Origin of the sequence: Acinetobacter sp. YH12134 (assembly GCF_013418555.1) — a bacterium.
In the GTDB taxonomy this organism is placed as follows: domain Bacteria; phylum Pseudomonadota; class Gammaproteobacteria; order Pseudomonadales; family Moraxellaceae; genus Acinetobacter; species Acinetobacter indicus.
The window spans coordinates 1-94578 of record NZ_VPBT01000011.1; the positions used below are offsets into that span (position 1 = coordinate 1).

Below are 94578 nucleotides of genomic sequence, written 5' to 3' on the forward strand. Positions count from 1 at the left end.
GAATAATTCAAGTGAATTTGTTTGAAAGAAGAACTTTAAAAGCTTTATTTTCACCCGATAAAATACCCATAAAACAAGAGGAAGCTCAAATGAGCTTCCTCTTGTGAAAAATTGTGGGACAGCAATGGGCCTGAGCCTCTTTTTTAAAATTCTTCCGCTTTGGCCAAATTCCACATGCGAAAATAAAAGTTTTCTTCATCTTTATTTTCACAGCTCAGTAATTCGCCTTCTTTCAACCAGAAATGCAGCTGGGCATAGTTTTTAATTTCCCGGTCGTTAATCCGCTGCGCCAGATGATGGGCACGAATGTCGGCCGGGTGTTTTAAACCGGCTGCCGCAATCATTTCCGACAGGGCATGCATGGTATTTTTATGGAAGTTGTAGACCCGTTCTGCTTTGGAGGGTACATGCAGTGCTTTTTGACGGTCTTTATCTTGGGTGGCGACACCGACCGGACATTGGTTGGTATGACAGCTTTGTGCCTGAATACAGCCAACGGCAAACATAAAACCGCGAGCGGAATTGACCCAGTCTGCGCCTAAGGCAAAGGTACTGGCAATATCAAAGGCACTAATAATTTTACCACTGGCCCCGAGCTTGATTTTACTGCGCAGGCCCGCGCCAACCAAAGTGTTATGCACAAATAGTAAGCCTTCACGCAGCGGCGTACCAATATAGTCACTAAACTCAATCGGGGAGGCACCGGTACCGCCTTCCGAGCCATCCACCACAATAAAGTCAGGCACAATTTTGGTCACCAGCATGGCTTTGACGATACTCATAAATTGCCAGGGCTGACCAATACACAGTTTAAAGCCCACCGGTTTACCGCCCGATAAATCGCGTAACTGCTGTAAAAACTGCAGCATTTCAATTGGGGTGCTAAAGCTTGGATGGCGCGAGGGCGATACACAATCGCGGTCACGCGGCACGCCACGAATCTGCGAGATTTCTTCTGAAATTTTATGTTTTGGCAAAATACCGCCATGACCCGGTTTGGCACCTTGAGAGAGTTTGAGCTCAATCATCTTGATATTCGGATTACCGGCCTGACGGGCAAATTTTTCCGGATCAAATAAACCTTCTGCGGTGCGGCAACCAAAGTAGCCACTGGCAATTTGCCAGACAATATCGCCACCATATTCCAGATGATACGGGCTAAGGCTGCCTTCACCGGTGTCATGATAAAAGCCACCGAGTTTGGCACCTTTATTTAAGGCACGGATGGCATTGGCACTCAGGCTGCCAAAACTCATGGCAGAAATATTTAAAATTGACGCGCTATAAGGCTGGCTGCATTGTTCATTGCCAATATGAATCCGAAAGGTTTTCGGATCAGCCGGTGGGCAGGGGCGCAAGGAATGCACAATAAAACGGTAGTCGGCTTCGTACACATCCAAAATCGAACCAAAAGGTTTATCGGCATTTTCATTTTTGGCACGTTGATAGACCAGACTGCGCTGCATGCGGGAAAAAGGCTGGGCATCCTGATCGGCTTCAATAAAATACTGGCGAATTTCGGGGCGGAAATCTTCAAAAATAAACCGGAAATGCCCCATAATCGGGTAGTTTTTCAGAATGGAATGCTTGGTCTGAATGACATCATACAGACCGACCAGACTCAGCAGCGTGGTGATTAGCCAGAGTGAATTAATTACACCATCGGACAGAAAATAATAAATATAATGTGGCTCATAAAATAGCCTAAGCCATGTAATGCCCAGCGCAATTAAAATACAGGCAAACCAGACCGAGTGTCGGGAGAAGAACGTATTTAAAAGTTTATGGCGAATGGCTTGGGCTGGACTTGGCATTGTTATGATTTTTCCATTGCGAATTCAATCTTGTATTACTGTGCAGATTCTGAATAGGGCATACAAGTAATGATTTGTGAAATTTGGCAAGGGCTTTAGCACAGCTTAAAAATGAGCAATAAAATCTATAAAAATTAAAAAATAGCTGCTATGCTGAAATCATAAAAATAACAGTGCTAACACTCTGAAATTCCTTAATTCTAGGGATAGAGAACCGTTTAATAATATCGCTATATTGAAAGTTAAAAGATCGGGGAAGACAGTGGACATTACAGAATCAATATTACCGGCCCCTGTGCTGATTGTGGAAGATGAACCCATGATTCAGTCACGCCTCAGACATATCCTCCTTGAAATGGGCTACAGCAATGACATGCTGATTTTTGTTAGCCATTTAAAAGCAGCATTACAGAAAATTGAAGAACAGCCGGTGTCTTTGGCACTGGTCGATTTGGGGTTGCCAGATGGCAATGGGATTGAACTGATTGAACAGCTTCGGGCCAAAGACAGCAATGTACTAATTTTGGTGATTTCGGCCTGGAGTACGCAAAACAGCCTGTTTTCGGCCATTCAGGCGGGCGCTACCGGTTATGTGTTAAAAGAACGCGACGATACTGAAGTGATCATGGCCATTCGCAGTATTTTAAGAGGCGGCGCACCGATTGATCCCTTTATTGCCCGGGAAATACTGTCGCAGATTTCAGTACAGAAACCACAGGAAATTGCCAAGCCGTTTAAACAGCCCGATGAAGATATTGAACAGCTGACCAACCGTGAACATGAAATTCTAAATCTGGTCGCGCAGGGCCTGAGTAATCGGGAAATTGCCGAGCAGCTGTTTGTGTCGCGGTATACCGTAGAAAGTCATATCAAGCATATTTATCGCAAGCTCTCGGTGAGTAAACGCACCAAGGCAGTCAGTACAGCGCGCTCATTAGGCATTTTATGATCTACAGATTGCTCCAGTTTTGGTGCGGCTGTTGTCTTTATCTTTGTCTATCGAGTGCGTATGCAGAGCAAAGCTATGCCATAGACCCGTATTGTCAGGTTAATATTCAGTCGGTCAGCACCGTACAGACACCGGATATTCATAGCCATCCACATACAGGATGGCAACCTGTGACTTTGCCTGATCGCTGGAACGAGCGCTGGCCGGATTATAACGGCGGGGTGTGGTACAAAATTGTCTGGAACTGGTCCTGTCAGGAACCGGCCGTGCTGGATCAGTCGATTGTATTTTCTATTAATTATTTAAACAGTGCGGGTGCGGTGTTTTTAAACCGCGATTTAATCTGGTCAAACCGGCATCTGGAAGAACCACTCTCCAAAAGCTGGAATATGCCACGCTACTGGATTTTACCGATTAGCGGCCTGCGTCCCGACCAGAATGAAATTTTAGTGTATGTGCGAGGCTATGCCTTTCAATCCGCCGGTCTCGGTGATGTTTCCTTCCAGAATGTCTATAACAGTTATACGGAATATCAGCAACAGATCTGGGATCGCCGTACCTTATTTGTGATTAATGCGATTTTATCGGCAACCCTGGGCGTACTGTGTCTGGTGATCTGGCTGTTTCGGCGTAAAGAAGTCAGTTATGGCTGGTTTGCCTTAAGCTGTTTGCTGTGGCTGTTATTCGTCTCCAATATTATTAGTACAGAAACCTATCCCTTCCCGAATACGCTGATAGCGGCACAGGCCAATATCGCCTTTTTTGTGCTGTATATTCTGTCGTTCATTGTCTATTTGCTACGTTTTGTGGATAAAAAATTTCCGATACTGGAAGAAACCGCTTTTATCTGTTCGGTGGCGGTGATTATGGGCATTTTCGTAACGCCACTCGATTATGCACAAACCGTTTTCGGGCTGGTATTTTTAGGCTATAGCCTGTTATTTTTCGGGGTTTTCCTGTATCTGCTGCGTTTAACCTTCCGCGTGCCGCGGGTGGAAAATATCCTGCTGGTGATCTGTTTAAGCCTGATTATTATCTTTGCCGCTTTAGATATTGCACTTTTGGCTGCACCGTTTGATACCGATTTAAAGCCCTTATCGCCGTATACCTCACCGGTGGTGACGCTGTTTATTGCCTTAATTCTCGGGATTCGCACCACCAAAAGCATGCAGAAAATTGAGCAGTTTAACCAGCAACTTGAATATCGCGTGTTTGAGGTTCGTGAAGACTTAAAACAGAGCATGTCGGAAAAGCATTATCTGGAATTGGAAAATGTGCGTTTGCAGGAGCGGATTCATCTTTCGCATGATTTGCATGATGGCTTGGGTGCTTCGCTGGTACGCTCGATGATTATGGTCGACCAGAGCGAGCAGCCCATGAGTAACCGCCAGTTTCTGTCGATCTTGAAATTGCTACGTGATGATTTGCGGCAAATTATTGACAGTGGTTCCTCAATTGGTGCCAAAGTGCCGGAAACGCCGGTGTTGTGGATTGCGCCGGTGCGACATCGGTTCAGCCAGCTCATGGATGAAGTTGAGATGCGGGCCACCTGGAACATTGCCAGTGAATGGGTAGTGCAACCGACACCGCTGCAATGTCTGAACCTGATGCGGGTGCTGGAAGAAAGTCTGACCAATGTGGTGAAGCACAGTCAGGCCAAGCATGTGCAAGTGACGCTGGATTTTCCCGATGAACAGACTTTATGTTTAAGTATTCAGGATGATGGAATTGGTTTTGATACCCATGGAGTGCTCGATCATGGGATGAGTATTGGCGTACGCAGTATGAAGCTGCGTCTGGCGCGGATAGGTGCAGAGTTAAAGGTGAACTCTACACCCGGTTATACCTTAATCAAGGCGATTTTAGTGGTATCACCTCAGGATTAAGCCCTTATTCGGCCTCATCTTCTGTATCTTCAGCTGGTAGCAGCATCAGTACAGAATCATTGAGTAACTGAGCCACATCTTCCAGAATGTCTTCATGGTACAGGTCTTCATTCAGCTCGACGAGTTCACCATCAGCAATCTGCTTGAGTAGCGGCGCAAACTCATCCGAAATATACAAACCTTCACCATTGGCCCAGAACAGCAACTCGCCATCTTCTTCGGTATAGAGCAGGCGTGAAGCCGGTTCTAAAATCAGTTGATAGCCTTGATCCAGCGCATCTTCCAGATCGCCAGTACCAATTTCTTCTGCTTCTGGAATATTGTCTGGATATTTTGGCTCTGACATCAGGCTCATGATGGCATCTTCCAACACGGTCGAGTTGTGCAGTTGTGCCAGCAATTCGGCTTTTAAATATTCCAGTTCCGGCTGGGTAATTTGTCCAATCGGGCTGATCTGGTCGCGGATCAGATCTTGCAACGGATTTTTTAGCAACTGGTTGTCAGAAAACTTGTCACTGACGCGATCCATCATGTCGCTGATATTTGGCATACGGAAACCGAAAGAGAAGGTCAGGCAGTCATCTTCGGCCACGCCATAGTGCGATAAACCTGGTGGTACGTAAAGCAGGTCACCTGGTGCCAGCACTTCATCAAAATTGACGTCCATTTCTGGCAGTAATTTCAGCGGCTGGCCTGGAACAAATTCGGTTTCGGCATCACACATCTGGCCCAGTTGCCAGCGGCGATGACCATAGCCCTGCACCAGAAATACATCATAGAAGTCGAAGTGTTTGCCGACCGAACCGCCTTTTGGTGCGTACGACACCATAATGTCATCACGGCGCCACTGCGGAATAAACGGGAATTTTTTCCACAGTTCCGCCAGATCAAAAGAGTAGTGATCTACCGCTTGGACCAGCAGCGTCCACAGCTTTGGCATTTTCTGGAAATCAGCTTTTAATAGCGGTGAAGATTTTACGGACCACTGGTTGGGATCACGATCTTTCTGCTTGATTAAGCGGGCGCTGATATTTTCGTCCAGTGCCAGATCCATGACATCACTCGGCTCAAGAATATTGGCAATTTCAGGCAGAGCATTACGCACCAGCAGCGGTTTTTTTTGCCAATATTCGGCAAGGAATTGTTCAGCGGTGATTCCGCCTAAAACGTCTAAAGGTTGAGACATGTCAAATAACTACAACATAAATTTAGCTGTTATTGTCCCTTGAGTTGTGCGGTGGTGCAAGTGATGAACTTCATCTTGAGGAAATTTAGAAAAGTGGCAGAAGGGAAAAGATGGCGAAAAAAATGATCAGGACAGGCACCTGATCATTTTGGGTATTGCATTACCGTGTTTAGGGAATCTGCAGATTAAGCTGGCGGAGAATCTGGCACAGCTGAATCATTGGCATACCCATCAAGGTGGTCTGGTCCTGGCCAATCATCTGTTCAAACAGGCTAATCCCCAGACTTTCGCATTTAAAACTGCCGGCACAATGCAGCGGCTGTTCCAGTGCCACATAGCGCTCGATTTCATCCAGACTCAGTTTACGGAATTTGACTTTGTAGTGTTCGACAAGGGTCTGTTCAAAACCGCTGGATTTTTGCTGTACGCTTAATGCGGTACTAAAGTAGACAATTTTGTCCGAGTTGGCCTGCAGCTGGCGAATGGCTTTTTCCGGGCTTAACGGTTTACCAATAAAAATATCGGGCGCACCTTCACGCCACGCCACCTGATCGGAGCCAATCACAATGGCTTCAGGATATTGCTCGGCAATACTCTGGGCTTTTTCAAAAGCCAGCCGTTTGGCCAGATCATCGGCATGGTTTTCACCTTGCGGTGATTCATCAATGTCGGGTGTCATACACTGATAGTCGAGCTTTAAACGGTCCATCAGCTCTTTACGGGTCTGGCTGCTGGACGCCAGAATAATCGGACGCTTCATTAGACAGCATATTCCATCAAAATATCTAAGGGAACGTAAGACAGTACCGCCTGATGGCAGGCCTGAATTTTTACGGGTGGTGCTTTACCGGCCTGATAGGCTTCAACCCAGCGGGTCACACAAATACACCAGAAATCACCCGGTTTTAAGCCCGGAAATTCGACTTCAGGCAACGGTGTGATCAGGTCATTGCCAATTTTCTGGGAAAAGTTCAGAAATTCCGAGGTCATTTGTGCACAAACAGTGTGCTGGCCCAGATCCGTGGGCGCCGTATGGCAAAAGCCATTACGAAAATAGCCGGTAATCGGGTCAAAACAGCAGCTGGCCAAAGGCTCGCCTAAAACATTTAAACGGTTCAGGGTTGGATCTGGATGTATAGACATAGGCATAAAAATTATCAGGTCTGTTTTTTTCCTATCATAACAAAACTTTGGCAATCGTTAGCTTTTCTGCAAAAGAAGCTAACCTTTTTCTGCATAATCATTTAGAATCTTGGCGATTTTAATATCTAAAAAGTGAGCTATACATGAATTTTCAGCGTATGACTGACCTCGACCTGGCACAAAAGCGTGTTCTGATCCGCGAAGACTTAAACGTGCCGGTGAAAAATGGTGTGATTACCAGCGATGCGCGTTTACGTGCTGCCTTACCGACAATTAAAGCGGCTTTGGAAAAAGGCGCAGCCGTAATGGTGTATTCTCACCTGGGTCGTCCTGTTGAAGGTGAACCTAAAGCTGAACAATCACTTGCGCCTGTCGCAGCTTACCTGACCGAAGCACTGGGCCAGGAAGTCAAATTATTGACTGACTACCTGGATGGTGTAGAGGTAGAAGCAGGTCAAGTGGTGTTACTTGAAAACTGCCGCTTTAACGTGGGTGAAAAGAAAAACAATCCTGAGCTGGCAGCAAAATATGCAGCGCTGTGTGATGTATTCGTAATGGATGCATTTGGTACTGCGCACCGTGCAGAAGCCTCAACTGAAGGTGTTGCGCGTCTTGCCAAAGTTGCCGCAGCAGGTCCTTTACTGGCTGCTGAACTGGATGCCTTGGGCCGTGCACTGCAAACACCAGAAAAACCAATGGTGGCCATTGTTGCCGGCTCTAAAGTATCCACCAAGCTGGATGTATTGACATCACTGTCTGACATTTGCGACCAGTTGATTGTGGGTGGTGGTATTGCCAATACTTTCCTGGCAGCTGCGGGTTACAACGTGGGTAAATCACTGTGTGAAAATGATTTGATCGACACAGCCAAAGCCATTGCTGCCAAAGTATCTGTACCACTTCCAACGGACGTGGTAGTTGCAGATGCATCTGAAATCAACTTTGATGACTTCTTGGGTTCACTGGCGGCTGCCAAAGCAACCGTGAAAAAAGTAGAAGATGTGGCAGACAACGACATGATTCTGGATGTCGGTCCAGAAACGGCAAAAGTATTTGCTGAGATCTTGAAAACTTCTAAAACGATTCTCTGGAATGGCCCAGTTGGCGTATTCGAAGTGGATCAGTTCGGTGAAGGCACCAAAGCCCTGTCTTTAGCGATTGCCGAATCAGAAGGCTTCTCAATTGCAGGTGGCGGTGACACCTTGGCTGCCATCGACAAATATGAGGTTGCAGACAAAATCGGTTATATCTCAACTGGTGGCGGTGCTTTCCTTGAGTTTGTAGAAGGCAAGACCTTACCAGCAGTTGCCGTATTGCTAGAACGTGCTTAATTGGCACACGCTTGCAAGATGACAAAAGGTTGACCTCGGTCAGCCTTTTTTATGCACTTCATTTTTTAGTCATAAAACTGTCATGTTTCTGAAATATTATGATCAAAAATCACCGGGTTGTAGGATATTCTGATGAACCAAAAATTAACTCTTGCCGCGTTACTTGCTGCATCTTTAGCTTTCACTGCATGTGCTAAAAAAGACGACAATGCAACAGCGACCACTGCAGATGCATCAGCAGCTGTAGCGTCAGAGCAAATTTCTGCAGAACAGCAAGCGGCGATTGATGCAATTGATCAGCCAGTACTGGATGAAAACAATACCGATGTGCCTGAAGAAGTGGCCAATGCACCAGCAGATGCCGCAACCCCAGACAGCGCAGCAGCACCAGCATCTGAAGCGCAATAATTCTAAAAGTCCCACAAATTGTAGTAATTTGTATAAAAGTCCCTGCATTGGCAGGGATTTTTTTTAAATACGACGTTTTGTTGCTGAATTGAAACAAATCCCCATGTAGAATATGCAGCATTACCTGGGAGGATATTATGGCTCTTATTTCAATGCGCCAGCTATTGGATCACGCCGGTGAACACGGATACGGCGTACCAGCGTTTAACGTAAACAACTTAGAACAAATGCGCGCAATCATGTTGGCCGCAGATGCGACGAATTCACCTGTAATTGTACAGGCATCTGCAGGTGCCCGTAAGTACGCAGGCGCACCATTCTTACGTCATCTTATTTTGGCTGCAATTGAAGAATGGCCACACATTCCGGTGGTGATGCACCAGGATCACGGTACCAGTCCTGACGTCTGTCAACGTTCTATCCAGCTGGGCTTCTCATCAGTCATGATGGATGGTTCACTGGGTGAAGATGGTAAAACCCCAACCTCATATGAATACAACGTAGATGTGACCCGTCGTGTGGTACAAATGGCGCACGCATGTGGCGTTTCTGTTGAAGGTGAAATCGGTTGTCTGGGCAGCCTTGAAACAGGTATGGCCGGCGAAGAAGATGGTGTCGGTGCAGAAGGTGTACTGGATCACTCTCAATTGCTGACTTCAGTTGAAGAAGCACGTTCTTTCGTAGCAGACACCAATGTAGACGCACTGGCAATTGCAGTGGGTACTTCACACGGTGCATACAAATTCACCCGTCCACCTACAGGCGATATTCTGGCGATTGACCGTATTAAAGAAATTCATGCGGCGCTGCCAAATACGCATCTGGTGATGCACGGTTCAAGTTCTGTGCCACAAGAATGGCTGGCAGTCATTAACCAGTATGGCGGTGACATCAAGGAAACTTATGGTGTACCTGTTGAGCAGCTGGTTGAAGCGATTAAGCACGGTGTACGTAAAATTAACATCGACACCGACTTGCGTCTGGCCTCTACTGGTGCAATGCGTCGCTTCATGGCTGAAAAACCAAGCGAGTTTGACCCACGTAAATTCTTCGCTAAAACGGTCGATGCAATGAAAGATATTTGTGTTGCACGTTATGAAGCGTTTGGTACTGCGGGCAATGCCGACAAGATCCGTCCAATTTCTTTAGAGAAAATGGTAGATCGTTATAAATAATTCCTGGTGAAGTATTTATAAAAAAAGCCCACATTGCGTGGGCTTTTCTGTATCTGAGCCGCTATAGTGCAGCAGAGCAGATCACATAATGCATATAAATAAGAGTAGATCATGGAACTGATTTTAGCAGCGGCCATTTGTAGTGTGGTGGTGTCGATTCTCTTGAAAGTCGCAAAGAACCGCGGCTATTCACCTTTGCAGATGATCAGCTGGAATTATGCCTCGGCCAGTGTGCTGTGTTTTTGGTGGTTTCAGCCTAATGTACAACAGCTGTCCCTCACCGACACGCCGTGGCTGCTGATTCTGGCTTTAGGGGTATTATTGCCAAGCGTATTCCTGTTTTTAGCCAAAGCATTACAAAGTGCCGGAATTTTAAAAACCGAAATTGCCCAGCGGCTGTCGGTGGTGCTGTCTTTAACTGCGGCCTATTTTATTTTCCAGGAACAGTTTAATAGCCTGAAAATTGTCGGGATTGCGTTGGGGATTGCAGCGGTACTGTGTATTTTATATTCGCATCGTGGCGGTGCATCGTCCGCCCAGGCGGGTATGCTGTATTTGGCTTTGGTCTGGGTCGGTTATGCACTAATTGATGTGTTACTGAAATATACCACCGGTTTAGGCTTGCAGTTTGCGCTGGTACTGAACCTGATGTTCATCTGCGCCTTTATTTTATCGTTGGGGTATATTCTGATTCAGCACAAAAGCTGGGGCAGTGGCAAAAATATAGTGGCCGGCTTAATTTTGGGGATGCTGAATTTTGCCAATATCGCGTTTTATGTCAAGGCGCATATGGCTTTAAAAGATTCACCGGCGGTTGTATTTGCCGGCATGAATATTCTGGTGGTAATTTTAGGGGTAATCAGCGGTTTGCTGTTCTTTAAAGAAAAATTAAAACCCAGCACCGCCATTGGGCTGGGGCTGGGCATCATTAGTGTGATGTGTTTAGCTTATGCGATGACGGCTTGAATTTGATGAAGCTGGCAGCAAAAATCAGCGGATGTTTGATCAGGTCCTGAAGTTCGGCAATGCCCAGTAACAGACCGGCTTTCTGGCAGCTCGGACAATGAGGATAATGGCGTTTTTCCTGCTGATATTGATGCAAATACAGTTTATTGCATTGACGACATTCAAACTTCATTGGGAGCTGGGCAAGGATAGACATCTTTCTTCTCCGGTCTATTATTATTGTGTTGTGAAAGGGAAAGCAAAAATCAGGCCGAAATCAGGGACTTTCGTCCCTGTATTATGTAATGTAGTTCTTACAATTTGGTGAAAATTTCATCTTTATTCAGGCGTGACTTGGGAAGTTTAGCATTAAAGTCCTGCTCACTGCGATAGCCCAAGGTCAGCAGCACCGATGGAATTAAACCCTTGTCCTGTAATTCTAGTTCTTCCGTCAGAATCTGTTCATTAAAGCCGCCAATCGGGGTGGCATCTACACCTTCAATACCGGCAGCCAGTAACATCTGACCCAAGGCAATAAAGGTCTGGTTTTCGGCCCAGCGCTGAATATCACCTTTTTCATTGCGGTAATAATCCACATATCCGCTACGGCTGTCTTTCTGGCCCTGCTTGGCGCTGGCATCTTTAAAACGGCCGCTGACATCATCTTGCTGCAACAAATTGTCCAGATGTTCATCGCTAATATCGGCTTTGGTACAGAACAAAATGGTGTGAGAAGAATCTAAGACTTTAGGCGCATTGTAGGCATATTTCCCGACCAGGGCTTTGGCAATGCGCTGCTTGGCTGCATCATGCTCGGCAATAAAGAAATGCCAAGGCTGGATATTAATAGAAGAGGGGGTAAAACGGAGAATTTCGAGAAAGCGTTCAAACTGCTCTTGAGGAATTTTTTTTGCAGGATCATAGGCTTTGGTGGTATAGCGGCTGCGTACGACGTCGAGCAAATCCATAAAGATACTCCAGCAATAAGGATAAATTGAGAAAGGCTGAACCTTCAGCATCATACGCCATTTTGATGGCTTTGATGGCATATTCGCTGCAATTTTATTGTCAAAATTAACCTTAAAATATGCTCATCGTATTTTCAGTTATTGCCCGATTAAGTGTTAAATCAAATCACAACAGTGGTTTTGAATATTGGCAATTTTTAAAAATCGGCATTTAATGGAGACAGGTGTGGACTATAGCGAGCCTGTTGATGGACTATCGTAATCACTTTAAACATAAATTAAAAACCCAGCAGCAGATTGGTTTATGGGTCGGTCTGGCCGATGCCTATGGCACTGAAATTGCGGCCAATGCCGGTTATGACTGGTTGCTGATTGATGGGGAACATGCGCCTAGTGATTTAAGAACCACACTGGCTCAGCTGCAAAGTATTGCGGCCTATCCGTCACAGGCGGTGGTCCGTCCGCCAATTGGCAGTGTGCAGCTTATTAAACAGTTGCTGGATATTGGCGCACAAACCTTATTGATTCCGATGGTGGAAACCGTGGAGCAGGCCGAACTGATGGTTAAAGCGGTGCGTTATCCACCGGAAGGGATTCGCGGCGTGGGTGCGGCTTTGGCGCGTGCCACACGCTGGAACAGTATTCCGGATTATTATGCCACTGCACATGAAAACATCTGCTTGCTGATTCAGATTGAGTCAGTCACAGGGCTGGAAAATCTGGATGACATCTTAAAAGTAGAGGGCATTGATGGGGTATTTATTGGTGCAGTAGATTTATCTGCCACCATGGGTTATGAAGGCAATCCGAATCATCCTGACGTGCAAAACGCAGTGGTTGATGCAATTCAACGAATTCGCGCTTCGGGCAAAGCCGCCGGGATTTTATCGACTCAACATGACGTGACGCAAAAATATATTGAACTGGGTACCGAATTTGTCGCTGTCGGTGTCGATACCAGCGTATTAATGAATTCCTTGCGTGAGCTGCTGGCCAAATATAAAACCGGAGCGAGCTGGGTAAAACCTGAAGGGGGGTATTAAGCGGTCATTATTAACCTGACAGATGATGCAGGAGGTGGGGATTTATAGTCATCCACCTGCTGCTTAATAGGTCCAGCGTTTCAGTTGCAGGTGACTGGTAGGCTGTTCGGGATCAATTTCCAGAATCAGTGCCTCATGTGCACGCCAGTCCCCCAGCACAATCCTTTTTTTGCCATTCAGCTCATGGATGGCCGGTCGGTGAGTATGACCATGAATCAGCACATCCACCTCGGCCAAAGCCTGCGTTACCGCAGCCGGATTCACATCCATCACTTCATACGATTTAACTTCTTTAGAAGCGCGGCTTTGTTTGCGAAAACCGTTGGCCAGCTTGCTGCGAAAGGACAACGGAGTTTTTCTTAACAAACGCAGCACGAGCGGATGGCGAATAACTTTTTTAAAGCGCTGATAGGATACATCATCGGTGCACAAGGCATCGCCATGTTCCAGACGATAGCGGGTCTGGCCAATAGTAAGGGTGTCAATTTCGGGTAATAATTGCCCGTTAAACTGCTGTAAAAAAACCTCATGCAGCGCGAAATCACGGTTACCGACCTGAAAATACAGCTGATTGCCTGCGGCATTAAACTGTTTTAAAGCGCTGACAATTTCATCCAGCCAAGGGGCGGTGTAGTCATCGCCAATCCAGGCATTGAACCAGTCGCCTAAAATATACAGCTGGGTGTTTTGATCCTGATAAGCACGTAATAAATCTAAAAACCCCCGAACGAGTCGAGGGTGATCAGGTGACAAATGTAAATCTGATATAAACAGATAGGTCACAATCTTTTCCTTGGAATCTCCCAACGCCTTTAAATAAAGGGAGTTGGAAGGGATTCTTATTCAGAAATGATCTTGGCAGATTCAATCACCACATTTTCTAGTGGAACATCAGCGTGGTAACCACGGTTGCCTGTACGTACGCCTTTGATTTCAGCAACTACGTCCATACCTTCAACCACTTTACCAAATACGGCATAACCCCAACCTTGTGCAGTTTTGCCCGTGTGGTTCAGGAAGGAGTTGTTTTTCACGTTAATGAAGAATTGAGCAGATGCAGAGTGCGGAGCCTGGGTACGCGCCATTGCGATGGTACCTTCGTCATTGCTCAGACCATTGTCTGCTTCGTTTTCGATTGAATCACGGGTTGCTTTTTCTTTGAAGTTTTCATCAAAGCCGCCGCCTTGAATCATGAAACCATCGATGACACGGTGGAAAATTACGCCATCATAGAAACCGTCACGAACGTATTGAAGGAAGTTCTCAGCAGTTTTAGGTGCTTTTTCAGTGTTAAGCTCAAGAACAATACGACCTTTGTTGGTGTTTAATTCGACTTGAGGAAAACTCATTGTGTTATCTCCTAATCATGGACAAAAAAGCCATGGGTTTTTTGGTTGAGAGAAGCATAAGCAAACTGTAAACTACAAGGCAAGTAAAAACGTTATTTTCTTTGTTAAAAAGTGGGAATAGCGTTTTAATTATCCTAAATTTTTATCTAGAAGTGATTTATTAACTATGAAGCCGAATGATGCTGTTTCATCTCTGCCTAACACCCCGACACCAAGTAACCATGCCTCTGTCGATGCTGCGCAGCAAGAACAACAGCCGGGCTTAGATTTTGTACGTCAGGTCATTACCGATGATCTGGCAGCAGGCCGTATTGAAAAAGTGATCACACGTTTCCCACCAGAACCGAACGGTTACTTACATATTGGTCACGTGAAAGCAATTTGCCTGAATTTCGGGATTGCCGAAGAATTTAACGGTTTATGTAACTTACGTTTTGACGATACTAACCCGGATGCCGAAGAACAAGAATATGTAGATGGTATTGCCAACGACGTGAAATGGTTGGGCTTTAACTGGAATGGCGAGCCACGCTATGCGTCGAGCTATTTTGACCAGTTGTATAGCTGGGCGGTGCAGTTAATTGAACAGGGTGATGCCTATGTCGATTTGGAAACTCCTGAAGAAATCAAGCTGAATCGTGGTTCATTTGTCGAGCCGGGTAAAAACTCACCGTACCGTGATGCGTCTGTAGAAGACAACCTGGCGCGTTTTGAACAGATGCGTAATGGTGAGCTGGGCGAAGGCCAGGCGGTATTACGTGCCAAAATTGATATGGCATCGCCAAACGTACATATGCGTGACCCAATTTTGTATCGCGTGCTGCATTCCGAGCATCACCAGACTGGTGACAAATGGAAAATGTACCCAATGTACGACTATGCGCATCCATTATCCGATGCGATTGAAGGCATTACTCATTCACTGTGTACGCTTGAATTCCAAGATCACCGTCCGTTCTATGACTGGGTGGTGGAAAAGGTAAAATCACCAGCGGTACCACGTCAGTATGAATCCAGCCGTTTAAATGTCGATTACACCATTACCTCAAAGCGTAAGCTGCGCCGTCTGGTGGAAGGTGGTTTTGTTAAGGGTTGGGACGACCCGCGTATGCCAACTGTAGTGGGTATGCGTCGTCGTGGCTTTACTCCGGAAGGCTTGCGTGATTTCTGTAAGCGCGTTGGTGTGTCGAAGTCTGACGGGATTGTCGATGTGGCAATGCTGGAATACTGCATCCGTCAGTCGCTAGAAAATACCGCAGCGCGTGGTATGGCCGTGCTGAATCCATTAAAAGTGACGTTAACCAATCTGCCAGCAGAAATGGATCTGACTCATTCGCGTCATCCAAACGTAGATATGGGCGAGCGTGTCATTCCGCTAACCTCTGAAATCTATATTGACCGTAAAGATTTCGAAGAAGAGCCACCGAAAGGCTTTAAACGTCTGATTCCGGGCGGTGAAGTGCGTTTACGTCATGCTTATGTGATCAAGTGCGACGAAATCATTAAAGATGACAAGGGTGAAATTATTGAGCTGAAATGTTCAATCGACCCTGAAACTTTAGGTAAGAATCCGGAAGGCCGTAAAGTAAAAGGCGTGATTCACTGGGTATCTGCCACTAAAGGCGTGAAAGCTGAAGTGCGTATTTACGACCGTCTGTTCACCGAATCTGACCCAGAAGTCGGCGATGACTTCCTGGCGAATCTGAATCCGGACTCATTGAAAGTGGTACAAGCGGTTATTGAGCCGGCTTTAGCGCAAGCGCAAGCAGAAGATCGTTTCCAGTTTGAACGTGAAGGTTATTTCGTGGCGGATCAGTATGATCATTCCAGCGAAACGCCAGTGTTTAACCGTATTCTGGACTTAAAAGACAGCTTCAAACCGGGCAAATAAAAGCACATTTTGCTAGATGATTGAAAAAGCCTGCTGGACTCAGCGGGCTTTTTTATGCGGTATTCAACATGCAAAGTAAACGTTAAAAGGAAGTATTTAGATGCTCAACAGTGTTTGATCTATAGATGATTCAGTGAGTTATTTCTTTTCATCGCGTTTATAAAACAGATGGGTGGGCATCTGCATTTTGGCTTTATCGCGCAATTTCTTTTTAATATACAGTACCAGGGCAAAACAGGTGGTGGTCAGGGTCAGCATCATGCTGTTCATGTAGCTCATTAAGGAGCTGACATAGCCAATGGTGGTTAAGCGGTTCATCATCCGGAAGACTTGCGGACTGCTTTCCACGCCGGTAATGGCCCAGGTGCATAAATGTTCGCAGTTATTGATAATCAGGTGATAATTATTTTCATGCATCCGTGAACGCATCCGGCGCACCACTTTACGGCCTTTATATTTGGGTTGATCATAATGCTGCACATGCACCGGTTTGCCATGACTGAACTTGTCCAGGCTGGTGATTTCAATCGGATGTTTTTTAAATAAATGTGCAAAACCGGAATAATGAATGACACGACCACGTCCAGCATAAATCCCGTGGTGGGTATAGCCGAAATGTTTGACAATCAGATGCGCCCCTAAAGGGAACCGTGTGTTCTGCTTGAGCATTGTGACATTAGTAAAGTGACAGATGTATTTTAAAGCTCTAGTGTACTGCTTCTTGACACAAGAATCGACAGGGTGGCGACACGAATGGCTGAATTATACAACGATGAACAGGGAACAGATGCAATGAAAAAGTTAGGACAGTACTTTGCGCAAGTCACGGCCAAGCCGCTGTTAAAACTGCTGATTCTGCTGAGTGCTTGCAGTGCAAACTGGGCGCAGGCACAGGCGCAAATCCACAGCTGGCAGCTGAAACATAGGCTGGGTGATTTTGATGTCACGGAAATCCGATCAATGGCGCAGCTGAAGCTGGTATTAAAGAATACAGCACAGCAGCCCTATCGTTATTTCACTGCGCTCCAGGATGATCTGCAACCGTGCCAGCAGCTGGAATTTGCCATGAATGCCGGGATGTTCCATGCCGATTATGCACCCGTCGGGCTGTATATTGAAGAGGGCAAGAGGGTAAGCCAGTTAAATACCCAGACCCAAGGCTGGGGCAATTTTCTGATTCAGCCGAATGGGGTACTGGCCTGGGACAAGCAGCCACTGTTGATGACCACCCAGCAGTATCAGCAGGCCAATGTGCAACCGAAATATGCCACCCAATCTGGTCCGATGCTGGTGATTGACGGAAAAATTAACCCAAACTTTATTCCGGATTCCGATTCCAGAAAAATCCGCAATGGCGTTGGGCTGAAAGACGCCACCCTGTATTTTGTGATCAGCCAGCAGCCAATAAATTTTTATGACTTTGCCCGGCTGTTTCAGCAGCAGCTTAAGACACCGAATGCGCTGTACTTGGATGGTTCAGTATCTTCTGTGTATATTGCGGCCTTAAAACGCCATCGCCAGTACCGCGCAGTTGGCCCGATGCTGGCGTATATTGATGGTTCAGCCTGCGCGACTGAGCCAGAAAAATCTACTGGCCAATAATGCCCAGGGTCTGGGTTTGCTGGCTGCAGAGGCGTTTGGCATCTTCAGTCGACATTTCTTTGATTCCGGCCTCAAACTGTTTTTTCTGGAATTGACGTTGTTCTTCCGAAAGCCCCATTTTTGTGCTCAAGCTGTCCATCTTGTCCCAGGCTTCTTCACATTCTGCCGGCATACGGTCGCAGCCTGTGAGGGCCAGGCAGAGCAGTGGAAGGGTAAGAGCGCCGATCATTTTGTTATTCATAGCGGTATCCTTATTGTTATGTATTGAATTAAAAATACGATCAAGACTGATCTAAGCCCTTGAGTATACATGAAAAAAATTTCAAAACTAAGAAATCTGATTAAAATCAGACCAATAAAAAAGGCACCTAGAAATTCTAAATGCCTTTTTCTGTGGTCAGACTCTGCTATTGCAGGGGTAAATGTTGAAGTTCATTCAACTCTTTACGGCTATAGCCGCGCGAAGCGAGAACCTTTTTAATACCGATAATCACATCTTCATCTGTCGCTTTTGCTAAAGCTTCAAGAAGCTGTTCATTTGTCTTACAAGAGCAATCATTTTCAACACAAGCAATCTGATTCTTATGCTCGTTTTGCTGTTCCTGAGCGAACAGCTTTTGCCAAAAACTCATAGAGCCTTCATTTGCAACCTAACATAGCTCGAAATATAGCCAATTTAAAAATTAATGCAAGTCGACTAAAGTGATAAAAGCAGCAAACAGACTCTAGAAATTTCGATAGCTTGTAACAGTTTAAACGTAATTATGATGGCTATAAGCCTTGATTATAACTAAGTTGCTTATTTTTATAAGAAAAAAGGAAGATTAAAAAATCTTCCTTTTCGGACTGAATAATATAATTTGAAACAAATTGTTTTAGATCTTTTCCAGTAAGACACCAGATTCCACATGATGGGTATAAGGGAATTGGTCAAACAGGGCAAATTGGGTGATCTTGTGGGTGCTGGCCAAAGTCTGCAAATTGTCATGCAGCGTATCCGGATTACAGGAGATATAAATAATCCGCTCAAAACGCTGCAACAGTTTTAAGGTTTCGGCATCAATACCGGCACGTGGTGGGTCTACAAACACGGTATCAAACTGATAGCTGGACATCTCAATGCCGGCTTCCTGCAAACGGCGGAATTCACGCTCGCCGTTGTAGGCCTGGGTAAATTCTTCGGCAGATAAACGCGCCACCTGAATATTGTCAATCTGGTTCTGCTCAATATTCCACTGCGCCGCATAGACTGAAGATTTGGCCAGTTCTGTGGCTAAGACGCGATTAAAACGGGTCGACAGTGGCAGGGTAAAGTTACCATTACCACAGTACAGCTCTAACAGGTCCTGATTAGAGTGTCCGGCAGCCGTACAGGCCCATTCCAGCATGTGCTGGCAAACGCGCGCATTCGGTTGGGTAAAGCTGCTTTCAATCTGTTTGTATTGATACTGGCGTTCAAAGACCTGCAGTTCTTCCACCACAAACTCATCGCTCAGTACCAGTTTCTGGCCACGGCTCCGGCCAATAATTTTAATCTGCAGTTGCTCGGCCAGCTGTTTGGCCAGCGCTTCCCACTCTGCAGTTAATGGACAGCGATAAATCAGTGAAACTAGCATTTCACCTTTTAAGGTTGCCAGAAAATGCACTTCAAACAGGCGATTGGATAACAGCGGTTCTGCTTTTAAGGCATTCAGCAGTACCGGCATTAACTGGTTGATGCTGGCATCGGCAATTGGAAATTCATCAATTCGAATGACTTTTTTGTTCTGCTGCTCATCGCGTTCAAACATGGCATAAAACAGGTCATCTTCGGTATGCCAAATCCGGAATTCTGCACGCATACGGAAATGCTGTTCAGGCGAGGCAAACACCTCCAGCGCTGGAGGATTAAATTCGGCAAACTGTGCAGAAATACGTGCAACTTTGGCATCAAGTTGTTGCTGATAAGATGAAGTCATATGCAGTAAAAATCACAAACCCATTGAAACAGGGGATGGTAACAAAGTTTCAGGCAGATGCCTAAAGATATTCTGTGCAAACCTTAAATTGCGGTAGCGTGAGGGAAGAAATCGAGCTTCAGCTCAACAGATCGGCAGATTAAAGCCGGGAAATACATCACTTGCGAGAGCAAAGATAAAAAAAGCCAAACCAACAGAGACCAGGGAGAGTTGGTTTGGCAAAGAGGAATAACACCATGAAAATGGGTGGCTTTAATCCAGCGTCATCAGGCTGGCGTTCCCTCCAGCTGCAGCAGTATTAATGCTGATGGCCCGTTCAATCACCAGACGTTCCAGCGGAATTTTCGGATCATTCGGTTTGAGATGGCTGATGCCGACAATTGCCCCGGCACGCTGCGCTACCGTTTGCTGTAACTCCAGCAATTGCGCCGAGCTGCCATGATGCAGCACTGCATCATAATCGCCATGCAGCAACTCTGGGATCACGCGAATCCGCTGGGCAATCTCTGGCGGCATTTTCGGCAGATATTTCAGCATGAAGCGGTTTTCTGCCAGAACCACCGGCTGACTGCCGACTGCAAAAATTGCCAGTAACTGATGAATCTGATCCAGCTCCTGTTCGGCCAGGGATAGCACGGCATGGTGGGGCAAAATCGTATACTGGTTACTTTCACCGGTTGGGCCAGTCAGGTTAAAACTCTGACCCGTGGCAATTTTTTCCGGTAGCTGAATCAGCTGCTGCGGGAACTCAGCCTGTACCCAGTCCACCAATTGGTTATACAGGGCAGGCATTGCTGCTGGATGCTGAGCCTGCGCCGCAAATGGTTGAGCCAGCTTTTTCTGCGAGCAGTATTGCATTAAGCGGTAGAGATACAGCGGTCCACCGGCCTTAGGTCCAGTCCCGGACAGGCCTTCGCCGCCAAAAGGTTGCACCCCGACCACAGCACCGACAATATTACGGTTGATATACAGGTTGCCGACCTCGGCTTGGGCAATCACGCTATGAATGGTTTCATCAATACGGGTATGCAAGCCCATGGTCAGGCCATAACCTTTGGCATTGATTTGCGCCAGCAGTTGATCAAGCTGTCCATAACGGTAGCGAATCACATGCAGTACCGGGCCAAACACTTCGCGCTCCAGATCATCCAGATGCGGCAGTTCAATCAGCGTTGGTGGTACAAAAGTGCCGTGTTGCAAGCTTGCATCGCTTTGCTTATTCCACATCAACTGATGCACTGGATAGCCCTTAATGCGCATTTTTTCAATATGACGCTCAATATTGTTCTGCGCTTCCAGGTCAATCACCGGACCAATGTCGGTTTTTAGCACATAAGGATTACCCACGCGTAACTGCTGCATGGCACCTTTGAGCATGGTCAGCACCGTGTCGGCATTATCTTCCTGCACACATAAAATTCGCAGGGCCGAGCAGCGCTGACCGGCACTGTCGTAAGCAGAGCTGACCGCATCCAGAATCACCTGTTCGGTCAGGGCTGAAGAATCAACAATCATGGCGTTTTGTCCGCCAGTTTCCGCAATCAGTGGAATGGCACTACCGGTCTGGCTTAAACGTTTGGCCACGGTCTGATTCAGGATTTTGGCGACTTCAGTCGAGCCGGTAAACATAATGCCCTGAATCCGTTCATCCTGACTCAGCTGCGCACCGACCGTTTCACCGCGTCCAGGCAGCAGTTGCAGTACATTTTGCGGAATGCCAGCATCCCATAAAATCTGCACCGCTTGTGCTGCAATCAGTGGGGTCTGCTCGGCCGGTTTGGCCAGAACGGTATTGCCAGCCACCAGCGCTGCGGCAATCTGGCCGCTAAAAATCGCCAGCGGGAAATTCCACGGGCTGATACATAGCACCGGCCCTAGCGGAATGATCTGGGTATTGATGTCCAGATCACGCATTTGCGCGGCATAGTAGCGCAGGAAATCAATTGCTTCACGCACTTCGGCAATGGCATTGCCATAGGTCTTGCCACTTTCGCGGCAGAGGAGCAGCATGAGCGGTTGCAGGCGTGCCTGCATTAAATCGGCAGCACGTTCCAGACATTGTGCGCGTTCATGTTTGGAAATATTGGCCCAGACGGCTTGTGCCTGTACGGCATTTCCCAGCGCCTGATTGACTTGTGCTGCTGTGGCTTCCTGTACATGACCAACAATATCCTGATGCTGAGCCGGGTTTAAAATCGCGTGTACATCGGCACTGTCTTGGATGGTTAAGCCTTCACCCATCGGCTGGGCAGTCCATTGATGCTGATGCAAACTCTGCGCGGTTGTATTTAATGCCGCCAAGTCCTGATCATTGGCTAAGTCCAGGCCGGCAGAGTTGTCGCGCTGCTCGCCATATAACTCATGCGGTAAGGGAATCGCCGGATGTTTCTGGCCGACTTTCTGTTCCTGTTGAGCCGTGGCTAAAATAGTCTGATGTGGATTTTCGATCAGATCTTCAATGTTCAGGGTCTTATCGGCAATACGGTTGACGAAAGAGGTATTGGCACCATTTTCCAGCAAACGACGTACCAGATAGGCCAGCAGGGTTTCATGGTTACCGACCGGCGCATAAATACGGCACGGCACGCCGAGCTTCTGCTGCTGTTTCGAGCCGACCACATTTTCATATAATGGCTCGCCCATGCCATGCAGGCATTGGAATTCGTATTGGCCAGCGTAGTAACGCGCCGGATCGGCCAGATGATAAATCGTGGCCAGCGTCTGGGCATTGTGAGTCGCAAACTGCGGATAAATCTGTTCCGGTGCCGCCAGTAATTTTTTCGCACAGGCAATATAGGACAGATCGGTATGCACTTTACGGGTAAACACTGGATAATCCGACATGCCATCAATTTGCGCTTTCTTGATTTCGCTGTCCCAATAGGCGCCTTTCACCAGACGGATCATCAGGCGTTTCTGGCTGCGTTTGGCCAGATCGACCACATAATCTACCACATAGAAGCAGCGTTTCTGGTAGGCCTGAATCACAAAGCCAATGCCTTTCCAGTTATCCAGTGCCGGTTCAAAACACAGACGCTCCAGCAACTCTAAAGACATTTCCAGTCGTTCAGATTCTTCGGCATCAATATTCAGGCCAATATTATAGTCTTTGGCCAGCACCGCCAGTTGCAGCACCTTGTCATACAGTTCGGTATGCACGCGGTCAATTTGAGCACGCTGATAACGTGGATGCAGGGCAGAGAGCTTGATCGAAATCCCCGGGCCGGTATAAACATCTTTATCTTTAGAGGCCTGGCCAATGGCGTGAATGGCATTTTGATAGTCATCAAAATAACGCTCTGCATCGTGTTCGGTCAGGGCTGCTTCACCGAGCATGTCATAAGAATAACGGAAACCTTTTTCTTCTAAAGGTTTGGCGTGTTGCAGGGCTTCGCTAATGGTTTCGCCGGTGACAAACTGCTCGCCCATCATCCGCATCGCCACATCTACCGCTTTACGGATAATACCACGGCCACTGCGCGCCAGCAGGCCAGTCAGAATACCGCTTAAGCTGTTCTGTTTCGGGGTTTCCATCAGCTTGCCGGTCAGCATTAAGCCCCAGGCCGCAGCATTTACAAACATCAGGTTACTTTGACCTAAATGCTCTTTCCAGTTGCCCTGGTTTATCTTGTCGCGGATCAGCAGATCACGGGTTGCGGTATCAGGAATACGTAATAGCGCTTCGGCCAGACACATCAGGGCGATGCCTTCTTGTGAAGAGAGGGAGAACTCTTGCAACAGGCCTTGCACCAGACCGGCTTTGCCGCTGGAATTTTTACGTTCACGCAGGGAGTGGGCCAGCTGAAAAGCCAGCTCATAAATCTGGCTGTTCAGTGCATCAGGAATTTCACTGTGCTCGAGTAAATGGCTGACACATTCACTTTCAGGGCGACGCCATGCCGTATTAATGGCAATTTCTGCCTCATTTTTTTCTTTGAATTCAGTGATGTAATCCAAATGCGGTTTTGCGTCGTCGAAATGGGTTTCGCTGTCCATCATGTTCATGCCAACATCCTGTGACGATATATTTTAGTTGAACGGTGTACCTTATATAATTTATGATCACAGAAAATATGCCAAATAACTCACTATAATTTTTGTTATTTTTAGAGATAAATACGGATTATGAATGGAATGATGAGCCTGGATCGCACTGACATTAAAATTCTGGATATTCTGCAAAAAGATGGCCGGATTTCAAATATTAAACTGGCAGAAGCCGTCAATTTATCGCCAACTGCTGCGCTGGCGCGGGTACAGAAACTGAGTAAAGATGGCTTTATTTTGGGCTATGAAGCCAAGCTGAATCCGGAGTTGCTGAATAGCAGTTTTGTGGTATTTGTGGAAATTCTGCTGGATAAAACCACGCCGAATGTACTGGAGGAATTTTCAGATGCGATTTTGCAGCATCCGGAAATTGTGGAATGTCACATGATTAGTGGTGGTTTCGATTTTGTAGTCAAAATCCGCTGCGCCAATATGGAAGAATTCCGCAAGATTTCCGGGCAAATTTTATGGCAGTTGCCGGGGGTGAAAGAAACCCGCAGTTATCCGGTGATGGAAGTGATTAAGGAAAGCTCGCAATTGAAACTGAAATATCAGCACAAGGCCAAATAAACCGTCATCTTTGTCTGTATTTTCCATTAAAACCCAAAAGGAGCCGAAGCTCCTTTTTTTATGGATGATCAATCAATTCGGTAGATTGCTGTGCTAGCTGTTCATTTCCTGCATGGCTTTTTTGTACTCGGCATCTGACTGTTCAAAGCGTTCAATCACCTCTGTACTTGGTGTCCGGTCGAGCAGACTGACTATTACAATACTCAGGCTGGCCAGAATAAAGCCGGGAATAATTTCATAGAGTCCGGTATCGGCCATGACATTTTTCCAGACAATCACGGTCATCGCACCGACTAGCATCCCGGCAATCGCGCCTTTCAGGGTCATGCGTTTCCAGAACAGCGACAGAATAATGAGAGGACCAAAAGCCGCGCCAAATCCGGCCCAGGCATAGGCCACCAGCCCCAGGACTTTACTCGATGGATTGCTGGCCAGCCAGATTGCCAGCATTGCAATCAACAGCACCATAAAACGGCCGACCCAGACCAGTTCTTTTTGTGAGGCATTTTTGCGTAAAAAAGCCTTGTATAAATCTTCAGTTAAGGTACTGGAGCAGACCAGTAACTGGCAGCTGAGTGTACTCATGACCGCGGCTAGAATGGCGGCCAGAATAATCCCGGCAATCCACGGATTAAACAGGATTTTAGTCAGCTCCATAAACACGGTTTCCGGATTCTGATTCACCACAGCCGCCAGTTCTGGAAATTGCTGGAAATAGGCAATGGCAATGAAACCGGCACCGACTGCACCGCCCAGACAGAGAATCATCCAGCTCATACCAATTTTACGCGCCGCCGGAATGGTTTTAACCGAATCGGCTGCCATAAACCGCACCAGAATATGCGGTTGTCCAAAATAGCCTAAGCCCCATGCCAAAGAAGATAAAATAGCAATAAAACTTAAACCGGACAGCATCTGCGTGGCATGTGGGCGCGCAGTTTCCAGTAACAGACCAATCTGCTGGCTATGATCACCCAGTGCCAGATAGGTCATGATGGGAGTAATCAGCAGGGCAAAAATCATTAGCCCGGCCTGGAAGGTATCGGTCCAGCTAATTGCCAGGAAGCCGCCAATACAGACATAGCTGATGGTGGCAATCGCGCCAATCCACAGCGCCGTGGTATAGGACCAGCCAAACAGGCTTTCAAATAAACGCGCACCGGCCACCATGCCGGATGCACAGTAAATCGCGAAAAATACCAGAATCACCAGTGCTGAACTGACGCGCAGAATTTTCTTGCGGTCGCCAAAACGGCTAGTGAAATAATCCGGCAGGGTCAGGGCATTGTTTTGTACTTCGGTATGAACCCGCAAACGCCCGGCGACCAGAAGCCAGTTTAACCATGCACCAATAATCAGGCCGATGGCGATCCAGGCTTCAGATAATCCGGCCAGATAGATTGCACCGGGTAAACCCATCAGTAGCCAGCCGCTCATATCCGATGCGCCGGCAGAAAGCGCAGTCACCACGCTGCCCAGACTGCGGCCCCCAAGAATATAATCCGAGAAATCTGTGGTGGCCTTGTAGGCATACAGCCCGATACCGATCATGGCCACGATATAAAATATAAAGGTAATTAATGTGGGATTCAGTTGACTCATATGCCCATCCTTTGTCTGTAAGCGTTCATCCATCCGAGATGATTTTTTGCGCATTTTTTCAAGGAGCTGATTCAAGCATGGAATTAAAATTACGTTCTGTAACATTTCGACGGGATTTATAGCGGTCTTGTGTTGCAGTTTGTAGCTTTAGATACAATTGCAAAAATGGCTGCAATGAGCGGAAAATTATTAAGTCAAAATTTTGAATAAAGCGGTGAATATTTTTATTTTTGCAAATATGGAGAGAATCTGTTAAATCTGGCTTAAAAATGGGGTAAATTTACATTATGTTACATCCAGTACATTCAGAAAGAATGTGTAATTAAATATTTCAAAAAGCGTATCAATCTTGTGTAGTTTCAGGCTGGCACAGGTTTAAGATTTTCTTATGCACAATATTGGTGCGAAATAGTGAGTAAACAGTGTGATTACGGTTCAGACAGAGAAAACAAGAATAGAGCATGATTTGCTGGGTGCTAAAGAAGTGCCGGCAGACAGTTATTATGGTATTCATACCTTGCGTGCCTTGGAGAACTTCCAGATCTCCAATCAGCAGGTCGGTGAAAACCTGCATTTCATTCGTGCTTTGGCGCAAGTGAAAAAAGCATCTGCACAAACCAATTTACAGTTTGAAAAAATCTCCCCGCAGGTGGCTGAGGCGATTCAGTATGCCTGTGACCAGTTGATTGAACAGCCCGCCGCATGGCGTGCGCATTTCCCTTTAGATGTTTATCAGGGCGGTGCCGGAACGTCGATTAACATGAACAGCAATGAGGTGATTGCCAATATTGCCTTAGAACATCTGGGTCTGGAAAAAGGCAGTTATTTTTCTATTCATCCAAATGATCATGTTAATAAGTCGCAATCGACCAATGATGTCTATCCAACAGCCTTGCGTTTAGCGACTTATTACAGTCTGGATGATCTGTTCGTGCAGATGCGTAACCTGATTGACAGTTTCTACAAAAAAGTAGCTGAATTTCAGTATGTACTGAAAATGGGCCGGACCCAGCTGCAAGATGCCGTGCCGATGACCTTGGGGCAGGAGTTCCGGGCTTTTGCTACCCTGTTAAAAGAAGATTTAAAACTGATTGACCGGACCCGTCAGCTGTTGCTGGAAATTAACCTCGGTGCTACCGCGATTGGTACGGGCGTGAATACCCCCAAAGGTTATGCCCAGGAAGCGGTGCAGGCTTTAAAAGAGATTAGCGGCTTGCCATTAATTGGCGCAGAAGATTATGTTGAAGCCACCAGCGACTGTGGGGTGTTCATCATTTTATCCAGCACACTGAAACGTCTGGCAGTGAAATTATCGAAAATCTGTAATGACCTGCGTTTATTAAGTTCTGGCCCGCGTACCGGTCTGGGGGAAATCCGGTTACCGGAGTTGCAGGCCGGTTCTTCGATCATGCCTGCCAAGGTCAATCCGGTCATTCCGGAAGTGGTGAACCAGATTGCCTTTAAAGTGATTGGCAATGACCTGACCGTGACCATGGCAGCCGAAGCCGGGCAGTTGCAGTTAAATGTAATGGAACCGGTGATTGCCGTGTCGATTCATGAATCCATCCAGTTATTGACTCAAGCCATGAAAAGTCTGGATGAGAAATGTATTCAGGGCATTCAGGCCAATGAACAGGCTTGCCATGATGCGGTGATGCGTAGCGTCGGTATTGTCACTTTGCTTGATCCGATTCTAGGTCATGCCAAATGTGATGAAATCGGGAAACTGTGTATTGCTGAAAACAAAACCATTCAGCAGGTGGTACTGGAGCAGGAATTACTGACTCAGGAACAGCTGGATGAAATTTTCGCCCTGCATAATCTGGTCAGTGAAGTAACACCACCGGAAGCGGTTTTTGCCCAAGTCAGTTAAGACACTGACTGCTTCAGTAAAACAATAAAGGCTCAAGGTCATATATTGGCTTTGAGCCTTTTGTGTTTGGCTGAGGGTTTTGATTCAACTTACAGGGCCGCCAGCAGACGTGGCTTTAACTGTGCCAAACCTTGGGTTGCAGTGGCGGCAATACATTCATATTGCGCCGGTAAACGCTGCTGATTGGCTTTTGGGTCAATATAAAAGGCCTGACAGCTGGCCGGAATTTCATGAACCAGACCAGCCACCGGGTAGACCGCCAGACTGCTGCCAATCACAATAAAAATGTCGGCATCCTGCACCCATTCAATCGCTTGTGCATAGGCTGGTACCGCTTCACCAAACCAGACCACGTGTGGCCGTAGCGGATAACCCGCGTCACAAACATCACGTTCCAAATCCAGCTCGGCGCCTTCAACCGGGTAAAAGCGGGTAGTGGTTTGTGCATCGGGACCGGAGGTTTTGGCCAGCCGGATATTGCCATGCAAATGTAATACCTGCTGGCTACCGGCACGTTCATGCAGATCATCAATATTCTGGGTAATAACAGCCACATCAAAATACTGTTCCAGTTCGGCAATCAATTGATGTGCCGCGTTGGGCTGGGCATTCAGAATATTTTTGCGCCGTTCATTATAAAAACGCTGCACCAGCGCCGGATTTTTGGCCCAGGCTTCCGGCGTGGCCACATCTTCCACCCGATGCTGTTCCCACAATCCATCACTATCACGGAAGGTATTAATCCCGCTTTCGGCGCTCATTCCGGCACCGGAGAAAACAATCAGTTTAGGCATAGGCAGATTCCTGTGTGGCGATACTGTGCGTGACTTCCTGTTGCATCCATTCTACAAATTTCTGAATTAAAACTGAATTTTCCTGACTAGAATGTACCAGATAATAGGAGCGCCGGCCGCTGAGCTGCTGATCTGAGGCCAGTACTAGTTCACCGCTGGTTAATTCCTGCTGAATCAACATTTGCGGGATGAGTGCCATGCCCATGCCATGACTGGCGGCCACAGCCAGCATCGAAAACAGTTCATGACGCTGTCCATCATACGGATGGGCATGCTCAATCTGCTGGGTCTGGAACCATTCCTGCCAGATGGTCGGTCGTGTGGTTTGCTGTAATAAGGGCAGTTGCTGTAATTGTTCAGCAGCCAGGTTATAACCATAGCGATGGCTTTTTTGTGCCGCAGGAAAATGCCGGGCAATCAGCTGCGGTGAGCACACCGGCACCACATCTTCCTTCATTAAAAAATGGGTGTGGATTCCGGGCCAATGATCAATCTGCTGCTGCGTGCCCGCATAAATGGCCGCATCAAAAATATTTTCATTAAATAAAAACGGCTTGGTGCTGGTTTCCAAATGGATGGTAATTTCCGGATAGCGCTGGTTAAAACGATGCAGCTTCGGCACCAGCCAGCGCGTGGCAAAGGTCGGTACCACACCCAGTTTTAAGGTGCCACCTAATCCTTTATGCGACATCACATCGAGCGTGCTTTGCTCCAGCCCCAGTAAATAGGGTTTGATACTTTTATAATAATGCTGTCCTGCAGGCGTCAGTTCGACTCCATGCCGGGTCCGGATAAACAGGCTTAAGCCAAGAAATTCTTCCAGCTGCTGGATTTGCCGGGAAACCGCACTCTGGGTAATAAACAGTTCTTGCGAGGCATGAGTATAACTGCAATGCTTGGCTGCCGACTCAAAGCAGAGCAAGGCCTGTAAAGAGGGAATATTACGCCGCATTTCAGATCATCCTTTATCTGCACAGGTATTTGAAAATAGCATAGATGAAGGCGCTATGATCGCCACTTTGGTTATTTTTTATTGTTTCTTCACAGGTTTTAGCGCGATGCGCAGCTCCAGTATGAATATGCTTATTTAAGATATGCGGAGAATGCATATCTGCATTAAAAAATCTCGTTTGAAAATATTATTTTTCACACATAGTATCAACACAAACAACGAGAACATCATTCAGGCAGAGGAAGCTATGAATCAAATGGTAAATTCACATTCAGGCCGTAAAGTACATTTTGACTGGCAAGACCCATTCCTGCTGGAGCAGCAGCTGACTGCAGAAGAACGCATGATCCGTGATACTGCTGCAGCCTATTGTCAGGACAAGCTGATACCACGTGTATTAGAACAGTTCCGTCATGAAAAAACCGATCCGACCATTTTCCGTGAAATGGGCGAGCTCGGTTTGCTGGGCCCGACCATTCCTGAGCAATACGGCGGTGCCGGTTTAAATTATGTCAGCTATGGTCTGATTGCCCGTGAAGTTGAGCGTGTTGATTCAGGCTACCGTTCTATGGCCAGTGTACAAAGTTCGCTGGTGATGGTACCGATTAATGAATTTGGCTCGGAAGAACAAAAACAGAAGTATTTACCAAAATTAGCTACGGGTGAATATATTGGCTGCTTTGGTCTGACCGAACCGGATCATGGTTCTGACCCGGGCAGCATGGTTACCCGTGCCAAAAAAGTCGATGGCGGTTACCGTTTAACGGGCGCAAAAATGTGGATTACCAACAGTCCAATTGCCGATGTATTTGTGGTTTGGGCCAAAGAGGTTTCACCTGAAGGCAATGTCGGTGACATTCGCGGCTTTATTCTGGAAAAAGGCTGGGAAGGGCTGTCTGCGCCTGCGATTCACGGCAAGGTCGGTTTACGTGCTTCCATCACCGGTGAAATTGTAATGGATAACGTATTTGTCCCAGAAGAAAATGCTTTCCCAGAAGTCCGTGGCTTAAAAGGTCCGTTTACCTGTCTGAACAGTGCCCGTTATGGCATTGCCTGGGGTGCGATGGGTGCGGCAGAGTTCTGCTGGCATACCGCACATCAGTACACCATGGACCGTAAACAGTTTGGTCGTCCTTTGGCTGCCAATCAGTTAATCCAGAAAAAACTGGCCGATATGCAGACTGAAATTGCTCTTGGCTTGCAGGCAGCATTACGTTTTGGCCGCATGAAAGATGAAGGTATTGCCTCGATTGAAGGAACATCTTTAATCAAGCGTAATAACTGTGGCAAGGCACTGGATATTGCCCGTTTGGCCCGTGACATGATGGGTGGTAACGGCATTTCTGATGAATTTGGTGTAGCGCGTCATCTGGTGAATCTGGAAGTAGTGAATACCTATGAGGGTACCCATGACGTACATGCCTTAATTCTGGGCCGAGCACAGACCGGAATCGCCGCATTCTGTAATTAATGTAGAGGAATGGGTACGCCGGATTCATGCGGTCAAAGTGCCGGTCGGTGTAATTAACTCGATTGAAGATGCCTTGGCTGAGCCGCAAATTCAGCATCGGCAGATGCTGGTCAATTTGCCGCACAGTTTAAATGCACAATTTAGGATGATTGCATCACCGATCAAGCTGTCAGATACACCGGTCGAATACCGGCAGGCACCACCGCAACTGGGTGAACATACGGCCTATATTCTGTCCCGCTTTAAATCTGCTGAAGAACTGCAGGCTTTAAAACAGCAGGGCATTATTGATGGGAAAATTGCCTAGTGCTTTGCCTTGATTGCTAATCTTCACTTGCTTTTTGCCGAACCTCACACTGTTCGGCTTTTTTATTGAGTGCGCTATAAATATTGATGCAGATACTTACTGATGCTGCAACAAAAAGCGTTTAATTTCACGGGCAAATTTCAGCGGCTCAGTCAGTAGCGGAGTATGCCCTGATTTTTCAAATAACACCTGCTGTGCCTGTGCCACACTCTGGGCAATCAGGGTTTGCCCCTGTACCGGATAGAGTACCGATTGCACCCCGCTAAAAAACACCGTAGGACAGTTTAGCTGGCTTAAGGCCTCGCGATAATCTTCGGTATGCTCCAAATAGTTACGGATATACCAGGCCATATAGTCCAGTCGAGATGAGGGTAACAGCAGATGTTGCAAACGTGGCTGTTGCAGGATTTTACGAAAGATGGCTCGCTGGCGAGGGTTGTTATTTTGCAGCTCAATAAACTGCATCCATAAAGCAAACAGTTGATCTTTGGCTGTGTTATTTAAATCGTGAATCCACTGAAGATGTGCGTGTTCCGTAAATAGCGCGGACAGTTCAGATAAAATCTGTTTAAAGCGGCTGTGCTGCTGACCAAACAGGCCATAAGCCCAGTGTTCATCTACCAGGATTTTTGGGGTCTGATCAATATGCAGATAGGCTTTTAACTGCGTTGCCAGCTGTCCATATTGCATGCCATGCATGGCGGTGGTCGCGCCCATCGAATAGGCAATGATTATAAACTGTTGCAGCTGCATTTGCTGAATTAAGGATTGCACATCCTGCCAGTGGCTGGAAATGGCATCCAGCTCCGGAATCCAGCACTGTTTCGAACCGCCAAAGCCGCGCCAGTCGGGAATAATAAAACGGAACTGTTTGCGTAGCGGCCACAAAAACGGCAGCCATTGCCAGCTGTGCATGCCCAAACCGGACAGCACCAGCACCGGTTGGCCCTGACCAAATTCACGTACAAATAAACCTTCGCCATCGGGCATGACATAATACGGCATGAGATTTCATTCCTTGAAATTTTATTGTTGTTGATCAAAAGCTTTTAGCGCAGGAATCACCGCGTCCAGCCAGCGAATCCAGCCGATTTCCTGCTCGATACCCAGCTGTAAAATCATTTTATGAATATATAAGGTACGATTTTCGTCGGTCTGCTGGGCAAAGTCTTTGGCATAAATGGCCTGATACAGCTGCAATTTTTCCTGATGCAACTGTAAATGCCGCTCTAGCTCGGGCAAAACCTCATTACCGCCGAGTTGTGCTTCGGCCCGTAAACGCACCATCAGTTCTTCACGGAGCTGCGCCGGAGGACCTTGCTTGACCATCCAGTCGGCCAGTTCGACCCGGCCTGCGGCCTCAACCTGATAGGTTTTTTTACGGCCTTGGGCATCTTCTTCAGCCAAAGTGGAAATCCAGCCTTTGCTGAGCATGCTGTTTAATTCACGATAAATCTGCTGATGGGTGGCATTCCAGAAAAAGCCCATCGAGCGATCAAAGCGCCGGGCCAGTTCAATGCCCGTACTGGGTTTTTCAATCAGGCTGGTGAGTAATACATGGGCTAAAGACATAGACGAGATCATGCAAGTATGAATCTAAAATATTATGCAACATGTTGCATAAAAGTCAAAATTCGCATATAAATTTATGCAACAAGTTGCATTAACATAAAAATAGCCCGCTTTTGGCCAGCCAAGGAGAGAATATGTCGAATTATCCGCATCTGTTAGCCCCGCTTGATTTAGGCTTTACCACCTTAAAAAACCGCGTACTTATGGGTTCTATGCACGTGGGTCTTGAAGAAGCACCAAATGGTTATGCACGGATGGCAGCATTCTATGCAGAGCGTGCCAAAGGCGGCGTGGGCCTGATTGTGACCGGCGGGATTTCTCCAAATGATGCCGGCTTAACCTTTGCAGGTGGCAATAAACTTGACACCTTGGCCGAAGCTGAAAAACATAAAGTGGTCACCCAAGCCGTGCATGAAGCGGGCGGTAAAATCGCCTTGCAGATTTTGCATACTGGACGTTATTCCTATCAGCCGGATATTGTGGCGCCATCCGCGATTCAGGCGCCTATTAACCCGTCTAAACCGCATGCACTCACCTCGGCCGAAGTGCAGCAGACCATTGCCGATTTTGCCAACTGTGCCAAGCTGGCCAAATATGCCGGTTATGACGGTGTTGAAATTATGGGTTCGGAAGGCTACTTGATTAACGAGTTTATTGCCAAGCGCACCAATCATCGTGATGATGAATGGGGCGGTAGCTATGAAAACCGGATTCGCTTTCCGATTGAAATCGTGAAACGTACCCGTGCTGAAGTCGGCGAAAACTTCATTATTATCTATCGTCTGTCGATGCTGGATCTGGTCGAAGGCGGATCAAGTTTTGAAGAAGTGGTGCAGCTGGCCAAAGAAATTGAAAAAGCGGGTGCGACCATTATTAATACCGGTATTGGCTGGCATGAAGCACGTATTCCGACCATTGCCACCAAAGTGCCGCGTGCGGCTTTTAGCTGGGTCACAGAAAAGCTCAAAAGTGAAGTCAAAATTCCTTTAATCACTTCTAACCGGATTAATACCCCAGAAATGGCAGAGCATGTACTGGCGACCGGTCAGGCCGATATGGTGTCGATGGCGCGTCCATTTTTGGCAGATGCCGATTTTGTGGTGAAAGCCGAGCAGGGCCGTAGCGATGAAATTAATACCTGTATTGCCTGTAACCAGGCCTGTCTGGACCATATTTTCTCCATGAAAATTGCCTCCTGTCTGGTCAATCCGCGTGCCTGTCATGAAACCGAACTGATCTTTAAAGAAGCCAGCCAGCCGAAAAACATTGCGGTGATTGGAGCGGGTCCAGCCGGTTTAAGCTTTGCAATTTATGCGGCAGACCGTGGTCATGAAGTGACGATTTTTGAAGCCTCTAACCAGATTGGCGGGCAGTTTAATATTGCCAAGACCATTCCGGGCAAAGAAGAGTTTTATGAAACCTTGCGTTATTTCAAACGTCAAATTGAGTTGCAGCCACGCATTCAGCTAAAACTGAACCATACGGCCAGCTTTGATGAGCTGAGCAAAAGCAGTTTTGACGAAATTGTGGTGGCAACCGGGGTGACTCCACGTCAGCTGGAGATTGAAGGAATTGATCATCCTAAAGTTCTGAGCTATCTGGATGTGCTGAAAGAGCGTCGACCGGTGGCGAAACGGGTTGCGATTATTGGTGCCGGTGGAATTGGTTTTGATACCGCAGAATACTTAAGTCATTCTGGTGAAAGTGGCAGTCTGAATCCGGAAAAATTCTATGATGAATGGGGGATTGATACCGAATATGAGCATGTCGGTGGCCTGAAACCGGCACAGGTAGAAGCCTCCAATCATGAAATCTATTTATTGCAGCGTAAAGCATCTTCGGTGGGAGCAGGCCTGGGCAAAACCACCGGCTGGATTCATCGTACCGGCTTAAAAAACCGCGATGTTAAAATGATGGCAGGCGTAAGCTATCAGAAAATTGATGATCAGGGCCTGCATATTACGGTCAATGACCAGCCGATGCTGCTGGAAGTTGAAAACGTGGTGATCTGTGCCGGACAGGAATCATATACCGCCATGTACGATCAGCTGCAAGCTGCGGGTAAAAATGTGCATCTGATTGGCGGTGCCAAGGAAGCCGGTGAGCTAGATGCCAAACGCGCAATCCGTCAGGGCGCAGAGTTGGCGGCGAAAATTTAATCTAATTCCTTCTCCCTCTCCCTATGGAAGAGCGCTGGGGAGAGGGTGAATAACCGCCTCTGCCCTGTGCAGCAGGGTTGCTCATCTTCTGGAAGCTGAGGGAATTCACTGAATAGAATCAACTCCTTCCTTTGAAAAAGGGAGGTTGGGAGGGATTCTTGTAGAAAAACCCTTCTAAATCCCCCTTTCTTGCACTTCGTTTTAAAGCAATGCTTTAAAACTTGCTCAGGGGGAGTTTATATAGCAATGAAATATCAAAATAAAAAAGGACCCCAAAATGACCTTACACATCACCAAAACCGCGATTGCCCGTTGGCACCAGATGCTTGAACAGCGTGATATGGCCATCCTGAATGAACTGCTGGCCGATGAGGTGGTGTTTCGTTCTCCGGTGGCCTATCAGCCTTATGCCGGCAAGCAGGTGGTATTTTTTATTCTGACCAACGTGATTCAGGTCTTTGAGAACTTTAGCTATCACCGTGAATTTTATGCTGCAGACGGTAACAATGTTGTGCTTGAGTTTTCTGCCCAGGTGGGAGATAAAAAACTCAAGGGTATTGATATGATCCGCTTCAATGATCAAGGTCAGATCATTGATTTTGAAGTGATGATTCGTCCTAAAAGCGGCCTCGAAGCTTTGGCTGCCGAGATGGGACAACGGATGGCACAATTTATGCCCACCTGATCTAAGCCCTGAACTCAACTGACTTCATAACATGAGAGAACTAGCATGATATAAGCCAAACCATAAAAGGGGGGAACAAAACATGAAATTTGTGATCCAGAAAATGGCCCAGCTCACCCAGCGCTTGATTGATGAATGGACCGGCGCCGCAGAACCGACCTTATATTTTAATCCCGAAGGTCAAATCCGGCGCTGTATAGATGTTTTACCGCAACTGAAACAGAAATACCGGCCAACCCCGTGGCTGTCCAATACCCATGCGCATCTGCTTTATTTTGACTTAATCAAGAAAAAAACCATCCGCCTGCATTACGATGCCATTGAGCAGCTGAACATGTCCGATGGTGGCGTAACGGCTATTGCCTGGTACGGTCTGCATCTGCCACCACGCACCCCAACCATTATTGTAATGCACACCATTGTCGGAACTGCCGAGAGCATGAGCGAGCTGGTGCGGGATTTACATCAGCAGACCGGCTGGCGTATTGCCTTATGTTTACGCCGTGGTCATGCCAACTTGCCTATGCCGGTTCCGAAAATCTGCCTGTTTGGTTCCACCGAAGATTTACGGGAACAGATCCAGTTTATTCAGAAAAAATTCCCGGTTTCTGCCCTATATGGGGTAGGTTCATCGGCCGGTACCGGTTTGCTGGTGCGTTACTTAGGTGAAGAAGGCGACAAAACGCCGCTAAAAGCTGCTTTTGCACTGTGCCCGGGGTATGACACCGAAATCGGCTTTAACCATGTTCATCCGTTTTATAGTAAGGTCATGACCAAAAAGGTGATTCAGGCCTTTATTGATCCTTATCGGAGTAGCTGGCAGAAAACCAAATCGCTGGCCAAAGTCATTACCGCGCAAAACCTGGCCGAATTTGAACAGGCCTATTTTGAGATGGCCGGCTATCATGATTATGAAAGTTATAGCAAAGCCATTAACCCGATTTATGTGTTCCAGAATGTCAAAATTCCCCTGATGATTTTAAACGCCGAAGATGATCCGGTTTGTCATATTAAAAATCTGGAACCGTATAAAGAAAGTATTCAGAAAATGCCAAATATTATGGTGGTGACCACCAAAAAGGGCAGTCATTGCGGTTTTTATGAAGGTTTAGGTGCGCCACAGTCCTGGGCCACACGTTTAATGGCTGATTATTTAAAGAACCAGCATCAACAGGGTGAACGTTCTTATTCCTGAATGGAATAGCTTCATAAAAAGGCCAATAAAAAACCCAGTACATGGACTGGGTTTTTTTATGCAACAGTGCTTGAAGGCTGAAATCAGTTTTCAAGCGCTGGGGTTGCTGCGGCAATGGCTGCGGCAACAGCGTCATCTTGTGACTGGCTGTCCGGGTCCGGGTTGGCTGGACGGGCTTCTACCGGCTTGTCTTCAGCAGGAGCGGCCTGAGCTGGCTGAGGGGCTGGCGCAGGTTCACGTGGCGTCACTTCACGACGAATTTCAGTTGTGGTGTTTTCAGTTTCAGTACGTTCAACTTCGTATTCCACTGGCGCTTCAGTTTCAGACACTTCTGGCGTTTCTGCTTCAAGTGGCTCGAACTGGGCTGGCTCAGTGATCTGCTCAGTTTGCTGAACCTCAACTTCAACCTGTTCTTCTTCCTGAGGTGCTTCTTTTTTAACACAGGCACTCAGGAATAAACTGGTTGCAATTGCACCACAAATCAAAAATTTTTTGTTCATAATCTAAAAAAGGAGGGTTCAACGAGATGCGCGTATTATAACAGCAAAAAATCAGATGAAAATCCTATGAATAAAATCTAATTTTTTATCGGAAATGCTGATAGAATAGCCAATTGTTTATTGTTCTATGAATTGATGCGGAATGACTTTGCTTTATAGGTGCAGAGTAAAGTAAAATTGCGCAACATTGCAGGCCAGTTTAGGCTCGATTGTACGAGAAACCCAATGACCCATTTTATTTTCGTGACTGGTGGTGTTGTTTCATCACTAGGTAAAGGTATTTCAGCTGCTTCAGTTGCTGCACTTTTAGAAGCCCGTGGTTTGAAAGTAACCATGGTCAAAATGGATCCATACATCAATGTCGATCCAGGGACGATGAGTCCTTTCCAACATGGTGAAGTTTTTGTCACAGAGGATGGTGCTGAAACTGACTTAGACTTGGGTTATTACGAACGTTTCTTGCGTCGTGCGAAGATGACGAAGTTAAACAACTTCACATCAGGTCGCGTGTACCAAGACGTCTTAAATAAAGAGCGTCGTGGTGATTATCTGGGCGGTACCGTTCAGGTGATTCCACACATCACAGATAATATTAAAGAGCGTGTCCTTCGCGCAGGTGAAGGTTATGACGTTGCCATTGTTGAGATTGGCGGCACGGTCGGTGACATTGAATCTCTCCCATTCATGGAATCGGTCCGTCAGCTCATGGTTGAGCTCGGTCATAAACGTACCATGCTGATGCATTTAACCCTGTTGCCATACATCAAGTCTGCAGCAGAGTTAAAAACCAAGCCAACCCAGCACTCGGTTAAAGAATTACTGTCAATCGGTATTCAGCCAGATATCTTAATCTGCCGTACTGAGCACGATGTAGACGCAGATACTACCCGCAAAATTGCACTGTTCACCAACGTTGAAGCGCGTGCAGTGGTGGTATGTAAAGATGCCAAAACCATTTATCAAATTCCACGTACCTTCTATGAGCAGGATGTTGATGATCTGATCTGTGAACGTTTTGGTTTTGATGTGCCAGAAGCAGACCTGTCTGACTGGGATAACGTGGTTGAAGCCTTACTGAATCCGGAATACACCGTACGTGTAGCGATGGTTGGTAAATACGTTGAACTGCCAGATGCCTATAAATCGGTGAACGAAGCATTATTGCATGCCGGTATTCAAAACCGTGTCAAAGTACAAATTGACTATGTCAATGCAGAAGACCTGGAAAGCCAGGACGTTGCAGCCGTACTGAAAGATGCTGACGCAATTCTGGTCCCTGGCGGCTTTGGTGAGCGCGGTACTGAAGGTAAAATGGCGGCCATCCGTTATGCACGTGAAAACGGTGTACCATTCCTGGGCATCTGTTTAGGTATGCAGCTTGCCGTGATCGAATACGCACGTAACGTTGCCGGTATTGCAGATGCGACTTCAACTGAATTTAACCGCTCAACCAAATCTCCATTAATTGGTCTGATTACCGAATGGTTAGATGAGCGTGGTGAAGTACAGCAGCGTTCAGTTGATTCTGACCTCGGCGGTACCATGCGTTTAGGTGCACAAAAATCAGAACTGGTTGAAGGCACCAAAACCTGTGAAGTGTACGGTTCAGCAGAAATTATTGAACGTCACCGCCACCGCTATGAAATGAATAACCGTTATATTCCTGTTCTTGAAGAAAAAGGCATGAAAATCTCAGGTTATTCACCAGTACAGCACTTGGTGGAAACAGTTGAAATCCCTCAACATCCTTGGTTTATTGCGGTACAATTCCACCCAGAATTTACCAGCTCGCCACGTGATGGACATCCGCTGTTTGCAAGCTTTATTGATGCTGCCAAAAAGCAGTACCAAAACAAGCACTAAGCGGTAAAAGGAATAAACCAGGAAGTTTAAATGTCACAATTAAAAGCACAAGAAGTTGTACGTTTAGGCGATATACAAATGGCAAACCACTTGCCATTTGTACTATTCGGCGGCATGAACGTACTTGAGTCCAAAGATTTGGCCTTTGAAATTGCAGAAACCTATATTGATATCTGCACACGTTTGAATATTCCTTACGTTTTTAAGGCCAGCTTTGATAAAGCCAATCGTTCAAGCCTGAACTCGTTCCGTGGCCCAGGCCTGGAAAAAGGGATTGAGTGGCTGGCAGACATCAAAAAACACTTCAATGTTCCGATTATCACCGACGTGCATGAGCCGTATCAGGCTGCGCCGGTGGCTGAAGTTGCTGACATTATTCAGCTTCCTGCCTTTTTAAGCCGTCAGACCGATTTAGTTGAAGCTATGGCCAAAACACAGGCCATCATCAACATTAAAAAAGCCCAATTCCTTGCGCCGCATGAAATGCGTCATATCCTGCATAAATGTCTGGAAGCTGGTAATGACAAACTGATTCTTTGTGAACGGGGCTCAGCCTTTGGTTACAACAATCTGGTGGTCGATATGCTGGGCTTTGACATCATGAAAGAGATGAATGTACCGGTCTTCTTCGATGTGACCCATGCGCTGCAAACGCCGGGTGGTCGTGCCGATTCAGCAGGTGGTCGCCGTGCGCAAATCACCACACTGGCGCGTGCTGGTATGGCGACTGGTCTTGCAGGTTTATTCCTGGAAGCGCATCCAGATCCGGATGTGGCCAAATGTGATGGCCCGTGTGCGCTGCGCCTGTCACAATTAGAGCCATTCTTGGCGCAATTAAAAGAATTGGATACTTTAGTTAAAGGATTCAAAAAGTTAGATACTCATTGATGCCCGCAACAGCATCTATTATTCAATCAACTGAGGAATTGTTCATGAGCCAAATCGTTGACATTCGTGCACGTGAAATTTTGGACTCTCGTGGTAACCCAACCATCGAAGCAGACGTAATCTTAGCATCTGGCGTAGTTGGCCGTGCATGTGCACCATCTGGTGCTTCAACTGGTTCTCGTGAAGCTTTAGAACTTCGTGATGGCGATAAAGCACGTTACTTAGGTAAAGGTGTGAAAACTGCCGTAAACAACGTTAACACGCTAATCCGTGATGCGCTGGTGGGTAAATCAGTATTTGAGCAAAAAGACATCGACAATACGATGATTGCTTTAGATGGTACTGAAAACAAAGAAAAATTAGGTGCAAACGCAACGCTAGCCGTATCTTTGGCTGCTGCACGCGCTGCTGCTGATGAAAAGAAAATTCCTCTTTTCCAATACATCGCAGATTTACGTGGTCAAACCATTTTGACTATGCCTGTGCCAATGATGAACATCCTGAACGGTGGTGCGCACGCAGACAACACTGTTGACATCCAAGAGTTCATGATTGAGCCAGTAGGCTTCACTTCATTCGCTGAAGCATTACGTTCAGGCGCTGAAGTATTCCATGCGTTAAAATCAGTATTAAAGAAAAAAGGTTTGAACACAGCTGTAGGTGATGAAGGTGGTTTCGCGCCGAACTTACGTTCAAACGAAGAAGCAATTACCGTAATTCTTGAAGCAATTGAACAGACTGGCTACAAGGCAGGTTCTGACATGATGCTTGCGCTTGACTGTGCATCTTCTGAATTCTACAAGAATGGTCAATACGTACTGGAAGGCGAAGGCAACAAAGCATTCACCAGCAACCAGTTTGCTGACTATTTAGCTGGCTTGGTAAACCAATATCCAATTATCTCAATTGAAGATGGTTTAGATGAATCTGACTGGGAAGGCTGGTCTTACCTGACGTCAATTCTTGGCGACAAGATCCAGTTGGTCGGTGATGACCTGTTCGTGACTAACCCTAAAATCCTGCAACGCGGTATCAACGAAAAAGTGGGTAACTCGATTCTGATTAAATACAACCAGATTGGTACCTTGACTGAAACTTTAGATGCCATCTACCTTGCAAAAGCCAATGGTTACTCGACTGTTATTTCTCACCGTTCAGGTGAAACTGAAGACTCGACCATTGCCGATCTTGCAGTAGGTACAGCAGCAGGTCAAATCAAGACTGGTTCTCTATGCCGTTCTGACCGTGTAGCGAAATATAACCAATTACTTCGTATTGAAGAATTGACGAATGCTGCATATCGCGGTAAAGCTGAGTTTAAAGGTTTAAACTAAGCGACAGATGTCAATGTTAAGTGTATTCGACTCGAAATCGAGTAAAGTACTGTTGGGCCTTGCGATCGTTCTGATCGCAGGGTTTCAATATTTATACTGGTTTGGTGAAGGTGGTTATCGTGAACATCAGGAACTGACCCAGAAAATACAACAACAAACCGAACTCAATAATGAATTAAAAGAACGTAACCGGGTTTTGGCCGCGGAAGTTTATGATTTAAAAAATGGTGTAGAAGCCATCGAAGAACATGCCCGTCTTGATCTGGGCTTAATTAAACCACATGAAACTTTTGTACAGATGAGTACCATCAGTACCCAATATAAGCCGATTTATATCAATCCGAATGCCCAGGTAGATTTACGTACCAATGAAGCACCACAGCCAGCTGCAACAACCCCTACACCATAAACTTTGGGCCGTTATTCCGGCAGCAGGCTCGGGCAGTCGCTTTTCCAAATCCGAACTCAAGCAATATCAGATGATCCAGGACCACACGGTGCTGGAGCATACGGTAGCGCGTTTAAATCAGTTGCCGCTGGCAGGTTATGTGCTGGCCATTGGTGCGCAGGATGATGTGGCCCAGCGTTTGCCGTTTGCACATCAGGATAAAGCTCATTTTTGTCTGGGTGGCGCAGAGCGGGTCAACTCGGTACTGAATGCCTTGCAGTATTTATCTGCTATTGCATCGGATGAAGACTGGGTGCTGGTGCATGATGCCGCGCGTCCCTGTGTGGCGGTTGAAAACTTATATGCGCTGGTGAATCAGGCGGTACACAGCAACCAGAGTGCCATTCTGGCCATTCCGGTCCGTGACACCCTCAAGCGCGTAGAGACGCAGCAGCAGATTCAGACCACAGTAGACCGTGCCCAGCTGTGGCAGGCGCAAACCCCGCAAATGGCGCGCTTAGGTGAGCTAAAACGCGCGATTGAACAGGCATTGGCGCAAGAGGTGAATATTACCGATGAAGCCAGTGCGCTGGAGCATGGTGGCTATCCGGTACAGGTGGTACAGGGACGCTCGGACAATATTAAAATTACCTATCCCGATGATCTGGAGCTGGCGCGTTTAATTCTGCAAGCCCAGCACGCCGGAAGTACTGCATAAAAAATCTTTGCTGAAATCATGAGTCGGGTGTGTATTTCCGATTCACTCTGCGCATAGTTCATCCTATAATTGCCGATGATTTGTTATCTGGATTGAATGGGGCGCAATGATACCTTCTCAGCAGTATCGTTTTTTACGTCACTCTTTACGTGATGGAAGAAGCATTAAAAGCGATACCTCTCGCTGGACCAAACTACACCTCGATCCTTGGCTATTATGCTTCCTGATCCTGAATGCAATTTTAGGGCTGATGGTGGTGTATAGTGCCACCGCACAGGATATGGGAATGGTGATGCGTCAGGGCATCAGCTTTGGTATCGGCTTTATTGCCATGTTTATCTGTGCGCAGATTCCGCCCAAGGTCTATCAGGCCGCCAGTCCCTATTTTTATGCCCTGGCCGTGCTCATGCTGGTACTGGTGCTGCTGATTGGTGAAACCCGCATGGGGGCCAAACGCTGGATCAGTCTGCCCGGTATTGGCAGTATGCAGCCCAGTGAATTCATGAAATTTACCATGCCACTGATGATGGCCTGGTATTTTGCCCGTAAACCGTTTCCACCCAAATTTCTGCAAATCGTCGGTGCGCTGGTACTGCTCGGGATTCCTTTTGTGCTGGTGGCACTACAGCCGGACTTGAACATTGGCCTGATTATTCCAGGCATTTTTGTATTGTTTCTGAGCGGTATGTCCTGGCGTTTAATTGGCGGGGCATTTGCGGCGATGGCCATTGTTGCACCGCTGGCCTGGATGTTTTTATTACAGGAATATCAAAAGAAACGGATTTTAACCCTGTTTGATCCGGAATCTGATGCACTCGGCGCTGGCTGGAATATTATTCAATCTAAAATTGCCATTGGTTCGGGTGGTCTGACCGGTAAGGGCTATCTGGAAGGGACTCAGTCGCATTTGGGTTATTTGCCGGAGCATCATACTGACTTTATTATGTCGACCTATGCTGAAGAATTTGGCTTCTTTGGCGTATTTTTACTGTTCGCGCTGTTTGCTGCAATTATTATCCGCTGCCTGATTATCAGCCTGAGCTGTTTTCATAATTTCGGTCGCCTATATGCCGGTGCAGTTGGCTTGACCTTCTTCTTCTTTGTGTTTTTAAACTCCGGTATGGTCAGCGGGATTTTACCGGTAACCGGCGATCCATTACCGTTAATGAGTTATGGCGGTACGGCTGTGGTCAGTCTGCTGGCCGGGATGGGCATTGTTATGTCAGTACATACCCATCGTTAAACACGATCCTGCTGTTATAAAAAAAAGCCTCATCTGAGGCTTTTGGGTTATGAGCTTTTCACAAAGCTGGCTTCCTGGGAAGACGGGTATTTGGTCAGCAGGGTGCTACGATACTGCGCGGCTAGTGCATCATTCTTGTCGACATTTTTGGCAATGCTATACAGACGATACACCGCATTAGAGGCTTTAGACGAATTTGGATATTTGCTGGCAACAATTTCAAAATTCTTTTTGGCTTCGTTGTAGTTGGTTGGTTCAATTGCCAGATTAAACTCGGCCAGCCAGAAATAGGCATTGCTAATATACACGCTATTCGGATGGTTTTTAATAAAGTTTTGCATCGGGGCAATGGCTTTTTTTGCACCGCCTTGTTTATAGGCATCCAAAGCGATGGTATAGGCCGCTTTTTCCAGTTCTTCCGTCGAACTTTGTGTGCTAACCACGGTGGTCGCTGCTGGCGCTGGGGCAGCGGTATTATTTACGGGGTTACTGGCGGGTTGGCTGCTGCTGGCTGTACTGGGAGAACTATCCTGTTGATTATCCTCCTCTACAGCAGGTGCCGCTTCCGGATCAATTTTCTGGTTCAGCAGTTCAAGACGCTGGTCTAAATCGGTATAACGGTTGGTCAGTTCATGCTTGAGCTGGGCAATCTCGTTTTCCTGTTCTTCCATTTTGCCACGCAGGGTGCGAATATCATTTTCAAGCTGCTGGTTTTTTTGCATCAATTGCCAGTTCAGGTTGGTGGTGACCGGAGCGCCACTATTGGAGGCGCCAATGGCCGCCGGGGTGCTGGCACTGCCGCTGTTCTGGCTTAAGCCGCGTGATTCAATGGGAATATTGGCCAGTGCTGGCGCAGAGCAGAGCAGGGTGAGTGCACAGAGCGTATGCTTTTTTAGCATCATTTTCATATCCATCTTTTATCTTTACTGGGAATGTGCGGTCAGGAAAGAGCTCATTCCAAATCATCATCATGTGCACATTAAAAACGGCCCGAACCCGAATTGCAATAAGCTTTTACAAAGTTGTCATGAATTAGGCATCTGTCAAAATTCTCGGAATTCTGTTGCAAAATAACCAATTAAATACAAACTGTTTTTTTAATAATCAAATAGATGGCTGATTTATATAAAAGCGCAATCAGGACTTGCAAGTTCAATAAAATTGTCTATACTCTGTTTCTGCAATGGTAGCCCTGCCGGTTACTTCGCAATTTCACCCTGTGAACCCCGCCAGGACCGGAAGGTAGCAACGGTAGCAGACGTGGGATGTGCCGAAGCTTTGCTGGTAGGGTTGCCACCATTTTTATAATTCTTAGAATATCGCTTTTTTCTTTTTAATTTCCTTTCGATTTAATCCCTATATTCTTTTCCTATATTTTTCGATGTTTCATCCTAGTTGTATGCTTATCTATATCTATCAATTCACTCTTTAATCTTCTGCTTTACGGTTAATGGCTTTCATAACCGCATCCATTTCAAAACCACGATACATTAAAAAGCGGATCTGTCTGGCTTTCAGTTTCGGGTCTTTCGTGACATCAGGACCAAACTTTTTAACTTTTAATTCGTAGGCTTGCTGCACCCAGTCGGTTTCTTTCAGTTCTTCTGAAATTAAAGCGGTATCAATTTTTTTGCTTTTCAGCTTCATTTTAATCTGATTGGGGCCTTTGCCTTTGCGCTTTTGGCTGGACAGCAGGGTTTCGGCCACACGCTGGTCACTCTGGTAATTCTCGCGTGACAGTTCATCGACCAAAACGACCACTTCTTCGCGGTTTTCTGCATACAGCGCCAGTTTCTCAATCAGTTCAGCTTTGGAATATTCTTTACGGGTCAGGACTGCAAAGGCATAAGAGCGCAAACGTGAACCGCTTAAACTGGGTTTGTGTTCCTGACTGTTATTATGATCGAATAAACGTTCTTCAGGATCAAATTCAGGCGGGGCAGTTGCAGATACAGATGGTGCTGGCTGATCTTCTGCATCGCCAAATTGCTGCTTTAAGGTTTCATAGTCCAACAGTTTAGTGAATTTCGCATCTGACATAAGCATCTCGCAGAAAAGGGCCATCAGCATAATAACAAAACGCCCCGTAGGGCGTATTGTGTAATGTCTAAAGTCTCAACAGTTGAGTCTTACAGATCTAATGAAAAGTCAGGTTCCTCTTCGTCTTTTTCTTCAACCACGTTGCCTGTGGTTAATAGCTGTTCACGAATCAGTTTTTCAATGGTCTGTGCCAGTTCAGGATGTTCTTCCAGATGGCGAATGGTATTGTTTTTACCTTGGCCAATCTTTTCACCTTGATATGAATACCAAGCACCAGCTTTTTGCACAATCTCTTGCTGCACAGCCAGGTCGACCAGTTCACCTAAATGGTTCACACCTTTGCCGTACAGAATCTGGAACAGCGCTTCACGGAACGGAGGTGCCATCTTGTTCTTCACCACTTTTACTTTGGTTTCAGAACCGACAATTTCATCACCTTCTTTGACCTGACCAACACGGCGAATATCTAAACGTACTGAGGCATAGAATTTCAGTGCGTTACCACCAGTGGTGGTTTCCGGGCTACCAAACATCACACCAATCTTCATACGGATCTGGTTAATGAAGATCACCATACAGTTAGAACGTTTGGCATTACCGGTAATTTTACGTAGCGCCTGGCTCATCAGACGAGCCTGCAGGCCCATATGTGAATCACCCATTTCGCCTTCAATTTCGGCACGAGGGGTCAGGGCCGCAACAGAGTCGACGACGATCAGGTCAATTGCGCCTGAACGTACCAGCATGTCGGCAATTTCCAGTGCCTGTTCACCGTTGTCCGGTTGTGAAACCAGCAGGTTGTCAATATCTACACCCAGTTTGCGCGCATATTGAGGATCAAGAGCATGTTCGGCATCAATAAAGGCACAGGTGCCGCCGGCTTTTTGACATTCCGCAATGGCTTGCAGGGTCATTGTGGTTTTACCTGAAGATTCAGGGCCATAAATTTCAATAATACGGCCTTTGGGTAAACCGCCAATACCGAGCGCAATATCCAGCGTTAATGAACCGGTAGATACTGCTTCTACAGCCTGTACGGTATTGTCACCAAGACGCATTACTGTGTTTTTACCAAACTGTTTTTCAATCTGGCTTAGGGCAGCATTTAGCGCCTTGCTTTTATTCTCATCCATCTTACAACCTCAATACGATGTCACCAAACAATATACTCAAGTGGATGTATGTACTTCAAACTCTTTCCACCCGAGTATAGTGACAGAATTTATGTTTCTCTTCTATGAAAATCAGTGGCCTTGCGACACATTCTGACGCTCAAAATTAATCATCATGATATGACCAGGACTGGTCATAGGACTGATCATTTTCTTGTTTAAATTTACTGATTTGTCGTCGGTCTTTTTTACTTGGACGATGATCAGGCCGTGCTAGATTATGCAACTTTCTTTGTGATGCAATCAATTCCCGACGAGCAATACTGACCTCAGTTTCTTCATAAAGTTGCTGGGCCACCGGTGCCGGACCACGGACTGCCGATAAAGACAGTACTTTGACCGTTTTGCGGTCAAAGCCCTGTTGTACGGTCAGCTCCATACCAACCCGGATTTCCTTGGAAACTTTGACGCGCTCACCATTATGATGCACCTTGCCGCCTTCAATGGCCGCTTTGGCAATTGAACGGGTTTTAAAAAAGCGGGCCGCCCAGAGCCACTTGTCAATACGCATGCTTTCTACAGCTTCGTGTTGAGCAGATTTAGGCATATATTTTGTTTTCCTCAGCGTGTTGCAATAGGGGAATCAGATCGGTTAGCGCATGCAGCATCGGATAATGACTATCTGCACGGGCTGCTTTGCCTGATGAAGGCTGCTGAATGGTCAGCAGCTGTTGAATACCGAATTTTGCTGCACCATTGAGTACTTTTTCGGTATCATCAATAAAGTAACAGCGGGCAGGATCAAAAGGATGCTGCTGTGCCAGGTGTTGCCAGAATTCGACAAATTCTTTGGCATGTCCAACGCTTTCACTGCTGATCATGACATCAAAATAGTTGGTCAGACCGGTTTGCTCAAGTTTAAAGGCCAGTCCGGCGCAGTCGGCATTGGTGGCCAGCCAGATTGGATAGCCATTGGCTTTTAGGTAATCGAGCAGCTCGATACAGCCCGGTCTTAAGGCCACCTTATGTTTGTGCTCAATCTGCATGGCCAGTACATCGACCCCGACTTTACTGGTCCAGAAGCGCGATGAATACCAGTTGAGGGTATGGTTGTGTTCCTGATAAAACTGGAACAGGGTATCCCGGCTTTCGGCCAGACTGCATTGATGCAGCTCGGCATAGCGCACCGGTAACAGCTCATTCCAGATGAAATCATCATAGGCAAGGTCAAGCAGCGTACCATCCATGTCAAAGATGATGGTGGGTTGATCAGAATAATTCGACATATAAGGCTATCTATGTTTAAAAAAACCACAGCACCACAAGATCCACTGATTTTGCAGCTGATGCCCATTGTGACACAGGCATGTGAAATCTTGCGAGAAGAATATCAGCGTTATTGTTCCGGTGCCGATTTTGATATTGAACACAAAAGCGATGAATCGCCCGTAACCCAGGCCGATTTTCGGGTGAATGCCTTCATTACAGAACAGCTGGCCCAGCAGTTTCCAGATGTGCCGCTACTGTCAGAAGAAGGCGCAGTTTATGATCGGGCGCGGTGGGACACGTTCTGGCTGCTTGATCCACTCGATGGCACCAAAGAGTTTTTACATCAACGTCCGGAATTTACCATTAACCTGAGTCTGGTCGAAGGCATTCATACCACCTTTGCCATTCTGGCGATTCCGGGCGAGCAAACGGTGTATATCTGCCCCAAACAGGGCCTGCCGCTACGGTTTAATATCCAGCAACAGCAATGGTACGCCTATCTATATGTAGACAGTGGTCCGCAGATTCAAGTCGGTTTAAGTCAAAGTAGCCAAAATAAACCGGTCTATGAGCAGTATCTACAGGCGCTCGCTACGATTGAACAGGACTATACGGTTTTTCGTGCTGGCAGTGCTTATAAGTTCTGCATGATGCTGGAAGATAAAGTGGATTTATATCCGCGTTTTCACCCAACCAGTGAATGGGACACCAGTGCTGGCCAATGCCTGATTGAACGGATTGGCGGTGGCCTGATTGATTTTCAGGGACGGCCATTTTTATATAACCATCGTGATACGCTGTTAAATGGCAATTTTATTGCCTATAAAAATGCCGAAATGAAAGAGATTGCCTTGCGTGCTCTAGCACTTATGGCGAATGAACATTGAGCTAATTTGCCAACATGCTATAGTGGGCTTAACACCTTTGTATTTGGCTTGATCCATGGCGTTAGAGCTGCTTCCACCGAGTATGTTAAAGGCAATTGATTTGTTGCCCGATGTGCATACTCCCGTGACCTTGTTTACCCGGCATTCCATTCGTGAAAATGTGGCTGGACAGGGACTGGCGGGCTATGATTTGCAGTTAACCGGTCCGGGACGTGAACTGGCGCAAAAATGGGGGGCTTATCTCATTGACCATAGCGGACGCGCCATTCAGCATTGTATCTCTAGTCCAATCCAGCGCTGTGTCGATACTGCCGCTTTAATGATTGAAGGCGCAGATTCGGTACATATTGCGCCAAATACCCATCATATTGAAATTGTCGAGCAGGGCTTGCTGGTCGAGCCAGGCAGTTTTGTGCTGGACATCAAGCAGGCTGGTCCGTATTTTCGCCAGCAGGGTGCGTTGGGCTTTATTAACAGCTTTGTCAATAATGCCTTGCCGGGCATGAAACATCCGATTCATGGCGTGGTGGATGTGCTGGAACTGATTTATAACACTCATCCTAACAGTCCGGGCGGCCTAAGTCTGGCGGTCAGTCATGACACCATTCTGGCTGCGATTATTGCGGTAATTTCAGGGCGTAATGAGGTGTCACAGGAAGACTGGCCACAAATGATGGAAGGGCTGTTTGTCTGGTTTGAAGGTGAAAATTTTCTGGAATCACAGTTGAAATGGATCTGGCGCGGCAAAGTACATACCTTGGATATCTCGCAGTTTCATCAAAAAGTTTAATATAAATTTGCGCTGGGGATGGTTTGTGAAGGTGAGCTATGGCTGGCTTTAATATATCTTGCTCACACTCAAAAAAAATCCACCTAAAATGACTATGTGTTACGCCTATTTCTATTGGGGTGCAAGAGTCTTGTTTGTCTAAAAACCGCCTAAATCAAAATTTTCTTTTCTGCTGCATTTTTGTCCATCATTTAAAAAAAATAAAAATAAGCTGTTTCTTTCTCTGTCCAATAAAGTACAACACATTGCTTTAGATTTTAAATTACTCTAATATAATTTCTTAAATCATTGAAAAATATGTGTTTATTTTTTTATTTTTAGTCATAAATTGACATTGGGGTAAAATAAATAGTGAAAAGTGTGATCAAGTTTCCGCTTAGTTTGTTAAGTGTAAGTATATTGTCGTTTATGCTGACGGCATGTGGCGGTGGTGGTAGTGATGGAGAAAGTCAACAGCCGAACAATGGGACAGCACCAGATGCTCCGCTGCATGGAAGTCATTATCCTGAGCCAACGCAAGATGTGGTAAGTCCATCTGTTTTGGGTTTTTATGATTTTAATACCCAGTCTGAATCACGTGAAGTGCGTAATGATTTAACAGGTTCTTTGCAGGCGATGGTGCAGTTTGCCCAAGGCCATGTGGTTGACCCGAATGGTAACGAAGAGAAAAAAATGCCACGTTTAACCGCAGAACGGGAGGCATTGTTATTAATCACACCGATGCAGGAGATGGATCAGATTAATGCACTGCAGGTTGAGGTGTATCAGAATGAACGGCTGTTACGCCGTATCAACCTGGCTGATCCGACTCAAATTCCGGCCTCGGACCAGAGCAATCGTGATGGCCGTGCAGAAGTGCGCTACAGTAAACGGGCCTGGTCAGCGCGCTTAAACTGGGATGAAGTACGTCCGGGCTTAAAATTACGGATCATTGACAGCAAAAACCGCAGTGGTGATTTACTGGCAGAGCAGATTGATTTTGCTGCACCTGGTGAACTGGTACTAAATAATATCCGGATTGGACTGCTCACTGCGCCGCCACATTCAACAGGACATGCCATGCTGCTTGAACCGGAAAATTCAGGCACAGACTATTTCCAGACCATTCCGGCAGCGCACATGACGGTGGCTAAATATGATGATATTCAGCTGGATCGGGTGATGGTGGCGAACGGCACCATCTACGACAGTCAAAGTGCAGGCGAAGGCGGTGTTTATTCGGGGGATATGCGTGAAAACACGGCGAAATCGACCTTTAGTGTGGGAATTAACTTGGCCAACTGGGGGGTGACCAGTGCTTCGATGCTCAGTCAGCAACAGCCTCAACTGACTCAAACTGTGGTAACTCACCATGCGCGGGGTAAATATAGCAATGGTGAACAGACCCATGGCTTGAGTGGCGGTAACGGCATGTTGACCCTGTATAACTCGGTGGGTAACGAATTTAGCCATGAAATTGGCCATCATTATGGTTTAGGCCATTATCCGGGCTCTTTTAAAGTAGATGATACCACCACCAATTATTTCTGGTCGGCACATCATGCCGATAGTGGCTGGGGCTATATAGGCTATCGCAACAAAATGCGCGGTAATTTGGCTTGGCAATCCTCCAATCTGGGCGATGGCAAAAACGGGGTGCCAAATTTCCTGAAACTGTATCCGTATGGTTGGGATGCCATGTCAGGCGGTGCCACCAATAGCAGTATTTCACGTTATACCCATTACACCGGTTATAGTACCTTTTTGCGTATCCAGCCGCATTTTACCAATCGTCATGTGTGGGATGAAAGCTCGCCATCCGGCTATAAACGCTGGAATCCGGACAGCCGCCAGATGGAAGTGGTCTATCCGAAAGTGCCGAATTCAAGCGAGGTCTGGTATAACAGCGCCGATGGCTATTATTTAAAACCGCGTTTATTTGGGGTGCCGGTGATTACCATTATTGGCGGCTATGATCCGGAAACCCAGCAAGGGGTGTTGTATCCGGCAGCACGCAGCAACTGGGGCAATATCTATGATTTGCCGGCTGCACAGCGTGGCGCAGAGCAGGCGGCTTGCTGGTTAGATGTTCAATATACCAATCGCAGCCAGAACGTGGCTTTGGCACCTCATCGTATGCGTGGTAATGCCAATAAGCTGCATGTGAACCTGGCCATTACAGATCAGCCGCAACAGGTTAATTTGTACTGCAAAAAAGCCAATGAAGCCGAGAAATTATTATCGACACTTACGATTCCTCAATACGGCACTGCCATTTCAGCTGCTGTAAAAATTGGACGTGAGGATGGTTATACGGCGCTTAGAAAAGTGGAATTGCCGGAATTCCAGCAGCAATTGGAAGTACAGGCCAATCAGGCGGTGATCGCTTTAAAGCCAGCTGCACAATTACTATATGATTCTTATGCAGAAAATCGTCATGAATTGAGTGCACTAGCTCAGCAGCAGTTGCAGCGTTATGAACAGCAGCAACAGAACATCTACCGTTTGAATCGCTGGATGAATGTCTACCGTGCCGATCTGGAGCATGCAAAACCTGAAGCGCAAACAGCGCTGGAAGGCTTCGTGACGCAGTTGGGACTGGCCAATGAAGATCTTCTGGCTGAAGCAACGCTACTTAAAAACAGAAATAACTGTTTGAAAGTGGAAACTCTGGCGACAGGTCAGAAAAATGTCTATATCAGTGGTGCAAGCGCCTGTACCGGAGATGACACCGAGCAATGGATTTATGATGGTTTGGGCCGGATTCATAGTAAAGCCGAGATAGATTTGTGTTTAAGCAATAACAGCAATGTGGTAACACTGGCCAGCTGTAGCACCACACAGGACAGTCAGGTGTGGACAATGCATACAGAAACCGGAACCATCCGCCAGAGTGCTCAATGTTTTGATCTGGAACATGGCTATTTAAAAGACAATCGTGCCCGTTTAATCCGCTATGGCTGTACCGGTGGGGCAAACCAGCAATGGACCCAGTTAAGCGCTAATAATAGTCTGCAACTGGCTTATTTAACCCCAGAAAACTTAAGACTGATGCTGAAATAACAATTCATATTCAACATTTTAGTCTGAATTACATAAACACCTTCTAAGTAGTTTAGGAGGTGTTTTTTATGGGGGATGTTGTGGCAATCAAAAATATAGGGGGGACAGATTTATTTTCTAGTGATGGTAGGTCGTGTGATGGTTAGATGTTTTTTTAGAAGGTTTAGTGTGGAATTGAGATGGAATTGATTGGGACGTAAACGTATTGAGGATAAGATCGGACCAAAATAAAATCTACAGATACAAAAAAAGCCCTGAATCAGGGCTCTTTCTGCTTTGCGATTAGTTAGAAGCTAATGCTTTAACTTGCGCGTTCAAGCGGCTCTTATGACGAGCAGCTTTATTTTTATGGATGATGCCTTTATCAGCCATGCGGTCGATTACAGGTACAGCTTTTTTGTAAGCTTCTGAAGCAACAGCATAGTCACCAGCAGCGATAGCAGCTACTGTACGTTTAAGATAGGTACGAACCATAGAACGCAAGCTTGCGTTATGTTTACGTGCTTTAACGTTTTGACGAGCACGTTTTTTAGCTTGAGCAGAGTTTGCCACTCGTGCACTCCTTGAAATAGATTGGTCTGGGCGGGCCGCAATTCAACTGAAAACCACATCAGCAGAATTTCACCAGCCCGTAAACAAGTGCCATATTTTGATTAAACAATGCGTCGAAGTCAAGTCTTGACAAGCTTTGACAACATTTAAGATGCAGAAAAAAATGAAAGAAAACGTTAGATTAGTGTGAGTGCCTGAATATTGGATAAAAAATGACTCAAATCATAAAAAAAGCCATTGTCATTGGATCGACCGGTTTGGTCGGCCGGGCACTGGTTTCTGCCTTAAATGATCATCCTGCCTGTCAGCAGGTTACGGCGGTGGTGCGTCGTCCGGATGCAGCCTTTGAACAGATGGCCAAAGTACAGCCATTGGTGCTGGAAGATTTACTGATGTTGAATGATCAGGATGTCAGCGAGCATAGTCATGGCTTTAGCTGTTTGGGTACCACCCTGAAAAAAGCCGGCTCAAAAGATAACTTTTATGCGACCGACTTTACTATCAATGCCCATTTTGCAGAGCTGTTGCAGCAAACCTCTGCCCATTATCTGCTGGTCAGTGCCTTGGGGGCCAATGCCAGATCGCCATTTTTTTATAATCGGGTCAAAGGTGAACTGGAACAGTACATCCAGAACTTATCTTTAAGCAAAGTTTCACTGCTGCGCCCATCGTTATTGCTAGGCGAGCGTCAGGATGCACGTTTTCTGGAAGATCTGTCACAGCAGCTGTTTCAGCGCTGTTCATCTTTTTTGCCTAAAAATTTTAAACATCGGCCAGTGACAGCCGGGCAGGTGGCTCATACTATGGTCGAGGCTGCCTTAACTCAAACTGAAAAGTTTGAAATTTATGATAATTTACACATACAACATACAAAATGAGGGAAACACACGTGTCTACAGTCGCTTTCGTTACTTGTGATTTGCTGGATGATAACCCGGATAAAAAGCTGCAAGTGGTCACCCCATCAATGGATGGCAAATTTTTCAAAAGCTATGGCGCGCGTAAGAGTTTTGGCGGTCAGGTGGTAACGGTAAAATGCTTTGAAGATAACTCACGCGTAAAAGAATTGCTGGCGACTGAAGGCCGGGGCAAAGTGCTGGTGGTGGATGGTGGTGCGTCAATGCGCTGTGCACTTATGGGCGACCTGATTGCCGAATCTGCAGTAAAAAACAACTGGAATGGTGTGATTATTTACGGTTGTGTACGTGATGTCGATGCCATTGCTGAACTGGATTTAGGCGTACATGCGCTGGCAGCAATTCCACAAAAAAGTAACCGTAAAGGCGTGGGTGAGGTCGATATTCCGCTCAGCTTTGGTGGTGTGAATATTCAGTCGGGTGATTATATTTATGCCGATAATAATGGTATTGTGGTGGCCAAAGAAGCATTGGTGGAGCTGTAATCAACCCGATTCGGCATTCATCTTCTAGAACATAACAAGAACAGGAAGGTCATGATGTTGCATCATCAAATTAAAGTGGTACAGGCATTGGCTTCTGCTTTGACCGAAGGCGGGCGCGGAAGCAATGGCACAGCATTTCCCAAGCAACCTGAGCAGCCGCTCAAGTTGTATGAGTTTGAAGGTTCACCATTTTGTCGACGTGTACGCGAAGTCATGACCTTGCTGAATCTGGATTATGAAGTCTATCCTTGTCCTAAAGGTGGTAAAAAATACCGTCCGCAGGTCAAGGAATTGGGCGGTAAACTGCAATTTCCATTTCTGGTAGATGAAAATACCGGAGATCATCTCTACGAATCGCAGCAGATTATTCATCATCTGTTTAAACACTATGGCAAAAGCGGGAAAACCCCGCGGCGCTATGCACATTATCCAAAAATTCCCTTTGTGGCCTTTGCTGGTACGCTGCTTAATGGTGCACGCGGGGTCTGGGTCAAGAAAAAGATTAAAAACCGTGCGGCGCCAGAGCAACTGCTGGAGCTGTGGGGCTTTGAAGCCAGTCCGTATACGCGCATTGTGCGCAGTACCTTAACCGAGCTGGAATTGCCTTTTATTTTTCATAATGTGGCCAAAGAGCGCTGGCAAGATCAGGGGCTGGCCAAATTACGTTTAAAGCCAGGTAAATATGTACCTTTAAAGGGCGGTAAACGTGAGAAAGTCTTGGCACTGATGGGAGAGAATATTCAGGTGCCTTATCTGGTCGATCCGAATACCGGCGCTCATATGTTTGAATCGGATGATATTGTGCATTATTTGCAGCGCCAGTATGGTTAAAACTCTCAAGTTAAAAGCATCTTCGGATGCTTTTTTGTTTTTATAAAGGTATCCGCGTTCAAACGCTGGATCTCCACGCTAAAGCCGATACACTAGACACAGCGAATTTCAGGATATCAGTATATGTTCAATAAAGTGGCGCAACTGTTTAAAAGCAAGCCCTCTCCAGAAGCAGAATTTCTGGCTGAACATCAGATTCAGTTTGATCCGCAACACGGCTATATCGTCGATGGTATTGTGCTGAATGATGCTTTATCGGAGCGGCTGGAGTATTTGTCTAATCGGCGTATGAACCGTTTTGATGACCTGAAAGAACTGTATTTTACCGCCATGCTGATCAATGAAAAAATTGATCTGGAAATTGCCACGCAAAGCTTTGTGACGCGTTTGGGCAACACAGAAGAAAACCTGTTGCAGTTTAAAAGTATCGTGAAACGCCTGAATGATTATTATCGTCAGTTCTTGCGTGAGAAAAAGTAAGCTTCAATCCATCTTTTCAGCTAGATGCAGTCTCATTTTTCAGATAAAGATTAAGAAAAATTAACGTAATGGATGGAAATGCTCGTGTTAGTATAAGCCGCATGTTGATTAGACCTAAAAGCTATATACATGTTCCAACACGAAAGCTCCCAACTCAATCTGAAACAATTAAAAACGGGCGAAAAACGCTGGGTGGGCAATTTGCAGGGCTCATCCGCGGCCTTGCTGATCAAGCAGCTGAGTACCCAGCATAAACAGTTATTGATTGTGGTGGCGCGTAACAGCCAGCATTTGGGGCAGTTGGAAAGCGAGTTCGAGTTTTATGGTATTCAACCGACTATTTTTCCCGATTGGGAAATCTTACCTTATGACCGTTTATCGCCGCATCAGGATATTGTCTCTGAGCGTCTGGCGATTTTATCGAATATGCCACAGCAGGGCGTGCTGCTGGTGTCGGCTGCAACCCTGGCGCAGCGTGTGGCGCCAACCTCTTGGGTCTTAGGTGAGCATTTTGATATTCAGGTTGGCCAGAAATTTGAACTGGAACAGCAAAAGAAACGCCTGATTCAGGCTGGTTATCATCTGGTCGATACAGTCTATGATCATGGTGAATTTGCGGTGCGCGGCAGTATTATGGATATTTTTGCTTCAGGGCAAGAAGCACCAATCCGGATTGACCTGTTTGATGATGAAATTGAAAGCCTGAAGTTTTTTGATCCGGAAACCCAGCGGACTACCCAAACCATTCAGCAATTTTCAGTACTACCCGCCAAAGAGTTTCCTCTAAAAGAAGGCCGTTCGCTTTTCCGCGATCGTTATGCAGAATTATTCCCAAGTGCAAATCCAAAGAAAAGCCCGGTGTATCAGGATGTGCTCGATGGCATTGCCTCGCCAGGGATAGAGTTCTATTTTCCGTTATTCTTCAGCGCTCAGGCAATGGCTGCCGAAAGTACCTTAATGGCGTACTTACCTGAGAATGGCATTGTCATTACAGATAAAGGGCTGGAAGAAAGTTTAAACAGCTTCTGGCAGGAAGTAAACCGCCGTTATGAAGATCGCCGGCATAATATTGACCAGCCTATTTTACCGCCCGAGCAACTGTTTTTATCACCTCAGCAGGTGCTGGGACAGTTAAACCAGTTTGGCCGCATCATCGCCTCGGCAGATCATTTTGCCGAAAAAGCCGGTGTGGTAAATCTGACCACTGAAGCACCACCTAAACTGCCGGTCGATCCGAAACGGGAAAAACCGTTCAGTCTGGTCAAAGAATATATTAACGCGGCCAATCATCCGGTGTTGCTAGTTGCAGAAAGTGCTGGTCGCCGTGAAACTTTGAAAGATGCGCTGCGTTCCACTCTGGGAGAAATCCCAACGGTTGAGAACTTTGCTGAATTCCAGAAATCTTTATACGCCGTTGCCATTACCAACGCTCCTTTAGATCGTGGTCTGGTAATTCAGGGCCAGCTTTCGGTCATTTCGGAAAATCAGCTCTATGAACATCGTGTGGTTCAACGTCGGCGTAAACGTCAGCAGGAAGTCTCGGAAGAGTTTTTAATACGCAGTCTGACCGAGCTGAGTATTGGCGCGCCGGTGGTACATATTGATCACGGTGTGGGGCGTTATGCCGGACTGGTGACGCTGGAAATTGATCAGCAGGATCATGAATTCTTGCAGCTCGATTATGCCGATGGCGCCAAAGTCTATGTGCCAGTGACTAATTTGCATTTAATTAGCCGCTATAGTGGTGGCGATCCGGATTTGGCACCGCTGCATAAACTTGGTACTGATGCCTGGAACAAGGCCAAGCGCAAGGCTTTAGAGCAGATTCACGATGTCGCAGCTGAATTGCTGCATATACAGGCACGCCGTCAGTCCAAGCCGGGCTATGCCTTTGAGCTGGATGAAAAACTGTATATGCAGTTTGCGTCGGGGTTTGCCTATGAAGAAACCCTGGATCAGGCCAATGCCATTGAAGCGACTTTATATGATATGCAGCAGGCCAAACCGATGGACCGTCTGGTTTGTGGGGATGTTGGCTTTGGTAAAACTGAAGTGGCCATGCGTGCCGCCTTTGTCGCCGTGCAAAATAATAAACAGGTAGCGGTCTTGGTACCGACCACCTTGCTGGCACAGCAGCATTATGAATCCTTTAAAGACCGTTTTGCCGACTGGCCGGTGCGTATTGAAGTCCTGTCGCGTTTTGGTTCATCCAAAACCCATACTAAAATCATTGAAGATTTGGCCGAAGGCAAAGTCGATATTGTGATTGGTACCCATAAAATTTTGCAGGAAAATGTCCAGTTCAAACAGCTGGGCCTGATGATTGTCGATGAAGAACACCGTTTCGGTGTGCGTGATAAAGAGCGGATTAAAGCCTTGCGCGCCGATGTCGATATGCTGACCTTAACGGCAACCCCCATTCCACGTACCTTGAATATGGCCTTTAGTGGTATGCGCGATTTATCCATCATTGCCACACCACCTGCGCGTCGTTTAGCCGTAAAAACCTTTGTGCAGGAACAGACTGGTGATTCAGTCAAAGAAGCGATTTTGCGTGAATTGCTGCGTGGCGGTCAGGTGTATTTCCTGCATAATGAAGTCGATACCATTGAACGTGCAGCAGAAAATATCCGCCAGCTGGTGCCGGAAGCGCGAGTCGCAGTCGCACATGGCCAGATGCGTGAGCGTGAACTGGAGCAGGTGATGCAGCAGTTCTATCATAAAGAATATAATGTGCTGGTCTGTTCCACCATTATTGAAACCGGGATTGATGTCCCGAATGCCAATACCATTTTAATTGAACGCGCCGACAAGCTCGGCCTGGCGCAATTACACCAGCTACGCGGCCGGGTCGGACGTTCGCACCATCAGGCTTATGCCTATTTGCTGGTGCCGTCGATTAAAGGCTTAAAAGGTGATGCTGAAAAACGTCTGGATGCGATTCAGCGTGCATCGACCTTGGGTGCCGGTTTTATGCTGGCCACCGAAGATCTGGAAATTCGTGGTGCCGGTGAACTTCTCGGGGAACAGCAAAGCGGTTCGATGCAGGCCATTGGTTATAGCCTGTATATGGAAATGCTGGAAAAAGCCACTAAAGCCATTCAAAAAGGCAAAACCCCAAATTTCGATGCGCCGTTGTCGTTAACAGCGGAAATCAACCTGCACATGCCAGCCTTGATTCCGGATGAGTATCTGGGCGATGTGCATCAGCGTTTATTATTCTATAAACGTATCAGCAATACCGATACACAGGAAAAACTCGACAACATCCGTATGGAACTGATTGACCGTTTTGGTATTCCACCACAACCGGTAAAACAGCTATTTGCCGTGCATCAGCTGCGTCTGAAAGCCGAGCAGCTCGGTATTACCAAAATTGATGTGGGTGCCAATGGTGGCAATATCGAGTTTTCACCAGATACCCCGGTGCAGGCCATTAGTATTATCCAGATGATGCAAAAACATCCGACCTATTTCCGGATGGATGGCGGACAGCGTTTAAAAGTCATGGTGCTGCTGGATGAACATCAAAAACGGATTCAGTTTATTTCCGATTTGCTGGAGCAACTGCTGCGTGAGCTGCCAGCCTGAGTTAGCGCTCAGTCCTGATGCAATTCCTGCTGTTTATTTAATCGCTGACTGCGCAAAGAAGTCTTGATTATTTAAGGAAATTTATTGAAGATAGGGGATTGCTCTGGCTGGCTGCAAATAGTGTGTTATTTGTGGTGAAACGGCCGTTATAGAATATTCACGTCCTTTGGGATGTGATAGTATTAGCCATCATTCTAATTTGCGTCATTTATAAAGATATGTTTAGTTTGCATCCACAACTTGCTCAAGATACTTTTTTTGTAGGCGACTTTCCCCTGTCAACATGTCGTTTAATGAATGATATGCAATTTCCTTGGCTCATTCTTATTCCACGTGTGCCGGGCATTACCGAACTCTATGAATTAAGCCAGGCCGATCAGGAACAGTTCCTGCGTGAATCGAGCTGGTTATCTAGCCAACTGTCACGTGTATTCCGTGCCGATAAAATGAATGTCGCTGCACTGGGTAACATGGTGCCACAATTACATTTCCATCATGTGGTGCGTTATCAAAATGATGTGGCATGGCCAAAACCGGTCTGGGGAACACCAGCAGTACCGTATAACAATGAAGTGCTGAACCATATGCGCCAAACGCTAATGTTGGCACTACGCGGTCAGGGCGATATGCCATTTGACTGGCGAATGGACTGATATTCGTGTTTGCATCATGCAGGGATGTATGGTGTGACCAGATCCGCTAAGGAGAGTAGAGTACGGTGTCACTAGGTTATTGGATGGATCGAGATCCTACACAATTTGATTACCTGCATCGGGTTATGGGCTATGCCAGTTTATCGCTGATCCTGATTGTCTATCATTACACCTATCCAGACACCCAGTACCAAATTTATATTCCGGTTTTATTGGCATTTTTGCTGTTTATTACCCCGAAACTGTCGCGCTGGCTACAATCTAAATATAACTATCAGATTAAAAGAAATATCTTGTTTATTATAGATATTATGATTGTGGCCATCTGTCTGTCGGCCGTGCATTTAAATTTGGTCCTGACCTTTGCGGCTATTTTTGCCTTGCTGTATACCGCCATTAACGTCAAAGTGTCATTTTTTCTGGTGTCGCTGGCGGCTTTATTTGCGGCGTCGGTATTCTATCTGTGCAATATTTTCGTATTTGGCTTTGGTGAATATTTTGAATACACCACCAATGAGCTGACTATTCTGGCCTTCCTGTGCATGATCGTGTATTTCGGTATGGGCAGTGTTTATCAGACCCGCCGGATTCGTGCCTCTAACCATAAGCGTGAGCATTATTATCAGCAAATGAACCGCTATATGGAGTTTGCCAACCAGTTGAGCCGTTATGCGCCGCTTCAGCTCTGGCATTCGATCATGAAAGGCGAGTCAGAAGCCAAAATTGAATATAAACGTAAAAAACTCACCATTTTCTTTTCCGATATTCAGGGCTTTACCGAGCTGTCTGAAACCCTGATTCCAGACGATTTAGCCTACCTGCTGAATGATTATTTGAGTCATATGACTGAAATTGCCAAGCAGTATGAAGCCACTGTCGATAAGTTTATGGGGGATGCCATCCTGATTTTCTTTGGTGATCCAAGCAGTCAGGGTGTAGAAAATGATGCCAAGACCTGCGTTGAAATGGCCATTGCCATGCGCCAGCAAATGAAACTGCTGCGTGAACGCTGGATTAAAATGGGCTATCCGCCGTTACATATCCGCATGGGCATTAGTACCGGTTATTGCCACGTGGGTAACTATGGTGCGGCGCATCGGATGGCCTATACCATTGTCGGCCGCGATGCCAATCTGGCAGCGCGTTTGCAAAGCGCAGCCGAAGTTGATGAAATCCTGCTGTCAGATGATACCTATCAACTGGTGAAAAATGATTATCTGTGTGCGCCGAAAGCGCCAATTTTCCTGAAAGGTATTCAGGGTCCGGTGAAAACCTGGCAGGTCATGGAAAAATATGCGGCCAGAAAATCCGATTATCAGCGCTGGTTTGACTATGAATACAAAGGTTTTCATCTGTTGCTGAATCTGGATGAAGTGCAAAACTTTGAATATCCGGAACTGATTGGTGTGCTGGAAAAAATGATTAAACGGATTCAGACCCAGCAAAAACTGACCAACTCGCAGGGTATTGTGAAATTAAAACTGGAAGATGAAGTGATTGAAGAAGTCGAGGTTAATCGACCAGATCGGGAATTTCATTAAATTATAAAGATAGATGATCTGCTTGATCGAAGATTGTTGAGTGTTCTATCAAGTCAAAAAAACCACGCCGGAGCGTGGTTTTTCTGTTTTAAGTCTTAGTGATTTTCAGAAGCATGGTTAATGGTGTATTTTGGAATTTCAACTTCCAGATCTTCATCAACCACCTGTACCTGACATGATAAACGTGAGTCAGGTTCTAGACCCCAAGCACGATCTAACAGATCAGCTTCGACATCATTCATTTCTTCCAGGCTGTCAAAACCGCGGCGTACCACCACGTGACAGGTGGTGCAGGCACATGACATATCGCAGGCATGTTCAATTTTAATGCCGTTTTTTAACAGGCTTTCGCACAGGTTGGCATTTTGTTCAACTTCAAACTCAGCACCTTCTGGGCAGAATTGCGCATGTGGAAGTACTTTAATACGTGGCATAGTCTTTACCTTAAATTAGTTTGAGTTTGACCAGTCGTCGAGCTTGGTGCCTTTAAGAGCAGCATCAATATGCTGGTTCATGCGAAGCGCAGCAAAAGCATCACTGTGTATTTTAAGCTGTTCAATAGCCTGTTCAATAGCCTGAATATCGGTTGTTTCAAGCTGGCTGTACAAATGGGTTTTCGCACTATTCAATGCGTCCAGTTGTTCTGTGCTCAATAGCTGTGCATCAACTTTTAACGCCTGTTCCAGGGCTTCCAGTTCACGCTGTGCTTCGACCTTGGTTTCCTGTAAATGACGCAGGTGTTTGTCTTCTTCTGCGTATTTGAAACCGTCAAGCAGTAAACGCTCGGTATCTTCACTCGATAAACCATAAGACGGTTTAATGTCGATGTGCGCAGAGACGCCAGAAGTCGTTTCTTTGGCAGAAACACTAAGCAGGCCATCGGCATCGACCTGAAAGGTCACTTCAATACGCGCCTGACCGGCAGTCATTGGTGGAATACCATGCAGGACAAAACGGCCTAAACTACGGCAATGCTCAACCAGATCACGTTCACCTTGCACCACATGAATCAGCATGGCGGTTTGTCCATCCTGATAAGTGGTGAATTCCTGACGACGCGCGACTGGAATTGCAGTATTACGTGAAATTAAACGCTCGACCAGACCGCCCATGGTTTCCAGACCTAAAGACAGTGGGGTAACATCTAAAAGCAATGAACCATCTTTGGTATTACCAATCAGCTGATTGGCCGTAATAGAGGCGCCAATCGCAACCACTTCATCCGGGTTAATAGTACACAGCGGTTCCTGGTTAAATACCTCACGGACAGCTTTTTGCACCGCATAGGAGCGGGTAGAGCCGCCAACCAGTACCACGTTTTGAATATCGGTCAGTTCCAGTTTGGCATCGCGCAGTACGCGTTTGCAGACGCTAATGGTCTTGTCTAACGCCACCTGAATAATGCTTTCAAAAGTCGCACGATCCAGTGTTAGTGTTTGGTCTAACAGTTGCAGTTCTACCGATTCAGCATCCGACAGCGCTTCTTTGGCCTGACGCGCTGCGACCACAAAGTGGGCATATTCAGTATCATTTAATGTGTCAATATTCAGCTGTTTTTTCGCCCATTTGACAATTAAACGATCCAGATCATCACCGCCTAATGCAGTATGACCACCGGTCGCCAGTACTTCAAATACACCTTGCGAGAAACGTAAAATCGATACGTCAAAGGTACCGCCGCCTAAGTCATAAATCACATAGTTGCGATCGGTACTTAAATTGCTGTCCTGATCCAGACCATAGGCTACTGCAGCAGCAGTCGGTTCATTGAGTAAACGCAGCACATTCAGACCGGCCAGTTGAGCTGCATCACGTGTGGCTTGACGCTGGGCTTCATCAAAATAAGCCGGAACGGTAATTACTGCGCCATTGACCGGATTTTTCAGGCTGTCTTCAGCACGGTCTTTCAGCTGTTTTAAAATTTCAGCCGAGATTTCTACTGGTGTTTTACGACCCTGCGCAGTTTCAAAAGCCGGCATTTCATTGGCTTCACCCACTAAATCGTAAGGATGCTGAAATTTGATGTCTGCCTTGGAGCGACCCATAAAACGTTTTACTGAAACAATGGTATTTTTCGGATCGCTGGTGATAAACGGTTTGGCATCGTTGCCATATTGCGTGGCATTTTCGGCATAATGAACAATTGAGGGAAGTAACACACGACCTTGTTCATCATGAAGGACTTTGGCTTGCGCCGAAAGAACAGTGGCCACCAGTGAATGTGTGGTGCCTAAATCAATTCCAATCGCAATGCGATGTTCATGCGGTGCGCTTGATTGTCCTGGTTCTGCAATTTGCAAGAGCGCCATTGTGTTACATCCTTTGCACGTTAATTTGAAAAAATAAAATTAAAAATCGTCATCTAGGTCAAAGCTGTCGTCGTCGAGGAAACGATCTTCAGCCTTGTCAATATCGGTCATGACTTTCTGGAAGAAACGCAATTTACGTACTGTATCGCGTGCTTCGCCCCAGTCTTCATCTGCATAATCAATTTTAAATTCGCGAACCAGACCATCAATCCATTGCTGGACTTCGGTTTTTAGGGAAGCCAGTTCATCGGCAGAGTGGGCATCATCCAACTGCTCACGAATTTCCAGGGCAGACTGTAAAAACTCGAAATCACTGATCGACTGATCCAGATGATAATCCTGTTTTTTTAAGCTCAGTAAATAACCTGCGCGGCTGTCAACCTGAGATAAAACTTTATACGCCTGGTTGATTTCGCTGGACTGAATCAGCGCCTGGTCTTTATCTTCGGCTTTATCGGGGTGATATTGTTGCTGTAACTTTAAAAATTCTGCTTTTAAAGTAGCCAAATCAATATCGAGTGCTACAGGCAGGTTAAACAGCTCAAAATGATTCATGGGAGAGATAATCCGCGATTGATTGCAAAAAAGGACTGCATAAATGCGATTAAAACAGTGTACAAGACACTGTTTTAATCTGCAAAAGAAGGGAGGGTCGGGAATTAAACCGTGAAGGATTCACCACAACCACATTCACCTTTTTTATTCGGGTTATTGAATTCGAAGCCTTCATTCAAGCCGTTTTTGACATAGTCCATCTCTAAACCTTCAAGATAGACTAAACTTTTCGGGTCAACGAATACTTTTACACCGTGCTGTTCAAATACCTGATCGTATGCATTGATGTCATCAACAAACTCAAGCACATAGGCCAGACCTGAACAGCCGGAAGTTTTCACGCCAACGCGAATACCTTCACCCTTACCGCGATTCTTTAAGTAATTGCTGATATGAGTTGCAGCATTTTCAGTTAAATGGATCATGAAAACTCCGTTAATCTGTCTTTAAAACGAGAAACAATTAAGCTTTTTGCTGTTTGGTACGATAGTCTTCAACAGCCGCTTTAATCGCGTCTTCTGCAAGTACAGAGCAGTGTACTTTAACTGGTGGTAAAGCCAGTTCGTTTGCAATATCAATGTTTTTGATGGCTTGAGCTTCGTCCAAGGTTTTACCTTTTAACCACTCAGTCACCAGTGAGCTTGATGCAATTGCCGAACCACAGCCATAGGTTTTAAAGCGTGCTTCTTCAATTACACCGTCATTATTCACTTGAATCTGTAAACGCATTACGTCGCCACATGCTGGTGCACCGACCATGCCTGTACCTACGTTGTCTGCATTTTTGTCTAAAACACCAACGTTGCGTGGGTTTTCGTAATGATCAATTACTTTTTCGCTATATGCCATTTTGCTTCTCCAAACCTCGGGGTCAGCGTTAATATTAATATGGGGTCAATATTCGTTTTATCAATGAGATGAAGCTGAATAAAGCTTCATCTCAGTGTCGAATTAGTGTTCCGCCCACTCAACTGTAGAAAGGTCGATACCTTCCTTATACATATCCCAAAGCGGAGAAAGTTCACGTAATTTCTCAACAGCAGCTTTGGTAATTGATAACACATGATCAATATCTTCTTCAGTGGTGTATTTGCCAAAACTGAAGCGAATTGAACTGTGCGCAAGCTCGTCAGACAGACCTAGCGCACGCAGTACATAAGATGGCTCAAGCGTTGCAGACGTACATGCAGAACCTGAAGATACTGCTGCATCTTTAAGCGCCATCATTAACGATTCACCTTCAACAAAGTTGAAGCTGACGTTTAAGTAGTTGGCTACGTTTTGAGTCGGGTGACCGTTCAGGAACACTTGTTCAAGGTCTTGCAGGCCATTCCAGAGTTTGTCACGTAACACGCGTAAACGGGTTTGTTCAGCTTCCAGGTTTTTACCTGCCAGCTCAAATGCTTCGCCCATACCTACGATTTGATGGGTCGCCAGCGTACCAGAACGCATACCGCGCTCATGACCGCCACCGTGCATTTGCGCTTTCAGACGCACACGCGGGCTACGGCGTACAAATAAGGCACCAATGCCTTTAGGGCCATAGATTTTGTGTGCAGAGAAGCTCATTAAATCAACTTTTAAGGTTGAAAGATCAATCTCGACTTTACCCGCAGCCTGTGCAGCATCAACGTGGAAGAAGATTTTGTTGGCACGGGTAATTTCACCAATTGCTGCAACGTCAGTCACGGTACCAATTTCGTTGTTCACCATCATCAGGGAAACAAGAATAGTATCTGGACGAATTGCAGCCTGAACCATTTCCGGGGTAATTAAACCGGTTTGTGGTTGTGGCTCAAGATAGGTAATTTCAAAGCCTTCAGACTCAAGCTCGCGGCAGGTATCTAAAATTGCTTTGTGTTCAATTTTAGAGGTAATGATGTGCTTGCCTTTAGATGCATAGAATTGAGCCACACCTTTTAGGGCAAGGTTGTCAGATTCAGTTGCGCCTGAAGTCCAGACAATTTCACGTGGGTCAGCTTTGATCAAGTTCGCAACTTGTTCACGTGCATATTCCACTTTTTCTTCTGCTTGCCAGCCATAGGCATGTGAACGCGATGCTGCATTACCGAAGGTGCCTTCGAAAGTTAAGCATTCCATCATACGTTCTGCAACTTGAGGGTCTACAGGAGTTGTTGCTGCATAGTCAAGATAGATCGGACGTTTCATGTCAAATACCTGTAACCGATAAAAGGGCTGAATCAAAAGATGCTGAATTTTGGCGAATTGCAACGGCTTGAACGTTGTCACGAGCTACAAGGTCAGCAAGGGTGATTTTTGCAAGATAATCGGCAATATGGTGGGAGAGTTCTTGCCATAAATCATGGGTTAAGCACATTGCACCATTCTGGCAGTTGCCTTTATGGTCACAACGGGTGGCATCAACCGTTTCATTTACAGCTTCAATGATTTCTAATACGGTGATTGTATCGGCACTGCGCGCCAGGTGATAACCACCATTGGCTCCACGAATACTGGAAACCAGGCCGTGACGCTTTAATTTCGCAAATAACTGCTCAAGGTAAGCGACAGAAATAGATTGTCGAGCTGCAATTTCTGCAAGAGTGATCGTTTGTTCAGTTGGCTGCAAAGCTAGATCAAGTAGAGCAGTCACTGCGTAGCGACCGCGAGTGGTTAAGCGCATGATTCGATACACATGGTTGGACTAGATGTGTAGATTCTATGAATCCTGACTAAAATAGTCAAGTTTTTTTATTATTCGGATATTCGATTCAATCGCAGGGAAATTAAGGATTTAAACGATCCATAAATTATACACTAATAACGCAATTAATAGCAGAGTAATTAGACTAAAAGCCAGATTAATTCGCTTTTGGTTGCGCTGCATGCGACGAATGCGGTTTTTATACTGTTTAACTTCTACCTGCAGGGTATTAATGGTCGAGCGTTGCAGGTCAATTTTCTCTAATAATGGGGCAATCCGGCGTTTAGAGGTTTCCAGTTCCTGCTCGTGTTCAGGATCGGCTAGCCATTGACGCCAGTCCGACAGCACTTTAGGAATACTGAATAAAGTCAGCAGGTCGCGGAACTCATCTTTTAAAGTCGGGTCGCCTTCAATGCGCATGGTACGAATACTGCGACGATTTCCCAAGACAAAAATCTTGATCAAATCCAGCAATGTGGTACGGACATCTAACTCAACGGCTTTTTCAGGTGCTTTTAGATCAAACAGGATGCCGTGTTCACTAAACTGCACATAAAAGTCAAAATACGGAATATAGCTGTTAATTTTGACTGCAATTTTCTGGTCTACAAATTTTTTGGCCTGAAGTGCAACGACACGATCATATTTCAAGATAAAGCTAAAGATTGTTTCCAGAACAATCATCACCATCGTCAGCAACAAATGTGATTCATTTTGTCTTTGTTGCGATTCATTCATACAATTTAGTCCCTAACCAGATCGAGTCATGCATATCCAAGCGGTGCATTACCAGGAAGTAATACATAATATTCTTGCTTTGTAGAACAGTTTAACAAAACGTTCAAGTGCTTAATTTGCTATTATAAGAGCATTTTGTTGGTTTATGATATTGAATGGTATACAAAATAAGCAGGAGAAATGCGAATGGATGAAGCAGCAGTAGAATCGCCAGAACCACAAAACGAAAATGAAAAAGCGTCTAAAAACAAAGCAAGAGTACGTTCTGGGCGTAAATCGGCGCTGGATTTTCGCAAATATACCAAACAGATCTGGCTGGCCGGCTTAGGCGCGTTTTCCCGTGCTGAAGAAGAAGGCAATAAATTATTTGACTCACTGGTCAAGGTGGGGGAAGAACTGGAATCCAAAACCACCGAAATTGCCGATCAGACCGTAGAAAAAGTTTCTGAAAAGGCCAAAGAATCGGTGGTCGATACCAAAGATAAGGTCGAACGGATGATTGACCATAGTGTTCATCATTCCTTGAACCGTATAGGGCTGGTAACCGTGAAAGATATCCAGCATTTAGAGCAGCTGGTGCTGCAACTGCACAGCAAAGTCGATGCTTTAATTGAAGAAAATAAGCAATTAAAAGAACAACTCCTGAAAAAGTGAAAATCTCGACAGCTTTGGCATTTTTTTGGCAGATTTTTGCAACTTATTTTGTATAAATGCGTCTGGAGAGTATTGCTTTTACCCTCAAAGCATTGCTATAAAGGCATTACGGTAACTTAAACGAAATCTTTGGACCTTAAATAAACGATATTAAGAGGACGTAATCTTCATGAATAAATCAGAATTAATTGATGCAATTGCAGAGAAAGGGGGATTGTCTAAGACTGACGCTGGTAAGGCTTTAGACGCTACAATTGCTTCAATCACTGAAGCGCTGAAAGCAGGCGACACAGTGACTTTAGTGGGCTTCGGTACTTTCAATGTGAAAGAACGTGCTGCTCGTACAGGCCGTAACCCACAAACTGGTGAAACACTTGAGATTAAAGCAAGCAAAGTACCTAGCTTCAAAGCGGGTAAAGGTTTAAAAGATTCTGTAGCTTGATCTTTTAAGCAGTATTAAACGCGCCTCCTGGCGCGTTTTTTATTAATAATCAGAGTTTCGGGTTTTAATACATTCATTCGCTGAGGGTTTTCGGTTAAAATCCTGCACAAGTAAAATATTGGAATACTTATGGAATCTTTTCGTAATGTTATTAAGGGCTGGTTGGGCAAGGTTTTGCTCGTTCTGTTTCTGATCCCTTTAGCACTTGTAGGTATTGAAGGATATTTTAGTGGCGGCAATTCTGCCGACTCGGCAAAATCAGTAAATGGGCAACAGGTTTCCAAACAGGAATTAGAAGCCTTATCCAACTCATTAAAACAACAATATCTCAGCTATACACAGGGTGATGAGACCTTGTTGAATCAGGCGTATATTGAAAATAAAGCACTCGATACTCTGATTGCACGTACCTTGCTGTTACAACAGACGGAACATTTGGGTATTTCCTTAAGCGATGCGCAAATTGAGCAGATGATTGCCCAGCAACCAAGCTTTCAGGAAAATGGCCAGTTTTCTGAAGCACTGTATGCCAATTACCTGCGTTCAGTGGGTATGAGCAGTCAGGCTTTAATCCAGAACCTGCGTCAGGATCATGCCTTGAAAATGCTTAGCGCGAGCTTTATGGATCATGCCTTGGTGAGCGAGCTGGATATCCAGCAGATTGCCAATTTACAAACCGAACAGCGTACCTTGCATTTATCCAGCATTAAACTGGATGAATATAAGAAAAATATTCAGGTTTCAGCGCAAGAAATCAGTGATTATTACAATAAACATTCGACCCTGTTTAAGCAGGTCGCCAATGTTGATGTCGACTTTATTGTTCTGACGCCAGCACATATTTCCGCGACTGAAGCTGCAATTACCGATGCAGAATTGCAACAGGCCTATGACAAGTTTGTTGAAGCTCAGCAAAAAAATGCAGCGCGTGAGGTTAAACATATTTTAATTACCACCGATGCACGTGATGATGCAGCTGCCAAAAAACTGGCGGATCAGGTGTATGCTGAAATCCAGCAGGGCACCAGTTTTGCCGCTGCTGCACAGAAATATTCAGAAGACCCGGAATCTAAAGACAAGGGTGGCTTATTTGAGGCTTATGACGTGGGTGCCTTTGGCAATGCCTTTGATCAGGCAGTCACCAGTCTGAAATCAGGTCAGATTTCTCAGCCGGTGAAAACCCAATATGGTTATCATCTAATTCAGGTTGAAACCGATGCAGTTCAGGTGCCTTCTTTTGAAGCGGAAAAAGCCCGTTTAACTGCAGAACTGAAAAAGACCAAACAGCAAAATGCCTTCTCGGATACGGTAAATAGCCTGAATGAGATGGTGGTGGGTAGTGATGCGCTGGATGTGGTATCTCAGGAAGTCAAAGGCACCAAGGTTGAATCGGTAAAAGGCTTTAGTCTGGCCTCTCAGCATCCAGTATTATCTGATCCAAGTGTGAAGGTGAAACTGTTTAATGATGATGTGAAAAACGGCGATCGTAACGCTTCAAGTAACATTCAAATGGCCAATGGTAATGTGGTTTGGGTGAAAGTACGTGAGTATCATGCTGCGGGTGTGCAAACCCTGGCTGAAGCAACACCACGTGTACGTGCCAAACTGATTGAAGAAAAAGCCTTTAATGCAGCCAAAGCCAAAATCCAGAAATCACTGGATGAGTTCAAGACGCAACCGGCTGCAGAAGTCTTGGCTCAGCAGCAAATCCGTTTTGAAGATGCTGGTGTATTTACCCGTGCTGAAGGTCGTTTAAAGCGTGAAATTGAGCGTGCTGCATTTAGCTTGATGCCACCGAAGCAAGGGATGTGGTCTGTGACCACGGCAGCTTTGCCAAATGAACTGGTGGTCGTGGCAGTATCGAATGTGAACCGTACCACTTCAAATGCTTTAACGCCTGAACAGTTACAGGAGCTTGCCAAGTTGTATCAACAGCTGCGCGCCCAGCAAGAACTGGATGACTATACCCAGTATCTGAAAGCTAAAGCAGATATTGAATAAGTCTGACTGCATAATAAAAAACCGGCACAAACGCCGGTTTTTTTATTGTGCTTATATTTTGGTGAAAAGTTTATTCAGTACGGATAATCAGTTCATAGCCGGTATATTTACGGATATTAATTACGCCAGTATCTAAAATTAAATATTGTCCTTTAATCCCGAAAAGTTTGCCGCGAATCACCGGGGTTTTATCCAGATTATGCGATTTAATTTTTTCAGGATACTGTTCCACCGGATAAATAAACTCACGTGGACGTTCCTGCTCCATCAATTCCAGCGTTTCATTAAACTCAAGATTCTGGTTAAATTCTTCACGAATAGTGCTGATTTTAGGTGCAAATTCTTCAATCAGCTGGTCACGGGTCGCAATTAAATCGACCGGTTCAGCTTCACCTTTGAGTAGTTTGCGCCAGTCAGTTTTATCGGCAATCTGCGAACCAAACATGATTTCCAGCTGGCCAGATAAACGACGAGAGCCGACTTTCATAATCGGTAAGGCCTGAGTTGCGCCCTGATCCAGCCAGCGTGTTGGCATTTGGCCAATACGGGTAATCCCGACCTTTAAGCCACTGGAGTTGGCCAGGTACACCACATGTGGTTGGAAGCAGACAGATCGTGCAAATTCTTCTTCGCGGCAAGTGCCTAAATGATAATGACAGGTTTCCGGTTTCATAATACACATGTCACAGGACGCTTTGGTTTTAAAGCATTTAAAGCAGTGACCTTGTGAATAGGATTTTGGGGTTTTGCTGCCGCAAGAAACACAGTAAATATTGCCGGTCCATTCAATTTCTATTTCTTGACCCAAGCGAAAAGGCAGTTCGATTTCTGAGCGATCCAGAATAAATTTATATTCAACATTTGCCCGGTGTGTCTGTTGATCAGTTACACTAAGGTCCTTTAGACCTGCATGCATTTTATGGCAAATGCCTTGTAGTTCCATAAAAAATACTCACTTTCATCATAAGGAATGCAGTCATGGCTGAGATGAATGTCATCACTTCTATGCTAGACGATTTAACCCAGGAGCAGCCAGTTTCTACTGCATTGTGTATTGGTCAACATCTTGAACAATACGATCATCATCAGACAATTCAATGGCAATATTTTAACGTAACTACGCTTTTAAATCTGCCTTTTACCCAGCGTTTTGATTTGGCTTTTGTACTACTCGATACTGAAGAAATGGCAGATTTGAGCAGCGCGCAGAAATCGCAGGTTTTGGTGAAACTGCGTGATTTGCTGGCCAAACGTATGGTGGTGGTGACTAAACGTCAAGATGAACCTTTATTACGTGCCTTGGGCTTTACCCAGCTGATGGATAAAAGTCAGCCGCAGCATGACCTAATGTTGTGGCAATTTAATATTTTGACCTATAAGCATGTACCGGACTGGTTTAACTCCAAATTTTGGGCTAACCCGGAAAATTGGGATAAATATCGCTGGTAATGCTCAGCTTTTCTGCAGTTTTTGCAAAAACATAACAATTTCGGATGTTTCAGATGAATGAAGCATCGTATGCTGAGTGAATGTCATTAAAGGAAGAAACAAAAATCATGACAAACTTAAGCAATATTGTGGAAATTTTGGCGAAACAGGCCTTAGGTTCAAATTCTAATCAGCAGCAATCCCAACAAAGTGCTGGGCTAGGCGGTATTCTCGGTTCAGTTCTAGGTCAACTGGGAAATAATCACCAGCAGAGTGGGCAAAGCCAGCAAGGCGGTTTGGGTGGGATTTTAGGCTCTGTGCTGGGCCAATTCGGTGGTTCCAGTCAGGGGCTAGGTGGTAGTTCTAAAACTTCTCTTCTGGTTGCGGTATTGCCTTTGGTGCTGGCCTGGATTCAAAAGCAGGGTGGTTTGCAAGGTGCACTGGACAAATTAAAAGGCCAAGGCCTAAGTAGCCAGGTAGATGACTGGGTTTCGACTGGGCCGGGCGAGAATGCCAGTGTGAATCCGCAGGAAGTGCAGAGCCTGTTTGATGATGAAGAAGTGGAACAGGTGGCACAGCAAACCCATGCCCCTAAACAGGATATTTATGGCGCAATTTCACAGGTGTTGCCACAGATTATTGACTCTTTAACTCCACAGGGGGAGCAGACCAGTAAAACTGAAGCCAATAATGATATTCAGAATGTGCTGAATATGGTGTCAGGTTTCTTGAAAAGATAAGCCTGTTTATATAATGAAGCCAACCTGAGGTTGGCTTTTTAAATCCATAAATCTGGATATAAAAAAACACGCCGAAGCGTGTTTTTTTGTTTTTTAATTTCGGTTAAGACTTAGAAGTCATAACGGAAACCTAGAGAAAGACCGAATGCATCTTCACCACGTGTACCACCTACGCTATTTGAGCGTCCTTGAGACCATGGAGTCAGATTTGAGTTTTCATCATTCAGTACAGTAGCCAAGTTACCATATACACGTACTGCTTTGTCTAGGCGATGTTCAAGACCCACTGCAAGAAGAGTTGCATTTGCATCATCTGCATCTACATCACGGTGGAACACTTGACCACGTAAATAAGTTTTTGGTGCAAATTTATAGTCAGCAGCTACACCAAATACTTGGGCATCTGGGTTTGCAACATCGTTATCATGCGTTAAATATTGGTATAAACCACCGAAGTTTAATTCAGGTGTGATTTTATATGCAGCTGCAACACGGAAACCATCACGTTCGCCACGGCCTGCATCTTCTTCGTAGTGCTCATACGCAGCAGCAAAATCAACCGGACCTTCTTTATAAGTTAAAGCAAGATCGTAGGCTTTGTCTTTATTTGCTTCGTTATCTACGCTGTTATCTTCGTGTAGAGATAATGCGCCGATTACATTAAAGCCACCGCCAAATTTTGGTGATTTATATTCAATCGTATTGGCATTACGTTCATCAAAACGTAAGTTACCTGCACGTGTTACGTTACGGATATCACCTAATTGGTCACCAAAGAAGTTGACTGGACCGCGAGCAACTTTAAACGGGCTGTCAAAGCGACCTACACGTGCTTGACCAAAATCACCTTTTAAACCAACGAAAGTATCACGTGTAGCAAACTCTAAATCATCGTTTGCTGAACCGCTAGCGAAGTTAATTTCTTGTTCGATTTGACCAAAAACAGTCATGCCGTTTTCTAATTTTTGTTCAGCTTTGAAGCCTAAACGAGAAGAGTTTGAAGATAGTCCAACTTCGTTGTAGTCTGCACCATCATCAAGATAGTCTAAAGATACGTGTGCACGACCATATACTTTTACATCAGCAGCCATAGCTAATGCTGGTGTAAATAAGGTTGCCCCAACTGCTAATGCGCAAAGCGTTTTTTTCATGTGTAGCTCCAATACAGACTATTGTTTTTAGTCCTAAACATTGTTCAGAAGTAGGATTGATCTACCCCCGTTCTCTATTGGTGCTAAGTATTCCTTACAAATGCGACAGTAATATTAAGGAAATATTTCAAAAATATTAAAAAGTACAAATCAGATCAAAAACTTACTTTTAATAGCATTGTTATAAAAAGATAAATTTCCAAATCAGGAAAAATTTTTAAAATGAATCACTTAATTGCAAGCGAATTGACACCTTAGTGTCATAAAAATAGGTTTGGCAGAAGTTCTGCTTAAAAAAATGGAGCAGCCGCTCCATTCATTTTTACATTTCACCGGGAAAAATATTTTAAAGCGCTGCCTTAATCTTTTCAGCCAGTTGCATGATTTTTTCCTGGTCACCCATCTGCGCAGCATGTTTGCCGAGTTGATGTACCGAGGTAGGAATGAGGTGGAAATGAACATGCGGTACAGTTTGTCCCGCAGCAGCGCCAGACAGCTGCATTAATACAATTCCATCTAGTCCTAAGGCTTTTTCCATGGCTTTGGCAACTTTCTGCACCACCTGAATGGTGTAGGCTGCGACTTGTGGATCTAAGTCGAGCAGGGTAACCGCAGGTGATTTCGGGATGACCAGTGTATGACCATCTGCCTGAGGCATGATGTCCATAAACGCAAGAACCTGTTCATCTTCATAGACTTTAATTGCAGGCAGTTCTCCCCGCAGGATTCTTGCAAAAATATTTTGATCATCGTAAGCCATGATATTTCCTTTAATCAATGCACTGAATTATTTACAGTTCAATTCTTTCTGACGCGCCTTGATTTCGTCAAGTCGTTGTTGCTCTCTTTCAGAAAATTTTGGCTTGGTGGTATAGCAGTTGTCATTGCCAAACTTGGCTTTGGCTTCAGGATCTTTAAAGCAGAAGCCTTTTGATGCATAAATTACATCATGATCATTTTTCAGCTTTTGACATTCCTGTGCTGAAGCAAAAGCAGTGGTATTTGCCCCAATGAATGTTGCAAGACTGGTCAATAATGCAACAGTGAGCTTATTCATACGAGTTTCCTCTGTAATAACATTGTGGGTAAGCATCTACTCACAATATTAGGTTTTATTCTGATTATTCAATGGCCAGATCTTACTCAATTGTAATCTTGTTCCAGTCCTCATACATTTTAACGGCGCTGGAGAAGTCGCTATCTGGTTCAGCAGTAGCATTGGCAGCCTGAATCAAACTTTGGGCCAGTCCGAGTACCGGTGCTGAAAGTTTTGCATCGCGTACCAAGTCTAAAGCAATTCCGGTGTCTTTGGCCAGTAGCGGCAGGGCAAAGGTTAGTGGAAATGCGCGATTAAGAATACGCTGGGGTAATACCATTTCCGTTACCGCGCTTTTGCCGCTTGAGGCATTAATACAATCCAGCGCTTCGTTTAAGTTTACCCCATGCGCTTTTAAGGTGGTAAATCCTTCGGCAACGGCGCATAAATTCACAGCCATCAACATGTTGTTAATGGCTTTAACAGCAAAACCAGCGCCCGGTTCACCGACATGCTTGATCAGTTGCCCAAAAGCCTGCATTGCGGGTAGGGCTTTTTCAAAAGCTTGCGCATCACCGCCCACCATCACGGTTAAGGTGCCTTTTTCTGCACCGATGGTTTGTCCACTCACAGGTGCATCTAAAAAATCGACCTGTTGTGCTTTGAGCTGCGCAGCCACTTTTTTGGCAGAATCAGGCACACCGCTGGTACAGTCTACCCAGATAGAGCCGGCTTTTAGCGTCAAACCCTCTAACAGATGTTCTACATCCTGGCTGGTCGGCAGGCAGGAAAAAATCACATCGGCCTGTACGGCCTGTTCAAGCTGAACCGCCTGTGTAGCATATTCCGCTGCGTGTTGCTCGGCTTTGGCAAAATTACGGTTCCAGACATAGACTGTATCAAAATGCTGGGGTAAATGTGCGGCCATGCGGTATCCCATAGCGCCCAAACCAATAAATGCAACGGACTGAATCATGCGGTTTCCTTGTGTATTTTTGTTGATCTTTGCTCGAGCCACCGGGTCAGCTTGGGCCAGAATTCATTGGCACTTTTCTGGCTGGACATCAGGCCTAAGTGACCACCGGGAATAAGAGTAAACGTGACATCTGTACTACTTGTCAACTGGCTTAAAGGCTGTGCAGCGGCAGCCGTCACAATCTGGTCGCTTTGCCCGGCCCCGACAAATAAAGAACAGCGAATATTTTTTAGTTCAATATGTTCATCCTTCAGGCGGATAATGCCGTTTTTCAGCGGATTTTGCAGCCAGACATTCAGTACCATGTCCTGATTAATCCCGCCCGGATAATCAATCATATTGTTCAGGAAATTCCCCAGCGTGGCATGTTCATGCAGTATTTGCGGATCATGCAGGTTGAGCAACAGCTGGCGCTGACTGTCCAGCCAGCCTTTAGGATCTAGAATTTTAAAACCTAAAGCGTTGATGATGCCGGGCGTATGAATGAAATGTGGGGGAATAGAGCCCTGATGTAAGGCCTGTTTTAATTTGTGATTACGTGAAATCAGCTGGTTGCTGCGTTTAAACAGCTGGCCGATACGACCGGAAGCATAACTGTCCACCGGGCTGCCCAGCACCATTAGGTTTTTCACAATCTGAGGTTGACGATAGGCGGTATACAGCATCACAAAGACGCCGGCCATACTCCAGCCATGTAGGGAAATCTGCTCACTATGGGAATGCTGTCGAATCTGTTCAATACAATGCGGAATTGCGGCATTAATAAAGTACATAAAATTTAAATGACGATGGGCATAGTTTAAACGTCCCCAGTCAATCAGGTAGACATCAAAACCGCTATGCTGGAAATGCTTGATTAAAGAGCGATAGGGATACAAATCATAAATCGCCATATTAATCGCCAGCGGCGCAACAAAGACCAGCGGCTCCTGATAGGCTTTATTGGGTGAAGCGTAATAACGGATTTGTGCGTGTTGGTATTCGCCAATGATCTCATACGGTGTGGTTTGGGAGATCACCAAAGTCTTGCTGTTAAAAAGCCGGGTCGATAAGTTTTTTAACTTCTTGCGTTGATCTGCAAATTTTTTCTGTACTGGGTTCATAGCCTCTATCTGCTTGTCATGACGCTGAGTTGGATGAAGTCTAAGCGATATTTCCATATTTTACCTTGACCTTAAACACCTTGGGCGCTCAAAATGTTGGCAATTCTTATAACGGTAGTCTAAGGGCGAAAATCGAGATGAGCGAACAAGACGAGATCGAATATCAGTTAGATACTTTGGCAATTCGTACTGGTCATGACCGTACCTTCGAGGGTGAGCATAGTGAACCCATCTTTTTAACATCGTCTTTTGTTTGCGAAAGTGCAGCTGATGCAGCCGCCAAATTTTCTGGGCAAATTGAAGGGAATACCTATTCCCGTTATACCAATCCGACTGTCCATACTTTTGAAAAACGCTTAGCAGTGCTCGATGGCGCAGAACGTGCCGTGGCCACCAGTTCAGGTATGGCTGCAGTACATGCAATTACCCTGGCCTATTTAAAAGCCGGCGATCATGTGGTGTGTTCACGCGCGGTATTCGGTTCGATCATTTCATTATTTGAAAAATACGTCATGAAATTTGGCGTAGATGTAACCTTTGTTGATCTGGAAGATTTAGCGGCCTGGCAGCAGGCGATTCGCCCGAATACACGTTTACTGTTTATTGAAACCCCATCTAATCCATTGGCGCAAGTGGGTGATTTGCAAGCGATTGCTGATATTGCCCATGCAGCCAATGCCTTGTTTGCCGTTGACAATACCTTCTGTACCCCGGTTTTACAGCAGCCGATTAAATTTGGTGCGGATTTAATCATTTATTCATCAACTAAATATATTGATGGTCAGGGCCGTGCCTTGGGTGGTGCAGTGGTCGGTAATCATCAGTTATTGGAAGAAATTAATGGCGTGATTCGTACCCTGGGTAACTCGATGAGCCCTTTTAATGCCTGGGTCTTCCTTAAAGGTCTGGAAACCCTGAACCTGCGAATGAAAGCCCACTGTGCTAGTGCACAGAAGCTGGCAGAATGGCTGGATGCCCATCCAAAAGTGGAAACCGTATATTACGCCGGTTTGCCGCAGCATCCAGGGCATGAGTTAGCGAAAAAACAACAAAGCGGTTTTGGCGGTGTTGTATCGTTCGTGGTGAAAGGTGAGCGTGAAGGCGCATGGACCGTCATTGATAACACGCGTTTCTTATCCATTACCAGTAACCTTGGCGATGTAAAATCTACGATTACCCATCCTGCTACCACCTCACATGGCCGTATGTCTGCCGAAGCCAAACAGCAAGCCGGTATTTCAGAAGGTTTAATTCGTGTTTCTGTGGGTCTGGAAGATATTGATGATATTATTCGCGACCTTAGCCGTGGTTTAGACCTGATTTAATTTATAAATTCTGACATCTTTTTGCTGAATTTTCGTGTAGAGTGCTTAGCCAAAGATGTCAGTTTTGTTCGGAGATTTTTATGAACATTAATATGTTAATGCAGCAAGCGCAGCGCATGCAGAAAGAAGTAGAAAACAATATCAAGAAAGCCAAAGAAGAACTGGCACAAACTGAAGTGCATGCCGAAGCGGGCGGTGGTCTGGTCAAAGTAACCATGACCTGCCGTAACGTGGTGAAGCGTATTGAAATCAATCCTGAACTGTTACAAGACGATCCAGACATGATTGAAGACCTGATTGCTGCGGCCATGAATGATGCAGCGCGTCAGGCAGAAACCATTTCTGAAGAACGTATGAAAGCAGCGAATTCTGGTATGGGCTTACCACCAGGTTTGGCAGGCATGTTCTAAGGTAGCGCATCTGTGTTCAGCGATCGTTTTGATCAACTGGTACAAGCCTTGCGTATTTTGCCAAGTGTTGGGCCAAAATCGGCCCAGCGCATGGCCTTGCACCTGATCATGAAAAACCGTGAAGGCGCGCTGGGTCTGGCTTATGCCTTAAATGAGGCGACCACGCATATTCACGAATGTTCCATCTGCCATTCTTTAACCGAAGATGAAGTGTGCAATATCTGCGCATCTTCGGAACGTGATGAAGAATTACTCTGCGTGGTGGAATCACCAGCCGATGTCATGGCAATTGAACAAAGTGGCAGCTTCCGCGGTAAATATCATGTCTTGGGCGGGCATTTATCGCCGCTTGACGGGATTGGCCCGGAAGAAATCGGGATTCCAGCTTTAATTCACCGTTTAAGCTCGGGTCAGGTCAAAGAAGTGATTCTGGCGACCAATGCCACGGTAGAAGGTCAGGCGACGGCGCATTATCTGGTCGAAGCGACCAAGCATTTACCGGTGCAGATGACCCGGATTGCCCAGGGCGTGCCGCAAGGTGGTGAACTGGAATATATCGACAGTCACACTTTAAGTCAGGCTGTCCATAACCGTATGCGCATGAAATAAGTACTCCGGTGCTTATTTCATCAGATTTCAACTTTTTAAATTGGGTCTTAATCAAATATTGAAACTTTAACTAAGATATAAAAAATATAAACTTTTGTTTATCTTGAGCTTAAACTTTAAAAAAAATCAGCAAAATATACCGTAAGTTTTATTTTTTTATAGCTAAATTATATTTATTGGTTAAAATACCCCTTGAGAAACTTTAACGACTCTCTCTGCTATGTTCCAATTTATTCAACAGCAACAAGACTTTGAAAATGTTTTAACATTAATGAGTCAAAACTCTACCTATGGACTGGATACCGAATTCATCAAGGTTGATACCTTATGGCCCAAATTGGGGGTGTTCCAGATTAATGTCGCAGGAAAAGTTTATTTGCTGGATGGAACAACGCTGAATCTTTCGGCGTTCTGGGAAAAAATCTTTCAGGCGCAGCAGAATATTTTCCATGCCTGCGGCGAAGATATCGACCTGATCTATCATTATGCCCAGCAAAAATCACTGAAAAATGTATTTGATACCCAGGTTGGCATGTCTTTTTTGGGCTATGGTTTGCAGGTCAGCTATCAGAATGCTTTAAAGCAGGTGCTGGAAGTCGATATTGACAAAGATCAGACCCGTTCGGACTGGCTGGCGCGTCCATTATCACCGGAACAGTTGCAATATGCGGCCAATGATGTGCTGTATTTAATGCAACTGGCGGAAAAAGTACAGCAGGACTTGCAACAAAAATCGTTGCTGAATCTGGTGGTAGAAGACTGCCGTCATTTAACCCAGGAAATTGGGGAAGATACACCGCTAGAGCGTCTGTATCAGGATATCGGCAATTACCGCCATTCACGCCGTCAGCTTATGCAGTTACAGCAACTGGTGGTCTGGCGTGAACAGATGGTTAAGGCTTTAAACCAGCCACGCAGCTTTATTCTGAAAAATACCACCTTACTGGATCTGGTTGAAAAAAATCCGAAAAATAATTTTCAGCTGTCACACGTGAAGGAGATCCGTCCGAATATTTTACGTGAACATGGCAAAACTATTTTAGACCTGTTGAAATTCCTGCCCGATCCAGAGCATTGGCCGCTGCGCATGGCGCGTCCAATTCGCCATTCTTCCAAAGAGGTGGGACAGCACATTGAGCAGGTGATTCAGCGCGGCGTCAATGAAACCGGTATCCCCAAAGAAGTACTGATGCGGAAAAAATGGCTGAATGCCCTGTATCAGCATGTGGTATTTAAAAATGATGAGCAGGATTTGCCGGGCTATTTATTGGGCTGGCGTTATGATCTGCTGACCAAGCCGCTGATTGAAGTGCTGCATCAAGATCAGCAGTATTTATCCAATCATATGAAAGTGATGGATTAAAAAAACAGCAAACTGCTGCCAGAATTATGATTTGTACACAATCACGACTGATGCGTTAATAATCACTAATGTATCCGTCTTTTTTTTGATGTATGCTTTGGCCTGAGTTAAACGAGTATTGTGCTGAATATGTTCTGTTCAATTTATAAATCGAGCAAAAAAGATGAAATGTATCTTTATGTCGCTCGTATTGAAAGCCAAGATGATCAAGCAGAAGCGGCAGATCCGCTTGAAGTGGTACCGGAAGTACTGCGTACTGCATTTGGTCGTGCAACGTTTGTTATGGATTTAGAATTGCATGAAAACCGTAAACTCGCGCGGGCCAATATTCTGCATGTCATGGATTCGATTCAAACCAAAGGCTTCTTTATTCAAATGCCGCCAGAAGGTTTAATTAATCCGAATGCGGTTGAGCCAGAAGGCTTACGCGGTGCCTAAGTTAAATTCAGGAGTTGAGTGATGGAAAATTTAATGACTTTTTTAGAATCAATTCCTGAAAATACCATTGCCGTTACGGTCTATCTATTGGGTAGCCTGATTATTTTATGGTGCTGGTATGAAATTGCCAAACGTCTGCCTCATCCACTTGGCGGCGTAAGCTGGATTGTGGTCTTTGCCATCTTGCTGACGCCTACCCTTTCCGAAGGGCATAATGCAGGTATTGCACCGGCCACCTTTGGTTTGCTGTTTGGTGTATTAACCAAGGAAATGCCGCTGGTCTGGTCCAATTTATCTGCCATTCTGGTGGTGATTGGTTTAGGACTGGTGGTTGGTTATTTCTGGTCTAAATATAGCCAGCGTAAGGCAGGTCTTGCTGCCAAGAACAACAGCACAGCGCTTTAATTACAAAAATAAGTTTAAATTGAAATAAGGTTATCTCATGTCTGTAGATACACAACACTTCACTGGTACTGATCAATACATCGCCACTGACAGCTTAAAGCTGGCGGTGCAGGCGGCACGTCGTTTACAAAAGCCCCTGTTAATTAAAGGTGAACCGGGTACCGGTAAAACCTTACTGGCCGAGCAGGTCGCGCAAAGCCTGGGACTGAAACTGATTACCTGGCATATCAAATCGACCACCAAAGCCCAGCAAGGCCTGTATGAATATGATGCCGTGTCGCGTTTACGTGATAGCCAGCTGGGGGATGACCGGGTTTATGATATTAAAAACTACATCAAGCCGGGCAAACTGTGGGAAGCGTTTAGCAGTGAAGAGCGCTGTGTACTGCTGATTGACGAGATTGACAAGGCCGATATCGAGTTTCCAAACGACTTGCTGCATGAGCTGGATAAAATGTCCTTTTTCGTTTATGAAACTGGCGAAACCATTAGCGCAACGCAGCGTCCGATTGTGATCATCACTTCCAATAATGAAAAAGAACTGCCCGATGCCTTCTTGCGTCGCTGTTTCTTCCATTATATTGATTTCCCTGATGAAGCCACCATGCGCGACATCATCAATGTGCATTTCCCGAATATCTCCACGACTTTGGTGTCAGAAGCCTTACAGGTATTCTTTAAACTACGCCAGATTCCGGGCCTGAAAAAACCACCTTCAACCTCTGAATTGATTGACTGGCTGAGCCTGTTAATGGCGGATGACATGCCGGACGATATTCTGCGTAATGCTGACAAAACCAAAGCCATTCCACCATTGTATGGCGCGCTGATTAAAAACGAGCAGGATGTTCAGTTACTGGAACGCTTAGCCTTTATGGCCCGTCGTTAAGGGAGTAATCGCCACATGTTTGTGCGATTGTTTTATACCTTAAGAAAATACGGCGTCCCGGTCACCACCCGCGAACTGATTGACCTGAACCGTGCAGTGGCAGAAGGTCTGGTCTTTGCCAATCAGGATGAGTTTTATCATCTGGCCAAAACCATTATGGTCAAGGATGAGCGCTTTTTTGACAAGTTCGACCGGGCCATGAAAGATTACTTTGATGGTATCTCGACCTTTGATCTGGATGAATTGCTGAATCAGGTCCATAAGCTGCCGAAAGACTGGTTTGATCTGGAGCTGCTGGAAAAGCATTTAACCCCGGAGCAGCGCGAAGAACTGAAAAAAGCCGGTTCATTGGAAGAGCTGATGAAAATGCTGGAAGAGCGTTTACGCGAACAGCATAAAAAGCATCAGGGCGGTAACCGCATGATTGGGACCGGTGGAACCTCGCCGTTTGGTGCCTATGGTGATCATCCTGAAGGGGTGCGTATAGGCGGGCCGGGCCGTAAACGTTCAGCGGTTAAAGTCTGGGAACAGCGTCAATACCGTAATCTGGATGATGACCAGCTGCTCGGTTCACGGCAAATGCAAATGGCGCTGCGCCGTCTGCGCAAGTTTGCCCGTCAGGGCGCGGCTGAAGAGTTAGATGTCGATGGCACCATTCGTGAAACCGCCAAACAGGGTATTCTGGATGTGCAACTGGTACCCGAACGGCGTAACCGGGTTAAAGTGTTAATGCTGTTTGATGTCGGCGGCTCCATGGATGCGCACATCGCCCAGTGTGAAAAGCTGTTTAGTGCGGCCAAAACCGAATTTAAAACGTTGGAATATTTTTATTTTCATAACTGCCTGTACGATTATGTCTGGAAAGACAATGTACGCCGTTCACACACCCGTATGAATACCTGGGATTTATTCAACACCTACGGACGCGACTATCGTGTGATTGTGGTCGGGGATGCCAGTATGGCACCTTATGAGCTGAATGCCGTTGGGGGTTCAGTGGAATATATGAATGATGAGGCCGGGCAAGTGTGGTTGCGCCGTTTACGCCAGCATTTTGATAAAACCGCCTGGCTGAACCCGGAACAAGAGCAATATTGGCACTACACCCAGACCATCGGTTTAATTCAGCAAATTTTTGAAAATCATATGTATCCCATGACGTTAAAGGGGATTGAAGATTTAACCCGTTATTTGGCGCGTTAAGCTTCATAAAATAGAAGGAATACTGCATGAACTCTCAGATGAATGGCGTTGCCTTACCCAATGAAGATGGCTTTTTTGGTGAATATGGCGGGCAGTTTATTCCACCGCATCTGAAAGCGGCGATGGATGATATTAAAGTGGCCTACGAAGAAATTCGTCAGACTTCGGAATTTCAGCAGGAACTGGCTGAGCTATTCGCACATTATGTGGGTCGTCCAAGTCCGCTATTTCATGCCAAGCGTTTATCTGAGCAGTTGGGCGGGGCACAAATCTATTTAAAACGTGAAGATTTAAATCACACCGGCGCCCATAAAATTAACCATTGTTTAGGTGAAGCTTTGCTGGCCAAATATATGGGCAAAACCAAAGTCATTGCTGAAACTGGCGCTGGTCAGCATGGCGTGGCATTGGCAACCGCCTGTGCCCTGGTCGGTATTCCATGCGAAATTCACATGGGTCAGGTCGATATTGAGAAAGAACATCCCAATGTCGTAAAAATGAAAATTCTGGGCGCCAAGCTGATTTCCGTGACCCGCGGCACTGCAACCTTAAAAGATGCGGTAGACAGCGCCTTCGAAGAATACTTAAAAGATCCGAAAAACTATATTTATGCGATTGGTTCGGTGGTGGGACCGCATCCATTCCCGATGATGGTACGTGATTTCCAGGCCATTATTGGTGATGAAATTAAAGTTCAGGCGCAGGAACGTTTTGGTGCACAGCCGGATTATATTGTGGCTTGTGTCGGTGGTGGTTCTAATGCTGTGGGCGCTTTTACCGCGTTTCTGAATGATCCGGAAGTAAAACTGGTTGGTGTTGAGCCAGCCGGTCATGGCCTGAATACCGATATGCACTCTGCAACCCTCACCTTAGGTAAACCGGGTCAGTTACACGGTATGGCCTGTTATGTGCTGGAAGATGAGCAGGGTGAGCCACTCCCGGTACACTCGATTGCATCTGGGCTGGATTATCCGGGTGTAGGGCCACAGCACAGCTTCCTGAAAGATGCTGGTCGTGTCGAATATACCACTGCTACTGATCAGGAGTGTCTGGACGCCTTTATTCAGCTATCACGGGTTGAAGGGATTGTGCCGGCACTGGAAAGCTCGCATGCGGTCGCATGGGCAATGCGTGAAGCACCAAAAATGTCCAAAGACACCAATATTGTGGTGAACCTGTCCGGTCGCGGTGACAAAGATGCGGACTATGTGGCACACAAGCTGGGCTTGAATTAATCCTGTTTAGTCTCTTTTAAACGAGCAGTTTTAAAAAAGATCGTTTTTTAAAAGGCTAGCCATAAAAAAACTCTCTTGAAGGAGAGTTTTTTTGTTTTTTATATTGTCTGTTTAGCTGGCAATATATTGTTGTAGCTGGTCGATCAGTTTACGTTGATCATCCATTACTGCTTTTACCAAGTCGCCAATCGACACCAGTCCGACCAGTTTGTCATTTTCTACTACCGGTAAATGACGTAAATGACGATCGGTCATCAGGCTCAAACAGTCTTCTACACTGGTGCTTTGGGTCACGGTCAGTACCTTTGCGGTCATAATCTCATTGACGGTGGTGTCATAAGAAGAGCGTTCCATCAACGCAATTTTACGGGTGTAGTCACGCTCGGATAAAATCCCGACCACTTGGCCTTCATGGGTCACTACAAGCGCCCCGATGCCTTTATCGGCCATAATTGAAATTGCTTCGAGTACAGTTGCTTCTGGACTAACGGTGTATATTTCCTGGCTATGCTTATCTTTTAATACGTGTGTTACATTGGTCATTCTGTCTGGTCCTTGCCATTTTTGTTCTTGGTATGGGTTCTAACTTAACCTCAATTTTGAAAAATGCCAATAGTTTTATCATTAGAGGCCATAATCAGCAGTCATATTGTTTTCATTGAGGTTTAATGGTGCATGAATCTCTACGTTAAGCGGTCTTTAACTGGGCGTCATTAAAGAAAAAGTGTTTCATTTGCTGTGTGGTCAGCTTGAATTGCTGGCTGGAACAATGACACAGCGCCGGTGTAACTTTTAAACGGGTTAAGGTCGGTAACAGGGAATTCTGAAAATCCTGCGGGCTAATCTGGCGCGGAGTGTAGTTTGGCCAGTGTTTCTTGGCATATTTATAGGCTTGGACACCGTTTAACCAAAAGGGAAAAATAAAATCATCCTGATCGGAGGTCATGGCCCAACCCTGATGATATAGCCCCCAAAGTACCCCGCAATACATCATTGATTTTAGAATACTGATTTTCATGTGAATATCTTGGGCAGCGGGTTTTAAAGACTTAATCTGGTTCATGTCATATAAACACTAATGTGGTGCCTGTATTGTAGGAAATTCAGATGAATAAAGCGTTTAAGCTTTGCGTTAAATCGTAAACAAATATAAAAAACAAATTTCAGGCATTAAAAAACGCCACCTAGGTGACGTCTGTTTATGCTTGCATGGTGGCCATATTCTGCCAGTACTGTGCTTTGAGTGAATCGCGTTCTACGCGGAAGCCTTGATAGTACAGTTCAGCTAAGAACATAGCGGCTTTGCCATGACCCGCGCGGGCAACCTGTTCAAGTTCAGCCACAGCCTCTTGGAAGTTCATCTGTGATTGAATGGTGTTAACCGCATTTGCATATGCAATTTCAAGATCATGGTGAGAGATACTCTGAATCATATAAAACTCCTTTATTTTAATTATGATCGCAATAAAGACTGTATAGCCAGTCTAAATAATAGTTTATCGAGGTTGTGTTAAACTAATATTACACATTCGTGGAAATGTCAACTAAGAGATGGGGCAGATCCGTGATATTTCAAGTTTACATGATTAAACATTGAACACTCTATAATTTTATTATGATATGCATATAAGAAAGGTAACATAAAAAGGAGAGCCACATGACAAATACAATAGACGGTTTTAACTTTGATCTGCCTTTACGTGCGGAGCAGATTATCGAGCTGGCCCATCATCACCGTAAAAAACTCGATGAGGCGGTGTTCCATCAGGAAATTCATTTAGGTGAGTATTGTCTGGCGCAGCGTAAACGTGTGCATGACTTTACCAGTACACTCGATCCACAGCAGCGTGAAGAATTCTACCGTATTTATAATGGTGAGCTAATCAGCATTGCCGATGATGATGAACTGCATCCGGCTGATGCCGAAAAAGGGGTCAGTATCTTTGCCATCTTCATTGTGCTGGCCATTGTCGCGGGTATTATCCTGTATACCGTATTCCGCGCGCTGATGACTTAAGCAGCAGTGGCTCAATTTTACTCGCCAGTTCGGGTAAAATTGGGTCATCTATCTTGTGCAAATACCGCTAGCATCCTACACTACGGCTATTCGAGGTAGGCTATGCATGACGCAATACAAAAAATTTCTCAATTATTCATTCAATTAAAATCACGACTCACGTTAGAGCAAATTTATAATGGGGTAGTGGTCAGCATTATTGTCATTATTCTCCTGTTATCTTCCATTGCACTTTATCGCCCGGTCGGGTCCGTACAATTTCAGAATATTGAGTATCTGTCACAGCAGTCGATGTATCCTGAAACTCAGGAGATGGCTGTGCGCTTAATGCAGCAGCCACAGGTGCGTTATGGGCAATATCTTAAATTGATGCAGGCCCATCAGATGGAACTGGGTCAGGCAAAACAACTTCCTCCCCTGGATGTGGAGGCGTATTAATCGCCGGAATATCTTCAACCTGAGGAAGCGATTGACCGCCAGTGGTCTGTAAATTGTACTGCAACAGTTGTTCTAAAGCCGCCTTATCTAAACTTTCACTCACTACAATCACGGTCAGATGTTCCGGATGCAGATGCCGGCGTACCGCAGCTTGCACATCTTCGGCGCTAATTTTACTGAGCTGCACTGAATATTCACTCAGGCTCTGTGCTGATTGTCCATAAAATCCCAAACTGCCGAGCTGGGCATTAATACTGGCATTGCTGCTGTAATGGTTGGGATAGGCTCTTAACAAGCCGTTTTTGGTTTCTTCCAGCTGTTTCGGATCAATCGGTTCACGGACAAAATCGACCAGTGCCTTATGCGCGACACGAATACTGTCCATCAGCTGATCTTGCCGGGTTGAGTAGCTGATGCGAAATACACCCGGTGCCTGACTAAAGCTCATGCTGCTAGATGCGCCATAGGTATAGCCACGTTTTACCCGCAGTTCTTTCATCAAAACAGAATGAAAGCCACTACCGCCGAGCATACGATTGGCCACTTCTAGAGCCAGCCGGTCTGGATCATGACGTGTGGTACCAATATGACCGAGCACAATATGCGCCTGACTGGACTGATAGGGCATGTGTACAATCTGAAAGCCATTTGCTGTGATGGGTGTGGGGAGTGGTGCAGCCGCCTGACCTTGCGCTAAGTTGCCGGCAATACGTTCTGCCAGATTTAAAGCTGCTTTGGCCTGCATTTTTCCGGTAATGGCAATATTCATATTCTGCGCCACCAGAAACTGCTCACGGAACTGTTGCAGATGTTTGGGCTGAATCCGCTGAATACTGCCATTGGTGCCGTTAATTGGCTGGGCATAAGGATGTTGCCCATATAAGCTGCGATACAGCTGAATCTCCATCATCCGGCTGGGATTTTCTTTCAGCTGTTTTTGCCCCAGCTGGTTATTGCTGACCACCATGCCAATACTCTGTTTTTCAAAGGTGGCATGTTTGAGCAGTTCCATCATCATGGCTAAAGCCGGTTCCAATTTTTCCGGGTCAGACAGCACCCGTAATTTGACAATAAACATATCTCGATAGGCTCGCGCACTAAACTGCGCACCGACCTGTTCAAACACGGCAGCCACTTGTTGTGCGTTATATTTGGGCGTGCCTTCATCTAAGAGCTGGGCGGCCATATTGGCCACGCCGTATAAGCCGCTTTCAATTTCCCGATCACGCGCGGCACCGGCATTAAAGGTCAGCTGTATATCCAGAATTGGCAAGTCCTGTGTTTCCACAAACAGGGTTCTGACCTGATAGCGGTTATTCAGGTCATGCACATAAGGCGCGCGATAATCCAATTTCTGCTGATTAATATTTCTGAGACTTTGCAGCAGCGGCAGAGATTGCAAGGTATTTGGATTTTCATCCACTTCGGTGGTGGTATTAACATTGGCCTGCGCAGAACTGATCGCAAATAAGCTGGCCACCAGAACGCAGGAACGGAAATAGGGCATGTCGGTATCCTTTAGGGTGACTTGCTGTGTGGACGCAAATACAGCGTGGTCAAATTGTCACGCACAAAATAGACATTGGCGACGCGTTGAATGTCTTGCGGGCGTACGGTTTCAAAATGCTGGGGCAGCTCATCCATCAGGCGATAACTCAATCCGTTGACTTCCAGATTACCCATCATCTTGGCCTGTCCCGCTAGATCATCCTGACTATAAAGCAAATTCGACACAAACTTGGCTGTCACGCGTTTTACTTCCGGTTCATGCACCAGCTCGGTTTTCAGGCGTTCAATTTCAGCCTGAATCGCCTGTTCGGCTTGGGCCAGATCCACGCCATCCACCGGTAAAGCTGAAATGGTAAACAGGCTGTCGCCACGATTATACGGATCATAGCTGACGCTTAAGGCACTTAAGAGTTTTTGCTCGCGAATCAGACGCTGTTGCAGGCGCGAAGAAATACCGCTGTCTAATAAATGCTGAATGATGGTCAGTGCATAGGCATCTTGCGGATTGGTCGCAGTCGTTAGCGAACGGACATTCCAGGCCATATACAAATTCGGCACCTGAACCGGAAAATTCAGTTCCATGTGCCGATAGCCCAGACGTTCAAATTCGCGGACATCATTGCGGGCTGGCAGGCTGCGCGCTGGAATATCGGCAAAGTATTTTTGTACCTGGAGCAAAGCCGCTTCAGCATTAACATCGCCGACAATAATTAAAATGGCATTATTCGGGCTATACCACTGCTTGTACCACTGACGTAAATCCTCCAGCTGGATATTTTGCAGATCTTTCATATGCCCAATAATTGGCTGGCGATAATGACTGGTCGGGTAGGCAATCCATTTAAACCGTTCAAAAGCCAAAGCACGCGGATTGTCATCGGTACGCTGGCGCCGTTCTTCCATCACCACTTTGATTTCGGTGGCAAAATCCTGCTGGCGCAGCAATAAATTACGCATCCGGTCGGCTTCAAGCTCCAGCGCCATCGGAAAATAGGTTTTTGGATACAGCTGATAATAATTGGTGTAATTGGTAAAGGTCGAGGCATTGACCCGGCCGCCGTAAATCCGGCTGAGTCGGGTAAATTCATCATTTGGCACTTTATGCGTACCCTTGAACATCATGTGTTCCAGCGCATGGGAAATACCGAGTAAATTTCCCGACTCATCACTGCTACCAACTTTGTACCAGATTTGAGTCATCACCATCGGCGAACGATGATCTTCACGAATAATGACTTTTAAACCGTTTTTTAACGTGGTTTCAACGGTACTGCGTGCCAGCTCGCTTTGAGTATTGGCCGCCAAAGCATTCGATGAGAAACCGATCAGAAGTAGGGTAAGGGCGAAACGTTGTTGTTTTAAATGATGAACCACAGCAGGCAAAATTTTATTGTTCAGTATCACAAAGATGATCCGCAATGCATCTGTATTTGCTTTCATTCTTCAGAAACGGGGCAGTGAAAGCAAGGGAATCCTGTAACTTTTTGCAGCCTGCGACACATGATTGGCAATGACAAGTCAAAGCGGGCAGTTTATGTTAGAATCCAACTTTTTAACGCACTGCTTTTCAAGGATTCGGCATGCAACAGCAATCTAATGGGCAAAATAAATTTTTGATTGATGCTGATATCGGGGATGACGATGTCACTTTACCAAGTTTACCTGCGGTAAATGTACCTATCGTTGAAACACCTAAAGTAGAACAAGCACCTGTTTCTGCGCCTGTAGCCACAGAAGCAGCTGAAGAGAAATCAAAAGGCGGTTTCTTTAGCCGTATGAAAGAAGGGTTAACAAAAACCCGTAAAAACTTTGCCGATGGGATGGTCAACATCTTAATTGGTGGCAAAGAAATTGATGATGAACTTTTAGAAGAAGTTGAAGAGCAATTGCTGGTGGCCGATATTGGTGTCGATGCCACCAAAACCATTATTGCCAACCTGACTGAACGTACTGCGCGTGGTGATCTGATTTATTCACACTCGTTGTATAAAGCCTTGCAGGAAGAGCTGGTGGCTTTACTGGCGCCGCGTGTTAAACCGTTGCATATTGATTCGAATAAAAATCCGTATGTCATTCTGGTGGTGGGCGTGAATGGTGTGGGTAAAACCACCACCATTGGTAAGCTGGCCAAACGTTTACAAGGTGAAGGCAAGAAAGTCATGCTGGCCGCTGGTGATACCTTCCGTGCAGCAGCGACTGAACAGTTACAAATCTGGGGCGAGCGTAATGATGTTGCTGTGGTCGCACAAGGTCATGGTGCAGACAGTGCTTCGGTTATTTTTGATGCCTTTGAAAGTGCGCGTGCCAAAGGTATGGATGTCTTGATTGCTGATACTGCAGGACGTTTGCATAACAAAGGTCATTTAATGCAGGAACTGACTAAAGTTAAACGCGTGATGCAAAAAATTGATGCCACTGCACCGCACGAAGTGATGCTGGTGGTAGATGCCGGTACTGGTCAGAATGCGATTAACCAGGTTGAAATGTTTGATGAAGCGGTTGGCTTGACGGGTCTAACCATCACCAAACTGGATGGTACCGCCAAAGGTGGTGTGCTGTTTAATATTGCCAGCCGTACCCATGTGCCTATCCACTTTATTGGGGTGGGTGAAAAAATTGATGACCTGCGTCCATTTTCAGCCAAGTCCTTTGTGGCAGCGCTGTTTGAAACAGACAAATAAGCAGCTCAAAAACTCCGCGATTTGCGGAGTTTTTTTATATATCCTTTAAACTGGAAGAAAACCTAATAATTGATCTAAACCTAGAGCAGGAATGATGCTCCATCCGCTTTGACGTGCTTTAAAATTTAACTTGTTTTCATAAAATCTACGATAAGCGCGGTTATTGTTCCATAAATGCAACACATTGTTATAAAACTGGGGCTATTTTCCAGCCCAGGCAGCCATTAAGATAAATCCATCTGTTATAAACACAAGACCATACCAAGGAAAAAGATATGTCATTTAAAGATCATTTACTTAAACGCCGTACCATTTACTCAATTGGTAAAAATGTGGCGCTAGACGAAGCGAAAATTGAAGAAATTATTAAAGAAGCCGTTCGTTTAAGCCCATCTTCGTTTAACTCGCAAACTTCACGTGTGGTGATTCTGTTTGGTGAGTCACATGCCAAATTCTGGGAAATTGTACGTGAAACCTTGCGTAAAATGGTGCCGGCTGAAAACTTTGCATCAACTGACAGCAAAATCAGCAGCTTTGCCGCAGGTTTTGGTACTGCGTTATTCTATGAAGACCAAGATGTCGTGAAAGCACTGCAAGAACAATTTGCACTATATGCAGATAACTTCCCGGTATGGTCAGAGCATTCAACAGGGATTGCCCAGTTTGCAACCTGGATTGCGCTGGCAGAAAACAACATTGGTGCATCGCTACAGCATTACAACCCGATTATTGATGAAGAAGTTGCGGCGACCTTTGATGTACCAGCCAACTGGAAATTAAGAGCGCAACTGGTGTTCGGTTCAATTGAAGCACCAGCGGGTGATAAAGAGTTTATGAATGATGCAGATCGTTTTAAAACTTTTCACTAAGTTGCATAGCTAAACCAAAGAAAGGGCGCATTCAGCGCTCTTTTTTATGGCAAAACGACACTAAAAAGAGAGAAATTGGGCTTTCCCCATTTTTGTCATAAAACTGTCATTTCAGCGCTGCATAGTGCAACTAAAATTGAACAATCGACTAGAGTGAACAGCATGGCTTTACGTTTATCCTTCGCAGCACTGGCTTTAAGTTTAAGTAGTACAGCTTTTTCCGCAGTGTCCATTACGGCACCGGAAGAAATTAAGGTTGAAGGTTTAAATGGTCAGGAAGTGAAAAGCCGTCTGTTTAGCAGTAATCATAACTATAGCGTGCAGCCTGGCGAGAATGTGCTGAGCGTACGTTATGTACAGTTTTTTGAAGAGCATCCGGGCATTGGTTCACACGATATTGTACGTTCGGGCATCGTGCATATTAAAACTCCGGTTTTACAAGATAAAGCCACATACCGTTTAGGGCTGGTGAATCCACCAAAAACGCATGATGATGCCAAGGAGTTTGCCAAGCAGCCGGTATTCGGTTTATTTGATGCGAAAAATCAGCTGCTGGTGCAGCAGGCTGGAGCCAAAGATTTAAACCGTGGCATTTTACAAAACTTATTTAGTACTTCTTCAACAGAATCTGCGCAGGCCGCACCTGTATCGGTGACACAACCAGCAGCGGTGTATAGTCCGCAAGCAGTCGTGACAACCAAACCCGTTGCAACTGTTAGCAATGTTGCCGGTGCAGATCAGCAACTGATTCAGCTGTGGCAACAAGCGTCTAAAACAGAACGACAAAAATTTATGTCGTGGCTGGTAGAACAGGCCAATTAAAAACCGCAATAAAATGAAAAGATTATAAAACCAGCTTCGGCTGGTTTTTTATTTATAGATTTAAAGTCTAAGTGGACTACTTTATTTTTATAATTACTTAGCTAAACTTAGTAATACAGATGAAATATGCAGCAATCTGGTTTAAAAAATAACCAGACGGGTACTTTTTTCTTAAAAATTTATAAAATGTGCTTGCAAAGCTTTTAAATTTCTCTAGAATGCACCCCATACCGACGAGATACACGGTGATGAACGAGGCGGATCGCTGAGTTGTCGAGTGTTTTGAGTCCAGCTTCTGGCACTGACGAGGTGTTAGAAAGATCATTAAGAGATTATGAAGAACAACTTGTGTGGATTTTTACTGGTTGATTAATCGAATATATTTTCATTAATTGATTGGTTTAAATTACTCGAAGTTTATTTGAGCGAATTTAAGTCAGAAATTGATGAGCCAGATTTGGTCACTTCGAATAAAGTGACAAAATGATTTTAACTGAAGAGTTTGATCATGGCTCAGATTGAACGCTGGCGGCAGGCTTAACACATGCAAGTCGAGCGGAGCGAGGGT

The 94578-nt window shown here is 45.7% G+C and carries 94 protein-coding genes, 1 rRNA gene, 1 other RNA gene and 1 pseudogene; 53 read left to right on the forward strand and 44 right to left on the reverse strand.

Features of this window, described 5'->3' with window-relative positions:
- Positions 1–143: 143 nt before the first annotated feature.
- A complete protein-coding gene (locus FTU69_RS07840; RefSeq protein WP_005178590.1) occupies positions 144–1814 on the reverse strand; it encodes an FMN-binding glutamate synthase family protein in 1671 nt (556 codons plus the stop codon).
- Positions 1815–2076: 262 nt separating this feature from the next.
- Between FTU69_RS07840 and FTU69_RS07845 the strand changes: the two genes are divergently transcribed.
- Together FTU69_RS07845 and FTU69_RS07850 are read left to right on the forward strand one after the other, a co-directional pair.
- On the forward strand, positions 2077–2763 hold the full coding sequence (locus tag FTU69_RS07845; RefSeq protein WP_180103699.1) for a response regulator transcription factor: 687 nt from the start codon (positions 2077–2079) through the stop codon (positions 2761–2763).
- Positions 2760–4649: a sensor histidine kinase gene (locus tag FTU69_RS07850; RefSeq protein ID WP_373685089.1), complete on the forward strand. Its 1890-nt coding sequence runs from the start codon at positions 2760–2762 to the stop codon at positions 4647–4649. The genes FTU69_RS07845 and FTU69_RS07850 overlap by 4 nt, the downstream gene beginning before the upstream one ends.
- Before the next feature lie 4 nt (positions 4650–4653).
- Here the strand turns inward: FTU69_RS07850 and FTU69_RS07855 are convergent, their stop codons facing one another.
- The 3 genes from FTU69_RS07855 to FTU69_RS07865 all read right to left on the reverse strand — a co-directional run bounded on the left by FTU69_RS07855 (position 4654) and on the right by FTU69_RS07865 (position 6978).
- On the reverse strand, positions 4654–5835 hold the full coding sequence (locus FTU69_RS07855) for a cupin domain-containing protein (protein WP_180103700.1): 1182 nt from the start codon (positions 5833–5835) through the stop codon (positions 4654–4656).
- Between the two features lie 169 nt (positions 5836–6004).
- On the reverse strand, positions 6005–6595 hold the full coding sequence (locus FTU69_RS07860) for a nucleoside triphosphate pyrophosphatase (protein ID WP_104500221.1): 591 nt from the start codon (positions 6593–6595) through the stop codon (positions 6005–6007).
- Entirely contained in the window at positions 6595–6978 is a 384-nt protein-coding gene (locus FTU69_RS07865) for a DUF2237 family protein (RefSeq protein WP_034597805.1), read from the reverse strand. The genes FTU69_RS07860 and FTU69_RS07865 overlap by 1 nt, the downstream gene beginning before the upstream one ends.
- Before the next feature lie 143 nt (positions 6979–7121).
- Between FTU69_RS07865 and FTU69_RS07870 the strand changes: the two genes are divergently transcribed.
- The 4 genes from FTU69_RS07870 to FTU69_RS07885 all read left to right on the forward strand — a co-directional run bounded on the left by FTU69_RS07870 (position 7122) and on the right by FTU69_RS07885 (position 10858).
- The gene (locus FTU69_RS07870) at positions 7122–8309 is read left to right on the forward strand and encodes a phosphoglycerate kinase (RefSeq protein ID WP_127798862.1); all 1188 of its coding nucleotides are present in this window, start codon (positions 7122–7124) and stop codon (positions 8307–8309) included.
- Between the two features lie 132 nt (positions 8310–8441).
- Complete coding sequence (locus FTU69_RS07875; RefSeq protein WP_005178577.1) at positions 8442–8717, forward strand: hypothetical protein; 276 nt, start codon at positions 8442–8444, stop codon at positions 8715–8717.
- A 137-nt stretch (positions 8718–8854) separates the two neighbouring features.
- A complete protein-coding gene (gene fba, locus FTU69_RS07880; protein WP_005178575.1) occupies positions 8855–9892 on the forward strand; it encodes a class II fructose-bisphosphate aldolase in 1038 nt (345 codons plus the stop codon).
- Positions 9893–10003: 111 nt separating this feature from the next.
- On the forward strand, positions 10004–10858 hold the full coding sequence (locus FTU69_RS07885) for a DMT family transporter (RefSeq protein WP_180103701.1): 855 nt from the start codon (positions 10004–10006) through the stop codon (positions 10856–10858).
- On the opposite strand, the gene FTU69_RS07890 is transcribed toward FTU69_RS07885, so the two are convergent.
- Entirely contained in the window at positions 10821–11054 is a 234-nt protein-coding gene (locus FTU69_RS07890) for a hypothetical protein (RefSeq protein WP_005178570.1), read from the reverse strand. The two genes, FTU69_RS07885 and FTU69_RS07890, sit on opposite strands and share 38 nt — an antisense overlap.
- A gap of 97 nt (positions 11055–11151) precedes the next feature.
- On the reverse strand, positions 11152–11805 hold the full coding sequence (gene nfsB / locus FTU69_RS07895; RefSeq protein WP_005178567.1) for an oxygen-insensitive NAD(P)H nitroreductase: 654 nt from the start codon (positions 11803–11805) through the stop codon (positions 11152–11154).
- 248 nt (positions 11806–12053) lie between these two features.
- Here nfsB and hpaI point away from each other — a divergent pair, with 248 nt between their 5' ends.
- The gene (hpaI, locus tag FTU69_RS07900; protein ID WP_180103724.1) at positions 12054–12848 is read left to right on the forward strand and encodes a 4-hydroxy-2-oxoheptanedioate aldolase; all 795 of its coding nucleotides are present in this window, start codon (positions 12054–12056) and stop codon (positions 12846–12848) included.
- A 63-nt stretch (positions 12849–12911) separates the two neighbouring features.
- On the opposite strand, the gene FTU69_RS07905 is transcribed toward hpaI, so the two are convergent.
- Both FTU69_RS07905 and FTU69_RS07910 read right to left on the reverse strand, forming a co-directional pair.
- Positions 12912–13631: a UDP-2,3-diacylglucosamine diphosphatase gene (locus tag FTU69_RS07905; protein WP_127801443.1), complete on the reverse strand. Its 720-nt coding sequence runs from the start codon at positions 13629–13631 to the stop codon at positions 12912–12914.
- A 56-nt stretch (positions 13632–13687) separates the two neighbouring features.
- Complete coding sequence (locus FTU69_RS07910) at positions 13688–14197, reverse strand: peptidylprolyl isomerase (RefSeq protein WP_005178561.1); 510 nt, start codon at positions 14195–14197, stop codon at positions 13688–13690.
- A gap of 166 nt (positions 14198–14363) precedes the next feature.
- On the opposite strand from FTU69_RS07910, the gene FTU69_RS07915 reads away from it, so the two are divergent.
- Positions 14364–16088 (forward strand): glutamine--tRNA ligase/YqeY domain fusion protein, encoded by a 1725-nt coding sequence (locus FTU69_RS07915; RefSeq protein WP_180103702.1) that lies wholly within the window; start codon positions 14364–14366, stop codon positions 16086–16088.
- Between the two features lie 138 nt (positions 16089–16226).
- On the opposite strand, the gene FTU69_RS07920 is transcribed toward FTU69_RS07915, so the two are convergent.
- On the reverse strand, positions 16227–16757 hold the full coding sequence (locus FTU69_RS07920) for a lecithin retinol acyltransferase family protein (RefSeq protein ID WP_005178558.1): 531 nt from the start codon (positions 16755–16757) through the stop codon (positions 16227–16229).
- Positions 16758–16841: 84 nt separating this feature from the next.
- Between FTU69_RS07920 and FTU69_RS07925 the strand changes: the two genes are divergently transcribed.
- On the forward strand, positions 16842–17690 hold the full coding sequence (locus FTU69_RS07925) for a phosphodiester glycosidase family protein (protein WP_180103703.1): 849 nt from the start codon (positions 16842–16844) through the stop codon (positions 17688–17690).
- Here the strand turns inward: FTU69_RS07925 and FTU69_RS07930 are convergent.
- From FTU69_RS07930 to putA, 4 genes are all read right to left on the reverse strand, one after another.
- The gene (locus FTU69_RS07930) at positions 17677–17931 is read right to left on the reverse strand and encodes a hypothetical protein (protein WP_045795440.1); all 255 of its coding nucleotides are present in this window, start codon (positions 17929–17931) and stop codon (positions 17677–17679) included. The genes FTU69_RS07925 and FTU69_RS07930 overlap by 14 nt on opposite strands.
- 166 nt (positions 17932–18097) lie before the next feature.
- Positions 18098–18322: a hypothetical protein gene (locus FTU69_RS07935; RefSeq protein WP_005178553.1), complete on the reverse strand. Its 225-nt coding sequence runs from the start codon at positions 18320–18322 to the stop codon at positions 18098–18100.
- A gap of 243 nt (positions 18323–18565) precedes the next feature.
- Entirely contained in the window at positions 18566–19648 is a 1083-nt protein-coding gene (gene trmA / locus FTU69_RS07940; RefSeq protein ID WP_023274414.1) for a tRNA (uridine(54)-C5)-methyltransferase TrmA, read from the reverse strand.
- 252 nt (positions 19649–19900) lie between these two features.
- Complete coding sequence (gene putA / locus FTU69_RS07945) at positions 19901–23653, reverse strand: trifunctional transcriptional regulator/proline dehydrogenase/L-glutamate gamma-semialdehyde dehydrogenase (RefSeq protein ID WP_180103704.1); 3753 nt, start codon at positions 23651–23653, stop codon at positions 19901–19903.
- A gap of 129 nt (positions 23654–23782) precedes the next feature.
- On the opposite strand from putA, the gene FTU69_RS07950 reads away from it, so the two are divergent.
- The gene (locus FTU69_RS07950; RefSeq protein ID WP_005178547.1) at positions 23783–24265 is read left to right on the forward strand and encodes an Lrp/AsnC ligand binding domain-containing protein; all 483 of its coding nucleotides are present in this window, start codon (positions 23783–23785) and stop codon (positions 24263–24265) included.
- Between the two features lie 93 nt (positions 24266–24358).
- Here the strand turns inward: FTU69_RS07950 and putP are convergent, their stop codons facing one another.
- Positions 24359–25867, reverse strand: a complete 1509-nt coding sequence (gene putP, locus FTU69_RS07955; RefSeq protein ID WP_075166972.1) for a sodium/proline symporter PutP — start codon at positions 25865–25867, stop codon at positions 24359–24361.
- A gap of 424 nt (positions 25868–26291) precedes the next feature.
- Between putP and aspA the strand changes: the two genes are divergently transcribed.
- Positions 26292–27740, forward strand: coding sequence for an aspartate ammonia-lyase (aspA, locus tag FTU69_RS07960; protein ID WP_016659035.1), 1449 nt, complete (start codon positions 26292–26294; stop codon positions 27738–27740).
- Between the two features lie 89 nt (positions 27741–27829).
- On the opposite strand, the gene FTU69_RS07965 is transcribed toward aspA, so the two are convergent.
- Together FTU69_RS07965 and FTU69_RS07970 are read right to left on the reverse strand one after the other, a co-directional pair.
- On the reverse strand, positions 27830–28534 hold the full coding sequence (locus FTU69_RS07965) for an NAD-dependent deacylase (RefSeq protein ID WP_160241244.1): 705 nt from the start codon (positions 28532–28534) through the stop codon (positions 27830–27832).
- Positions 28527–29486, reverse strand: a complete 960-nt coding sequence (locus tag FTU69_RS07970; protein WP_005178537.1) for a LysR substrate-binding domain-containing protein — start codon at positions 29484–29486, stop codon at positions 28527–28529. Before FTU69_RS07970 ends, FTU69_RS07965 begins: the two co-directional genes overlap by 8 nt.
- A gap of 247 nt (positions 29487–29733) precedes the next feature.
- Between FTU69_RS07970 and FTU69_RS07975 the strand changes: the two genes are divergently transcribed.
- Together FTU69_RS07975 and FTU69_RS07980 are read left to right on the forward strand one after the other, a co-directional pair.
- A complete protein-coding gene (locus FTU69_RS07975) occupies positions 29734–30957 on the forward strand; it encodes an acyl-CoA dehydrogenase (protein ID WP_180103705.1) in 1224 nt (407 codons plus the stop codon).
- Between the two features lie 4 nt (positions 30958–30961).
- Positions 30962–31264 (forward strand): annotated as a pseudogene (locus tag FTU69_RS07980) (CoA transferase); the annotation flags it as partial.
- Positions 31265–31360: 96 nt separating this feature from the next.
- Here FTU69_RS07980 and FTU69_RS07985 read toward each other — a convergent pair.
- Positions 31361–32269 carry an alpha/beta fold hydrolase gene (locus tag FTU69_RS07985; protein WP_180103706.1) on the reverse strand — a complete coding sequence of 303 codons (909 nt, stop codon included), beginning with the start codon at positions 32267–32269 and terminating at the stop codon, positions 31361–31363.
- Positions 32270–32290: 21 nt separating this feature from the next.
- Entirely contained in the window at positions 32291–32836 is a 546-nt protein-coding gene (locus FTU69_RS07990) for a PadR family transcriptional regulator (protein WP_005178523.1), read from the reverse strand.
- 134 nt (positions 32837–32970) lie between these two features.
- Here FTU69_RS07990 and FTU69_RS07995 point away from each other — a divergent pair, with 134 nt between their 5' ends.
- From FTU69_RS07995 to FTU69_RS08005, 3 genes are all read left to right on the forward strand, one after another.
- The gene (locus tag FTU69_RS07995; protein ID WP_171431799.1) at positions 32971–34995 is read left to right on the forward strand and encodes an NADPH-dependent 2,4-dienoyl-CoA reductase; all 2025 of its coding nucleotides are present in this window, start codon (positions 32971–32973) and stop codon (positions 34993–34995) included.
- A 277-nt stretch (positions 34996–35272) separates the two neighbouring features.
- Positions 35273–35680, forward strand: coding sequence for a nuclear transport factor 2 family protein (locus FTU69_RS08000; RefSeq protein WP_075166817.1), 408 nt, complete (start codon positions 35273–35275; stop codon positions 35678–35680).
- 82 nt (positions 35681–35762) lie between these two features.
- On the forward strand, positions 35763–36875 hold the full coding sequence (locus FTU69_RS08005; RefSeq protein ID WP_016659027.1) for a YheT family hydrolase: 1113 nt from the start codon (positions 35763–35765) through the stop codon (positions 36873–36875).
- 83 nt (positions 36876–36958) lie between these two features.
- On the opposite strand, the gene FTU69_RS08010 is transcribed toward FTU69_RS08005, so the two are convergent.
- Positions 36959–37375, reverse strand: coding sequence for a hypothetical protein (locus tag FTU69_RS08010; RefSeq protein WP_005178512.1), 417 nt, complete (start codon positions 37373–37375; stop codon positions 36959–36961).
- Between the two features lie 225 nt (positions 37376–37600).
- Between FTU69_RS08010 and FTU69_RS08015 the strand changes: the two genes are divergently transcribed.
- The 6 genes from FTU69_RS08015 to rodA all read left to right on the forward strand — a co-directional run bounded on the left by FTU69_RS08015 (position 37601) and on the right by rodA (position 43809).
- On the forward strand, positions 37601–39238 hold the full coding sequence (locus tag FTU69_RS08015; protein WP_005178510.1) for a CTP synthase: 1638 nt from the start codon (positions 37601–37603) through the stop codon (positions 39236–39238).
- 30 nt (positions 39239–39268) lie between these two features.
- Positions 39269–40126 (forward strand): 3-deoxy-8-phosphooctulonate synthase, encoded by an 858-nt coding sequence (gene kdsA / locus FTU69_RS08020; protein ID WP_005178509.1) that lies wholly within the window; start codon positions 39269–39271, stop codon positions 40124–40126.
- A gap of 44 nt (positions 40127–40170) precedes the next feature.
- Positions 40171–41460, forward strand: a complete 1290-nt coding sequence (gene eno / locus FTU69_RS08025; RefSeq protein ID WP_016659026.1) for a phosphopyruvate hydratase — start codon at positions 40171–40173, stop codon at positions 41458–41460.
- A 7-nt stretch (positions 41461–41467) separates the two neighbouring features.
- A complete protein-coding gene (locus FTU69_RS08030) occupies positions 41468–41869 on the forward strand; it encodes a septum formation initiator family protein (protein ID WP_075167982.1) in 402 nt (133 codons plus the stop codon).
- Positions 41829–42566 carry a 2-C-methyl-D-erythritol 4-phosphate cytidylyltransferase gene (ispD, locus tag FTU69_RS08035; RefSeq protein ID WP_104471098.1) on the forward strand — a complete coding sequence of 246 codons (738 nt, stop codon included), beginning with the start codon at positions 41829–41831 and terminating at the stop codon, positions 42564–42566. The genes FTU69_RS08030 and ispD overlap by 41 nt, the downstream gene beginning before the upstream one ends.
- Positions 42567–42672: 106 nt before the next feature.
- Positions 42673–43809 carry a rod shape-determining protein RodA gene (gene rodA / locus FTU69_RS08040; RefSeq protein ID WP_005178500.1) on the forward strand — a complete coding sequence of 379 codons (1137 nt, stop codon included), beginning with the start codon at positions 42673–42675 and terminating at the stop codon, positions 43807–43809.
- Between the two features lie 47 nt (positions 43810–43856).
- Here rodA and FTU69_RS08045 read toward each other — a convergent pair whose 3' ends face one another.
- On the reverse strand, positions 43857–44711 hold the full coding sequence (locus FTU69_RS08045; protein WP_127800156.1) for a YbgF trimerization domain-containing protein: 855 nt from the start codon (positions 44709–44711) through the stop codon (positions 43857–43859).
- 291 nt (positions 44712–45002) lie between these two features.
- Between FTU69_RS08045 and ffs the strand changes: the two genes are divergently transcribed.
- Positions 45003–45099: signal recognition particle sRNA small type (gene ffs, locus FTU69_RS08050), an RNA gene on the forward strand.
- 138 nt (positions 45100–45237) lie between these two features.
- Here ffs and FTU69_RS08055 read toward each other — a convergent pair.
- The 4 genes from FTU69_RS08055 to FTU69_RS08070 all read right to left on the reverse strand — a co-directional run bounded on the left by FTU69_RS08055 (position 45238) and on the right by FTU69_RS08070 (position 48247).
- Positions 45238–45849: a regulatory protein RecX gene (locus FTU69_RS08055; protein WP_180103707.1), complete on the reverse strand. Its 612-nt coding sequence runs from the start codon at positions 45847–45849 to the stop codon at positions 45238–45240.
- A gap of 89 nt (positions 45850–45938) precedes the next feature.
- On the reverse strand, positions 45939–46982 hold the full coding sequence (recA, locus tag FTU69_RS08060; RefSeq protein WP_005178495.1) for a recombinase RecA: 1044 nt from the start codon (positions 46980–46982) through the stop codon (positions 45939–45941).
- 145 nt (positions 46983–47127) lie between these two features.
- On the reverse strand, positions 47128–47568 hold the full coding sequence (locus FTU69_RS08065) for an RNA-binding S4 domain-containing protein (protein ID WP_005178493.1): 441 nt from the start codon (positions 47566–47568) through the stop codon (positions 47128–47130).
- Positions 47561–48247 carry an HAD-IA family hydrolase gene (locus FTU69_RS08070; RefSeq protein WP_160241249.1) on the reverse strand — a complete coding sequence of 229 codons (687 nt, stop codon included), beginning with the start codon at positions 48245–48247 and terminating at the stop codon, positions 47561–47563. The genes FTU69_RS08065 and FTU69_RS08070 overlap by 8 nt, the downstream gene beginning before the upstream one ends.
- A 12-nt stretch (positions 48248–48259) precedes the next feature.
- Between FTU69_RS08070 and FTU69_RS08075 the strand changes: the two genes are divergently transcribed.
- The 3 genes from FTU69_RS08075 (at position 48260) to FTU69_RS08085 (ending at position 52949) form a co-directional block, all read left to right on the forward strand.
- Complete coding sequence (locus FTU69_RS08075) at positions 48260–49117, forward strand: 3'(2'),5'-bisphosphate nucleotidase CysQ (protein ID WP_005178490.1); 858 nt, start codon at positions 48260–48262, stop codon at positions 49115–49117.
- 55 nt (positions 49118–49172) lie between these two features.
- A complete protein-coding gene (locus tag FTU69_RS08080) occupies positions 49173–49907 on the forward strand; it encodes a histidine phosphatase family protein (protein ID WP_005178488.1) in 735 nt (244 codons plus the stop codon).
- Positions 49908–50270: 363 nt separating this feature from the next.
- On the forward strand, positions 50271–52949 hold the full coding sequence (locus FTU69_RS08085; RefSeq protein ID WP_373685090.1) for a M66 family metalloprotease: 2679 nt from the start codon (positions 50271–50273) through the stop codon (positions 52947–52949).
- A 282-nt stretch (positions 52950–53231) separates the two neighbouring features.
- Here FTU69_RS08085 and rpsT read toward each other — a convergent pair whose 3' ends face one another.
- Entirely contained in the window at positions 53232–53501 is a 270-nt protein-coding gene (gene rpsT / locus FTU69_RS08090; RefSeq protein ID WP_005178484.1) for a 30S ribosomal protein S20, read from the reverse strand.
- 212 nt (positions 53502–53713) lie between these two features.
- Here rpsT and FTU69_RS08095 point away from each other — a divergent pair, with 212 nt between their 5' ends.
- The 7 genes from FTU69_RS08095 (at position 53714) to FTU69_RS08125 (ending at position 61999) form a co-directional block, all read left to right on the forward strand.
- Positions 53714–54379 (forward strand): NAD(P)H-binding protein, encoded by a 666-nt coding sequence (locus FTU69_RS08095; protein WP_180103709.1) that lies wholly within the window; start codon positions 53714–53716, stop codon positions 54377–54379.
- Between the two features lie 11 nt (positions 54380–54390).
- A complete protein-coding gene (gene rraA, locus FTU69_RS08100; RefSeq protein WP_180103710.1) occupies positions 54391–54903 on the forward strand; it encodes a ribonuclease E activity regulator RraA in 513 nt (170 codons plus the stop codon).
- 54 nt (positions 54904–54957) lie between these two features.
- Positions 54958–55734: a glutathione S-transferase N-terminal domain-containing protein gene (locus FTU69_RS08105; RefSeq protein WP_034597779.1), complete on the forward strand. Its 777-nt coding sequence runs from the start codon at positions 54958–54960 to the stop codon at positions 55732–55734.
- A 123-nt stretch (positions 55735–55857) separates the two neighbouring features.
- The gene (locus FTU69_RS08110) at positions 55858–56214 is read left to right on the forward strand and encodes a hypothetical protein (RefSeq protein WP_005178476.1); all 357 of its coding nucleotides are present in this window, start codon (positions 55858–55860) and stop codon (positions 56212–56214) included.
- Positions 56215–56343: 129 nt separating this feature from the next.
- Positions 56344–59805 carry a transcription-repair coupling factor gene (gene mfd / locus FTU69_RS08115; RefSeq protein WP_180103711.1) on the forward strand — a complete coding sequence of 1154 codons (3462 nt, stop codon included), beginning with the start codon at positions 56344–56346 and terminating at the stop codon, positions 59803–59805.
- A gap of 218 nt (positions 59806–60023) precedes the next feature.
- A complete protein-coding gene (locus tag FTU69_RS08120) occupies positions 60024–60458 on the forward strand; it encodes an HIT domain-containing protein (protein ID WP_005178471.1) in 435 nt (144 codons plus the stop codon).
- An 83-nt stretch (positions 60459–60541) separates the two neighbouring features.
- Positions 60542–61999 (forward strand): adenylate/guanylate cyclase domain-containing protein, encoded by a 1458-nt coding sequence (locus tag FTU69_RS08125; protein WP_171525163.1) that lies wholly within the window; start codon positions 60542–60544, stop codon positions 61997–61999.
- Between the two features lie 95 nt (positions 62000–62094).
- Here FTU69_RS08125 and fdx read toward each other — a convergent pair whose 3' ends face one another.
- From fdx to FTU69_RS08165, 8 genes are all read right to left on the reverse strand, one after another.
- A complete protein-coding gene (gene fdx, locus FTU69_RS08130) occupies positions 62095–62433 on the reverse strand; it encodes an ISC system 2Fe-2S type ferredoxin (protein WP_005178469.1) in 339 nt (112 codons plus the stop codon).
- 15 nt (positions 62434–62448) lie between these two features.
- Positions 62449–64308: a Fe-S protein assembly chaperone HscA gene (gene hscA, locus FTU69_RS08135; RefSeq protein WP_180103712.1), complete on the reverse strand. Its 1860-nt coding sequence runs from the start codon at positions 64306–64308 to the stop codon at positions 62449–62451.
- A 39-nt stretch (positions 64309–64347) separates the two neighbouring features.
- Complete coding sequence (gene hscB / locus FTU69_RS08140; protein WP_005178465.1) at positions 64348–64863, reverse strand: Fe-S protein assembly co-chaperone HscB; 516 nt, start codon at positions 64861–64863, stop codon at positions 64348–64350.
- A gap of 104 nt (positions 64864–64967) precedes the next feature.
- Positions 64968–65288, reverse strand: a complete 321-nt coding sequence (gene iscA, locus FTU69_RS08145; RefSeq protein WP_045795408.1) for an iron-sulfur cluster assembly protein IscA — start codon at positions 65286–65288, stop codon at positions 64968–64970.
- Positions 65289–65325: 37 nt separating this feature from the next.
- Positions 65326–65712: a Fe-S cluster assembly scaffold IscU gene (gene iscU / locus FTU69_RS08150; protein WP_005178460.1), complete on the reverse strand. Its 387-nt coding sequence runs from the start codon at positions 65710–65712 to the stop codon at positions 65326–65328.
- 102 nt (positions 65713–65814) lie between these two features.
- Positions 65815–67032, reverse strand: a complete 1218-nt coding sequence (locus FTU69_RS08155) for an IscS subfamily cysteine desulfurase (RefSeq protein WP_104473046.1) — start codon at positions 67030–67032, stop codon at positions 65815–65817.
- A gap of 1 nt (position 67033) precedes the next feature.
- Complete coding sequence (locus FTU69_RS08160; RefSeq protein ID WP_005178455.1) at positions 67034–67507, reverse strand: Rrf2 family transcriptional regulator; 474 nt, start codon at positions 67505–67507, stop codon at positions 67034–67036.
- A 111-nt stretch (positions 67508–67618) separates the two neighbouring features.
- On the reverse strand, positions 67619–68266 hold the full coding sequence (locus FTU69_RS08165) for a hypothetical protein (RefSeq protein ID WP_160241254.1): 648 nt from the start codon (positions 68264–68266) through the stop codon (positions 67619–67621).
- A 186-nt stretch (positions 68267–68452) separates the two neighbouring features.
- Here FTU69_RS08165 and FTU69_RS08170 point away from each other — a divergent pair, with 186 nt between their 5' ends.
- From FTU69_RS08170 to FTU69_RS08180, 3 genes are all read left to right on the forward strand, one after another.
- Entirely contained in the window at positions 68453–68920 is a 468-nt protein-coding gene (locus tag FTU69_RS08170; protein WP_005178447.1) for a phasin family protein, read from the forward strand.
- 169 nt (positions 68921–69089) lie between these two features.
- Entirely contained in the window at positions 69090–69362 is a 273-nt protein-coding gene (locus tag FTU69_RS08175) for an HU family DNA-binding protein (protein ID WP_005178445.1), read from the forward strand.
- 129 nt (positions 69363–69491) lie between these two features.
- Positions 69492–71363 (forward strand): SurA N-terminal domain-containing protein, encoded by a 1872-nt coding sequence (locus FTU69_RS08180; protein ID WP_168399949.1) that lies wholly within the window; start codon positions 69492–69494, stop codon positions 71361–71363.
- A 70-nt stretch (positions 71364–71433) separates the two neighbouring features.
- Here FTU69_RS08180 and FTU69_RS08185 read toward each other — a convergent pair whose 3' ends face one another.
- Positions 71434–72306, reverse strand: coding sequence for a DUF2797 domain-containing protein (locus FTU69_RS08185; protein WP_075174536.1), 873 nt, complete (start codon positions 72304–72306; stop codon positions 71434–71436).
- A gap of 35 nt (positions 72307–72341) precedes the next feature.
- On the opposite strand from FTU69_RS08185, the gene FTU69_RS08190 reads away from it, so the two are divergent.
- Together FTU69_RS08190 and FTU69_RS08195 are read left to right on the forward strand one after the other, a co-directional pair.
- Positions 72342–72812 (forward strand): DUF6231 family protein, encoded by a 471-nt coding sequence (locus FTU69_RS08190; protein ID WP_180103713.1) that lies wholly within the window; start codon positions 72342–72344, stop codon positions 72810–72812.
- 107 nt (positions 72813–72919) lie between these two features.
- Positions 72920–73531: a YidB family protein gene (locus FTU69_RS08195; RefSeq protein ID WP_180103714.1), complete on the forward strand. Its 612-nt coding sequence runs from the start codon at positions 72920–72922 to the stop codon at positions 73529–73531.
- Positions 73532–73641: 110 nt separating this feature from the next.
- Here the strand turns inward: FTU69_RS08195 and FTU69_RS08200 are convergent, their stop codons facing one another.
- The 5 genes from FTU69_RS08200 to FTU69_RS08220 all read right to left on the reverse strand — a co-directional run bounded on the left by FTU69_RS08200 (position 73642) and on the right by FTU69_RS08220 (position 77797).
- Positions 73642–74682 (reverse strand): porin, encoded by a 1041-nt coding sequence (locus FTU69_RS08200; RefSeq protein WP_180103715.1) that lies wholly within the window; start codon positions 74680–74682, stop codon positions 73642–73644.
- A gap of 346 nt (positions 74683–75028) precedes the next feature.
- Positions 75029–75442, reverse strand: coding sequence for an HIT family protein (locus FTU69_RS08205; RefSeq protein WP_075167966.1), 414 nt, complete (start codon positions 75440–75442; stop codon positions 75029–75031).
- Positions 75443–75469: 27 nt separating this feature from the next.
- Entirely contained in the window at positions 75470–75739 is a 270-nt protein-coding gene (locus FTU69_RS08210; RefSeq protein WP_045795400.1) for a YARHG domain-containing protein, read from the reverse strand.
- An 82-nt stretch (positions 75740–75821) separates the two neighbouring features.
- Complete coding sequence (locus FTU69_RS08215) at positions 75822–76694, reverse strand: NAD(P)-dependent oxidoreductase (protein WP_160241257.1); 873 nt, start codon at positions 76692–76694, stop codon at positions 75822–75824.
- Positions 76691–77797, reverse strand: coding sequence for an alpha/beta fold hydrolase (locus FTU69_RS08220; protein WP_180103716.1), 1107 nt, complete (start codon positions 77795–77797; stop codon positions 76691–76693). Before FTU69_RS08220 ends, FTU69_RS08215 begins: the two co-directional genes overlap by 4 nt.
- Positions 77798–77934: 137 nt before the next feature.
- On the opposite strand from FTU69_RS08220, the gene FTU69_RS08225 reads away from it, so the two are divergent.
- The 9 genes from FTU69_RS08225 to trpB all read left to right on the forward strand — a co-directional run bounded on the left by FTU69_RS08225 (position 77935) and on the right by trpB (position 85674).
- Positions 77935–79122: an O-succinylhomoserine sulfhydrylase gene (locus FTU69_RS08225; RefSeq protein WP_005178426.1), complete on the forward strand. Its 1188-nt coding sequence runs from the start codon at positions 77935–77937 to the stop codon at positions 79120–79122.
- A gap of 80 nt (positions 79123–79202) precedes the next feature.
- Positions 79203–79532 (forward strand): YbaB/EbfC family nucleoid-associated protein, encoded by a 330-nt coding sequence (locus FTU69_RS08230; protein WP_005178423.1) that lies wholly within the window; start codon positions 79203–79205, stop codon positions 79530–79532.
- A 12-nt stretch (positions 79533–79544) separates the two neighbouring features.
- Complete coding sequence (recR, locus tag FTU69_RS08235) at positions 79545–80141, forward strand: recombination mediator RecR (RefSeq protein WP_005178420.1); 597 nt, start codon at positions 79545–79547, stop codon at positions 80139–80141.
- Between the two features lie 220 nt (positions 80142–80361).
- On the forward strand, positions 80362–81504 hold the full coding sequence (locus FTU69_RS08240) for an HRDC domain-containing protein (RefSeq protein WP_180103717.1): 1143 nt from the start codon (positions 80362–80364) through the stop codon (positions 81502–81504).
- Positions 81505–81633: 129 nt separating this feature from the next.
- Positions 81634–81942, forward strand: coding sequence for a YcgL domain-containing protein (locus tag FTU69_RS08245; protein WP_005178417.1), 309 nt, complete (start codon positions 81634–81636; stop codon positions 81940–81942).
- A gap of 21 nt (positions 81943–81963) precedes the next feature.
- Complete coding sequence (locus FTU69_RS08250) at positions 81964–82347, forward strand: hypothetical protein (protein ID WP_168390615.1); 384 nt, start codon at positions 81964–81966, stop codon at positions 82345–82347.
- Between the two features lie 37 nt (positions 82348–82384).
- Complete coding sequence (locus tag FTU69_RS08255; RefSeq protein ID WP_045795395.1) at positions 82385–83236, forward strand: MoxR family ATPase; 852 nt, start codon at positions 82385–82387, stop codon at positions 83234–83236.
- Between the two features lie 15 nt (positions 83237–83251).
- On the forward strand, positions 83252–84439 hold the full coding sequence (locus FTU69_RS08260) for a VWA domain-containing protein (RefSeq protein ID WP_005178414.1): 1188 nt from the start codon (positions 83252–83254) through the stop codon (positions 84437–84439).
- A 26-nt stretch (positions 84440–84465) separates the two neighbouring features.
- Complete coding sequence (trpB, locus tag FTU69_RS08265) at positions 84466–85674, forward strand: tryptophan synthase subunit beta (protein WP_180103718.1); 1209 nt, start codon at positions 84466–84468, stop codon at positions 85672–85674.
- A 111-nt stretch (positions 85675–85785) separates the two neighbouring features.
- Here the strand turns inward: trpB and FTU69_RS08270 are convergent, their stop codons facing one another.
- The 3 genes from FTU69_RS08270 to FTU69_RS08280 form a co-directional block, all read right to left on the reverse strand.
- Entirely contained in the window at positions 85786–86217 is a 432-nt protein-coding gene (locus FTU69_RS08270) for a CBS domain-containing protein (RefSeq protein ID WP_016658998.1), read from the reverse strand.
- A 145-nt stretch (positions 86218–86362) separates the two neighbouring features.
- Entirely contained in the window at positions 86363–86737 is a 375-nt protein-coding gene (locus tag FTU69_RS08275; RefSeq protein ID WP_005178408.1) for a DUF2750 domain-containing protein, read from the reverse strand.
- Between the two features lie 136 nt (positions 86738–86873).
- Positions 86874–87107 (reverse strand): hypothetical protein, encoded by a 234-nt coding sequence (locus FTU69_RS08280; RefSeq protein WP_180103719.1) that lies wholly within the window; start codon positions 87105–87107, stop codon positions 86874–86876.
- A gap of 224 nt (positions 87108–87331) precedes the next feature.
- Here FTU69_RS08280 and FTU69_RS08285 point away from each other — a divergent pair, with 224 nt between their 5' ends.
- Positions 87332–87691, forward strand: coding sequence for a hypothetical protein (locus FTU69_RS08285; RefSeq protein WP_005178401.1), 360 nt, complete (start codon positions 87332–87334; stop codon positions 87689–87691).
- A gap of 102 nt (positions 87692–87793) precedes the next feature.
- Complete coding sequence (locus FTU69_RS08290; protein ID WP_005178398.1) at positions 87794–88129, forward strand: hypothetical protein; 336 nt, start codon at positions 87794–87796, stop codon at positions 88127–88129.
- Here the strand turns inward: FTU69_RS08290 and FTU69_RS08295 are convergent.
- Positions 88053–89636 (reverse strand): pitrilysin family protein, encoded by a 1584-nt coding sequence (locus FTU69_RS08295; protein ID WP_180103720.1) that lies wholly within the window; start codon positions 89634–89636, stop codon positions 88053–88055. The genes FTU69_RS08290 and FTU69_RS08295 overlap by 77 nt on opposite strands.
- Before the next feature lie 11 nt (positions 89637–89647).
- The gene (locus FTU69_RS08300) at positions 89648–91042 is read right to left on the reverse strand and encodes a pitrilysin family protein (protein WP_104473059.1); all 1395 of its coding nucleotides are present in this window, start codon (positions 91040–91042) and stop codon (positions 89648–89650) included.
- 176 nt (positions 91043–91218) lie between these two features.
- Here FTU69_RS08300 and ftsY point away from each other — a divergent pair, with 176 nt between their 5' ends.
- From ftsY to FTU69_RS08320, 4 genes are all read left to right on the forward strand, one after another.
- Positions 91219–92319, forward strand: coding sequence for a signal recognition particle-docking protein FtsY (gene ftsY, locus FTU69_RS08305; RefSeq protein WP_180103721.1), 1101 nt, complete (start codon positions 91219–91221; stop codon positions 92317–92319).
- Positions 92320–92594: 275 nt separating this feature from the next.
- The gene (locus FTU69_RS08310) at positions 92595–93188 is read left to right on the forward strand and encodes a nitroreductase family protein (RefSeq protein WP_016658994.1); all 594 of its coding nucleotides are present in this window, start codon (positions 92595–92597) and stop codon (positions 93186–93188) included.
- A gap of 162 nt (positions 93189–93350) precedes the next feature.
- Positions 93351–94010, forward strand: coding sequence for a DUF2057 domain-containing protein (locus FTU69_RS08315; RefSeq protein WP_180103722.1), 660 nt, complete (start codon positions 93351–93353; stop codon positions 94008–94010).
- Between the two features lie 490 nt (positions 94011–94500).
- Positions 94501–94578: ribosomal RNA gene (locus FTU69_RS08320) — 16S ribosomal RNA — on the forward strand; the annotation flags it as partial.

Bases quoted from the DNA above. Each gene is read 5' to 3' on its own strand.
- FTU69_RS08030 (WP_075167982.1), top strand. From the start codon at position 41,468: ATGTCAATGTTAAGTGTATTCGACTCGAAATCGAGTAAAGTACTGTTG.
- ispD (WP_104471098.1), top strand. From the start codon at position 41,829: ATGAAGCACCACAGCCAGCTGCAACAACCCCTACACCATAAACTTTGG.
- FTU69_RS08250 (WP_168390615.1), top strand. From the start codon at position 81,964: ATGGAAAATTTAATGACTTTTTTAGAATCAATTCCTGAAAATACCATT.
- hscA (WP_180103712.1), bottom strand. From the start codon at position 64,308: ATGGCGCTCTTGCAAATTGCAGAACCAGGACAATCAAGCGCACCGCAT.
- FTU69_RS08000 (WP_075166817.1), top strand. From the start codon at position 35,273: ATGACCTTACACATCACCAAAACCGCGATTGCCCGTTGGCACCAGATG.
- FTU69_RS08095 (WP_180103709.1), top strand. From the start codon at position 53,714: ATGACTCAAATCATAAAAAAAGCCATTGTCATTGGATCGACCGGTTTG.
- FTU69_RS08205 (WP_075167966.1), bottom strand. From the start codon at position 75,442: ATGGCTTACGATGATCAAAATATTTTTGCAAGAATCCTGCGGGGAGAA.
- nfsB (WP_005178567.1), bottom strand. From the start codon at position 11,805: ATGGATTTGCTCGACGTCGTACGCAGCCGCTATACCACCAAAGCCTAT.
- kdsA (WP_005178509.1), top strand. From the start codon at position 39,269: ATGTCACAATTAAAAGCACAAGAAGTTGTACGTTTAGGCGATATACAA.
- fba (WP_005178575.1), top strand. From the start codon at position 8,855: ATGGCTCTTATTTCAATGCGCCAGCTATTGGATCACGCCGGTGAACAC.
- FTU69_RS07875 (WP_005178577.1), top strand. From the start codon at position 8,442: ATGAACCAAAAATTAACTCTTGCCGCGTTACTTGCTGCATCTTTAGCT.
- FTU69_RS07925 (WP_180103703.1), top strand. From the start codon at position 16,842: ATGGCTGAATTATACAACGATGAACAGGGAACAGATGCAATGAAAAAG.
- FTU69_RS08160 (WP_005178455.1), bottom strand. From the start codon at position 67,507: ATGCGCTTAACCACTCGCGGTCGCTACGCAGTGACTGCTCTACTTGAT.
- FTU69_RS08225 (WP_005178426.1), top strand. From the start codon at position 77,935: ATGAGCGAACAAGACGAGATCGAATATCAGTTAGATACTTTGGCAATT.
- ftsY (WP_180103721.1), top strand. From the start codon at position 91,219: ATGCAACAGCAATCTAATGGGCAAAATAAATTTTTGATTGATGCTGAT.
- FTU69_RS08045 (WP_127800156.1), bottom strand. From the start codon at position 44,711: ATGATGCTAAAAAAGCATACGCTCTGTGCACTCACCCTGCTCTGCTCT.
- FTU69_RS08260 (WP_005178414.1), top strand. From the start codon at position 83,252: ATGTTTGTGCGATTGTTTTATACCTTAAGAAAATACGGCGTCCCGGTC.
- FTU69_RS07855 (WP_180103700.1), bottom strand. From the start codon at position 5,835: ATGTCTCAACCTTTAGACGTTTTAGGCGGAATCACCGCTGAACAATTC.
- recA (WP_005178495.1), bottom strand. From the start codon at position 46,982: ATGGATGAGAATAAAAGCAAGGCGCTAAATGCTGCCCTAAGCCAGATT.
- FTU69_RS08220 (WP_180103716.1), bottom strand. From the start codon at position 77,797: ATGAACCCAGTACAGAAAAAATTTGCAGATCAACGCAAGAAGTTAAAA.
- mfd (WP_180103711.1), top strand. From the start codon at position 56,344: ATGTTCCAACACGAAAGCTCCCAACTCAATCTGAAACAATTAAAAACG.
- iscU (WP_005178460.1), bottom strand. From the start codon at position 65,712: ATGGCATATAGCGAAAAAGTAATTGATCATTACGAAAACCCACGCAAC.
- FTU69_RS08105 (WP_034597779.1), top strand. From the start codon at position 54,958: ATGTTGCATCATCAAATTAAAGTGGTACAGGCATTGGCTTCTGCTTTG.
- trpB (WP_180103718.1), top strand. From the start codon at position 84,466: ATGAACTCTCAGATGAATGGCGTTGCCTTACCCAATGAAGATGGCTTT.
- FTU69_RS07985 (WP_180103706.1), bottom strand. From the start codon at position 32,269: ATGCCGTATTATGTCATGCCCGATGGCGAAGGTTTATTTGTACGTGAA.
- FTU69_RS08165 (WP_160241254.1), bottom strand. From the start codon at position 68,266: ATGAATGAATCGCAACAAAGACAAAATGAATCACATTTGTTGCTGACG.
- FTU69_RS07920 (WP_005178558.1), bottom strand. From the start codon at position 16,757: ATGCTCAAGCAGAACACACGGTTCCCTTTAGGGGCGCATCTGATTGTC.
- FTU69_RS08185 (WP_075174536.1), bottom strand. From the start codon at position 72,306: ATGGAACTACAAGGCATTTGCCATAAAATGCATGCAGGTCTAAAGGAC.
- FTU69_RS08055 (WP_180103707.1), bottom strand. From the start codon at position 45,849: ATGTCAGATGCGAAATTCACTAAACTGTTGGACTATGAAACCTTAAAG.
- FTU69_RS08080 (WP_005178488.1), top strand. From the start codon at position 49,173: ATGGCGTTAGAGCTGCTTCCACCGAGTATGTTAAAGGCAATTGATTTG.
- FTU69_RS08280 (WP_180103719.1), bottom strand. From the start codon at position 87,107: ATGATTCAGAGTATCTCTCACCATGATCTTGAAATTGCATATGCAAAT.
- FTU69_RS07910 (WP_005178561.1), bottom strand. From the start codon at position 14,197: ATGAGTTTTCCTCAAGTCGAATTAAACACCAACAAAGGTCGTATTGTT.
- FTU69_RS07995 (WP_171431799.1), top strand. From the start codon at position 32,971: ATGTCGAATTATCCGCATCTGTTAGCCCCGCTTGATTTAGGCTTTACC.
- FTU69_RS07840 (WP_005178590.1), bottom strand. From the start codon at position 1,814: ATGCCAAGTCCAGCCCAAGCCATTCGCCATAAACTTTTAAATACGTTC.
- FTU69_RS07930 (WP_045795440.1), bottom strand. From the start codon at position 17,931: ATGAATAACAAAATGATCGGCGCTCTTACCCTTCCACTGCTCTGCCTG.
- hscB (WP_005178465.1), bottom strand. From the start codon at position 64,863: ATGAATCATTTTGAGCTGTTTAACCTGCCTGTAGCACTCGATATTGAT.
- FTU69_RS08015 (WP_005178510.1), top strand. From the start codon at position 37,601: ATGACCCATTTTATTTTCGTGACTGGTGGTGTTGTTTCATCACTAGGT.
- FTU69_RS07915 (WP_180103702.1), top strand. From the start codon at position 14,364: ATGAAGCCGAATGATGCTGTTTCATCTCTGCCTAACACCCCGACACCA.
- FTU69_RS08180 (WP_168399949.1), top strand. From the start codon at position 69,492: ATGGAATCTTTTCGTAATGTTATTAAGGGCTGGTTGGGCAAGGTTTTG.
- FTU69_RS08210 (WP_045795400.1), bottom strand. From the start codon at position 75,739: ATGAATAAGCTCACTGTTGCATTATTGACCAGTCTTGCAACATTCATT.
- eno (WP_016659026.1), top strand. From the start codon at position 40,171: ATGAGCCAAATCGTTGACATTCGTGCACGTGAAATTTTGGACTCTCGT.
- FTU69_RS08215 (WP_160241257.1), bottom strand. From the start codon at position 76,694: ATGATTCAGTCCGTTGCATTTATTGGTTTGGGCGCTATGGGATACCGC.
- FTU69_RS08110 (WP_005178476.1), top strand. From the start codon at position 55,858: ATGTTCAATAAAGTGGCGCAACTGTTTAAAAGCAAGCCCTCTCCAGAA.
- FTU69_RS08125 (WP_171525163.1), top strand. From the start codon at position 60,542: ATGGATCGAGATCCTACACAATTTGATTACCTGCATCGGGTTATGGGC.
- FTU69_RS08065 (WP_005178493.1), bottom strand. From the start codon at position 47,568: ATGCCTAAATCTGCTCAACACGAAGCTGTAGAAAGCATGCGTATTGAC.
- FTU69_RS07965 (WP_160241244.1), bottom strand. From the start codon at position 28,534: ATGCCTAAACTGATTGTTTTCTCCGGTGCCGGAATGAGCGCCGAAAGC.
- FTU69_RS07990 (WP_005178523.1), bottom strand. From the start codon at position 32,836: ATGTCTTTAGCCCATGTATTACTCACCAGCCTGATTGAAAAACCCAGT.
- FTU69_RS07970 (WP_005178537.1), bottom strand. From the start codon at position 29,486: ATGCGGCGTAATATTCCCTCTTTACAGGCCTTGCTCTGCTTTGAGTCG.
- FTU69_RS08200 (WP_180103715.1), bottom strand. From the start codon at position 74,682: ATGAAAAAAACGCTTTGCGCATTAGCAGTTGGGGCAACCTTATTTACA.
- FTU69_RS08310 (WP_016658994.1), top strand. From the start codon at position 92,595: ATGTCATTTAAAGATCATTTACTTAAACGCCGTACCATTTACTCAATT.
- FTU69_RS08120 (WP_005178471.1), top strand. From the start codon at position 60,024: ATGTTTAGTTTGCATCCACAACTTGCTCAAGATACTTTTTTTGTAGGC.
- FTU69_RS08295 (WP_180103720.1), bottom strand. From the start codon at position 89,636: ATGCCCTATTTCCGTTCCTGCGTTCTGGTGGCCAGCTTATTTGCGATC.
- trmA (WP_023274414.1), bottom strand. From the start codon at position 19,648: ATGACTTCATCTTATCAGCAACAACTTGATGCCAAAGTTGCACGTATT.
- iscA (WP_045795408.1), bottom strand. From the start codon at position 65,288: ATGATCCATTTAACTGAAAATGCTGCAACTCATATCAGCAATTACTTA.
- FTU69_RS08010 (WP_005178512.1), bottom strand. From the start codon at position 37,375: ATGAACAAAAAATTTTTGATTTGTGGTGCAATTGCAACCAGTTTATTC.
- FTU69_RS08255 (WP_045795395.1), top strand. From the start codon at position 82,385: ATGTCTGTAGATACACAACACTTCACTGGTACTGATCAATACATCGCC.
- FTU69_RS08275 (WP_005178408.1), bottom strand. From the start codon at position 86,737: ATGAACCAGATTAAGTCTTTAAAACCCGCTGCCCAAGATATTCACATG.
- FTU69_RS08230 (WP_005178423.1), top strand. From the start codon at position 79,203: ATGAACATTAATATGTTAATGCAGCAAGCGCAGCGCATGCAGAAAGAA.
- FTU69_RS08290 (WP_005178398.1), top strand. From the start codon at position 87,794: ATGCATGACGCAATACAAAAAATTTCTCAATTATTCATTCAATTAAAA.
- rodA (WP_005178500.1), top strand. From the start codon at position 42,673: ATGATACCTTCTCAGCAGTATCGTTTTTTACGTCACTCTTTACGTGAT.
- FTU69_RS07860 (WP_104500221.1), bottom strand. From the start codon at position 6,595: ATGAAGCGTCCGATTATTCTGGCGTCCAGCAGCCAGACCCGTAAAGAG.
- FTU69_RS08075 (WP_005178490.1), top strand. From the start codon at position 48,260: ATGTTTAAAAAAACCACAGCACCACAAGATCCACTGATTTTGCAGCTG.
- FTU69_RS08270 (WP_016658998.1), bottom strand. From the start codon at position 86,217: ATGACCAATGTAACACACGTATTAAAAGATAAGCATAGCCAGGAAATA.
- FTU69_RS08190 (WP_180103713.1), top strand. From the start codon at position 72,342: ATGGCTGAGATGAATGTCATCACTTCTATGCTAGACGATTTAACCCAG.
- FTU69_RS08170 (WP_005178447.1), top strand. From the start codon at position 68,453: ATGGATGAAGCAGCAGTAGAATCGCCAGAACCACAAAACGAAAATGAA.
- FTU69_RS08285 (WP_005178401.1), top strand. From the start codon at position 87,332: ATGACAAATACAATAGACGGTTTTAACTTTGATCTGCCTTTACGTGCG.
- FTU69_RS07935 (WP_005178553.1), bottom strand. From the start codon at position 18,322: ATGAGTTTTTGGCAAAAGCTGTTCGCTCAGGAACAGCAAAACGAGCAT.
- putP (WP_075166972.1), bottom strand. From the start codon at position 25,867: ATGAGTCAACTGAATCCCACATTAATTACCTTTATATTTTATATCGTG.
- FTU69_RS08315 (WP_180103722.1), top strand. From the start codon at position 93,351: ATGGCTTTACGTTTATCCTTCGCAGCACTGGCTTTAAGTTTAAGTAGT.
- FTU69_RS08245 (WP_005178417.1), top strand. From the start codon at position 81,634: ATGTTCTGTTCAATTTATAAATCGAGCAAAAAAGATGAAATGTATCTT.
- fdx (WP_005178469.1), bottom strand. From the start codon at position 62,433: ATGCCACGTATTAAAGTACTTCCACATGCGCAATTCTGCCCAGAAGGT.
- FTU69_RS07885 (WP_180103701.1), top strand. From the start codon at position 10,004: ATGGAACTGATTTTAGCAGCGGCCATTTGTAGTGTGGTGGTGTCGATT.
- FTU69_RS08175 (WP_005178445.1), top strand. From the start codon at position 69,090: ATGAATAAATCAGAATTAATTGATGCAATTGCAGAGAAAGGGGGATTG.
- FTU69_RS08155 (WP_104473046.1), bottom strand. From the start codon at position 67,032: ATGAAACGTCCGATCTATCTTGACTATGCAGCAACAACTCCTGTAGAC.
- FTU69_RS07865 (WP_034597805.1), bottom strand. From the start codon at position 6,978: ATGTCTATACATCCAGATCCAACCCTGAACCGTTTAAATGTTTTAGGC.
- FTU69_RS07975 (WP_180103705.1), top strand. From the start codon at position 29,734: ATGAATCAAATGGTAAATTCACATTCAGGCCGTAAAGTACATTTTGAC.
- FTU69_RS07850 (WP_373685089.1), top strand. From the start codon at position 2,760: ATGATCTACAGATTGCTCCAGTTTTGGTGCGGCTGTTGTCTTTATCTT.
- FTU69_RS07890 (WP_005178570.1), bottom strand. From the start codon at position 11,054: ATGTCTATCCTTGCCCAGCTCCCAATGAAGTTTGAATGTCGTCAATGC.
- FTU69_RS08005 (WP_016659027.1), top strand. From the start codon at position 35,763: ATGAAATTTGTGATCCAGAAAATGGCCCAGCTCACCCAGCGCTTGATT.
- putA (WP_180103704.1), bottom strand. From the start codon at position 23,653: ATGAACATGATGGACAGCGAAACCCATTTCGACGACGCAAAACCGCAT.
- FTU69_RS08240 (WP_180103717.1), top strand. From the start codon at position 80,362: ATGTTCCAATTTATTCAACAGCAACAAGACTTTGAAAATGTTTTAACA.
- FTU69_RS07870 (WP_127798862.1), top strand. From the start codon at position 7,122: ATGAATTTTCAGCGTATGACTGACCTCGACCTGGCACAAAAGCGTGTT.
- FTU69_RS08195 (WP_180103714.1), top strand. From the start codon at position 72,920: ATGACAAACTTAAGCAATATTGTGGAAATTTTGGCGAAACAGGCCTTA.
- FTU69_RS07950 (WP_005178547.1), top strand. From the start codon at position 23,783: ATGATGAGCCTGGATCGCACTGACATTAAAATTCTGGATATTCTGCAA.
- FTU69_RS08070 (WP_160241249.1), bottom strand. From the start codon at position 48,247: ATGTCGAATTATTCTGATCAACCCACCATCATCTTTGACATGGATGGT.
- hpaI (WP_180103724.1), top strand. From the start codon at position 12,054: ATGGACTATCGTAATCACTTTAAACATAAATTAAAAACCCAGCAGCAG.